Here is a 115,343-nt window from a genome sequence, read left to right as displayed (position 1 = left end):
GAATTTTGACTCGTCGCGTAAACGAGTGCTTTGAGGGAAACATTTCTTATCCTTCCCTTAAGGGTTATTAAACTTGACAATAATTTTAAGATATGTTTCCTTCGCTGTTTTTTGGGAACTCTTTGTATAGCAAGCGCTAGCAGCAGGATATTCGTCCCAGGATTGGCTTGAGTAAAGGTTCCCATTTTTAAGCTGATGTGCGGGAGCAGCCATGAATAAGCGATTCCAAGCAGACGCTTTCAAGCAGAGGCTCGATTGCCTTTAACAGGTGAAGCGTTTGAAAAAGTCGTATGTGCACCATGGTACGAGCCAACTAAGACTGGAGAAGCCTAGTGGATAGTCCTTTTGTCGGTAGTAGGGCAGTCGGGGATAACAATTTGCCCATCGTTCTTAAATCGTTAACGAAGGGAGCAAGTGTCCTTGTTACGTTGATCGGTTGTGTTGTTATCCTCGGTTGGCTCTTCAATATCTCAGGATTGAAGAGCATTCTGCCCATATGGGTGACGATGAAAGCTAATACTGCGATCGGCTTCATCCTCAGTGGTTGTGCCCTGCGGCAACTTTCTCAACCCACCCGACGTTCCACTCGTTATGCCAAAAGCTTAGCTGCGATTGTTGTCGGTCTTGGCTTACTGACTCTCATTCAATATGGCTTTGGGGTAAACCTGGGCATTGACCAGCTTTTGTTTAGGGAGTTAGCGACTGCTGTAGCGACCTCTACTCCTGGGCGGATGTCCGTTAACACAGCCCTGAACTTTTTGTTGTTGGGGTCTGCTTTGCTCTTATTAAGCAAACCTCGATCGTTTCAACCAGGCATTCAAGCATTCACAGTTGTTGCCTTTTTTATTGCCCTGCTGGGCTTGCTTGGCTACATCTACAACATTCAAGAGTTTTATGGTTTTGGTTCGTATACCAAAATGGCAGTCCACACTGCGATCGCGTTCATCATTCTCAGCACGGGCATCCTCTGTCTGCATCCAGACCAAGGAATCATGGGCATCATTACCAGTCAGAACGCGGGTGGTGTGATGGCAAGGCGACTGCTCCTGCCTGTGCTTGTCATCCCACCCATTTTGAGTGGGATGATTCTCGCTGGATATAGAACCAAACTCTATGGTGGTGAAGTTGGTTTAGCGCTCTCTGCCATCTTCAGCATCTTCGTGTTTGCTGTCGTCATTTGGCTCAATGCGAGAATCTTAGGCAAAATAGACATTCGCCGACAACGGGCGGAAGAACAGCGTCAGAGTGAAGCGCGCTTTCGCTCTTTGACCATTGCAACCTCTCAGATTGTTTGGACAACCAGTGCCGATGGACAGGTTTTAGAAGATTCTCCCAGTTGGAGAGCCTTTACGGGACAAACTTCTGAAGCGTACAAAGAATTTGGTTGGTTAGATGCGGTCCATCCGGATGACCGAGATCAGTCTGCTCAGAAATGGACACAAGCTGTTGCAACAAAAAGCCTGTACGAAACTGAATACCGCCTTCGATCAGCGGCAGGGGACTACCGCTACTTCTGGGTACGCGGAGTTCCCGTTCTAGCAAACGATGGCAGTATCCATGAATGGATCGGCACCTGCACCGATATTACGAATCGCAAAGATGCCGAACTCGCGCTACGTCAAAGTGAAGAGCGTCTACAAGCCATTCTCGATAATTCGCCTGCGGTCATCTATATGAAAGATACTGAGGGACGATTCTTGACCGCCAACCGACAATTTGAATCCCTGTTTCGCCTAAGTAAAACTGAGATTGTGGGTAAGCGGAATTGCGACTTGTTTGATCAAGAGCTAGCGGAAGCCTTTGATGCAAACGACCAGAAGGTGTTGGCAGCCGGAACGGCGATGCAATGGGAAGAACTAGCACCTCATGATGATGGGCTACATACCTATCTATCGCTGAAATTTCCCCTCTTGGATCTAGAGGGGATTCCCTATGCGACGTGTGGATTTTCCACTGATATTACCGATCGCAAACGCGCCGAAGTAGCCTTACAAGACCAAACTAACCTGCTGCAACTCATCCTTCATTCAATGAGCGACGGTATTGTGGTTGCCAATGAGCAAGGACAGTTTCTGATCTTCAACCCAGCCGCCGAGCAAATGTTTGGTGGCGGTGTAACAGACACTGAGGCGAATGAATGGTCGCAGCACTATGGCTTATTCCTGCCCGATCAAGTCACCCCCTTCCCAACGGATGAACTGCCTCTAGTACGGGCAATTCAAGGTGAGAGTACCAAAGATGGCGAACTCTTTGTTCGTCATGCTCAAGCACCCGATGGGCGCTGGATACTAGCCGATGCTAAACCCTTAAGAGATGAATCCGGTCAATTAAAAGGAGCTGTTGTGGTTTGCCGCGATGTTACTGATCGCAGACAGGCAGAGAATGCTCTTAAGCAAAGTGAAGAACGATACCGTTCTCTAATCACCGCAACGTCCCAGATTGTCTGGAAGGCGAATCTAGAAGGAAGTATTGCATCTAATCCCGCTTGGAGAGCTTTTACTGGACAGACTGAAGCTGAGTTTGCTGATTTCGGCTGGTTAGATGCCCTTCATCCAGATGACCGTGAACAAACGATTCAGGTTTGGGCACAGGCTGTGCAGACGAAAAGTTTGTATGAAACCGAATATCGAATCCGGGCATCGAATGGAAACTACCGTTATTTTGTTGTTCGGGGCGTTCCAGTGCTTAATGAAGATGGCAGCATCCGAGAATGGGTGGGTACTTGCACCGATATTCACGATCGCAAACAAGCGGAGATGGCGCTTACTCAAGCTAAAGAAGCGGCAGAAGCAGCGAATCGAGCCAAGAGTGAATTTCTTGCCAACATGAGCCACGAGTTGCGAACTCCGCTCAACGGGGTGATTGGATATGCCCAAATTCTTCAGCGTGCCAACACCCTGAATGAAGAAGATCGATCGCGGATTGAAGTGATTCATCAGTGCGGATCACATTTGCTGACCTTAATTAACGACATTCTGGATTTGTCAAAAATCGAAGCGCAGAAAGTGGCATTGATGCCCACTGATTTTCATCTGCCAGCCTTTCTGCAAGGCGTGGCTGAAATGTGCCGCATTCGCGCCGAACTCAAGGGGATTCAATTCCAATATCAATCGGCTGCTGAACTGCCGATCGGCATTCGGGCGGATGAAAAACGCCTGCGACAAGTTTTGATTAACCTGTTAAGCAACGCCATCAAGTTCACCGATGCAGGCAGTGTCACCTTCACCATCAGCTTTGCAGATGAGGGGAAAATTCGCTTTGAAGTGCGCGATACAGGCATTGGCATCCGACAAGACAAACTCCAGGCGATCTTTCAGCCGTTTGAGCAGGTGAGTGATGCTCAACGTCAGTCGGAGGGAACAGGTTTGGGACTAGCAATCAGCCAAGAGCTTGTGGAACTGATGGGCAGCACGATTCAGGTTCAAAGCGAGGTTGGGACTGGCAGTATTTTCTGGTTTGATGTCAACTTAATTGAGGCGGCAGAGTGGGTAAAAACTGCTCAAGCCAATGTGCATGGACAAATTATTGGCATTAAGGGCTGCCGACCTAAGATTTTAGTGGTCGATGACCGATGGGAAAATCGCTCTGTGGTTTCCAAGTTGCTCAGTCCGATCGGCTTTGATATTGTTGAAGCGGTCAGTGGGCAGGAGGGCTGGCACAAAGCGGTAGAGGTTCAGCCAGACCTGATGATTACTGATTTGGTGATGCCCGATGTGGATGGCTTTGAGCTGATCAAGCGTATGCGAGAGTCAGAAACTTTCAAAGACCTGATCATCGTTGTTTCCTCTGCCAGCGTGTTTGAGGCAGATCAGTACCGCAGCATTGAAGCAGGCGGCAATGATTTTCTGCCCAAACCTGTATTGGCAGCGGAGTTACTCCAGAAATTGCAAAAGCATCTGCAACTGGAATGGATCTACGAAGAGCAGCAGCTCGCGATCGATTCAGATGTAAACGATACGGAACTAATTGCCCCACCCCCAGCCGAATTAGAAATGCTGTATAAATTAGCGATGAAAGGCAACTTCAAGGGAATTATGAAACAGATCGCACTGCTTGAGCAGACAGATCAAAAATATAGTCCCTTTGCCAAAAAGCTGCATCAACTGGCAAAAGGATTTCAAGACGAAGAGATTCTCGCTTTCATTCGTTCCTATCAGTAAGTCCCGTTCACTAGACCTGCAAGTATAAAACTATGAATTTAACTATTAATCAAACTGCCGCTGCTTCTATTCAAGTAAAAACTATGAATCTAGCTAGTGATCACAATGCAATCGTTCTCATCGTTGATGATAACCCAGCAAACTTAGGGGTCCTCTCAGACACACTTGACCAAGTAGGATTAGAAGTCTGGGTAGCAAAATCAGGAAGAATTGCTCTGGAACGGGTTAAATATGCCCGACCCAATTTGATCCTGCTGGATGTGATGATGCCAGAAATTGATGGATTTGAAACCTGCCGCCAACTCAAGGCAAATCCAGAAACCAAAGATATTCCAGTTATCTTCATGACTGCGCTTTCAGATACCGCAAACAAAGTCCAAGGATTTCAACTTGGAGCCGTAGACTACATCACAAAACCATTTCAACAAGAGGAAGTATTAGCTCGCATCAAGCTGCACTTAAAAATTTCTGACCTAGCTGAGAACCTGGAACAGAAAAATGCTCTGCTAGAGCAGAAAGTTACGGAAGTGGGTCAAGCTTACTCTGAATTGCAACAAATGCAAATCCAACTAGTTCAGTGTGAAAAAATGTCTGGTTTAGGACAGATGGCGGCTGGGATTGCTCATGAAATCAACAACCCGGTGAATTTTATTTATGGCAACCTGACCCATGCCAAAGACTATATCGAGAATATTATGGGACTTCTCAATCTTTATGAAGCTGAGTATCCAAATCCAACCCCTCGGATTCAGGCAGAACAGGACGCGATCGAGCTAGATTTCATCCGAGATGATCTACTAAAGCTTTTCAGTTCGATTACCATTGGGGCACAACGCATTCATGAAATTGTCAATTCGATGCGCATCTTCTCCCGTATAGATGAAAATGGTGCCAAAGCTGTGGATATCCATGAGGGCATTGACAGTACGCTGACGATTTTGCAGCATCGATTGAAGGCTAGACCGGAACACGCTGCGATCGAAATTATTAAAAAATACGGTCAACTTCCACCCATTGAATGTTACGCAGGACAACTCAACCAGGTGTTCATGAATATCCTGTCCAATGCTATTGATGCTTTGGAGGAATACAATCAGCAGCGATCGTTTGAAGATAGCGTCAAACAACCCAGCAGAATTCAAATAAGCACTGAGGTTGTCGGCGATAAATGGATTACTGTCCGCATTGCTGACAATGGAATGGGAATCAGTGAAAATGTGAAAAATAGGCTGTTTGATCCTTTTTTTACCACTAAACCTGTGGGTCAAGGAACTGGATTGGGACTGTCGATTAGCTACGAGATTGTAGTAGAAAAGCATGGTGGAAAACTCCACTGCCACTCAGCACCGACACAGGGTACAGAATTTGTTATTGAAATTCCAATTCAACAACCGATGGATCTTGATCTTGCGGCTTAATTTATCTCAATTCCAATTACTCTAGGTTACTAAAAGTTAAGGACGTAGGTCTAATCAATAGACCTATTTTGAACATTGAGAATTGCGACATTTATAGGCGAATAGCAACGATTCGTGTAAGGAAGGGCCATACGCGCTGGAGAAGTATTAATACTTACCAAAATTGCTAATCGGTCAGGCAACTCATTAATTTTATTAATAGGCTTGTAGAGCTTGAATAGTTGCGAAACGAGCAATGAGTCATCCACAGAATCGACATCGTAGGTGGGTCAACAGGCCAGGATTACGCTTGTAGCATGGGATTTTCTGTACTACTTAAGTCCAGTTTAGTCCAATCAGGCTGTAGTAGGCTGCTGAAGTGATTTGCATCAGCGTCTGGATTGGGAACGGGGGGTGCTGTAGAGACCCTTACCAGGTTCAGCAGCAGGAGTTCCAACTACTATGCCAGTAGAACATCTCAGTCCAGCCTATCGAATTCATACTGGACGACTGGTTATCCGCTGTTGGAATCCAGCAGATGCACCGTTGTTATCAACCGCGATCGCCCAAAGTTTAGAGCATCTTAAAGTCTGGCTACCGTGGGCGCGGGAGGAACCCAAAGATTTGCAGCAGCGAGTGGCCTGGCTCAGGCAATCTCGTGGCGAGTTCGACTTAGGACAGAACTTTAACTATGGCATCTTTAATCTTGACGAAACGCAAGTGCTGGGAGCGATCGGGCTGCATACTGACAGCTACGACGATGCGCTAGAGATTGGGTACTGGGTTGATGCCCATCACATCAATCACGGGTTAGCAACTGAGGCGGCAGCGGCTTTGACTAAAGTTGCCTTTGAGGTGAACCAGGTGACACGAGTAGAAATTCACTGCGCTCCAACCAACCTCGCAAGCGCAGCGGTTCCACGCAAATTGGGCTTTACTCATGAAGCAACCTTGCGGCAGCGCGAAGAAGATCATGAGGGATGCAAACGAGACTCGATGGTTTGGTCGCTGTTTGCCGAAGATTACCCAACGAGTAAAGCGGCAGCAGCCATGGTTAAGGCATTTGACGCGATGGGGCAAAAAATTCTTTAATTCCTTCGGGTCACTTCCCCACAGCAAGCTGCGTCCGGAGAATACAGCGTCCGAAGGGTGCTGTTGAGCGGAATCGATTTGCGAAGCGTGCGAGTGGAGCGAAGTGATACACCGTCCGCTTGCTTTGTGGGAGAAGGGATTTAAAGGGAAAAGATTTGTCACTCAATGGAAGGAGGTACATTTGTATCCTTTCCAACCATCCTATAACGTCAGATCACTCCACAGCATTCGATGATCCGAATTGGCAGCTTTACTGGTTGTGCAACTCACAACCTGGATATCTGAACTGACAAAAATATGGTCGATCGACAATTTAACCAGAGCCGTTACCCATCGTGGATAACGCACATGTGTCGCCGCTTCAATCCAAGAAGGTTCTATGCCAAACCCTAAGCGAGTATTGTGAAGTTTGGTACGACGGACGAACCGATTGTAATAGGGCGACCAGGGGGTCAGGTTGAGATCGCCTAGAAAAATGAGCGATTTCTGGGACTGTTGCTGAAGATCGGTTGTGATTTCGGCTAAAAGCGTATTGCGTCGGTGAAATAGATTTGGCTTCACTGGAACGATCGGGTGGGCGGCAACCACCTTCACCACTTTTTGATTGATTTGTAGTGAGGTTGATAAAATCGTGCCCCCATTCAATTGTTTGCTTTCAGGCGAGATGAGATTGAATCGGCTCAAAATAGTCAACCCGCCACCCGATGTGCGATAAACCGAGGGAAGGACATTGCCCAATCGTTGGGATAGCTCTGCCGTTGCTTCGGGGCTGGTTTCCATCAAGACAGCGATATCTGGATTAACCGATCGCACGGCGGTGGCGATCGCATCCCACTGGTCATTGGCAACATTGATATTAAACGCCAACACCCGCACTAAATCTCCTGCAGCTGGCTGAGGGTGAGGCAAATACCAGGGAATGATCCAAGTTCCGTTAAAAACGACCAATGCCAGAGAAATTAAGAGCGCTAGCCTAACCCGTTGTTGATGAAGGTGAGCTAAGAAAAAGGCGATCGCCAGCCCACCCGACAGGAGAAGGTAATAGACGCGAAAATGGCTCAGTAACTCTAGCGGATAACTCCACCAAAACGGAATGCCGAGCGACAAGACGCTAGTGAGAATGAGCAGTCCATACAGCGGAATTTTGATGAATGACTTGATGGCTTTCATACTGATGATTAAACCTCTTGTCGCGTACCGCGATCAATGACTGCGATTCGCTGCTATTGAGCGCAGTTGATGGAGATTGAAACTAAGCCAGAGAGTAAATTTGAGCAATGTAGTATAGCTGTCTTTAGTATTCAAATTAAAAAACCAGCACCTTAAATCTATAAAATTTCACGGATTTAAGGTGCGATCGCGCAATGGGCACGAGAGGCCTTGCCTCTTAGGACTCTCCAAGATTTTCCAACGAGCATAGCGACAAACAATGAAACACCCAGGTGTAACGCCTGGGTGTTTCCAAAGAAAACTCTAAGTGGTTTAGCTAACTGCAATTGCGGTGAGGACAGTCAGCGTTACAAACAAAGCAGCAAAAGCAGCTTGAAGAACATATTGCTGCTGCTGCTCTATGGAAGGATACTCAGCGGGATAGATAGCAGGCTCAACAGCGTAGTTGTTCATGAGTCCAGTTTCATCAACGGTGTACATCCTGCGCTTTCCTCATTTGTGCTTGTAACTTTATGTAAATAAATATAACGAAAACGTTACAAACAGTCAACACATTCTAGATTTTTGCTACGCGGCTTTGGGGAGTGCCCTAAAGGTAAGGCCGGATATGCATGGTTGAAACTTCCTGCCAGCATCGATTTCATTGATTTACTGCTGCTAAGCCTATCCGGTTATCAACCCGAATGAGATCCTAGGAGGAATGGATTTGGGCTGACGGAATTTTCTGGGATTTGGACTGACATCCTCTATCTATCTAAGTTTGAGTAGAGGGGTGGGTCTTCTCCCTGAAGCTTAGGTTAAGCGTATCGCTACAGTGTATGAAGGGCGTTGGGATTTTTCACGTTGGGTTTTGACCAGGCGAAAGTCCTGGTCAATGTAAAGGTTATCCAGTCGGGGGCTAGCTTTGGAGATTTGTTGGTATTGCTTAGCGGTGACCCGATTGAACCCTTGAGCGGGAATGGAAACTTGCTGTTGAGCTTCAATATCCTTTTGATAATTGGACACGGCTTGATTAAACCAAATTTGAGCGGCTTCACTATTGAAGGTGCGGGAGCCGAAGCGCAGAACCTGTTGGATGCAGACATTTTGAATGTGCCAGTATGCTTGACCCGTTTGCTGAGGTGTTGATGGGTGATCAGGTTCAGCAGGGGCTTGAACTTGGACGGCATAGCTCTGCATGATCATTAAATCGTAACTGAGTAACCAGCGAGAGAGCCAGCTAAGGATCGGGGCTTTTTGTCCAGGTTTGTAACGGGCTAAATTGGCATAATAGCCATTGTCATCAAAGATTTGATAGGATTCATGGCGCACTCGTCCCGGTATGATGTCTTGAAACGGGTTTGTAGACCAAGCGGGAAACCAGATCCCTTTCAATAGTGGGATCTGTTGCTTTAAATCTGGGGTAGGATTACGTTTTTCGAGTTCGTTGAAGAGTGGCATTAGAGTCTCGTTCGCAAAGCGGACTTTTTTCGCCATCAGATCTGCATCTCGCCCCTCTACGTGTTTCAGTAGGCTGGATTTTAAGGTAGTGGTCTCAGCCTCTTCTAAGGCAGCGGGATCAAATGGCGTGGCTAACAAAATAGAACCCATAGCAGTCTAGTCTCCAAACAACGAGTCTTACCTACCCTGATTTACAAGCTAGTGTTCGTAGCAGATTCAAGCATCTCACCTTACGCACAAAGATCAAGCGACTCACTCGCAAAACCATTCGCTTCTCTAAGTCCACTTACAGCGGATTGCAGTCAGATAGAGGACAATGAAGGATTACAACGTTGGGTCAAAAATGAAGCCGTATTCCATAGACTTTCGAGAGAAGATTGTAAGTGCTATGGAGAAGGGTGATAGCTCGATCCGAAAAGTTGCTGCCCGCTTTGCTGTCAGCAAGAGTTGCGTCGAGAGATGGATGATTCAGAAGCGCACAGAAGGTCACGTCGTTCCCCATAAGCAGGGTGGTTCGGTGAGTCCTGTGATGGAGCACAAAGACCAGTTAGTGGCGATCTTCGAGAACCAGCGCGATGCGACCTTAGCGGAATATTGTGAGCTACTCTTTGATGAGACTGGGCTATGGGTTAGCCAAAGTACTATGTGCCGAACCTTTCAGAGACTCAATTTACCGCGCAAAAAAAAACGCTCCGCTCCAGCCAAGCCACCAGCGAACGAGTCCAACTCCTGAGACAGGAGTACTGGGCACAGGTGACGAGTATAGAACTCAAAGATTTAGTGTTTCTCGATGAGATGGGTGTTCTACTGGGTAGTGGACTAGACCTGTAGAAACAGGTAACAATCAAAAGGGTAGTTGTCTGGAGACTTGAATATGGTGCTTGAACCGATTCTTTGCCCAACCTGCGGAAGTAACGATGTCGTCAAGCATGGTCAATCAGGTGAAGGCAAGCAACGCTACAAATGTCGCAATTCCCAATGTTCTCGCTCTACTTTTATTCGCGACTATCGGTATCGTGGATACCTCCCAGAAGTGAAACGGCAAATTGCAGATATGGCAGTCAACGGGAGTGGGATTCGAGATACCGCCCGTGTTCTCAAGATTAGCCGCACAACGGTGATTGAAACGCTAAAAAAAAGACCGTCACCTCAAAGCAATCAATGAAGCTCGTTTGGCAGAACTTGAACCGACTCAAACGATAGTGAAACTGTGCCAGTGGGAAGATCTGGAGGCTGAAGCTGACGAAATGTGGAGTTACGTCGGTTCAAAGAAACAGCAACGGTGGTTGTGGCACGCCATTGACCATCAGACGGGTGAAGTGTTGGCGTATGTGTTGTCTCATCATCAAGACAGTGCTTTCTTGGCACTCAAAGCGTTGTTAGAACCCTTTGGGATTATGCAGTTCTACACCGATGCTTGGGGTGCTTATGAAAGACCTCAGTACGGGACAAAAAGCTTGAAAGGATGAGCAGGGTAGGGTTTCATCAGAATTACCACACTCTGGAGAAACCCTATGAGCCAATATAGCGAATTAAAGCGAGTCCTCCAAGAACAATTGAACTGGCACGGAGCGAGGATTTCATTTCTGGCATTGTTCTTGTTAGCCTTGCTGAAAGTCAAGACAGTGAACTTGAGCGAACTGTGTGTAGGCTTTGGTGGTAGGGCATTGCCCGAATCGAGCTACAAGCGATTGCAGCGATTTTTCCGAGGGTTTGCGCTCGACGAAGCTCAACTGGCTAGCGTCGTGGTGAGTTGGATGCAGATTCCGGAGGACTGGGTGTTGAGCCTGGATCGCACCACCTGGAAATTTGGCACTCAGTGGTACAACATTTTGACTTTGGGCATAGTTCATGAAGGAGTTGCCTTCCCGGTACTGTGGTGGCTGTTGGACAAGCGGGGGAATTCCAACAGTGACGAGCGGATGCGGTTAATGGAGACCTTTGCCAAACGGTTCCCCACCGCTAGAGTGAACTACTTGTGTGCCGACCGCGAGTTCATTGGGCAAGCCTGGGTGCGCTATCTTCTACTCGAACCTACCCTCGCCTTTCGCTTACGGATTCGCAGCAGTGACCAGATTGAGCATGATGGCAGGGTGCTGGCGGCGCGAGTCGTCTTTGCCCATCTGCAACCCGGTCAATCCCAACAACTCACAGGCACCTGCCGAGTCTGGGGCTACCCAGTTGCCGTTGAAGCGCTACGACTTGATGATGGGGAGTTACTCGTGGTGATTGCTCCCCTCAAGGCGCAAGATTTGGTCAAAGACTATGCCTTGCGCTGGGGAATTGAAACGCTGTTTGGTATTTTCAAAACTCGCGGGTTCTGTCTGGAATCGACGCACTTTACCGATGATGAACGGTTGAGTAAATTGTTTGCCTTGTTGACTTTAGCTTTATGTTGGGCGATGCGAACCGGGTTATGGTTGCATCAATGGCAGCCCATTAAGATTAAAAAACACGGTCGTCGCGCCAAAAGTCTGTTTCGCTTAGGGTTCGATTATTTGCGCCATTTGGTACTCAATCCATCCTTGTCCAATGAGTCCGACTTTGTGCAATCCCTACAACTTTTGTCCTGTACTTAGATGAAAGACACCTCGATCCAAGTCTACACAGGGTGGGTAAACGCCATACTCAGAAGATTGAGCGCAAGCATCTGACCTTACGCACCCGAATTAAACGGTTGGCTCGCAAAACCATTTGCTTTTCCAAATCCATCTGGTTGCATGATGTCGTCATTGGATTGTTCATCAACCGCTATGAGTTTGGCTTAAATGTTTAGATTTATTCCACAGGTCTAGTCCATTACCGGAGAAAATTCCCCAGCTTTGATTTTCTGGGGTTCACCCATTACTGGGGCAAGAGTCGCAACGGAAAAGCCCGATTAAAGCGCAAGACTTCAAAGAAACGATTTCGCCGTGCGTTAGTCACCCTCAATCAATGGTTGCAGCAAAAACGCAATGCTCATAAGCTGCCTCAGCTATGGCAAGCAATCGGGCAAAAGCTGCGCGGACACTTCAACTACTTTGGGGTCACCGACAACGGTCATGCGCTCTACCACTTTGAAGACGCAGTTCACAAGCTGGTCTTCAAATGGCTGAATCGACGGAGTCAACGACGTAGCTTTCGCTGGGAGAGCTTTCTACGCTATCTAGCGTGGCATCCTCTCCCCAGACCTGGTCGCTTAGTGTCGCTTTATTAGAGCAGGTGAATGGCTCAATGAAGAGGCTTGTGCGGGAAAACCGCAGGCAGGCTTCTGTGAGGGGGAGGTTTCCAACGATGCAAGGCTAAATCGTGTGACACTCTCGTATTCCGAAAGGGGAGAGCAACGGGGAATACAAAGCAAGCCTAAACATTGGAGGAACCCTCTCTACTCGACCCGCCCTTGACTAAACTTTTCCGCGCCTTTTGGTGGTATTCGAGATCGGTGCCTTTCTGCCTAGAACCACCACAATCACCACAATCAGTGCTGTCCCAATGGTTAATGGTGTGATTGGTTCATGCAACAGTAATGCTGAAGCAAAGAGCGTTAAAAAGGGTTGCAAGAGTTGAACTTGACTAACTCGTGCGACTCCCCCGATCGCCAGTCCGTGATACCAGGCAAAAAAGCCGAGAAACATACTGAATACACTGACATAGCCAAAGCCTAACCAAGATTGGAAGGAAGCGTGCAGTCCATGATGAACGATGGTAATCGCGACGGGTACAGCCAGAAAAGGAGCGGATAGGACTAACGCCCAACAAATCACCTGCCAACTGCCCAACTCTCGCGATAACCGTCCGCCTTCGGCATACCCAACTGCGGCAGATGCCACTGCACCCAGCAGAGCCAGATCCGCTATCTGGAGGTGTCCGCCTCCCGTAAACAGAGCAAAGGCAACGACGATCGCGCTACCCAGGCTACTGCACAACCAAAAGGTGCGAGAAGGACGATCGCCCGTTCGTAATGCTCCTGCCAATGCAGTTGCTAAGGGCAAAATTCCCAGAATGATTGCCCCGTGAACGGCTGGGAGCGATCGCATCGCCCAGGCAGAAAGCAGCGGAAACCCAACAATCACGCCAGCAGCAATGACCATCAGACCAGGAATCTGGCGCTGGGAGGGTCGTGGTTGCCGAGTCACCTTTAACAGCACCGCCGCCAGCATGGCTGCTACGATCGCGCGCCCCAACCCCACGATCGTTGGATCTAGCTCAAGTACCGCAACGCGAGTCGCGGGTAGGGTCAGACTGAACGTGAGAACGCCTAGAAATCCGTAGATTAAACCGATCGTTTCCGAGTGAAATCCTTGCGACGAATCGCAGAGTAATGAATTTTTGAATCTTGCTCTCATGCCGTAGCCTCTGCAAGACCCTGGCTGTACTGCTGCACCGAGGTCGGCAATTGCATATCTGGCGGCAACTGAGGATCGGGAACAGGGACCAAAGGAGTCAGGCGCAAAGGTAGCTCTCCTGCCCAAATCGGCAACTCATAATCGGCTGCATCATCTTTAGGCGGACCCGTTCTCACTTTGGCAGAGGCTTCGTTGAGCGGAAGCGTGAGGACTAGGGTTGCGGCAAGCTCCTGAGGAGTGGGCGGACGCACCTCTACCCAGCGACCCGGAATCACATGCTCTGTAAAAGCTTTCAATGCCTCCAATTTTTCGGTTGCATCTTCGACGATCTCTGCCTTGCCGAAGATCACCACAGAGCGGTAATTCATCGAGTGATGAAATGCCGATCGCGCCAGCACTAATCCATCCAGCAACGTCACTGTCACGCACACTTCAACACTTTCCCTCAGCGTCCGCAGCATTCGACTGGCAGGAGAACCATGAATGTAGAGGCGATCGCCGACTCTGCCGTAAGCAGTGGGAATCACGAAAGGTTGAGCCTCGACGACAAATCCCACATGACACACTAAACCCGCATCTAGAATTTGATGGATCAGCGTGCGATCATAGTCACCGCGTTGAGGCAAGCGTTTGATTTGAGTACGTTGCGTGGTTGCTAACGAGTCTGACTGTATGACTAAATCTGATGAATTCATGGTGCTAGTTGTAGTTGTAAATCAAGTCGCATCAAGTTGCCGTCTACAAATCCCAAACGAGAATAAACAGGCTTACCAGATGGGGAGGCATTGAGAACCGCATGGGTACAACCGATCGCTTTGAGGTAGGCGATCGTCTGTTGTGTTAATTGAGTGGCAATCCCTCGACCTCGATAGGCAGGCTCTACATAAACACCCCAGATGTAGCCATCGCAGCGTTCAGTGGCTTGCATAATATTGGGATAGAGTCCCGCAAATCGCTGGCATCCGGCAGAGCCAACCACCTCTCCCTCTACTTCCGCCACAAATGCCTGGTAGTTTAGACTCTGACGAGCCTGGTCGATAAATTTTAGAGTAAGCTCTAACCAATCGATCGCAATGGCTGACTCTGCAATCTGATTGTCCAACCACATTTGATAAAAATGACGAGCGATCAGACCATCCTCTTCAGGCGTTGCTGCTCTAGTTTGAATGAGTGGTTGCGTCAACATGATGACGTGGCTTGAATTTTGCTATCCTGAGCCTAGCCAATGGATTGGACTCTTACAATAGCCAATTTCATGCTTTAATACCAGTCCACTAGTAGTTAAATGCTATGGAGAACTGAGTACGTATGAGTAGAATGTCAGATTTTGAAATTAGAGCAAATAATATAATGACAGCTATCGAAATAGCTGAGCATAGAGTATCAAATTATGGATATTCTGATGATCCACCAGAAGAGACGGTTTCGAGGGTTATTGGAATGTTCATAACATGGTTAACAGCTTGTGAGGAGGCTAGACAACAAGTTGTGAATGGAAATGCATCATTTACCAGGAATGTTATAGAAGCACTTCCAGTCGATGATGATCCAAATTGGGATACTTGTATCATGCCGCCGTCAAATTCAACTTTGAAAGAAAGGGCTCAAGCATTGTGGGGAATCAGGGTTGCATTTACTCACGGAGATGGCGATATAACTTTAATTAAAAATACTCAAAACAGGCAATTTGCTATTAATTCTCAAAGCCAACTTATGGGTGTAAGTATTCAAAATAATAAAATCTACTTGCGTGAGACTGTATGTCACATTGCAATACGCACAATGGTTCAAATACGTGATGTCTTATTGTAATGTCCTGACTAATTTTGCACATGCGGTCGATGCGTAAAATTTATATGGACTTAGCCATTACCTTCGATCGCCACTCCTCTCTGCCGCTACACCAGCAACTGTACGAAGAACTGCGGCAGGTCATTCTGAGTGGACGATTACTGCCTCGACAGAAAGTGCCATCGACGCGATCGATGGCAAAATCGTTAGGAATTTCGCGCACAACGGTAACTCAGAGTTACGACCAGTTACTGAGTGAAGGCTATCTAGAAACGATCGCCGGCTCTGGCACTTACGTTTGTGCTCAACTCCCCGATGACCTGCTGCATTCCGATTCAATGGCAGTAGAACCAAACTCAACTCCCTTGCCGATTCAACTCTCGCACTATGGCGACTGCCTGAGCCAAACCCCTTTCACGCTACAACCCAGCTTAGATTTGCCTATCAGCTTCCGCTATGGACAACCCGCACTTCAGCATTTTCCCATTGCCCTCTGGCGCAAATTGCTGTCGCGCTATTGCATGGCGGCTTCGGACTGGTTGGACTACACCACAGATTTTCAAGGGTATCGACCTTTACGCCAAGCGATCGCTCGTTACTTAGGACGGGCGCGAGCGGTGCAGTGTGACCCGGAGCAGATCATCATGACTAATGGCACCCAACAGGCACTCGATCTGGTGATGCGATTATTGATCAATCCAGGAGATGGGATTGCGATCGAAGATCCGGGTTATTTGAGTGCCCGCCGTGTCTTTCTGAGCCACCAGGCAAAACTATTTCCAGTGCCCGTTGATGAGTCTGGTTTAATCGTAGAAAAGTTAACCGATCTCGCTTCGGACTCCCTGCGGTTAGTTTATGTCACCCCTTCCCACCAGTTTCCCACTGGAGCGATCCTGTCACTGGCACGTCGATTGGAACTGCTGGCATGGGCACAGCAGACCAAGGCTCTAATTTTGGAAGATGACTACGATAGTGAGTACCGCTATGGAGAGCGTCCCATTCCGGCTTTACAAGGACTTGATTGCCACCACTCTGTGATCTACGTCGGCACGTTCTCCAAAGTCTTGTTTCCCTCTCTGCGAATGGGTTATTTAGTCGTTCCTCAACCGCTTGTGCCGCTGTTGGCTCAGGCAAAATGGTTGAGTGATCGCCAACTCCCCACCCTCGAACAGCAGGTTTTGACCGAGTTTATTGAGGCTGGTCATCTGGAAAGTCATATCCGCAAAATGCGATCGCACTACGACCAACTCCGGCAAACATTGGTGCAAGCTTTAAAGAGTCATTTTGGCGATCTCGTGGACATTTTTGGCGAGACAGCAGGCATTCATGTCATGGTCAAGCTGCACACACCTTGGAGCGATGCGGAGGTGATTGAACGTGCCGTCCAGGTTGGAGTGGGACTCATGTCTGCTCAACCTCACTATTTCAGTCCTGACGATCAAGGAGAATTCATTTTTGGTTATGGAGATCTAAACGAAGAGCAAATCTCAGCAGGTATTGCCTGCTTAGCTCAAGCATTAGGAAACCGCAGCTTCAAGTAAAAGGCTTGTGGACTACATACAGCTTTTACCCAGCATTACACTCTTAGAAACCAGTGCCTGAAGCAGCATCTTAAATCAATCCAAGAATGAGCCATGTTTTACCAAGTTGTGTTCTAGACGTGTGGATCGACCTTAGAGGTCTAAGCCAAATTCAGCATTTTGAGCTTAGCGTTGGGAATTATTCCGTTGCTACGCAAAGGCGCATATGTCGGCTCCACCCCAGGAAGCACTGAATGGCAGTGAAGCCTATGAATAGCGTACTCCGTTTGTACTAAAGCACTTAGTTTTGTGCTGTCAATGAGCCTAGTTTTGCAAAGTTCCTGCGACAAAAGAACCATCTCCCTCATCTAAGCAATAGCCCTGAAAGCCTTTCAGTGAAAGGCTTTCAATCGCCAAGAAATATTTCTTGGCGATTCAAGACGATAAAACCCGTGAAACTGCTTAGCTGAAGAGGTTTTGAGCTGCTGCCCCAACTAAGTTATTGCTTTCCATTTCTACATCACCGTTTGGGACGTAGATATACATAATCTTGGGCGATCTCAAAGCAGCTCAAACAACTGCCTCAACTCCGGTAAATAACGTGCCGTAAAGATGCCGCCCACAAAGCCAAATAGATGTCCTTGCCAAGAGATGCCGCGTCGTCGTGAGGGTAAAACGCCCCAAATGAGTGGACCGTAGAGCAAAGCTATCACGACTGAAACGGCGGCAGAGAACAGCTCTTGCTCAAAGTAGCTCCGGGACAGCAAAAAGCCGAAATAGCCAAAAATGATGCCGCTAGCGCCAATGTGAATCGTGTTAGGTGCTGCAAAGAGCCAAATGCCTAAACCACTGACGAGCCAAATCACAGCCGTGGCGACCGTGAATTCTGTGACACCGTGCAGCAGCGTAAACCAGCCGAGCACAGCGAAAGGTAACGTATTGGCAATCAGGTGATTCCAGGTGCCATGCAGCAGTGGAGCAAACAAAATGCCCCGTAGTCCAATTTGAGTACGGGGCACAATACCCAGACGATTTAGGCGGTGCTGTAACAACAATTGATCCACAATCTCTAGCATCCAAATGATCGTAATCAAGACACCAATGATTTTGGCTTGAGTTGCAACGTTACTAGCAGTAAGAGAAAATGGCATCAATGGCGAACATCACGCTCTGTAATGAGTTTAGGCTATCTGCTGTAACTTTGGGTTGAACAGAACGTGGTAAGTAAGAGCAGCGCTCCTACACTAATGAAGCATAAAATTCAGTGTCTTGCTTAGAGCTCTCCTGCAGAGTTGCGGTTAAGTAGGGCTGGAGCGCTTTATAGACTGCTGATGTCTGAGTCTAACAGAACCAGGATTTCTGCCAAAGGTACTGACTGAAATTGTTGTTGTTGCGCTGTCAGTGCCATCCCTGGTGAAAGCTCAAATTCCTCTTCTGCCAGACGTTCTAAATCATCAAATGTGAAAGACATAGCGAGACCCCTGATCGTTATTAAAGGGGGCACTTCAGACTTCGGGAAAAATCGTACGTTAAGGATTCGCAACCGTTCTTAGTGGGCGAAATTTTCCTTTTCTCCAGCCTAAGCAGCATCTTACAAGTCTTGTTTTCTAAGATTGTCGCCGTTACTTGGTTTCAGCGGTTTGATGACGGTAAATAACAGCTTCGCCAGTCTGAACCCCCTCTACCAATTCGTCCTTCCGAAGCGTGATATTGAAGGTGTCCAAGCAATATTACGTTTACTCTTCAAGAGTTGTTGTAGGTGCACTCTTGAAGAGTGCCCTGTGCTGTTGTTTCGTTATACAAGTGATTTGGATAAAGCTCTTGCCGAGCGACCGTTGCGGGTGCAGCCTCAGTTCAATAGGGCAACTGACTTGGCGCTTGACTGAGTACCGGCGACCCTAGCGCACTCACCGAAAAGGTCAAAACAAACAGGGAAAGCAGATAGCTAGGTAGCATAATCTATACTCCATCTCAACCGATTGGACGTGGCTTTGGCAGGCGAACCAACCCGCTAAAATGCTTGCCTGGGTACCAGGGCGTTTGGAGAAGGTTGTCAAAACCGGGAAGACTTTCCATGTGTTTCACCATCCGGGCGCGCATCGAAGCATCAGGTAGCGATCCTCTTAGTGCTCCCATATTCTCAACAACGTGATCGGGGTTTGTGGTTGCGGGAATCGCACAGGTTAGAGCCGAGTGAGAAATCACATACTTGAGAAAAAACTGTGCCCAGTTCTCGCAGCCAAAATCGCTGGCAAAATCGGGTAGTGGTTGCCCCTTGACCAAGGCAAAAAGACGGGCTTTCTCGAAGGGCATGTTAGCTAAGACGGCTGTTCCTCGCGCCGCCGCCGCCGGAAGAATTCTGTCTTCCACTCCACGCTGACGAATTGAGTAGCGCAGTTGAACAAAGTCCAGATCGCCGTTCTCGATCCACCTTTCAAGCGCAGCAAAATACAACGGATCGTGATGGGTAACGCCCACGTAGCGAATTCTACCTTCTGCTTTCCATGCCTTTAGTAGGGGTAAAATCGCGTCTACATTCACCAAGCTATGAACTTGCATGACATCAATACGATCGCGGAACAAGCGCTTCAGTGATTGTTCTAACTGACGCTGAACTTGGCTGCGATCGCCCAGATACTCACCTGTTGCCCAGGTTTTGTTAGTAATAAACAAAGCATCGGTCAAGCCGAGTGTTCTGGCAAACTCGCCCACGTTCACTTCCGACATCCCGTAGAGCAGTGAGGTATCAACCACTCGCCCGCCTGCATCCCAAAAGCGGCGCATCACTTGCTGAAGACGATCGCGTGGCTGATTAGACAAAGCATCAAAGGTCATAAACGTGCCCAGACCGATTGCAGGCAGTTTCTCCTTTGTGCGCGGGATTTCTTTCGTGATGATCGGCGCTGGCTGAGTTAAAGCAGGTTGCGACGGCAGCGGTTGATTCTGTGCCTGAGCCATCTTCAAAAAAGTGGGTGTTAAGGCAGCGGTAGCACCAAGTCCTAACAATCCCAGCGCAGACCGACGGGAAACCTTTCGCCTCCTTGCTGAACGGCAATCATTGTGATTGGGTCTTGCATCATCTTTCGGGTTGCTGTTGGTCATAACTCATTACCGTAAAAAACATCGCTGAAGTTTGAATCGTCGCTGATGAATGCATGAAATCCTTCATTAATGGCAAACACGAATGCAACTAGGTCAATCATCACACGCTGTTCATAATGCGTCCAATGCATATTTGGCATAGGGATTATATCAATAACAATATGATGAGGTTATGACTCAAAAGTTCCCTAACCTCTCCCGCATCGACCTGAACCAGCTTCTGGCGTTACAAGCCCTTCTGGAGGAGAAACACATTACTCGTGCCGCCGTCCGCATCTCGCTCAGTCAGCCCGCGATGAGCCGGGTGCTGGGTCGGTTGCGGACGGCGCTCGGCGATGACCTGCTCGTCCGTAGCGGCGTGGGGTACGAACGAACGCCCCGTGGCGATCGCTTGCTGCAAGAATTAGAAGCGCTCCTGCCTCGCCTCAACGCGGCGATCGGAAGCAACGACTTCAATCCTGCTATTTCGCAGCAATACTTCCGCGTTACCGGCACCGACTACGCAGTCGCCGTAATCGTCAGCGGTACGGTACGACTCTGCCGCAAGCTTGCTCCCGGCGTTCGCGTTGAGGTCGTTGGCTGGACACCAGAGAGTTACCGTCACATAGAAACGGGACGCTGTGATTTGGCGCTCGGGGTGGGCAGCGTCCCAACCCCGCCCAAGGGATTAAAGGTGGAAGTGCTGTACCAGGAGCAGTTTATCTGCCTAATCAGTGCAGACAACCCATTTAAAGACAAGCGTTTTTCTTTGGACGAATACCTGCGTCGTCCCCATGCGATCGTTGCCGTTGCAGAAGGACAGCAAACAATGATCGATCGTCCGCTGGCTGATCTGGGAAAGGCAAGAGATATTGTGTTCCAGTCACCCTACTTCATGGCAACCGCGCTCAATATTGTGGGCACCGACCTGATATTCACCGTCCCCATGCGTGTCGCACTCGAACTCTCAAAATTGGCAAACCTTCGGCAAGTATTGCCCCCTCAAGAGATTGGTGACTTCCCCTACACCATGATCTGGCATCCTCGGATCGAAAGTGATGCTGGACAAGCATGGTTCCGTGACCAGATCCGAGGGACGGTGAGACGAGGATAAGAAGGGTGCGGTGCAAAAACTGATGCGTCGCTAGGGAGTATTTTAGAGGTTCTCTGCCAGTCCTAAACACAAAATCTAATCAAATCTCCCGGAATCCGAAATCTCACAATTAGCGAGTGTAGCTCTAGGTCGTTCACGGCTTCAATTCAGATTTTATGATCCAAACAACCTTTAAAAAACTGTGGCTTTCCATATTCTGCCTGTCTGTATTGACTGTTGGCTGCATGAACAATAACTTCAGCAACAGAGCGGACAACCATGACAGACAAGCAGATGCACCCAAAGAGGTCGTAGCCTCCAACACTAATCAAGAAAACGATTTACGCGATCGCATTGAACAGATCGCTCGTGCGGCTCAAGGGCGCGTTGGGGTGAGCGGCACCGTGGTAGAAACCGGAGCATCAGTATCTCTAAATGGGAATCAGCGCTTTCCAATGCAAAGCGTTTACAAGTTTCCGATCGCGATGGCTGTGCTGGCTCAAGTCGATCAAGGAAAACTCAAGCTAGATCAAAAAATTCGGGTTGAGACCAGCGACATCGTTCAGGGTAGTCGGATTCTAGACGAGAGTTCGCAAGGAGTGGAATTAACCCTGGCTGCACTCTTGAAGTATATGGTTTCTGAAAGTGATAATACCGCTTGTGATGTGCTGCTACGACTCGTTGGTGAACCCAAGCTGGTCACCCAGTATTTGCGGGGGCTTGGCATAAACGATATTGTTGTGGCAAACACAGAGAAGGAGCTAGGGCAAGACCCCGCAGTGCAGTATCGTAACGCTGCCACGCCTAACGCAATGGTCGTGCTATTACGCACCTTGCAGGAGGGAAAAGGGCTTTCAAACGCTAGTCAAGCGTTATTACGGCGATGGCTGACAGAGACAACCACAGGTCCAAAGCGCCTTAAAGGACTGTTGCCCAAGGGGACGGTTGTAGCACACAAAACTGGTACCTCATCTACGGTCAATGGAGTGACAGCTGCAACCAATGATGTGGGACTCGTGACGCTTCCGAATGGGCAACATTTGGCGATCGCAGTCTTTGTTTCAGATTCGACGGCTGACGATGCAACCCGTGAGGCAGTGATAGCAAAGGTGACGCAAACAGTATGGAATGAATGGAGCAAATAGGCATCAAACAGTGCTGCGGTCATGAAGAGCGCAGCACTGTTTGATGTCGTGGTCGAACAATTCGCTTGGAGCGGATTGCCAAAAGATTTTGGTATATTGCGAAAGTTGTTTGCAGCCGCTCAAACGCATCATTATGCCGCTTAGTCCTTGGTAGGGAAGTAACCGCAAGATCATTTGTTGGTGTCCTGAGTTAAAGTCAGTGTGAAATTGATGGTGAGGCGGTGCTTCGAGGTGAGGGGTAAAGCGATGCTTGAGCCAGAAAAGCTCGATTATTTCAAGTGGCAAATTCCGGATGGCTCTCGGGTGCGCCTAACCTTACTTCAAGAAAATGATGAACAGAAAGTTACGGTTTCGCTTGAAAGGCTTTTTCTGCAAGGCGTTTACTAATCTCGCACGTATGAACTCAGTGATGGAGTGTGGAAGTTAGTTCTTCACCAGCAGACACCAGTGTAATTGCCGCCCAACAAGCCCGCCGCACCAGAACAAATCCAAGCTATCGTTAGATCGCAAAGTTCCTCCGCGTCCGGTGAGGGGGATCGTTAGGCCTCCAGAGGAAACTCCGACATGAACATTCCATTTTGCGGCTGCTGCACATGCGGAGCCATTCGCTACGAATGTGCGAGTGCGCCCATCGCAGCTCTCAACTGCCATTGCCGAGATTGCCAGCGTTCGAGTGGCGCGCCTTTCGCGTCCGGGGTCGTCGTCATGACGACTGACCTTCAGGTCAGCGGTACGCCGAAGACGTACTCAGTGCGTGGCAGCAGCGGTGGTCTCACGACTCGCAGCTTTTGCTCGGAGTGTGGAACTCCTTTATGCACATGGGGCGAAGCGAATCCAGCATTCACGTCCATCCGTTTTCCCTCCTTGGATGATCCATCGGCGTTTCAGCCGCTGCTCGATATCTGGACGTCCAGTGCGCAATCGTGGGTTTGCCTTGATCAAAGACTGCCTCACTTTCCTCAATCACCCCCAGCAGCCGAGTGAACGGGGAAGGCGCGCTTTGAGTCCTAACAGGTCGTCAACGCCGACGTTAGCGCTTGTAACCAGACCGAAAAGGCTTTTAAGTGGCAATGTTTTTCTCTCTAACCCCTTTCCCAGCAGCGCTTTGAGCCGGGCTACAAGCAAGGGCGCGACCACTTTTTTCGGCCATGTTGGCCAGCGGCCGTCGTTGACCTCTGTCAGCAGCACCATCGTACAATTCCATTAGGATTGCGGCATCGGCAGTCCGTGCCGCGTATAGGACTGCCGCAACATGCGCAACTCGAAGTCGGCGTTGTGGCATACGACCAGCCGGCCTTCGATCAGCAGGGAGACTTTCTGCGCCACTTCCGGCCAGCCGGGCGCTGAGGCCAGTTCGTCGTCGGTAATACCGTGTACCGCGCGGGCACCTTCCTCAATGATTCCGATCGACTTCACCAATTCCTCCAGCAGGATCGTACCTTCTCCATCGAGAATGGCGATTTCAATGACCTCGGTGTCTTCGCTGACTTCGAGCGGCGGCATTACGCACTGCTTGCGCTGATGTGCATCTACGGTATCGAACTGCTTGCGGACAACATCGCAGAGTGCCGTGTCAACGTACTGGAAGTATTTGCCGAGTACCTAAACCTCGATGAAACAAACGATATTTACCATGCCGCATCGTATGTGTTGTTTCAGAACCTTGTGCACGGCGCCGCACTGACCATGCGCGACCAGGACGGCCACCCCATCACCTTTTGCGAATAGGGTTACCTAGGCAAGGGCAAATACCAACGGCGCGACTTCCGCTTCGATATCCTCACCGGATCGTCAGCGTTCAGCGAAGAGGGCTCGCTCTTTGCTCACCTGGGCAAGCACGAAATATTCACGCCGACAAAAACCTATCCACCCATGACGATGCGCGAACTGGCCGCCACGTTTGGCGACAGCTCGATGGAGGGAGCATGACTATTCAAGCCAGTTTTACGCTGCGCGGGCGTACCCGGATGTATTGACATGCATCGCCAACCTGTCCAGCGACGAGGTCTTTACCCCCCCGAGCTGGCAAACAGAATTCATCGCCCTCTTCAAATTGATTGAACCGAACGTGTTGCATCGACCGGTTGAATCCATCGGTACTTATTTATTGGGGTAGGGTCACTCTTTTGGCTGCCGCGCTTCTGAGCAACGGGTCAGAAGTCCACCAGTAGTTCGGCTGGTATCGGCACGCTGTTCGTTTCCTTGTCCCAAGCCTGCGCCGCAATCTTCCAATGCCCCTCGCTCTTGACGAGCAGCAACATCTCCACATTGCGGTTGACCTCGCCTTGGTTTTCCGTGTTCTCACAGGCCGCTGCGGCCACCGCGACATTGCCGAAGACCAATATCTGCGTTCCGATCACCCGCTCATGGAGGGACGTCAGCGTCGTTCGAGCGAGTTCGCCCATGCGCTCTGTGAACTCATCAAGCGACTTCACCGAAACGGGACGGGCGGACGGATAAAGCGGCGCGCCCGGGAGGAAGTCACCTTTAAACATAGCCGTGTCAGGGCCTCCTCCTACCGACCAGCTCATGCTCGAGAACTGGCGTTCAATGAGGTCCCTGATCGCCCTGAGGTCAGCCGCTCGCTCCTCCATCTCGCTCCTCCATCTCGCTCCTCCATCTCGCTCCTCCATCTCGCTCCTCCATACAGGTGCTCCATCTCGCTCCTCCATCTCGCTCCTCCATCTCGCTCCTCCATACAGGTGCTCCAATCCAATGCGCTGGTGTCTCCATCCAACTGCGTCGGCGGTATAGCAGTATCAAGTTCTCCGACTTGGTCGAGCCGCCGCCGCGCTCATGCCGCCCGCTGCTGCTTCGCCTCACCCGGGCCTCAGCTAAGCCCGGGATAGGACTTGTCCTCAAGCCGTTCACGACTGTTACCTCGCAGCCACCATCCGCGAGATGCTGTCCAAGCGCCCGGGGCGAAGGTCGTGCTCCGTCAGGAGATCGGCCTGTTTTCTCGGGGGGCTCGCGGCAGTGGACGGGAGCAAGTTCAAGGCCGTGAGTACCCGGGTCAGTGAATTTCACGGAGGCGAAGCTGAAGAAGCGCAGTGAGACTAGGCCGGTCGGCAGATCTGCCCTTCGTAGCGCAAGATCGCTTTGCCTTCCTTCGGAGCGAATGTGCCCCAGGATCGGAAGGTGCCTTTGAAATCTTGGAACTCGCCGGTTCCTTCGACCACGGTGTAGGCGGCGCCGCCGACGATATAATCGGTACCCGGAACGGCTACGCCCCAACTTTTGTCGCGTGTCCACAGCGTCGACCCATCTTCAGTGACGAACATGTGTTCGAACTCCCCCTCCGAGCGACCGTCTCCCAAGTCGCGGAACTCTCCGATCTGGCGGAAGTGGACCCCTCCACGGAGGTTGCCGGCCAAGGCAGCGACGCCGCTCCGTCCATCGGCGGCGTAGTTGTAGTTGCCGAGGCCGGCCATCGAGCGGCAAATCTGGCCTTGCGCTGGTGTCTGCAATGTATCATTAGCCATAGCTTCATCTCCTTTAAGGCTCTACTGGTCGTGAAAATTGCGAGCGTCCGTCAAGTCGGCTCCAATCGTAGTTGGCTCATAAGCCAAGTCTGGGTGTCGAACGCTCGTTAGGCGCTCAGACGCACGGCACCGTGTTGCACGCGCTTAGGAATGCGGTCGGGAGCGACCAGCCCGGCCCCGAGCGCGCGGGCGTCGACCAAGTACCCCGCCCGACGCTCTGCATTGGCGTCACCGTCGGCGTTGAGCAGCAGGTGCGTCTCGACGTCGGTCATGCCGCAAAAGCCGAAAATGCCGACGTCAATTTGTGTGCGCATCGCGTCGCCGTAGCCGTACTTGGCGTAGGTGGTTGGGCGCGTCCCGCCGGTGCCAATCAACATGACCGGCTTGGCGCTCAGGTGCCCCCGGGTGTTGGATTCCGCGTCGACCGAATAGGCCCAACCGGACGTGAACACGCGGTCGATCCAACCCTTGAGCAGGGCGGGGAACGACCACCAGTAGACCGGAAAGACGAGCACGATCGCGTCCGCGGCGTCGACGCGTGCCGCTTCCCGAGCGGCCTCGGCGGGCCGCGGGCCGCCCCAAAAGTGCGCGTGGTCCTCGGCGGTGAAGCGCGGGTCGAAGCCTTCGGCGTGCAGGTCGGCGACCTCCGCCGTGTGACCGGCCTGGACGACGCCTTCGACGAAGACGTCGAGCACCGCTCCGGGAAGCTCTTACGCTGCGGATGGCTGAAGACTATTAAAACGTGCATGTTTGTTCTCCTGGTTAGGTGATGAAGTCGGAAATGAGGCGCGAGATTTCGCCGGGCGCGTCCTTGAGGCTAAAGCGTTCGCTCGATCGCCGTGTTAGGCTGTGTGACCGGACGATGGAAGCGGACAGACTTCCATATCCAGGATAAATTTGAGCAGTATAGAGATGGATTGATTAAGCATTGAAGCTGTGCTTAATCAATACCTGAATGCAGTCTCATCCGCTTGCTTTGCTGCTATCAGCCTCGTCCAGTTCCCCATGTTCTGAGTTAGTTGTTGCACTAAATCAGCGATCGCGGCATGAGCAGACTGAATAGATTTTTGATGTCGCTCGTCCCCAAATTCCTGGTACTCAATGCGAATGACATGGTGTTCACTGACTCCCAATAGTCTTGAAGCTGTCACGATGTGGGAATCAAGATGGTTCATAGTGGCCTGAACGCCACCAAGTTCAAAGCCGCCTTCCCCCGATGACGACAAAATGACTAGAGTTTTGCCGGTCCCAATCGGCTCGATCGGTTGTTCACCACGCGCCAGATCAAAGGAAAAGGTGCGTCCAATGCGAATCACCTGATCGATCCAAGCTTTTAGTGCTGCTGGCATGCCGTAGTTGTACATGGGCGTACCGATCACGATGAGGTCAGCCGGCTCTAGCTCTTCGAGCAGTTGGTCGGAAAGCTTGAGTACTTCCTGTTGATGGGGAGTCCGCTGCTCCGGTGCCGTGAAAGCGGCGGCGATCCAAGCTTCACTAATGGCTGGCGGTGGATTTAGCCCTACATCCCGCGTAATGAGGGTATCGTTGGGTCTAGACTTCAACCATCGTTCAGTGAATGCAGTCGTTAGACCTCGGCTAAGAGAACGGGTCACGCGTGCACTAGCGTCAATTTTCAATACTGTAGCCATTTTTGTCATCTCCTAGGGAGGGGGTGCAGGGAACCAATCTTCCGGTTCTGGATACTCAAAACCGGGTGGAAAGAAATACGTTTCAAAAATAGTGGTGGTAGCATGCTCAGTATCAAAAAAGGCAAAAGCATTTTGCCCCATCCACTTGCCCGACTGAATCAGGTGGAACCCTCTGGACTCAAACTCTTGGATACGCTCTTCCCAGGGGCGGTCGCCACAATTGAAGGCAATGTGGTGAATCCCTTCGTTGTGTCGATCAAGGAATTCTTGAAAGATGGTGGGACCAGAGAGCGGCTGCATAATTTCCCAGACGACGTTCTTCGCTTGAGCAAAACAGACTTTAATCGAGTACTCAGTCGGCTGCCCTTTGTAAGTCTGTTCCGTAACGGTTTCAGCGTTAAAGGTATAAACTCGCCAGGGTCCAATGCCCAATTGGACGAGACCGGTCATCGTTTGCTGATAATTGCGAGTGACAATGCAGATCTCAATGGCATCCCCTAGAAAATGATTCGAGAGTTGGGAGGCGGTGAGCACTTGGATTGAGTTTAAGTTCAGTACCATCTTTAGAAACCGCTAAGGGTTTTCAGTCAGCTGATGAGTGATCAGAAAACTGTTTCGTTTCCTTCACTTGAACAGTAGCAAGGGACAGTAGGGGATTGCAAATTCAATCTACTCATGCTTAGGTGAAAAAAACTCATCCAGAATCTTATGCGATCGCTGCCACCCCTCAACGCTTTGCATACCTTTGAGGTTGCGGCTCGACATCTGAGTTTCCAGCAAGCGGCTGAAGAATTGGCGATCACGCCAACCGCAGTCAGCCACCAAATCAAAGTGCTAGAGGATCACTTGGGGGTGTCCTTGTTTCGCCGCCGCCCCCGACCGCTGGCGCTGACAGAAGTAGGACAACGCTTGTATCCGGCCGTGAGCCAAAGCTTGGATGCGATTGCAGCAGCGATCACTCAATCAACGCAAGTTTCAGAAGCGACTACATTAACTGTGAGCGTGACAACGGTCTTTGCAGCTAAGTGGTTAGTGCCTCGTTTAGCTGAATTTCAACGAACACATGCCAACATTGATCTTCGGCTACAAACTTCAAATGATGTCGTCGATTTACATCGGCAAACGGTTGATGTGGCGATTCGCTATGGCAAAGGCAACTATCCGGGACTGACCGTGCGGAAGCTGATGTCAGATGTCTTTATGCCCGTCTGTAGTCCACATTTATTGAACGAAAAGCAGCCGCTTAAAGAGCCAAGTGATCTATTGCATCATCCTCTGCTGCATTTTGAATGGATTCATTTTGGCACCGAAGCCCCTGACTGGAAAAACTGGTTTGAACTGGCAGAGCTGAACACGACTGACCCAAATGATGGCATTAAATTTGACGAAGAAAGTTTAACTATTCAAGCCGCAATCGCCGGTCAAGGTATCGCTCTATGTAGCAACATTCATGTTGCTGATGATGTGGCCTTGGGTTTTTTAGTGCAACCCCTTGATGTGGCACTAGACGGTTTTAGCTATTCGGTCGTGTATGCCATGGACCACCCTAAAGAAACACTGATCCTCAAGTTTTTGGCTTGGTTGGTTGAAGCGGCTGGTAGTTTTGCTGTACAGTGACTTTTTATTTGTCGCGGAGACACATTAATGTCGCTAAAGCAGTAAAGCTAGAGAAGGCGGCTTTCAAGTGGGAAAGCCACCTGCCAATTCTGATGACCTGATGACTTAATCACTAGCAATTTTTTCTGTCAGCCTGTAGCAGAATGAGTTTGCTGCACGACACGAATTTGTCTCGACGTCATTTAATTTGGCACTGTACAAAACGCGAACCCTGCGCTCAGTACCAGTCAAGCAATATAGCGTTTCCGGCTCCTGTGAGGTACAAACTAAAGGCTCAAACCCTTGCTCTCTATTATTCTGCCCGTACCTCATCCGACAGAAAACCGCTATATCCCTCTTGAATCACTTTCGGAAAAGCAAATTTAATCAAAAATGCTGAAGCTTCTATACGGCTTGAGTCTTAGCATACGCAGCTTATTTCCGATATTTCAAAACATTTGACAATGAAGCGTATATACCAGACAGCAGTCGGTGAAAGACTTTCAGCGTTTTGCCTGGATTTTACTTTAACTAGAGTGACATATGAGGGATATAGCACCCTACTGCTTCAAAAAAGTAAGGCTCCTGAATCCATCATTGATGCACTGGGTCAAATGGCTCGAAGCCCTCAGCTTGAGATTGGTCGTAAATACGGTAAAGATTGGAAGTATACAGCGGATTGCAGTCAGATAGAGGACAATGAAGGATTACAACGTTGGGTCAAAAATGAAGCCGTATTCCATAGACTTTCGAGAGAAGATTGTAAGTGCTATGGAGAAGGGTGATAGCTCGATCCGAAAAGTTGCTGCCCGCTTTGCTGTCAGCAAGAGTTGCGTCGAGAGATGGATGATTCAGAAGCGCACAGAAGGTCACGTCGTTCCCCATAAGCAGGGTGGTTCGGTGAGTCCTGTGATGGAGCACAAAGACCAGTTAGTGGCGATCTTCGAGAACCAGCGCGATGCGACCTTAGCGGAATATTGTGAGCTACTCTTTGATGAGACTGGGCTATGGGTTAGCCAAAGTACTATGTGCCGAACCTTTCAGAGACTCAATTTACCGCGCAAAAAAAAACGCTCCGCTCCAGCCAAGCCACCAGCGAACGAGTCCAACTCCTGAGACAGGAGTACTGGGCACAGGTGACGAGTATAGAACTCAAAGATTTAGTGTTTCTCGATGAGATGGGTGTTCTACTGGGACTCATGCGAACCCATGCCCGTGCTGCACCTGGGGAACGAGCGTATGACTTCAAACCTTTTTATCGGGGCAAGAAGGTGAGTGTCATGGGCGCGATTACCGTCTCAAAGGTGCTGGCTGTGATGACGATAGATCAGTCGATGGACGCGGTTGTCTTTGAGGTGTACGTCTCAAAGTGTCTTGTGCCTCAACTGTGGAAAGGGGCTGTCGTGGTCATGGATAACCTGCCTGCTCACAAGGTAAAAGCCATTGCACCTTTAATTGAGGCGGTTGGAGCGAAGGTTCTGTATCTGTCTCCTTACTCTCCCGAATTTAATCCGATTGAGCATTGGTGGTCACAGTTAAAGGCTTTCCTAAGACAGTTCTCGCCGACAACCTCGAAAAGGGTAGATACCCTCATTGCCACAGCGATGGATTTGATAGATCCTCAACATTTGCACAACTGGTTTGCACACTGCTGTTACTGTCCCTCTTAACACTGCAATCCGCCGTAAGTTGTCACCGATCAAAGCGGAGAACTTAGCGTGGTAAGTAGCTCGTCTAGCACAAGAACAGGCTCTCTTTGGGCGAGAAGAAAAATTACAAAGCATCCTGGCAGAACTCTGCGATCGCCTGTGCTTTAATTGCTTCAAGCAGAAGGTTTTTGGGATAGGTGGAATACATCAGCATGATGCCCTGAAGGGTTGAGGAAAAATAGAGCAATCAGAAACAGAGCTAGAAATGTAGTCCTTGCGCCATGCCAGCCAAGATGAGGCTGCAACGTTTTGCAGATTAGCGTAACCTGATTCGTAGGGTTTCATCCTCAGAATGTGGTAATTCTCATGAAACCCTTCTCTACTCTCCTTTTACAAGCTTTTGTCCTGTACTGAGGAGTCTGTGATGCAAAAAGCTCGACAACACCTAGCTAACCCATAAGTGCAGCGGATTGATGGGTATCCTAGTGCTGAGTTCGAGGAAATCTGCAACCGCTGACTTTTGCCGTTATCTGTCAATCAAACGACCCCAAAAGAGACAGTCAGATGGGCGATCGCAACTTGGCGTTTCAGATCTAAAACTCTCTAAAACTCTCTAAAACAACTTGTCAATCAATCTATGTATCAAAATCGAACCGATGAGCCGAGTTTTGATGCAGTTGCAGGAGAATAACTCCGTTCAGTCTTGACATAAGATTATGGGGTTGAGCCGACATAGAGGCAAAAAGGTGCCAGGTGAAGGGGGGCTGAAACCCCGTTATCTGCCGCCGCTGATTTGAGCCGTTAGCCTGCTACGTTATCGGTTAGGCCAGCATTTTTAGGCTACTCATTGAGCATCAATATCAATCTGGAAAATACTGTTCTAAATAAGCAATCAGTAGTTTCTTAGTTTCTGTCAGAACTTGGTGTTGAAAGGTGCGATCGCGCGATACAGCGAGAATATCCAGCGTACAAGCAACTTCAACACTGATGGTAGCAATTAGCTCTCGATGACTTTGCTCTAAGGCCGGATTACGAGCCGCAAAATAAACTGTAAACTGTTGTGCAAGCTCTTGATAGAAGGCTGCGCTCATTGCAAGCGTTGTAGGAATCAAGCGAGATTGAACGAACACGGTACGGAATCCAGGATTGGCACTCACAAACTGATCAAAGCCATCCACTAATTGATTTACATAAACGTTGAGCGTAACCTGCATCGCTTCCTCTGTATGGAGTGCTGCCGACAGTTGCCTCAGTTGATTGAGATAGCGATCGAGCAACGCATGAAAAACAGCGAGTTTGTCTGGAAAGAAACGATATAGCCCTCCAACGGAGGTGTTTGCTCTCGCGGCAATCTCGTCAGTTGTCACGGATTCATAGCCAATCTCAGTAAACAACTCAGCCGCTGCATCGAGAATGCGATGGAATCGTTCCCAGCTACGGGCTTGTTGAGGAACGCGCCAGAACGGAGTGAATTGAGGGCTGTCGGTCATTCGTTCAAATTGTGGGTTGACAAACGCGAGGTAATCCTCGTATTTTGTGAATGCGAGGTAATCCTCGTATTTGCAGCTTACAGGAGTTTTAAGGAGGAAGAACTATGACTCAGATGCTTCAAGCAACAAAACCACAGCCACTCAACCTAGCATGGATGACAGGATGGTGTGCGGCGGTAAGCTTACTTGGCATGATTCTTGTCGGAAGTGGTTTTGAAGCCACAAGCGGTCCAGTTCGCATCTTATTTGATGTTTTGAACGGTCCGGGAGAACTTGATCTCAATCCGTATGTGCGTTTTAGCCTTGCAATACTCGGAGCCGTGACGATGGGTTGGAGTTTGACGTTGATGGCAGTGATTCAAGTCGCAAACCAGCTTGAAAAACAGGTTAGTAAACGTATTTGGATTGGGATGACTGCATCGATCATCATTTGGTACGTAGTAGATAGCATCTTGTCTATTGCCACAGGTTTCTGGCTCAACGCTGTTTCAAATACAGTATTTAGTGCAACATTCTTGATCCCAGTGATCCGCAGTGGTGTACTTCGCAGCTAGGCATCTCTAGCCTCGCGTCACAAGCTAACAAGTTGTTGGAGCGGCAGTTTGAAGCCTTTTCGTCTACGCTCTAGGTTGTCTGCCGCCGCTCAACTTGGTCGTTATGCCGCAAGTCCTCGACACAGACGAATGTTTTAAGATTGCCTGGTGACGTTCAGCATCAAGCATTACGACCAGCCATTACTCCACCATCTACATTCCATGTAGCTCCAGCTACCCAAGAAGCTCGATCAGAAAGTAAAAAAGTTATAGTCTCTGCAACATCATTCGGTTGTCCTATACGCCCCAGGGGATGAAAGCTATTAAACCCTTGTAGCGTTGTGTGAATTTCTTCTGGGTGGATAAAAGCTCCATAAATAGGAGTCTCCACTACTGCTGGGGCAACGGCATTAACGCGAATTTGATACTGCGCCAGTTCCATTGCTAAATGCTGTGTGAGGGCGTGCAAACCAGCTTTTGCCATTGAGTAAGCAGAGGAGGGTGTAGCCAGAACAGCTTGATGTGCCCACATTGAGCCAATATTAACAATTGCACCACCCCGCCCACGCTGAATCATGTTACGGACAACTTGTTGGGTAGCAAAAAAGGTTCCATGATTGATGTTGAGGTAGCGATCATAGTCTGCTTCAGAATGGTCAAGAAAAGTCTTTGGCAGAAAAACGCCAGCAGAATTGACCAGATAATGCACACTTGGTAGCTCAGTCGAAATGCGTTCTATTAGACAAGATGTTTCCTGGCGATTGCTGATATCTGCCTGCCACGCCTGAACTTTACCGAATTGTTCTAAGTGAGATAAGGCTGCCTGAAGCTTGTCAGAATTGCGTGCGACGACAGTTACAGATGTTCCATAATTTAGAAGAGTTTCTGCAACTGCCCGTCCGATACCACTACTCCCACCAATAATTAATGCTTGCCGATGCTGGAATTCTTGGTACATAGTTGATTTCCTGTAGTATTTGAGAGCAATGCGCTTCCAGCAAGCATAGTAATCAAACTTCAATGGGTTTAGGAAGTATGTACCTTCCAGTAAGGTAGGCACTTTCAGGTAGAAATTAAGACGGAATCTAGGAAAAATTAAGTTGTATCAGATGAATGGAAAACAAGCCCGAAAAGCCACCTCAGCCGCCGCAATGGTAGAGTACATTGTCGGTTGCAAGTGGTCGATGCAAATTTTGAGCTTAGTTTATCAAGGGGTCGATCGCCCTGGAGCAATTACACGGTCCGTTGATGGACTCACAACAAAAGTCCAAAATGACTGCCTAAGCAAAATGGTTGGTTTTGGCATTCTAGAGAAATTCTCTTACCCAGAGGTTCCACCACGGGTTGAATACAAACTCACTGATTTGGGGCGACGCTTCGTTACGATTTTGGATGCAATTGCAGAGTTGCAGCATAAGATAGATGCTGATTGCGGCAGCATAACATAGTCCCTAAAGTAGACGGGGTCAATAGGGACATCTGATTTTTTTGTCAAGATTGTCTATGGGGATTAGTAGAGTTGTCTAGAAATTAAGACAAAAAAGCCTTGAAAGTTCTATCCAGTAAGCCATTTAGGTCCAAAATCGCTGTAATTCCTGCACCGTAGGTGTTTTAGCCGTTTTCTTCGCTATTACCCGACAAGTCTAATCCCTGCGGCAATGTTCAATGAGTTCTACCAGAATCTCTATCTGCTTCCACCCTTCTATTCCCGATAATCAATGTTATCAGGAATAGAAGGGCGGTGAGATCAGGATGTAGCACCACAAGGTCATCAGAGGCTGCTCACCAATCCCGACCAAACCAAGACGATCTCGGTCTGAGTGAGAAATAGGGCGTTTTCTGAACCATCTCCTGATCCTTAGATTAGGCTAGTGGTGCCTATTACTAAATACCTCCTGAGAAAAGTATGGTGCTTGACCCACTTTCTACAGCCATTGCGGCTGAGATCGGCAAAGTTGTTATCAAAACGGTGTGGGATGGCAGCGGCAAAGTCTTGGGGATGCTTGGCAAGACGGCAGATGCAGCAACCCAAAAGATGATTTATCAGACATCGCAGACCTACGTTAAAAAATATGGCGATCGCCAAGGTATTCTCAAAGTTTTAGGGATGCGCGAACCCGTCAAGCTCGAAGAGATCTATGCGGCTGTGCGCTTTTTAGACGATCGCGGCTTACAAAGCTTTGCATCCGTTGAATCGATGGAGCAAGCCTATCGACAGACAACACGGCGCGGCTTTGGGGTTTGGGGAGCAGTGGAACAGTAAATGTACTTAAGGCTCCTCCAATGGATTACGCAGCGTCCTCAATTCGCCTCTAGAAACCGCCTCTGGTACTGCGAAAGAATAACGTCCCAGCCTGTGGGTATGCCATAAATTAACGGAGATAGTCGAGCCACGTCAGTATCGAGCACTGCGTGACCTTCTTTGTTCAAGCACGCTATGCTACGCGAACCTATCTGTAATGGCTTAAATGCGGCTCGAAAGGAAGGGCGCGTTGGTGGTCGTCGCCCAAACTCAAAGCACACCAGGAAAAAGAAATCCAACACTTGGTGGATTCAGGACAAAAGACCGCTGCCGATGCAGCTCGGCTGTTCAATGTGCATCCGTCTACAGTATCGCGCTTGCTGCGCGTAATCAGGTGATTGCAGAGAGACTTGAGCCTTAAGTACATTTACTGTTCCACTGCTCCCCAAACCCCATCTTTAGCAACCATCTGATAAACTTCCGCACTTATCTCGGCACGATGCCAGTAGATATTACCGCAAGGCGCAAGTCGAGAATTTTATACTGTATGAGGAGAATTTAATAGAAAATAGAGAAACAGAATTGATGTTTAGGCAGGCTGACAGAATTCCTATGCTGCTCGATGCCCAAAAGTTTTTTAATGCTTGCAACCCCAGCAAAACCCTCAAAGTAGAACAGCCTGAAGACCGTCAGTATTACATTGATTTTTCCGCCGTTCGGGGTGGCAATGTGATTCAACGACTGCAACGGACGATTACTCTCCAACCCAATGTTGCCACCTGCCAATTGTTCACGGGACATATTGGCTGTGGCAAGTCCACCGAACTCTTTCGCCTGAAGGCAGAGCTGGAGCAGCAGAAGTTTCATGTCGTCTATTTTGAATCTAGCGCCGATCTAGATATGGCTGATGTGGACATTAGCGATATTTTGCTGGCGATTACACGGCAGGTGAGTGCCAGTCTTGAACAGGTGAATGTACGGCTAAAACCGAGCTACTTCATCCAGTTATTTGGGGAGATTACCGACTTTCTACAGACGCCGATCGAGTTCTCGACTGAAGCTGGGTTTTCGCTACCTATGGGTATTGGCAAGGTGACGGCTAAAACGAAAGATAGTCCTAAACTGCGTAGCCAATTACGGCAATATTTAGAACCGCGGACCAGCAGCATTTTGGAAGCAATTAATACCGAAGTCTTGGGAAAGGCAACGGAACTGCTGAAAGCGCAGGGCTATGCCGGATTAGTGGTGATTATTGACAATCTTGATCGAGTCGATAGTTCTCCCAAAGCCTCTGGCCGATCACAACCAGAATATTTGTTCATTGATCGGGGTGAACAGTTGAAAAAGCTAAATTGCCATGTGGTGTATACGATCCCACTGGTACTAATTTTTTCTAACGAACTCAGCACTCTGACGAATCGCTTTGGGGTAAAACCAACGGTGTTGCCCATGGTCAAGGTGAAAGCGCGTGGGGGAGGCGATCATGATGAGGGCATGAACCTGATGCGGCAAATGGTCATGTCGCGTGCTTTTCCCGGGCTGAGTGCAGCGCAGCAACTGGAGCAGATTACTAATGTCTTTGAATCGGCGGCAACACTTGATCGGCTCTGTCGCGTCAGCGGTGGGCATGTCCGTAATTTACTGGTGTTGCTCTACAGTTGTTTGCAAGAAGCCGATCCCCCAATTCAACAAACCTGTCTCGAAATGGTGATTCGGGAATATCGCGATGATTTGATTTCCGCCATCAGTAACGAAGAATGGACGTTGTTGCACCAAATTCTGCAAAATCAGGACAATGTCAAGGGAGAGGAGGAATATCAGACCCTACTCCGGAGCATGTTCTTATTTGAGTATTGCGATGACGAAGGGCGGTGGGTTGCTATTAACCCCGCGATCGCTGAATCGAAGAAATTTAGGCAGGGATTATGACTGACGCTCAACCGCCCGAAGAGATTCTGATCAATGATCGCGCCCTCAACAAGTTAATTCGCGCGATCACCCTGTCCCAGGGCAACTTTTCGCTGATTTTGGCTCGCTGTAATTACGGTAGTTTGCGAGATCAGGTAGTCCAGCGGTTGAAAGCTCAATGCCCAATTGCGTTTCACGAATTGCATTTATCCGCATCGACGAAGACGCTTTACACGACGATTCGCGCTGCGTTGGGAGATGATCATCCACAAGCGTTGATGATTTTTGGTTTGGAGCAGGTAAGGGCAATCGACCAGATCTTAATTTCAACGAATCAAGTTCGCGAAGAGTTTCGCAAGCATTTTCTGTTTCCGATCGTGCTTTGGGTGAATGACGATACGCTGAAACGCCTCATCCAATTAATGCCCGATTTCAAAAGCTGGACGGGCAATTCAATTAAGTTTGAACTTACCCCAACGGAATTAGCTCAGAGTCTCCAGCAACCTGTAGAGGAGCTATTTGAGGCAATTTTAACCGTGGGGGAGGGTAAATTTCTACCGTTGGCAGCACTCTACCCCCAAGGGGCACACCTGAGTGCCGAATGGGAGTCGGCATTACTTGACTTGAGATCGGGGGTGGACGATCGCTTACAGGCCAGCCTAAAATTTTGGGCTGGACGGGAAGCCGATCTGCGGGGCGAGAAAGCCAAAGCCAAAGCTGACTATGAGGAAAGTATCGCCTTTTGGCAAGCTCAGATTGCCATTCCAGAGGGGCTGTCAGCGAATGACTGGGCGCGTTATGGCTGTGTGCTGTTTCACCTGGGCTTATGGTGGCGGCAATACGCGACGCAGCATCAGGCGGAGTATAAGACGGCATGTGCGAAAGCCAAGGAGTTTTATCAGCAGAGTTTGGCAGCGTTTGATTGCACCGATCGACCAGAGTTGGCGGCAAAGTTTATCAACGCATTGGGAGAAGTGCTGACTCGGCTAGGGCATTGGGATGAGTTAGCCACAATAGCGCAGCGAGCCGTGCAGCTACACCAGGCTAATCCAGAACCAATTCGGTTGGCATCTGCTTATGGGCTGTTAGCAGAAGTGGCGTTGCAGCAGCAGGATTGGCCAACGGTAAAAGCTCAGGCGGAGTTGGCATTGCAGACCAATGAGTTGCCATCGTCATCGTCCATTGATTGGTCGCTGGATCGAGCCCAACGCAAAAATCGCTATCTCTTCTTGCTCGCCCAGGCGCAACGCCATCTCAAGCAAGATGGGCAAGCAATCGAGAATCTAGAAACAGCGAAAGCCAACTTTCAACCGCAGTATGATCCGACAGTTTACATTCATATTTTAGAGGCGTTGCAATCGCTCTATTTTGAGCAAGGGCAATATTTGCGGGCGTTTGAAACGAAGCAGGAGCAGCGTTCGATCGAGCAGCAGTATGGGCTGCGAGCGTTTGTGGGGGCAGGGCGGTTGCAGTCGCGGCGACAGGTAATTAATCCAGCGTTGGCGACGACAGATACCAGAGCAGCAGTAACCCAAGAAATTGCGGCATCGGGGCGACTACTGGATGTGAATCGCTTGTTAGAGCGCATTGGGCGGACTGACCATAAATTGACAGTGATTTATGGTCAATCGGGGGTGGGCAAGAGTTCGCTGGTGCAAGCAGGATTGGTACCAGCTTTGAAGCAACGGTCGATCGAAGCGCGGGATGTGGTGCCCGTCTTATTGCAGGTTTATACGGATTGGGCGAAAAGTTTGGGCGATCGCCTGTCCGAGTCATTGCAAGAAGTACGGGGGCTAAGCCTGCCGCTGCTGCTGGATTCAATGGCGGCGTTCGTGTCAGAAATTCGCAAAAGTGGCGATAAAAATCTCTTGACGGTGCTGATTTTTGATCAGTTTGAGGAGTTCTTTTTTGCCTACAAAGACCCGACTCAGCGGCGACCGTTTTTTGAGTTCCTGCGCGATTGTTTGAATGTGCCCTATGTCAAAGTAATTTTGTCGTTGCGGGAAGATTATCTGCACTATTTACTGGAATGTAATCGGCTGACCCACTTGGATGTGATTGACAATAATATTCTGGACAAGAAGATTCTCTATCACCTGGGCAATTTTTCACCGGAGGATGGCAGAGCGGTTATCCAGAGCCTGACAGATGCCTGCCAGTTTAATTTAGAACCCACGTTGATCGATGCACTGGTGCAGGATTTGGCGGGGGAGTTGCAAGAAGTGCGTCCAATCGAGCTTCAGGTAGTGGGAGCACAGATGCAAACGGAACAGGTAATGACCCTGGCGCATTACCAGGAAGCTGGACCCAAGGAACGCTTTGTCGGGCGATTTTTGGAAGAGGTCGTAAAAGACTGCGGCACAAATAACGAACAGTTCGCCAGGATTATTTTGTATTTACTGACCGATGATAATCTGACTCGTCCCCTGAAGACGCGGGCAGAACTAGAGGCGGATTTAGCCATTGCACCAGAGCGCTTGGACCTGATTTTGAATATTTTGGTGAAGTCGGGTTTGGTCTTTCAGGTGCCAGGAATCCCGGCAGATAGATTTCAACTGGTGCATGATTACTTAGTGCCATTTCTGCGGCAGCAGCAGTCGGCGGGGTTAGTCGCGGAACTGGAGAAGGAACGAGAGCAGCGGAAACTGACGGAAGCGAAGCTGAATCAGGCGCTAAAGCAGCAGTTGAAAACCGCACGACGGGGGATATTGACGTTGGCGGGGTTACTAATGGCGATCGGAGGCTTCGCCATTGTCTCAACGCTAGCTGGAGTTAGTACTTATATGTCAAGCCAAAGTTTAGATGCGTCTACAAAAACCGAACTCGATCGCTTGGTTGCAAACTTAAAGGTAGGCAAACAACAGAAAACACTCGCGCTGGCGACAATGCCTGAGTTTCAACGGATGACAGCACTCAATTTGGCTAACGCTGTCTATGGAGTGCAAGAGGTCAGCCGTCTGGAAGGTCATACAGGCGACATTTCGTATATGGAGTTTAGCCCGGACGGCTCAATGGTCGCTACCGCCAGCGAAGATAAAACAGTAAAACTCTGGAAGCGCAATGGTGAACTAATTAAAACCCTGCAAGAACATACCGATAAAGTAACTCATGTTAGCTTTAGTCCCGATAGCAAGATGGTGGTAACATCCAGTGCCGATAAAACAGCAAAACTCTGGAATCAAAATGGGACGTTTCTGAGAACCTTATCCGGTCACACTGACGGTATAACAAATGCGAACTTTAGTTCTGACGGAAACATACTTGCGACTGCTAGTAAAGATAGAACGGTCAAAGTTTGGCGGGTAGATGGCAAGCTCCTCAAAACAATACGCACCGAGGCGATAGTAACGATTGTCAAATTCAGTCCTGACAGCAAAATTCTGGCGGCTGCCAGTAAAGATGATGTTGTTCAGCTTCGGAACTTAAATGACCAGGCATCTCAAACTATCAACAATTACGGTGCAGTAGATTTGAGATTTAGCTCTGATGGAAAGATTCTGACTCTAGTAAACAAAGATGGAACTACCAAAGTATGGTCCTTAGTAGATGGAGTCCTTATAAAAAGCATAAGCCCCCAGTGCGTGGGTCCTGTGCGTGGTATTAGTTTAAGTCCAAATGCCAAATTTTTTGCAATTGTCCCGCAGTACAATCCTCAATATGTATTTCTCACAATGAACTCTAGTAAAGAAGAGAATTCTTGTTCACGCTTAAGAGGGCTTTTTGGAAACAGTGCTTTTGCTGCGAATCTCAATTTTAGTCCTGATGGTCAGTTCCTCGCCACTACCAGCCAGGACAAAACAGTCAAAATTTGGAGAATTGATTTCCCCTCCAGTGCATTGGATGATCATAAAACCACCATTGATCGGCTACAGCTTAATGCTGATGGAAAGACAATTGCTGTTGGGTATGCAGATAAAGTAGAACTCATACAAAAAGATGACCATTCACAAAAAAAACTTGCAGCAAATGACTCAATTTTAGAGTTTGGCGCTGATCATAAAACTATATTAACGAGTAGTAATAATGATGTCATGCATATCTGGAATGACAAGAATCGAGACGTGATTCTGAAAGGATATGGTGGCAGCATCAGAGCCGTGAAATTCAGTCCGGACGGGAAGCTAATTGCAGCGGTAGGCGAAGATAAGGCTATCAGACTTTGGAATCAAGATGGTACGCTCTTTAAAACTCTAACTGGGCATACGAAGCCAGTATCAAAGATTGTGTTTAGTCCCAATGGAAATATTCTTGCTTCGATCGGAGATGACAATTGGATTAATCTTTGGAATCAGGAGGGTCGTTTAATTAAGCGCCTCTCAGGACACTTTACACGTATTGAGGATATCCAGTTCAGTAAAAATGGTGAGTTTGTTGCTTCCATCGGTGATGACAATTTTGTCTATCTCTGGAGAAGCGATGGAACGTTGATTAAAAAATTGGTTAGTCATCCCGATAGAGTCAAGAGCATCAGCTTCAGCCCGAATAGCCAACTCCTAGTCTCTCTCAGTGGTTTAAGGGATAACAACATCAACCTTTGGCAAAGCCAGAATGGCGCTTCACTGGCATCAATTTCTGGTTACAGAGTTCATAAGGTTGTGTTTAGCCCAGATAGTAATACTATTGCTACTGTTGGATATAGCAAGGTTGTCCACTTCTTTGACCTCCGTGGCACACCGATAAGCAGACCAACTGTAGAGCACAACGATTCCATCAATGAGGCTGCTTTTAGCCCAGATGGAGAACTATTAGCAACTGGAAGTGATGACAACACAATCAAACTGACTAGACTGGATGGCACTGAAAATCCTGTGTTGTTAAGGGGACATGAGTCCGCAGTACAAAGAGTGCTGTTTAGCCCTGATGGTAAACTGTTGATCTCTGTCAGTGGTGACAAGGCTGTCAAACTTTGGAGTTTAGACGGCAAAGATCTAAAAAATAGTAAGGAGTTAAAGACCCTTCAAGAGCTAACAACAGAAGTGGACAATGATGATAATGGTATCCCTAATGGTATCCCTAAAGTCATCGATGTAAGCTTTAGTGCCGATAGCAAGTATGTTTTTTACATGGAACCAGGTAAAAACTCCTTCAAAGTTGAATTATGGAGCATTACTGGTCAAAAAATTAGAACAGTGAAAAGCGGTCGCCAAGAAAGTCCTGATAAGGTTGATTTTGATCAGGCTAGCAACTCAATTGTGATGGCCAGCAGAGAAAGTGCGCTAAAACTATGGGATCTAGACGGTAGCTTTCTTCGCACCTTTAGAGGTCACACAGACCAAATCAATGCAACTGCTTTTAGTCCGGATGGCAAACTCCTGGCTTCGGCAAGTGATGATAAGACCGTGAAACTTTGGAAAGTTGACGGTACGTCACTTAAAACCCTTCTGCATGACGAGAAAGTCAATAGCGTCAGCTTCAGTCGGGATGGCAAACTCTTGGCTTCCGCGAGCGATGATAAGACCGTGAAACTTTGGAAAGCTGACGGTACGCCAATTAAAATGCTCTCACACAACGAGAAAGTCAATAGCGTCAGTTTTAGTCGGGATGGTAAACTCCTAGCTTCGGCAAGTGATGATAAAACGGTCAAACTCTGGAACAGTAATGGTACGTTTCTAAAGACGCTTCTACAAGACGATAAAGTTAAAACAGTTAGCTTCAGTCCAGATAGTAAGTTTCTTGCCTCGTCTAGCAAAGATGGTACGGTTAAACTGTGGGACAGCGATGGTAAAGAAGTAACCGTCATTAGAGGAACTTCTCAGTCTCAGCCGATTGTACGATTCAGTCCTGATAGCAAAATGTTAGCTATTCGCGGCAGCGAATTTACTACAACATTCGAGCTTTACATAATCGATAGTATTTGGGCTAAAAACGTTTCAATCTCCTTAAATAATCAAATTTCAGATCTGCTTTTTACTGATGGTAAATCGATCGCTGTTGCAACTGGCAATGAGGTTAAATTCCTAGATTTCACATTGGATAGTTTACTGAAGCGTAGTTGTAGCTGGGTTCAAGATTATCTCAATAATGATCCTAATGTGGACAAAGACGATCGTTACCTCTGCGACGACATTAAATAGCGGTTAAACTCAGCGGAGCAGTCACCCACTCCGCTGAGTTTAACTTAACCCCGAATAGGTCTTTTCCTAACCGCTTCATCATGGACGCGATCGCCAAAAGGCTTACGGCAATTAATCAGCAAAACTGATTGGACTAAATCCACTGCTCGAAAAGGCTGAAAGCTAATAAACTCGTAGACTAATTGCTTGATCCGCAATTAATCAATGAGCTGTAACTGCTGATGGGTAAAGCGTTTAGAATCAGTCCAGAACTATGGACTAAACTTGGACTAACGCCCCTTTTTGACCGTCTCAAAAATAAAGTGTGGAAGGGGTGAGGGTTCACAAGTTAACCTGATGAATCAAACGAAGAATTTCCACATTGCGGGAAAAATTCCACCCGCTCATTATATTGCTTTGCAACAGATTCAAAATGCCACTGGGCTAACTCAAAGTCGGTTGCTCAGAGAAGCGATCGCCCTCTATCTGAAGAAAGCCAAAATTGTGACCGTATTCCATAGCACAATCGCTGCCGTCACAAGATTGAGACCACTGGCATGATAGTACTGCTGATCAAAACTATGACTATGTTTGTCAGCAGAATAATAGACCAGGCACAGTTCATGTTTCAGAAGTCATCAATACAGTGCGGTTTTGAGAACTTGATTGTGAGATAGGTTTTGGGACACCAGAAATTCGATTCTGCCGTGAGTGTGTGATCGCCCGCAGACATACCTCACAAACGGCCCTTTTTGAGAGGCGTGCAACTGGCATACAACCTACTTGCCAAGACTTAAGATTAGAAAATATTGAACACTTGGCAGGACTATTGAATACACCTGCAAGGTTAAGAGTTGGTTTTGTTTGGGACTAATTTCAACCCTTTATTTTTCTGATACTAGGGCTTCTAGCTTTGCTAAGAGTGCTTGAGCTTGCTTCCATTTTTTTGGATCTTCCCATAGCTTTGCCTTAATCACTCGACGAGAAAGGGACTCAACAGTGGCTTTAGGGGAACTTGTGTCAGGCTCCGACTGAAGGGCTTTAATTCGTTCTCGAATTTGGCTAAGGGAAAGGTTTTCATGGATGGTGGTTTGAACTAAGTTACAGCGCTGAGTTTCGTCTTTGATGCGGGAGAGTGTTTGGGCTTTGGTATAGGCAATCTTGCCCTGGCGCAGAACCTCTAAGACATCCAATGGTAGGTTCAATAAGGGTAGCCGATGATTCACGAAAGACTCCCATGACATCAACCCCAGTCCAGTGAAAACGCTTTCGATCTCGTCAATTTTTGGGTTTCCAACAACGTTGTTGGAAGATTTTTTGCGCTCATGTTGGAGGCGATGAAGGAGAGGTGGGAGTTCAGCTACATCCTGCTTGAGTTGAATGCTGAGTAGTTGCAGGATGCCTTCGGTTTCTTCGATGGGGTTGAGGTCTTCTCGTTGCAGATTTTCGATCAGGGCAAGTTGAAGCGCCTCGGTATCGTTTAGTTCTCGAATGACAACAGGAATTTCGGTCAGCTTAAGCTGTTGGGCTGCTCGGTAGCGCCGTTCTCCTGCAACAAGTTCGTACTGCTCAGGTTTATTCTCAACTGGACGTACCAGGACGGGTTCTAGAATGCCGTGTTCTTTAACAGACAGAACCAGTTGCTCTAGCTTCGCTGGGTCAAAATAGCGTCGAGGTTGTTGAGCGGGTAAGCAAATAGCAGTGAGGGGGAGGGCACGATCGCTCACTGCTTGAGTTTCAACCTGATCGAGGCTGTCGCGCAGTTTACTCAGGCTGTGTCTCGCCATAGTTCAATGCCTCCGTAAATAGCTGTTTGTATTCCTCGGCGGCAAGCTGAGCTGCTTCACTTGACATATTGAAAACGGTGGCTGATTGACCGGGAGCGTCAGCGATGACTAGACGGCGGTAAACAGTTGTCTCTAATAATTTGATTCCAGGGATGTCGGATAATGCCACTCTAGCCTCTCGTAACAGAACGCTGCGCTTCTCAGCTTTGTTGATAAAAATGGCGGCATGGGGAAGCCCTTTTCGCACCTTCTGAACATTGTGAACCAGACGGGCAATTTTCTCGGTACTTGCCAAATCGAGTTGGGCAGCTTGAGCCGGGATTAGTGCCAGATCGACCGCCAACAAAATAGATTTTGTGGTTTCGCCCAGCACGCCGGGGGCATCAACGACAATGGAATCGTACTGTTCAGCGAAATTGGTTACAGTCTCAAATAGTTCTTCTGGGTCATCAATGACGCGGAACTCCATACCCATGCTTTGCAGCCATTGGCTTGAGCTTTGCTGTGAATCAGAGTCAATGACGAGGGTGTTTTGTTTGTGGAAGTGGCTTAACCAATAAGCAAGGTGAGCTGCTGTTGTGCTCTTACCCACGCCTCCCTTCTGGTTGATCACGCCGATTAGCATCTTGGTTCTTTAGCTGTAAGGCTGCGATTTGAGTATAGCGGAGAGATGCCATAGAGAAACGATATTTTTGGCAACGTCGGGCAAGAGCAGCAATTCACTCCAGATCAGAAAAATGCTTCTAGCGGCACTACGATGCACCCTACCCCATAGGTATCAAGCTCCGTTTTTAGGAGTTCATCTGCTGTGTCAGCTTACTATGACGCATTCTGGAGGCAATCGCCATTTTATTTCCCTTCTTTCTGTTGCATGACCAGCAGATCATTGTGAGGTTTTTCAGGTCAAGGGTAAGTTCGGGGAACAGGGACTTGGGCAGAATATGATCAACGGTTGGGTGATGAGGCTCTAGCGAAAAGTCTCCATTCGCCAGGTAAGTTCTTTCACCAAAACCCATCCGCTTGCCGCAATAGGTGCATTTCCAGTTTTGTCGTTCTAACTGCTGCATCCGCCATTGCTGCCAGTCGCTGCTGCCTTGCCAGCTGCTGTAAAGCAGCTGGCCATCGTTGCGTCGTTGTTTTAGTTTCTCCTTAGTTTGTTTGGTCTGAGCGACTTTCGCCTCGGCTTGAGCTAAGGCGGCTTCTGAGCTAAGGAACTTCGCTAATTCGCTCATTTCTTTTTACCCTTGGCGCTTGCGGTGGAGGCGGTCTTTTTTACTTGCTGCGACTTGGCTTTAGTCTGAGTGAACAGGTCTTCTGCGCGTTGGTGCAAAGTGGCGGCATATTCCAGTTGCTCTATGCCACTCATGCCAAAGGGTGCGTCTTGAATCTGCTCGGCAAGGGATAGGATTGCCCAGCGTAGGGATTGGATAGCGGTGCAGGTGGCTTCCTTCAGTCGCTTGTTTTCGAGTAAATCTTTGCAGCGATCGCTGACTGCAAATAGGTCATAGACGTTGGCGCTGCCCTGTTTTCGCAGGGGGATGAGGGGTTTTGTCACCAGATTAGCCTGGTATTTGCTGGCTCCCAATTCAACAAGTTGCTTGCGGGTGACGGTTTTCATAGAGGACTATGCTTGCTGACCAGGGCGAGAAGACTGGCGATCGCTGCCGCAGTAGGGGCAAAAGTGATAGTCCAGCGAGGAAATGATGCTGTTGCAGTCGGGGCAGTGTTCTATTGTTTCTTCTGCCTGAGCGCCAAACAGCCATTTCACAAATGCTTGCCCTGCTTCGAGGGGAGACATTTGACCAAACTGCTTGAGGCGTTGGGTGATGGATTGAAGGTAAGTGATTTCGCTGCGATAGGTGACGATCGCGTCTTCGTAGTTTTGGGCTACGTTTTCCCAGTCTTTGGCTTCTCGTTGCAGGCGATGAAGTTCTTGTTCGTGGTTTTGCTGCTGGTCTTCAAAGGTTACGAACAATTCCTCTAGTACCTGCCGATGCACGTCGTCTGAATGCTTCATCTGGCTTCGTAGCTGGTCAAGCAGTTGTCTTTCCGAGTTGGTTTGCTGGGCTTGTGCTTCGACCTGGGCGCGATATAACTGAACCTGTTGGTGTTCACTGCGGGCAATCTGCAATAGCTCATTCTTTTTGGTGCGCCCCAAAATGGTGGAGTCGGCTAATTCCCAAAAATCCTTTTTTCTTGGCATCGACTCCGGCATCCTCAGCAATGATAAGGCCCCACTCTATAATTGCCAATTTGTGGAGGAGAATCAAAGCTTGCTTGTAAAGAAAGGATATTGATGAGTCGGAAATTTGTAAATGCTGGATAAATTTTGCTGGCGCTCTACAACTCGTTCCGAAAGGCGCGATGAAGAACAGTTTGAAAGAATTGCTCCGCCTGTTGCTCGGCTTCTTGTTGCTGGGTGCGGAGTCGTTCAAACCGCTGGACAACTATAGCGTTTCCGGCTCCTGTGAGGTACAAACTAAAGGCTCAAACCCTTGCTCTCTATTATTCTGCCCGTACCTCATCCGACAGAAAACCGCTATAATAACCAGAATGCCACGAAGCATCACATGCTTGCTGACATTCTGGGTGTGCGGGCAAGCGATCTCCGGACGTTGCCCACAATGGAAAGCCGATTGGAGAGGACTCGAAAGCCAATCAGACACTCACGCAGCGTAATAAATCAGTAATTACCCTTTCCTCTCTCACATCAATTGAATTAGTTTCTTATACTGCTGCTCCAACGTCGCCACCCGTTTGTTGAGTGAGGTGATTGAATTCACATCTGTTTTACCGAGGTACTGGGCGATCGCGCTTAGTGCAGTAGCTGATCTTGATAAACAAATTACCCCAAATCAGATTGGATGGATTGCGGGTTGTTTTGTTGAATTTTGATCAGAAACCTTAGGACTATCGGCAGTCGATGAAATAAATATGCATTTCGATAAATTAGATTTGCATTGCGACGTATTGCAACGCATGATAGAGGGATAAATCTTTTTCCTGATTTGAGCATTGTCATGAGTAAGGAAAACATTACCTTTCGGTTGGATAGTGAAAAACGAGCCGTCCTGGATGCGATCGCAACAGGAATTGATCGCGATCGTAGTTATCTCATCAATGAAGCGATCGCGATTTATCTGGAGATGCATCAATGGCAAGTTGAGGAAATTCAACGGGGTGTTTCTGAGGCAGATGCAGGAGACTTTGCAACTGAAGAAGAGGTGAATGCTGTATTTGCAAGGTTGACGAGTGGCAAAGTCCGTTAAATGGCTACGTCAGGCGTTAAAGAACCTAGAGCAAGCGTATGACTATATTGCTGAAAACAATGGGGATGCTGCGATCGGGGTAGTACTCAAGATTCAAGCAGCGACAGAGCAGTTAGCAGAGTTCTCTATGCTGGGCAGGGTCGGACGGGTAGAGGGTACGCGGGAACTGGTGATTGCAAATACTCCATACGTTGTGATTTATCGAGTGAGAGGGAATGCAGTAGAAATTTTGCGGGTGTTTCATACCTCAAAACGTTATCCAGATTGAAGCGAGGGTTGGTAATTAAGGTTAGTTGAACGGGGTGTTAGTCTGATTCGAGGGGCTGAAGTTCGTGGTACTAATTGGCATTGAGCTGGGATACGTGTGATTTTTATCATATGGACTTGAAAGGCAGACTGGATAGGTATTTTAGCTTTTTAGGGGTTGAGCCGACATAAGCACAAAAAAGTGCAATATGAGGCTATAAGTCTTTCTCCGTCGGGTTTCTGAATAAAGACCCCAACAGGGAAGAAAGCATCAAAATTTCACGACAGAATCGAGGTTTCAGCCCCCTGTTGCATTAAATTAGGCTTATGTCGGCTCAACCCCTAAAATCCTTCTAGTCGCCGATAAATTTTAGACAGGCTTCGATCAGCTCATAGCAAAGCCACACCTTCATAGGCTGAAGTGAATTTTGGAGCTGATTCAGAGCAAACCGGGGTTACATTCCGCCCATTCTTCTGCTGCTCGAATCAAAATCGGGTCATCTGAATCACGATATCGCCGCATTTTGATGATGTGCCGCTCCCTTTCTTGAGCCACTTTGAGATCGGGATAGGCAATACTGGATATTACCCGACAAGGACTCGGTTCAAATCCTTTGAAAAGTCTACCTAGAGGGGTAGTACTGGACTTACTGACTAATAAGCTTGGACACTCGGGCGCGCCCTCTTCGCGCCCAATGGTTTTATTTGCATCGGGGGGGTTCGGGGGGGATTCCACAGGCAGCAAGAATTCAGGATGCCAGAGGTCTTTGTATTTATACAGCGTCTCTCCGCCAATACCACACGCCAGCAGCGCATCCCGTCGAGGGGTTAAACTCAGCGGAGCAGTCGCCCACCCCGCTGGTCTTCAGAACCGTGCTTGAAGCTTGTAACCTCACACGGCTCCTCAGCAATTTGGTGCTTGTCATGCATACCTACTGAACCAACTAGGATTGAACGGTTGCTCTTTCCCGTTTTGTCTTAACCACATGGCAGTGTCGATGGAGCAGTTGGAGGTTTTTGTATTCGTCCTTACCCCCTTGTGAGAGTGCAAGAATGTGGTCAATATCCAACTGGTCCCCATCTTTGAAAAACAGTTCACAGGCTGGGCATTGTCCTTTCTGGCGCTTGAGTAGCCTTGCCACTCGGGTTGGCACCTCTGGATTGCTGCCCAATCTTGTACTCCAATAAAGCCAATCGCCATCATAGGGACTTCGATTTCCCTGCACCTTGATATGCCGCACAATGGGCGTATCACGATGTTTGAGAAGGTGCATCGGTTGTCCGTTGAGTGTGACGCTAAAGCGCCAATTCTCTCCACTCTCCATTCTCCAGTAACGGTGAATGATCCAGTAAAGAGACTTATTGGGATGACGACGACGTGCCCAAGCCCGCAGTTGCTGAAAGATGAGATGGTCAAGCTTCTCAAAACAGGCTTTGCTGACCACGGATGCATAATAGTTTGCCCACCCTCGAATACGTGGATTCAGATGACGAATCAATGCCGCTTGAGGGGCTGCTCGATGGGTCTTGATAATGCACCCGATTGCTTCAAGTTGCTGTTTCAGCTTAGCGGGACTGGGTTTGATGAGAGTCTTAAACCCAAGTGCTTGGGGATGCTTGCCTCGGGTTCCAGATTTACCGCATTGATATTTGCCAACGTGGAATTGCCGAATCTGCATACCCAAAAAATCAAATCCCACTCGTCCCTCAAATGGTTTGAGGGTATGCGTGATGTGGGTTTTGCTTGGCTTCAAGGTTAAGCCCATGCCACCTAACCACTGTTGTAATGCCTGCTGGCAGGCTTGTACCACTGTAATATCTTCGTGTAACACCACAAAATCATCACAGTAGCGAATGAGCCGTGCCGTCTTAGAGACTTGGCTCACCACTGCCTCCATTCCGTGTAAGGCGATATTTGCCATCAACGGAGAGCAACACCCCCCTTGTGGCACACCTTCTTTGGTCGGAAACAGTGCTCCTCTCTCCATCACCCCAGCACTTAGCCAAGCTTGAACTTGTCGTCGTAGCGTTGGAAAGGTCTTGAGTTTTGCCAGCAAGGCGGACTGGTCGATCCGGTCGAAGCATTTTTCGAGATCTGCATCCAAAACGAATTTGGGCTTTTGCCGAATGGCACTGAAAATCGCTTCAATCGCATCATGGCATGAGCGGCTTGGTCGAAACCCATAGCTGTTGGGCTCAAACTTTGCCTCCCATTCGGGTTCTAGTCCTAGCTTTACCAATGTCTGCACACAGCGGTCATGGATTGTCGGAATACCTAACCCACGCTTTTCCGAACTTCCAGGCTTCGGAATAAAGACCCGGCGAACGGGTTGTGCTCGATGGGTTAGGTGTAACATACTGACCAGTTTCAACCGCTGGGATGGAACCAATTGCTTGATTCCATCAATTCCGGCTGTTTTCTTGCCAGTGTTATCCTGAGTCACCTGACGTACCGCGAGACACCTGGCAGACCAGGATCTCATCAGAGTCTTTTGAAGTCGATGAACTGCCTTGACATCGCCACGCTGCGAGGCTTTGAAGATGCGCTTTTGCAACTTAAACACGCGCCGCTCTAGCTGACACCAGGGGATCGTGTTCCATTCCATCATCGGGTTTACCCGTGCTTTAGACATTTTCATTGCTAATCACTCCCCTTCATTCCAAATCACCGTGCCTACGTCTGCATATCCTGCGGCTTTCCCGCTGGCATTAGCTTCTTAGGCAATCCCTCTCACCATTTGCTTGCGGTTAGCACCTACTCGCCCGCCTGACCCAGGGGGCAAGAGCAAATGGTGAGTTACTTCGTTCCGAATAACCATTGATTAGAACCCTTAGAGTGATGCTCTCCACCGGGTTTATTGGGAGTGCAATTGGTCGCTCATACACACGCCAACCCCTTATCCTTTGCCTTTTGGCTCCAGCCTATCAGCCTGATTTGGCTGGTTAACGGTGACGATGGTTCAATGCATCTTCACGGGTGTTACTCATCGGTTCTCTGCTCGACGGGTTTCCAAGTAAGGCTCTCAGATACCGCCTTTTCACCCCGCTTTACGGATTGATGGCTAGTCGCTACCGTAGGGGTGATGCTGTCACCACTGCACTTGTGGGGAGGGGCTTTCACCCTCATGATTATTCAGTTACAAGGTTGTTTGAGTTGTTAACCTCCTTTATTCCTTGCTAGCTATCCCCAAGCTTTCGCTTGTTTCAGCTAAACGAATCGCACGTATGACACCGTTCCTGGCAATTAAGTACCACATCGGCTGAAACCTTTATTAGGCAGTACTTCCAAGAGACAATTTTTCAAGAAAATCATTGATCCGATGACTTTTGGAAGACGACAGGGATGCCAAAATCAATGGGAGGAGGGCAACGGTCCATGTCCAAACTGTAACGACCAAACCGATTAATGTGCTGCGTCCAATAAGGACTAAGCGCTGCGATGGTTTCGGGTTCAATGCAAACGAAACGAAGTAAGTTGGAAGGTAGCAGACAACCATTGATAAGTTCTACTAAAGATGGAAAGCCCACACTACAGATGGAGTGGGCTTTTTTTTACTACAGTTGTAGATGTTGAATTTATGATTGTATTTCGCCTAGAATCAGCGTCAAACCAGTGTTCTAGGTGATGCGTGATGACTCTCGCCCTTGCCCAAATCGACCTCAGTGAAGCCGAGGTCGAGTCAAATCTGAAACAGCTTGAGACTTGGGCCAGCGACCTCGATGCCCTCATGATTCGGCTGGCCCCGCGCTTCAAACGCGCAGAGCTGCGAGAGCGCGCGAAAGAGTATGTGCAAGGATTGCTCAGTGCAGCTGAGCGGAAGAATAGCTGGCAAATCGCAGAACAACTGGGCAAGCCCACACCGTATGGGATGCAACATCTCCTCGGTCGAGCCCAGTGGAATGCCGATTTAGTGAGAGACGACGTGCAAGCCTATGTGAATGAAGCGTTGGGCGATCGAGAAGCGGTGTTTGTGCTCGATGAAACAGGCTTTCTCAAAAAAGGCGACCACTCAGCTGGGGTGCAACCGCAGTACAGTGGCACCGGCAATGGGATTGAAAACTGTCAGGTCGGCGTCTTTCTCGGCTATGCCGCCGCCGATGGCTACACGTTGATTGATCGAACACTGTATCTACCGCAACGTTGGCTGGATGAGCCAGAGCGATGTGCTCAAGCTGGCATTCCGCCAGAGGCCGCCTTTGCGACCAAGCCGATGCTGGCACAACGCCTGTTAGAACGGGCGTTTGCGGCGGGACTGCCAGGCCGTTGGGTGACTGGGGATGAAGTCTACGGGCGCGATGCCCGCTTGCGGCAATGGTTAGAAGCACGGCATCAAGCGTATGTCCTGACCACTTGGTCAAAAGAGAACGTTGGGCGCGATGCCCTATCGATGCGCATCGAGGAACTCGCCATGAGTTGGCCCGCTGAAGAATGGCACCGGCTCAGTTGTGGGACGGGCACGAAGGGAGAACGCTACTTTGACTGGACTTGTATGCCGATTAACAGTCCCAAAGGGTGCGATTGGCAGCACTGGGCACTCGTCCGACGGGGCATCGAACACCCAGAAGACTGGGCTTATTATCTGGTGTTTGCGCCGCCTGGAACGTCTTTGCAGACGATGGTGCAGGTTGCCGGTCGGCGCTGGACGATCGAGGTTTGTTTCGAGAGTGCCAAAGGGGAAGTCGGGCTGGATGAGTATGAAGTGCGTTCATGGAATGGCTGGTATCGCCATATGACGTTAGCGCTACTGGCCCACGCTTTCTTAACGGTGACGCGAGCGCAGGCGGCTAAAAAAGGGCTTTCAACGGTGACTGCTGCCCAGTACCGCCCTCCGGTGCAGCCGTCGCAGGCATGGGCCGTGTGCCCTTGAGTGTGGCTGAACTGCGTCACTTGCTATGGCGCTTAGCTTGGCAGCCTCCATTGAGTCCTCGACAGCTGTTGCATTGGTCCTCATGGCGACGACGGCATCAAGCGATTGCCCAGTTCTACCACTTCAAGCGTCGAGCGTTAGCCATGCGGTGGCGAAAACTGCTAATGGTTCATTCCGTAGAGGTGCCTCCAGAATGCACAGTCGCAGACATCGCTGATCGACTGTCTGTAAAAATGGTCTTCGCGTTGCCCTTGCTTTGGCTAGCCACCGCTGCATCGAGCAATAGTAGTGGCAGACAATGAAGCTGATTTCAGCACTGTGCAAGCTCTTGTGGAAGCGAGTGGTTGAGTGCTTGCCGGTCAAGCAACTAGTGTTTAGTCAATTATTAATAGACGGGTAAAGCCGCTTTAATTTCACCCTGGCATCCGCCGTCGCAAAGCGCCAGTCAATCCAGGTTTCCTCATGATTGCGGTTGTCCTGCCAAGCTGCAACTTCCCGCTTGAGCACATCCATATCAGGAATGCGACGATCCAAACATTGACGACTCAAAATACTCAGTTCAATTTCAGCCATGTTTAACCAACTGCCATGCTTAGGAGTATGACAAAACTCCAAGCGGCTCAAAATTCGCTGCGCTTCGGTTGGCTCAAAGGCTTTGTAAAGTGAAGCGGGTGAATGGGTGTTGAGATTATCGGCAATGACGATCACTTTGTCGGCTTGGGCATAATCTACATCGACCAAGGTTTTGAGCAAGTGGGCATAATCGAGGGCTGTGCGTTGCTTTGTCACTTCCACCCGCCGCCATCCCACCATCGGTTCACTCACCATAAACAAGTTCGCTGTGCCGTTGCGTTCATACTCATAATCGACCCGTTCCGGTTGTCCCCGCTCTGCTGGCATGGGAACGAGGGTTTCTTTGACTAATTGCTTGGTTGCCTCATCAATGCAAACCACTGGAACGTTGGGGTTATAAGCTGTTTGATACAGGTCCAGCACTGCTTCCATTCGCCAGACAAACTCTGCGTTTTGCTCCGGTGGAATTACCCAGCACTCTTGCCGCCAGGGTTGCAGTTCGTTTTTTTCAGCACTTGTCGCACGCTTTCATGACTCAACTGTTCGACATACCCCAGTTCCACCATTTGATCTGCCAATAATCGCAACGTCCAGCGCCCCTTTCCCTCGGGAGCCTCACTACATCGCAATGCGATCAAATGTGCCTCACTTTCCCCATCCAACTTTCTTTTTCGTCCTCCACCCGGACGGCTTTTAAGCGCAGCTTCCAGACCTTCTTCGACAAATCGTTGCCGCACCCGCTCAATCGTTCGCAAACTAATGTCAAAGGCATCTTTGATGTCCTGGTCACGCCAACTCCCGTTCGGTTGATTGCAATCCGCTTTCAGAAGAATCCGCGCATGATTGATCGTGTAGGCAGCTCGTTTGCCGGTCGTGACCAGTTGTTCGAGAGACTGCCGTTCTGTTTCGTTTAAGTTAACGATGTACTTTTTAACCATACCAGCACCGTTGAAAGGACTGACTCAATCTTACTCCTTCTACTCGTCACTTCTTGATTGACTGAACACTAGCCAAGAAGATGAGACAGGGGTGTCACCGTTGCCCTATCTTGGTTGAGCGCGCGTTTCCGGTCGGACTAACCGAGGCGACAGTCTCACGAGTTTAGGGCGTTGTAGCGGACTGTGAAGGATTGGGTTAGTTCGATTTTAGCCCTGCTGACTTTTGAGACGTTGAATCTTTATATGAGACGGCCTCGGAGATGAGGATCTACAACTGTAGTAAACTGTAGTAAGAAAAAGTCCAACACATCTGTAGTATGGTTTTTCCATCTTCAGTAGCACTGATCAATGGTTGTCTGCGACCTTCCAACTTGCTTCGTTTCGTTTGCATTGAACCCGAAACTATCGCTGCGCTCAGTCCTTATTGGACGCAGCACATTAATCGGTTTGGTCGCTACAGTTTGGACGTGGACCATTGCCCTCATCCCATTGATTTTGGTATCCCCTGTCGTCCCCCAAACGTCATCGGATCAATGATTTTCTTGAAAGATTGTCTCCTGGAACTACTGCCTAATAAAGGTTTCAGCCGATGTGTCACTTAATGTTCAGGAACGATGTCATCCCCCTATTACTAGTTCACCAACTCGGTAGTTGATTAGAAGATACATGAATTTCAATAGCCTGATAGATCTCTGTGATCGCTAACTGCTTGAGATTCTACATCTAAAAGCTCCATCAACCCGAATCAGTGGTCGATACGCGAATTTATTGCCCCGACTCACCAGCCTGGGCATTTTGTAATAGATTCTGATATAGCCAGCGTCTAAAATAATGAACCCCAACATAGGGTAAATCGGCTCGTAGACAAGCTTCCTGCAAGATCCTGCTAATTTGTAAGTGGGAGCGCGACCCACCCTCTATCCAATCTGGAAATAACGCTTCTATCTGCGGATGGTAGCACTCTAATAACCGTTGGAGCGGCTCTGGAATCGTACAATAGTGCGTTTCACCTGTCTTTGAAAAATCACCGCTGCATATAATCAAACCCCCAATCAGATTCACGTCTTGAACCGTCAATCGAATCACTGTACGCTGTCGAGCACCCAGGTAACGCAAGATGCCAAAAAAGGCGCGGTCTCGATGGGTCAAAAATCCCGTTTCAAACAAATGATCCATTTGCTCAGCGGTCCATAGGTTCGCGGTCATTTTGTGTATTTCTCCTTCAATGGTTAGGTTGTATGTCGCTCTGCTCAACTCAATCGCAAACGTGAATTGAGGCTTGGCTCAGTTATAGCAGCGGAGTTAAACTCAGCGGAGTGGGTGTTGTCCATAAAGGGCGGCAACTCCTGCGCCCGATTGCATTGCTCTCCAAAGACCCACAACCCTGTTTTGTCTTGAAGCGGGCTGAACGAGATTTTTATGACTAGGTTTGGTTTACTCGAATTCGTTCCCTCACCTGAAAGCCTTGATTTGACTTTCATTGACTAAGATTGTGTCAGGCAGTCAGGTTTATACCATTGATCTTTGAATAGAAAATCAAAGTAAATCTCTCAATCTTACGGCGGATTGCAGTGTTAAGAGGGACAGTAACAGCAGTGTGCAAACCAGTTGTGCAAATGTTGAGGATCTATCAAATCCATCGCTGTGGCAATGAGGGTATCTACCCTTTTCGAGGTTGTCGGCGAGAACTGTCTTAGGAAAGCCTTTAACTGTGACCACCAATGCTCAATCGGATTAAATTCGGGAGAGTAAGGAGACAGATACAGAACCTTCGCTCCAACCGCCTCAATTAAAGGTGCAATGGCTTTTACCTTGTGAGCAGGCAGGTTATCCATGACCACGACAGCCCCTTTCCACAGTTGAGGCACAAGACACTTTGAGACGTACACCTCAAAGACAACCGCGTCCATCGACTGATCTATCGTCATCACAGCCAGCACCTTTGAGACGGTAATCGCGCCCATGACACTCACCTTCTTGCCCCGATAAAAAGGTTTGAAGTCATACGCTCGTTCCCCAGGTGCAGCACGGGCATGGGTTCGCATGAGTCCCAGTAGAACACCCATCTCATCGAGAAACACTAAATCTTTGAGTTCTATACTCGTCACCTGTGCCCAGTACTCCTGTCTCAGGAGTTGGACTCGTTCGCTGGTGGCTTGGCTGGAGCGGAGCGTTTTTTTTTGCGCGGTAAATTGAGTCTCTGAAAGGTTCGGCACATAGTACTTTGGCTAACCCATAGCCCAGTCTCATCAAAGAGTAGCTCACAATATTCCGCTAAGGTCGCATCGCGCTGGTTCTCGAAGATCGCCACTAACTGGTCTTTGTGCTCCATCACAGGACTCACCGAACCACCCTGCTTATGTAGGGCTGATTCATTCTAGGGGAAGAAAATTCAAGCTAACAGAGGCAGCAATTAATTCGCGTCCCTCCCATCCGACCATGACCTTGATAGAAGCTCTGCAAACGATTCCAGACCATCGTCGCGGTGCTGGACAGCGCTATCCCCTGTGGGTGTTTCTGCTGTTAATCATTCTGGGCACGATGAGTGGCTACCGAGGGTATCGGGGTTTATCGCGCTTCATGCTCCGCCACCAGGAGCATCTGGCAGAGCGCTTAGGCTTGCGCCGAGCGCAGTTACCGAGTTATTCCACCATTCGACGCTTGTTGATGGAGATTGACTTTAATGCAGTCGCAACCGCCTTTAACCAATGGGCGCAGAGTGCCGGATTGGTTAAAGCTGGAAACAACTGTGCAGTGGATGGCAAAAGCTTAAAGAACACGCTCACCGACACTGACACGGCACAGCAAAACTTTGTCAATGTCGTGTCAGTGTTTCAGTTAGAACAGGGACTGGTGGTGGGACAAGCCGTCTTTGAAAATCAGCATCAGAGCGAGATTAAGGCGGTCTATGAACTGCTGGAACATTTGCAGTTATCTGGGGTAACGGTGAGTTTGGACGCATTGCACACTCAAAAAAACCCGTGGAATTAATTCACAGCCAAGGAAATGATTACGTGATTAGTGTGAAAGCGAATCAGAAAACGCTTTATCAGCAATTACAAGACCTGGCTCAGAGGGATACGGTGTTCAGTATTCATCTTGATGCCGAACAGACGCGGGACCGTCAAACGACCCGAATTGCTGCGGTTTTTCCCTTGCCAGATAGTCTGAAGCACCTTTGGAGCGGTGCTCAACAAGGAGTGGAGGTGATCCGCCTGGGCAAGCGCCAGGGAGAACCGTACTATGAGCGTCGATACTACATCACCAGTTGGTCGCAGCAGGCAGATGCCTTGCAAGCCCGCATTCGGTCGCATTGGGGGATTGAGAATCCGCTGCATTGGGTCAAAGATGTCGTGCTCGGCGAAGACCAAAGCTCGATTGCAGCGAAACCTGCTGCTACCTTGATGGCGTTCATTCGCAATCTAGTAATTACCTTATTTCGTCGAGCAGGGCATCACTCGATTACGGCTGCCATCGACCGCTTCAGCAATGACTTGAATCAGTTATTGCCCATGCTGGACTTTCCCTCTGGCTAGAATGAATCAACCCTACATGATGAAAGGGGAACGACGTGACCTTCTGTGCGCTTCTGAATCATCCATCTCTCGACGCAACTCTTGCTGCCCGCTTTGCTGTCAGCAACTTTTCGGATCGAGCTATCACCCTTCTCCATAGCACTTACAATCTTCTCTCGAAAGTCTATGGAATACGGCTTCATTTTTGACCCAACGTTGTAATCCTTCATTGTCCTCTATCTGACTGCAATCCGCTGTAAACGTTCTTCCGGTGGAAGCTGCTCCAACAACATTTGGATCTGAGAAATAGTATCACTTCCATCATTAAAAGGTTTCCACCACCCTGTTGCCTTGACTGTCTTCTCCTGTGGATGCATTTCATTGTAGGTTTTATCTCCTTCAGCAGGGGAGTTGCCAATTACTTTATGAAACGCTTCCCGTTTTGACGGATCGCCATGCCGCCGCTCATGAGTGATACCAATATTGCGATAAAAGTGTGGATTGGTATGTTTAGGGTCTAATCCTTTGAACAAGGGATGTTCCAACTCAATTAACGCAGAGGTTGCATTGTAGACCGCAGAAACAACTAAATCTCTGAAATTTTCTCTAGATAATGGGTGACACTTAGAAGCTTTGCCAGTTGTCCCTCCAAAAATTAGAAAGACATATTCTTTTTGGAGAACCGATGGTGCATTATGCCAGGAGTTCACCACTGCTTGTAGACTTTGTAACTTCCTCTGTGCCTTTTTAATATCAATCTCCCCCAGAGAATTTTGTTTAGTCTGGATCTCTAAAGACAAATCCTTGATTTGCTTTTCCGTTTCCCCTCTGTCATACCCAAGAAAATTTATCCACGTGTCCAATGTTTTCACTGCTTGGCGTGCAAAACTAATGAAGTTAGCTCTCCAGTGATCAAGCCAATGATTCAAATCATTGATTACCTCTGACGGTAATAGATCGACTAGACGAAAATCTCGGTCATCACCAGTTTTATTGTCCTCTGGTCCTAAAATAATTCGATAGCCATCCTCTCTGAAGAGTGTTCTTCCAAGCTCAAGTTCACGGATCTCTCTCTGCCTGAGTAGACAGTACGTTAAAATAGCAATGATTAAATATCGCTGCCACGATCGCATTACTGCCATATCTGATCTGCGACAATGATTGTTTGCGTAGGGTGCACAACATTTTCGCAGAAAGCGGACTACCTCTACACACTGTTCAAAGGTCATTTCCTTATCCTGTTTCTTAATCCTTGCTGACGGCTTGCTGTCGTCATATTTATGAGATAGCCCCATCATGTAAAGGCGTATCTCTCAATCAAATCAATATCCCGGTACATGGAGCGTTTAGACTCGCTAGCGTACTTCCACTTCGCAATACTTAGTGGAGCCTTTAAAATCATCATGCCCCATCCATAACCGTTGCCACGTGTATTAATTCCCCACGAGACAAACTCTTTCAGTAACAGGAGGTTTTCTGTTGGAGACTCTTTTCCATCAGTAAGCATTAACTCTATATCTAACTCCTCTAGTTGCCACTCTTCAAATTTGTGAAGCCAGCCTAGAAAGAATAGGATAGAGCGACGAATATTATCCTCAAAAGAGATCGTACGCATGGGTTTATTCTGCCGAGATATCACCTCCTTAGCAGTGCAAAATTCGCGCAAATCTTCAATCTGTTGAATTAACTTTGAAGTTAGTTGATCTTCTCTTAAACTGTAGGGATTCGCTTTATGACTTCGGTACCCTTTTCTGGCCTGCCCTAAGGTAACTTTTGGAACTACCTTAGGTGCATAGTTACAATGACGAACATTCTCAAATAGGGTGTGCCAATCTTGATTCTGCATCCATTTGATAAAGTTTGTGATCGTAGGATTGTAGGTAGTTCTAACAACCTCTTTTCCGATAGTATTATTGCTAATTGCCTCTTTTGAAAGTTGGCCAAATATTGCAATAGGATCTGCTTCAATAAATGAAGATATAGGAATTTTGCTCAAGCAACACTCAAGGTTTTTACCACTCAGGTCAGATTCGTTAAAAGTATAGCCAGGAAGGCTAGTCAGCAAGTATTTTCTAAAGATTGTTCTTAAATTACTAACTAACTTTTTTCCTGATTTTGTCTCTTTAGTTTTCAAATACAATGTGAAGACATCGAGAAGATTAGAAGGAGTTTCAATCATAAAAATTTAATTTCAGTGTTCTTGATACAGTATAGAACAAGTGTTCTAAGGTTTCCTTTCAGCTTCAGAGCGTAAGTTTTAAGAAAGTTTTGACTTTCTGAAATACCTCTAGACTAGTTGCTGGCAAATCGTTCCAAGGCATTGTTAGCATTGTTCTGTATGAAGTGTATGAAGACTGTTCCTACGCTTTTTATTTTCAAGATAATGCTCACTTAAACAACTTAGAGCCAGTGAATTTCCGTAAGAAATCATCGATTTTGAGTGATGATTCTCTACCAAAGTTTTCTCGCTTAATCAAAGACTTTCCAAAAACAATTTGGAATCAGTTGGTAATTAACTTAAAAAGTTCCGAACTTTTACTGCCTTAATTTTGAGGGAGAAAACAGATTTTTGTGAAGGAGCCATTGATGCTCCTTCACAAAATTGCTGTTTCATTAAAAATAAGTTTAATTCAGTTTTCAGGGAATCTATAAACTTCGGAATTTTCTGAAAAAAGCTATATCAAGTCGGGAGTGCGGCAGGTTTTGGGATCGATTAGTCCATTTAGATAGGCACAGCGTACGCAAACACCCAAAAAATATTGATAACACTCCATTTCTATCTACCATTTGTTATTACACCTCTTGCCGGGTGAGTGAAGCCCTCAAGCTGAAGCGGTCAGACGTTATTGGCGATCTCATTGTGTTTAGGGCACGCACCACTAAGACAATAGAATCCCCGCAAACTTGAGGGATACTTCTTGATAAGTTACCTTTTGAAAGAGCTGTAAACGCTTCTATCGCTACGGGTAGATTCCCTGCCCTTTGGGGCGCACGTGGTACAGCCGTCCGAATGGGCGCTGTCGAGCGGAGTCGAGCCGCAAAGCGTGTGAAGCGTAGCGAAGTAATCCACCGTCCGCTTGCGGTGGTGACGTTCATTGCGTAGCCATACAAAAAATTACGTAAGGCTATATCCCTCTGTTTGGTGTTCCCGTAGCGATCACAAAAACAATGCTTAAGACGGTGTCGAGAGTTCGTGCGGGAGTAAAGACAGGGTCGACTTTTTCTCAAGGTTGCCTTGGCTTGACTCAATCCATCCCGCCTTTTTCCTGTATTGAAGCTACGTGTAGACTACCCCCTGTATACGCCGTTCAGGATCTTTGTGTCAAATACGTTAGAGACTGATTAGTACATGGGGTTTGAGTAGCACCTCAGCCAGATTGCGTGTAGCACATTCGCCAACAGCGTCGGATGATACTCAAACCCCAGAAGCTGCCATTAGGTTCAAACCAAAGAAAAATTTGCTCTCCGATGATACTTTCAGTTCCTATTTTTGCGACAGAACCGTAAACGAACGTTCACTTAATCCTCGGTAAGATTTGCATCTATGACTCATCCAACGTCTGCCTGGTAATGTTCTAGACCTGTGGATCGATACTAAATAGGTAAGCCAAATTTATAATGATTGATGAATAGTCCGATGACCACATCATGCAACCAGCTTGACTTGGAAAAGCAAATGGTTTTGCGAGCCAGTCGCTTGATTCTTGTGCGTAAGGTCAGATGTTTGCGCTCAATGGTTTGAGTATTGGCTTTACCAACGGTATAAGACACGGGTTCAAGATGCTGTTCATAGGCTCCCCAACCGTCTGTGTAAAACTGGGTGATACCAAATGCCTTATTTAGGAATTACCGTCTTGCAAGCCTTTTGTAGCGGTGTTTATAGCCGTTACGTGGTTGACCTCAATCGATCGCTCCAGGAACCGTTCTTGGGTAACTTTTGGCAATCGGTTGTTGCTGAAAAGACTGCGTTCAACACAGCGATTATCGAACTCCGCCTTCAAGAGAAGAGGTTGAGCAGCGAGTTGAGCAATACTATCGTCCCCATCACCAATAGCTTCAAGCTTTGCTAAACAAGCAAATTGAGCAATTTGGCAAGGTGTATTTGCTGGATTTACACAGTTTCCTTGGATTAATCGAGGATGAAATCTGTTTGGGTAACGGAAATAGTACAAATAGTACAACTTGTTCTGAACACCTCATTTCCGTTATTGAATCTGCCTTTTGCTCAGAAAGTTATCAGGTTGTTCGCAATAAAGTGTTTAGTGGTGGGTATATCACGCGTACTACAGCCGAATGCCATAGGTTGAAGCATTACAAATTGAAGTCCGCTACCCGGTTGACCTGAACGCGAAGCAACTGGATTGCTCTTCCGTCCCAGACTAGCAGGTGCCAGAATTCGATAATGCGAAGCACAAGTTTGAGCCAATTTTCGAGCAGATTACCAAGACTTTAGTAGCTGCTTTGCTTTGCTGTTTCTTATAATTCTGAACCACAAATTGGGAGTACTTTCGGTGGAAAGGATACTCCCAACTTTAAGCAAATCAAAGCTCTCCTGCTGCAATCATCTGGATCAACCGAGGTGTTCCCGGATCGAATCCAGCAATATCCCACGACATTGAATCCTGTGGGTCAACCAGCGAGATATTTTGGGGAGCCAGGGTTACGTAAACGGCTTTTGCCTGAGGATTCACTTTACGGCGATACTCCGCCAATGCCTGGCTGGGGTGCTTTCGCCCTGCCCAACTTTCACAGTCCGTCCAGAAGCAGAACACATCTGCTTTGAACTTGTGCTTGATTGCCCAGTCATACGCCACTGACGCATCCGTTCCCCCAAAGTTCTGGTTGCTGGCTTTGGCGATCGCATCGCTAAACGAATCCCGTGCTGTAATCTTCAGGTCACGGAAATCGGTTGCAAATCCTCGAATGACATAGTGCGGTTCGGCTTTTGCCGTTGCTAGTGCCATTGTGGTTGCGATTTCACAGCAGGTCAGCCCAATCGAACTCACGCTGTAATAAGACATGGAACCGGAAACATCAATCGCGTGCAGAAACACCTTGCCCGTTGGCTGCATCACATCAAAGGAGAGTTCCAGAGCTTGCTCCAGAATATCCACGATGCGGGGAACAGGTTGCCAGGTTTTCTGGCTGCGTCCCAACTGCCCACCAGATTGATAGGTCTTGAGGGCTTTCAAGACATCGATCGGGTGGATGCGTCCTTTCCGCAGATGCTCCGCACTGTTGAGTACTTTCGCAACCCGCTTCAGGTTGTCACGGTTATCAGCCGTCAACACACCCAGTTGAGTTAACGATCCCAGATTTAGCAGCATTGCACCGATCGGCATATCCTTGAACAGCAGTTGCCAGGCTCGCTTGTCCATCTTGCCTACGGGAGCTGCCATTTCATGGGTCAATCGACCTTTCGCGATCGCCTCATGAGTTCTGTCAGGATCGCGCTTCAGCCACTCATACCACCAGATCTGAGCTAGAGCATCCGAAGGGATTTCCTTTGGTAGGTTTTCCCAGCCTTGAAGCACCCACTGAAATAGCTGGTTGTGGTCTTCTGTTAGCGGTTTAACGTGGAATAGTCGCAGGGCATCCCGGTGAGAGAATCCCTGACGCTGCTGGTACTTCAGCAGTTGATATGCCAGCCCTTTCACATCCGGATTCGATAACCAGGACTTACCCGCTTCGCGAACAATCTTGCCAAAACCACGCATTGCTTTGGTGTAGCTCAGCCACTCATAGAAATGGCTTCCCGTTCGCACTACTTTGGGAAAGATGGACTGAAAAGCTTGCTTTGCTTGGATTGTCTCACCCATCGACAGCAGTACTAACGCCAATAATGGCGCACTGTTATTGATTGCCCGTCCATCGCTGGCATAGAGAATTTCTGAGGCAACCCGATCGGAGTTGAGAGCGATCGCCTGCTTCAATACTTCGACAAATTCACCCGTCAACTCCTGCTTGCCTGCGTAGTAAGCCCCTTGAGCCGTTCCAATCAGCAGACAGCGACGCAGCACATTCCAGATGTCAGCTTTGAACATCCAGCCACCGGAACGTCCCTCAATCATGTCTGCTTCCCGTCCGGGAATCGGTTGGCTTTGCGGGGTTTGCGTTTTGTTCTGGACGAAAAACTTATAAGTCATCACAACCTCCAGCCCGTTAGGGCAATGTATGGAAATTGGCAGGGTGGGAGTTGCACCCACATCACCCGCTTAGAAGGCGATAACCCTCATTCGTCGTCCCTTTCGGGCAAGGTGTGAACAAGGATGTTTTAGGCGTTCTACTGTTAAACTACCTGCCAGTGTTTGGTGTAGCGGCGCGGGGGTTGCACCCGCATCTCCGGCGATTAAGGGGAAGGTCGTCTAAAGCGATAACCCTCAATCTGCGTCCCTTTCGGGCAATCGTTGGTGCTCTACTATTGAGCTAGCCGCCACATGATTGAACGTTAGGGTAGGAGGTGAGGAGCGTTATCTCGCCTCCCTTCCCTTTGATGAATCCAGAATAGGCGGTTCATCTTCCCTCAGGCGAATTGAGCATGAAAGGCTAAAGAGCTTGTGATTATTGAAGTTCAGAAGCTAGGGGAGGTTCAAGACCTGGGGGATTCCCCTAGCTTTGTTGCCATCCATCCCTAACCTTTCACACAAACAAGTTGCTTCAGGGTTGCCACCACCTCTACCAGGTCAGACTGGTTTGCCATTACCTGGTCGATCGGCTTGTAGGCTCCAGGGATTTCATCGAGCACGCCTTCATCCTTACGGCACTCAACTCCTTGAGTTTGCTGGATCAGGTCTTCCAACGTGAAGTTGAGCTTCGCCTTGTTGCGGGACATCAACCGTCCAGCCCCATGAGAGCAAGAGCAGTAGCTTGCTGCATTACCCTTTCCCTTCACGATGTAAGACTTAGCTCCCATCGAGCCAGGAATGATGCCGTAGTCATCTGCCTGTGCCCGGACTGCACCCTTACGAGTCACGTACACCTCTTCGCCGAAATGCACTTCCCGCTCGGCATAGTTGTGGTGGCAGTTGACTTGCAACTGGGGGGTGAAGGGTTGACCGTTTGCCAGATGCTTTTCTAGCACTCGCTTCGATCGCGCCATCATCACCTCGCGGTTCACACGGGCATAGTTCTGTGCCCACTGCAAATCACGCCAGTACGCGTCAAACTCTGGAGTTCTCTGAACAAAATGTGCTAGGTCGGGATCAGGCAATTTTTCGCCTGACAGCTTTGCCAAATTCTTTGCCGTCTCGATATGGCGCTGTGCCAGCACGTTGCCAATATGACGGGAACCTGAATGCAGCATCAACCAAACCTGATTTTGCTCATCCACGCAGACTTCAATGAAGTGGTTGCCGCCTCCCAGCGATCCCATTTGCTTCAGAGCCTTGGCTTCCAGGTGTTGTACTCCAGCGTGCAGATGGTTAAAGTCTTGCCAGCCCTGCCAGTTCAATACTTGTGCGTCTGCTTCGTCATTTTGGTTGAAGCCAACGGGAATCAGAGCTTCAATGTCGTGCCGAATCTGTTGCAATTTGCCTTCTAGCTGGTCAGCTACAAAAGGCGTTTTGATGGCGCACATGCCGCACCCAATATCCACTCCCACTGCCGCAGGAACAATCGCCGCCTTCGTCGCCACAACCGAACCCACTAAAGCACCTTTCCCTAAATGGACATCGGGCATCAGGGCAACGTGCTTGAAGACAAAGGGCAGGGATGCTACATTCTTCGCCATTTTGGTCTCGTCTTGACCCAGTTGATGGTTTGCCCAGGAGAGAACAGGCTTGGAAGTGGAGAGATCTAACTTTTCGTAAGGCATGGTTTCGTGTCCTTCTTTTCCGTTTGTTTGATGTCTTAAGAATAGGAAGGACAACTTCCCCTAAGCGAATCGACACAAAAGTGGCTGAAAGGCTTGCTCCACAGCAGCTTTGAAGTTAGGGGAATAACTGAACCGAAGGAATTCCCCTGGCTTCTGGGGGAAAATGTGAGTTAGAACCGTGAGGCATTGTTAATTTGTCTCGAAATCCCTCTTACAGCATCGATTCCTTTACCCATGGCACGACCCAGTTACGGACCTGAAGCGAAAAAGCGATCGCTCCACCTGTTCACAACCCTGCTCGACTACGCGAACGACGAGTTGGACTGCGATGAGGTGGTACTGGATGCGCTGCGATCGCAAATTCAGACTCACTGGCAAACCGAGCAACGGTTAGTGGTGCGAACAAAAGTTCGATTCTTAGAAGCTCTGACTAAACTGGCGGAGTCGCCTCTGAATGGCGAACAGATCAAGGAGGCGTTACGACGATTTGAGGATTGTCTGGAGATCCTGGACGACAATCGCCCCAACAAGGGCGGATCGGAGGTGTGGCACTTCACCCTCAACTTATGGCACAAGCGGAGCGATCGTCCAGCAAATCTGCGTCAATTCGAGCAAGAGTGGGAAAACCGCCGTCCCCAGAAATCTAAGCAGGTGACAGGTGAGGAACCCATAGAGTCAAAAGATTCGGGAGTGGATGGGCAGGATTTCTGGTGGCAACTTTGCCGTGACAGTCTGGAAACACAGCAATATGAGCGGTTGACGATCAATCCATTGACTGTCACTGATGGCATGACCTTCAACCTGCATGAACTCTATCTTCCACTGGGCTTGATAGAACGCAAACAGCGGCATCGCGAAGCAAATCGTTCATCGGTCGGTTCACCCGTTGAGGAAGGAGACGAGCCAGAAGACACCCTGACCTTAGAGGAATTTTTTGACTATCTGCGATCGCCCGAAAAGCAACGAGTGGCGATCGTGGGTGAACCGGGTGCAGGCAAAACGACTCTACTTCAAAAGATCGCCTTCTGGCTTCTGGAGCAGGGAGAATTACCCATCTGGATTTCGCTTGCAGATTTGCAGGGAGCGACATTTGAAAACTATCTCTTACAGGACTGGCTGAAGCAGGCAACCCAGAAGATTAGTGTTCCATTAGAGCTTCAGGAAGCGTTTGCCCAACAGTTTAAGCAGGGGCGGGTTTGGCTGTTACTGGATGCGATTGATGAGATGGCGATGGATGGGGCAACTGCTTTGACCAGTCTTGCCCGTCAACTGCGAGGATGGCTTACCCATGCCCATATTGTGCTGACCTGCCGCTCGAATGTTTGGGACAGTGGCAAAAATGCCTTTGATGGGTTTATGGTCTACTGCAATCGCAGCTTCAGTTATGGAAGTGGCATTGCCGGGGATCAGGTAGGGCAGTTCATCGATCGCTGGTTTCAGAATAATCCGGAGTTAGGCGATCGCCTACGACAGGAATTGAGCACCCCACAGCGAAAGCGGATCAGGGATGCAATCAAAAATCCACTCCGGTTAGCCTTGCTTTGCCATTCCTGGTCACTGGCTCAAGGAGCCTTACCCCAGACCAAATCCCTGCTCTATCGGCAGTTTGTCGAAACAATTTATGAGTGGAAGCAGGATTGCTTTCCCACAACGATCGCCCAACGACAAGAATTAAATGAGGCATTAGGGCAGGTTGCACTGCGGGCACTCCTGCAAAGGGAAATGCGCTTTCGGTTGTCCCACTCCTTTACTCAAGCAGCGTTTGCCAAGAGATTGGACTTGATGCCCCTGGCATTGCAGCTGGGTTGGCTCAATCAAGTGGGAGTTTCAGCGACCACAGGTGAGAAGATTTATGCCTTTTACCACCCCACCTTCCAGGAGTATTTTGCAGCACAGGCAATTTCAGATTGGCAGTTCTTCTTTGAGCCGGCTCACGATTTTCCAGTCTTTCATGCTTCCTGGCGAGAGGTGATTCTACTCTGGTTAGGGAGAACGGATGTTGCTGTTGCCAAGAAAGAAGCATTCATCGCAGGGCTTATGAGCTTTGACGATCACTGTGGTGGTTTTTATTCCCATCGAGCTTACTGTTTGGCGGCGGCAGGGTTAGCGGAGTTTCCTCAATCCATTCACGCCCAGCCAATCCTGTCTCAACTTCTCCAATGGCGATTTGGGGCATTCCCTGCTCCCCTCTGTGAAGGAGCCAGAATCGCGTTGCTGCAAACCGATCGCCAACGTGCAATTGCGGCTCTAGAGGAGTTTGTCCAGATTGCAGAAAATCCCTTTGCTTGTTGGCAGGCTGCTTACACCCTCGGTAAAACCCTTGACCTGGGTAATTCAATTGCGATCGCTGCCCTGATTGGACTGATTGACACGCTACAAAGTAAAGCTCTGAAATTGCAGGTGGTTGAAAGCTTGGGCAGAATCGAGCCAGGTCATCCGCTTGTGGGTACTTCTCTAGAGAAGATTCTAGAATCGACCCAGGAGGACAATATTCGCCGGAGAGCCGCTTATAGTCTGGGAAAAATCAATCCCGATAATTTGAAAGCAATCGCCACCCTAGAACAAATCATTCACTCAACTGGAAATGCCACATTGCGACTTCGAACCGCAGAGAACTTAATCACGCTTGATCCACAAAACGGTGTTGCAAGTGCTGTACTCCAATCAATTAAAAAAAGAGTCGAAAAAACAAGTCGAAAACATCAAAGCAAAGCAACCAATCAGCAGGATCTAAAACAACTCATCAATACATTAGAACAACGATTATTAACAGCAAAAGACTGGGCAAACCAACGGCGAATTGCCTATCGGCTGGCAACACTTCAACCTGGACATCCTGGAGCGATCGACTGCTTATTGCAGCTTCTGTTAAATGAAGAAACTCCAATCCATCATAAACGAGTTATTGAAGACTTAAAAGAAATCATGTTGGAAAACCAATTCAGCTATATTGTCTCTCAACTAAGTGTGCTGTTTGCAGACATAGATCTTTCTATTTCCAATCGATCTACAGCACAACTGCATGAGTGCTACAAATTATTGTCGTACTGCGCTCAACAGATGTCTTACACCGGTTTCTCTAATGTTTGGTGCAATGAAGCTTGAGGATATAACGACTACTCAATCTGTTCTGGCAGATGAAATTGAATCAGGTTTCAGGATAGTCATTCAGCTACTAATCGGCGATCGCTGTGAGATGTTGTTATCTTGCTGCGATCGCTCCGTAGTAACCGTGTTGAATTAGCTTCAAATTTCCAACCGCCGATCGCCGTACCACTGGCTTAATTTCCGCTCAATTTCATCCAGGATAGCGATCGCCTCGCTGATCGATTCTGCATCAGCCGCCAACAAAGCAAACACTGACTCAACCTGTTGTTGATAGTCTGCTGGACGAAGGGCAAAGCCGTTCGCGATCGCGACTGCGCCCTTCTCATTCAGCAGGTACGCCTCATTCAGCGCGAAGAGTACCTGATTCATACAAGCCACACTGCGAAAACAGCAGCCCGCTGCATAGGCAACATCACCCCGTGCAACTGCTTTCTGAGCAACCACTAGCGAAAAACTGATTTCCCAGGCGAATTTGTTAACGGTTGCTTGCTTAAGCTTTGCCGGATAAGGCGTTGTCTTAGTCTTCAGCGCGGCTAAAACGCCATTTGGATCGTGAAGTGGCAGACCAAAAGCAACTTCACCTATATAGATCGAGGACACAAAGCCGTGGGGGTGTCCAGGCTGGTAGTCGATCGTAATTTGTCCACTGTGACAGTCATCAATGACCTGATTCACCTGCTCCATATCACGATAGAGAAAATCGACTGAAATGCCCTCCACCTTGAGCCATCCCCCACCATTCATCCACTTTCCCCACTCACCAATTGGGGTGATCAGGTTCGTGCGATGCTTGTCGTCCAGTTCGGAGGCGAGGTGATTCAGAGCAAGGAGATCCGGTGGGTTCTCTGGCTAGTAATATAGCGCTACAAATCAGTGCTAGGACATATCATAGGGATGAGAGTGCATAGAGAAATTGCCCATGCCAGGACCCTACAGCGATGACCTTCGCCAAAAAGCGATCGCGGCAGTTGAGCGCGGAGAAGGCAAAAGTCATGTGAGTCAGATGTTCAACATCAGTCGTAACACCCTCGACCTGTGGCTGAAGCGAAAAGAGCAAACAGGAGAGTGCCGAGCGATTACTCACTATCAGCAGGGATGCAGACATAAAATCACAGATTGGCAACGGTTTCGTGAGTTTGTCCGAGAGCATGGCGGCAAGAGCCAAGGGGAAATGGCGAAGTTGTGGGGAGACGGGGTGAGTCAGCAAAACATCAGTGATGCGTTAGGTAAACTTGGATTAAGTCGAAAAAAAAGACCTACGGCTATCAAGAACGCGATGACCTCAAGCGTCAAGAGTTTGAGGAACGCTTGAAGACAAAACCAACGGCTCAGGTGGTGTACGTTGATGAAGCAGGCATTGATAACCGAGAGGACTATGCCTACGGCTACTGCAAGGTTGGGCAACGCTTCCACGCGCTCAAATCGGGTAAACGAACTGAGCGCGTCAGTTGGATTGCCGCACTCTGTCAAGGAAAGCTGATTGCTCCACTAACCTTTGAAGGTTCGTGCAACCGAGACTTATTCGAAATCTGGTTAGAGCAATGTCTGTTACCTCAATTGCAACCCGGTGATGTCATTGTGATTGACAATGCCAGTTTTCATCGCTCTCAATACATCACTGAACTGGTGGCTGAAGCAGGATGTGAGATCTGGTATCTGCCGACCTATTCTCCTGACTTGAACAAGATTGAGCGTTGGTGGTTTGTGCTCAAAAACTGGATGCGGCAACGGTGGGATGAATTTGACAACTTTCGGGATTGTGTCGATGCCGCGTTCAAGAACTGTCCTAACGTACTTTCGTAGTGCTATAACCCTCATATGTCACTCTAGTTAAAGTAAAATCTAGGAAAAATGCTGAAAGTCTTTCACTGACTGCTGTCTGGCATATGCACTTCATTGTCAAATGTTTTGAAATATCGGAAATAAGCTGCATATGCTAAGCCTCAAGCCGTGTAGAAGCTTCAGCATTTTTGACTAAATTTGCTTTCCCGAAAGTGATTCAAGAGGGATAAAGGCCCAGGTCTACATCTGACTTGAGTGTATGGTTGCCCCTTGCCCTCGAACCCCCCAAAGCGATCGCGGCAATCCCCCCAACTGACCGCAAGCGATCGACCCCATGATGAATAAACTGGGGCAATTGCTCATTCATAACGACGAGTTCACCTCTATCGTCATCCCAGCCCGACGTAATCGTTCTGCCAGGATATCCCCCAACGCAGTTGCTGGCGTAAGAATGCCTCCCCGTGTTTTACCACCGGGCAACTCATCCATTTGCAGAGCCAAACTCAAGGCAGCTTCACACACAAACTTGACCGTTGCCCGGTTGCCCGGATCGCCCTGATCTCGAATGAGTCCTTGTACCTTACGCCCGTCTACCGCAGTCCCTAACAGTTCACAGGTGAACCATCCCTCATTCATCGTTTGCTCAGAAGGTCCCTCACCGGGCTTAGGTAGGATGGGCTGTAGCAGCGATCTCGTCTGTGATTGTTGTAGACCCCCCATGAACAGTGCCAAGCTCGCTGTTACTCCTGTTGCCTTCAGCCATGCCAATGGCTCATCAAACTTGAGATACTCCTGATAGGTGAAGTCAGATCCATAGGGTTCCTGCCATTCTTCATGCAATGCAGAACTGCGGCGGACGATGCGAGTATTGACAGGTCCCATGAAAAAGGGCGCAACCCAGGTGTTGAGGTCGCAATCAAAGGATGGTATTTGCGGGTCACGATCGCGTTCGGCTTTCCCGTCTCGCAGAGAATCGTTCTGAGCTTGAATCTGAGATGTGGACGGATTCAGCAAGAAAGGTTCATTCATCTGCGCGACCCCTGCTGAATTGTAGAGATTGAGAGCAGAGGCTAGGGTGCCGCCGTTAAAACCACCGGACATCTGAAAATAGGCATTCACTTGCTGGCAAGGCATCCCCCATTCTCGTTGTAGATGACGGATAACCAAGTAGGTGCCGAGATCTGACGGAACAGAATCAAAGCCACAACAGGGAATAATGCGAGTGCCATCTGCTGCTGCCTGAGCATGATAGCGATCAATCAGCATTCTGACCCAAGGTGTTTCTCCAGTGATGTCTACATAATGCGTCTTGAAGCGAACACAGGCATCCACTAAGGCATTGCCATAGAGAGCAAAGGGTCCGGCAGTAGTCAGTAGCACTCGTGTTTGAGAGACGATCGCGTCGATCGCCGCTTGATCCTGGCTATCGGCAACCAGCACATCCATGGTTACATCAACTTCGTCCCGAACGGCTTCTAACTTTTGACGGTTTCGTCCCGCGATCGCCCACCGCACTGATTTAGGGGAGACATGATTGGCAAAATACTGCACCGTCTGCTTGCCAACGAAACCACTGGCACCGTAAAGGACGACATCATAAGAACGCTCAGACATGGCAGAAGCACTCCTAGCAACAAATTACACTGGCAACTCTAACTGAATTTCCGCAAGCCTTATACTGTGAAGCAGAGGAAACAGATCTCGTAACCCATGAATCAAACTCAAGCGCATCCCAAGGTGGTCGTCGTTGGAGCCGGGTGGGCTGGCTTAGGAGCCGCGTATCACCTGACAAATCAGGGATACGATGTCACGCTCTTGGAAGCTGGCGGGTATCCGGGTGGGTTAGTGGCAGGGTGGAAAACGGCACAGGGACGCTCGGTTGAAGCGGGCATTCATGGCTTCTGGTATCCTTACCGCAATATTTTTGCCCTGGTGAATCAACTGGGCTTAAATCCATTTACCGATTGGACCCGCTCCTCCCAATATTCGCCAGCAGGCTTGGAAGTGGAGTCGCCGATTTTTCAACAGGAACCCCGGCTACCCACGCCATTAGGTACCTTTTTGTATACCCAATTTAAGCGACTACCCTTGAGCGATCGCCTCTCTGCCCTACCTTTGCTTTATGCAATGGTTGATTTTGACAACTCCGATGCCGCATGGCGACGGTATGACTCGATCACGGCTCGTGAACTCTTCAAACAATTTGGCGTGTCTGCACGGCTTTACAAAGAGTCGTTTGAGCCAATGTTGCTGGTGGGCTTGTTTGCACCGGGAGAACACTGTTCAGCGGCGGCAGCCTTGGGAATGCTGTACTACTTTATCCTGGCGCATCAACCCGATTTCGATGTGGTCTGGTGTCGTGGCACGGTGGGAGAAATGATTTTTCGCCCCTGGGTAGAGCAACTTGAGCACGCTGGTGGACGGGTACTTACACAACGTCGAGTTACCGATGTCGTCATCAACACTCAAGAGGAAGGGGGGAATGCCAAACCAAAGGTGACTAGCGTGGTGTGCGGAGAGGAGGTGTTTGAAGCAGATGCGGTAATTTTTGCGGTTGGGATTACCGGAATGCAGAAGATTGTGAGTAACAGTTCGACGCTGCGTCAGTTCCCCCAATTCTGCAACCTGATGAATTTGGGCACGATCGATGTTCTGGCAACTCGACTCTGGTTTGATCGCAAAGTTTCGGTGCCTTTGCCGTCGAATGCCTGCTTTGGGTTTGATGCCACTACCGGATGGACATTTTTTGATCTCAACGCCTTGCACGACGAATGGAAGGATGCCCCGGGCAGTGTAATTGAAGCCGACTTTTACCATGCCAATCAACTGTTGCCGATGGATGACGAAGACATCATTGCTAAAGTGCATCGAGACCTAACGACCTGTGTTCCCCAGTTTCACGATGCCAGGGTGATTGATAGCAGTGTTATCCGATTGCCTAAAGCGGTAACGCACTTTTCTCCTGGAAGCTATCAGTACATGTTGCCTGGAAGGACGAGTTTCACCAATGTATTCATGAGTGGGGATTGGATTATTACTCGTCATGGTTCCTGGTCGCAGGAAAAAGCCTATGTAACTGGGCTTGAGGCTGCAAACCAGGTGATTGAGCGCTTTAGCATAGGAACACCTGCCCAAATTATTGCAGTTGAACCGGATGAGCCTCATATCGACCTTGCCCGTAATGCCAATCGTGCCATCAGAGATACGCTCAGCCAGTTTCTACCCACTCCCTGGCTTCCTTAAACTAAAGCGAGATCCCATCAATGGACAGCAACACTCGCCAAGCAAAACTGCGACAAAAGCTGCGCCAACTGAAGCAGCAGCATGACACCCAATTTGCTAAGCAGATGATTGAGCAATTAGGGATTTCAGGCGATCTCGTAACCTGGCTAGTGCCAGATGATCAGCAGGCGAGCGACTGTGGGGAGTGGTTAAAGCGATCGTTCCCTTGGCAGTGGTCGCAAATTGATTGGGCAAACGTTCCCGGCAGTATTTGCTATCAGTGTCAAAAAGAGCCGCAGACTGTAGCAGCGTTCGAGCAACTTTGCCAGCAGTTTCAATTAGGCAATCCAATGGTGACAGTGATCTGGTTCAACGCCCGCAATCCCATTTTGCAGATGCAGCTATCGACGGTGCAGCAGAATGCTCTTGCCCTGTTCAACCACGACTGGGATACCTGGATTGGGTCACTCCAAGCAGGGTGGTGCATTGAGTACCATCATGAAGAAACACTGTGCTTTGGCTTTGGCACGATCTCAGATGGCGTTGCTTGAAGAAATTGATTGGTCAAGGGAGGACGGAAACACAGGTAGGCAAGCAGACCGAAGAGTGGCAATAACGCAACTGCCCTAAAGACCAGAGAGTCTTTCCATCCCCGTCGAGCCATCTCGGGTCGAGTAGAGAGGGTTCCTCCAATGTTTAGGCTTGCTTTGTATTCCCCGTTGCTCTCCCCTTTCGGAATACGAGAGTGTCACACGATTTAGCCTTGCATCGTTGGAAACCTCCCCCTCACAGAAGCCTGCCTGCGGTTTTCCCGCACAAGCCTCTTCATTGAGCCATTCACCTGCTCTAATAAAGCGACACTAAGCGACCAGGTCTGGGGAGAGGATGCCACGCCAGATAGCGTAGAAAGCTCTCCCAGCGAAAGCTACGTCGTTGACTCCGTCGATTCAGCCATTTGAAGACCAGCTTGTGAACTGCGTCTTCAAAGTGGTAGAGCGCATGACCGTTGTCGGTGACCCCAAAGTAGTTGAAGTGTCCGCGCAGCTTTTGCCCGATTGCTTGCCATAGCTGAGGCAGCTTATGAGCATTGCGTTTTTGCTGCAACCATTGATTGAGGGTGACTAACGCACGGCGAAATCGTTTCTTTGAAGTCTTGCGCTTTAATCGGGCTTTTCCGTTGCGACTCTTGCCCCAGTAATGGGTGAACCCCAGAAAATCAAAGCTGGGGAATTTTCTCCCGTACTTGAGGGCTAGACCCGCTTGCCGCTTGCCGCAGGGAAGAAGTTGGGTTTTCTCCTCATTGAGGCGCAAGCCGAACTTCTCCAATCGCTTGGGCAGAACCCGCATGAATCGTCGAGCATCGTCCTCGAACTCAAACAAGGCAATGCTATCGTCCGCATACCGGATCAGAGCGCAGTAGCCTCGGCAGTGCTGGCGCACAATGGTGGTAAACCACTGATCTAGCACAAAATCCAAGAACACATTTGCAATGACGGGGGAGACTATCGAGCCTTGCGGGCTACCCAATTCATCCTGTACTACGCCGCCTAGGGTTTGGACTCCGGCTTTGAGCATTCGCGCAATCACCTGTAGGAATCTTCTATCCCGAATCCGCAGGGCTAATACCTTGAGGATTTCCTGGTGCGGCATGGTGTCGAAGAATTGAGCCAGGTCTAGGTCTGCAATCCACCCAACGGGTTGCCCCATGACCTCCTGATGCAGTTGCCGCAGGGCATCATGACATCCTTTATGGGGTCGAAACCCATAGGAGTTACTGAGGAATACCGGTTCGTAAATTGATTCTAAGACCCGACGAGTCATCTCCTGAACGATTTTGTCTTCAACGCAACTAATTCCCAGAGGGCGCAAGCTGCCATCTTCTTTGGGAATCTCGACTCGTCGTACCGCTTGGGGTCGATACGACATCTGGTTCAGTTTCCGGTGCAACCCCTGTAGATTTTCCTCCAGGTTCTGTCCGTACTCCGTTTTCGTCACTCCATCGATTCCAGGCGCTTTGTTGTCTAGCGACTGAAAGCAGGCTCGCAGATTCTCCACACTATAGTGGTGCATCAGGGCACTGAAGACAGTCCCTGGTTCTCTGTGAGCCCGTTCGGCTATCCGCTCGATTCCTGTTGTCACCATACTTCCACCTCTGAGTGTGGTTGATGTTGCCTTCGAGTGTTCGACCCAATGTGTCCCCCTTCGCTCCGTGGGCGTTACCCCACTTCTTCACTACTATGGGGACATCCGACTTCCCATGAATCGTTGAGCGTTCTTCCGGTTTGCCGGTTGTGCGGCTCTACCCCCCGATGGAGGAGTTCATGGGACCTCCCGAGTTCCCGACTCTACCTTGATGACGTGCTACGGTCTCCGACCCCGGTGGACCCTCCAGAACCCTGGCAGTTGGCTCTGTTGGTTTTGCCTTCCACAACACGAACTGTGTCGGCATCCACGTGTATGTCTAATTTCGGGGCTCAATCCCTTCACGCTTTCGCATTGCAGCCCATCATCTCCCTGTGTACGCTTCACTGTCCTCGTTGCCGATGACAGCGCAACACTCGGTACTTGGTGCCTTGCCAAGGCTTCCCTGACCAGGTTCTTCCCCTGGTTGGCAGAGCCGAGCTTCGCTCGGCGCACTCGTCTTCTAGACCTGTGGATAGCTCTAAACCAGCAAGCCAAATTCATAGCGATTGATGAACAGTCCAATGACTAATCGTGCAACCAGATGGACTTAGAAAAGCAAATAGTTTTGCGAGCTAATCGCTTGATCCGAGTCCGTAAAGTCAAATGCTTACGCTCAATCGTCTGAGTATTGTGTTTACCAACGGTATGAAACGCTGGCTCCAGATGTCGCTCATAAGCACCCCAGCCGTCCGTATAGAACTGCATAATCCCAAATGGCTCCAACAATGACTTGAGTTCGAGAAAAGCCGTGTCTTGATGGTTCGACAAGACATATGCCAATACTTCGCCTGTTGCATGATCAATGGCGTGCCACAACCAACGTTGCTGTTGCTTGGAGTGGACAAAACGACCCATCTCATCCACTTCTGCCTCTACATCCTCCCATTGGCACAGCTTGACGATGGTTTGAGTCGGTTCAAGCTGGGCTAGACGAGCTTCATTGACTGCTTTGAGATGTCGATCTTTTTTTTAACTCTTCAATCACCGTAGTCGGACTAATCTTCAACACTCGTGCAGTATCTCGGATGCCACTCCCGTTGACTGCCATATCAACAATCTGCTGTTTGACTTCGGGCAAGTAGCCTCGGTAAGCATAGTCTCGAATGAAGGTGCTGCGAGCGCATTCCGAATTACGACATTTATAACGTTGCTTGCTCTCCTCAGAGCGACCGTGCTTGACCACGTTATTGCTTCCACAATCAGGACAAAGAACAGGTTCTAAAACCATGCTGTAAGTTCACGGGTAAACGCCTGTCTGTATTCTCGCATTTCCACAGGTCTAGAACATTACCCACACAAATCAGTCTCGCTAAGCAGCACCATTGTTTCTGCACCCACTCTACCAAAATTAGGTTCTGGACCGAGCGTCATTTCAATCAGATAGGTCCAAGTGTCCGCATCAGAGTTGTGGCTTCGCACGATGCCTTCTCCGCCCACAAAGCTAACCCACTGTGTTAGGTGAAACTTTGGTCCATTTTATAGTCATAAACAAATAACCTCTCCGCTTCACCGTTGATGTCCCTACTCAATCAGAGAACATCAAATACGTTTTGTATCTTCGTAGGTAAAGAAGTTCAATGTATCTACAACCTAAGAATGTTTTAGCAGCATTTGTATTAAGTTATACGCAAGTAAACCATTGACTCAGACATGATCTTTAACTGCGAAACGTCATACTAAATTTGTTGAGTAAGGGAATTCAATGAACACACCAGAAACGATGGAAGATACTTTGTTTAATCGAACTTTTCGGGATGGAGAGGGCAACATCGCGATCGCTCAGATGCCAAATCTACCGATTCTGGTTTGGTTTGCAGCGACTTTGCTTGCACTCGTGCTTAAAGATGGCAACATCCACAGAGGTCTAGAAGTAGTGGCGTTTGGCTCCTTGTTCACCTGGGCGTGGCTAGAGCTATTCCAGGGCGTGAACTATTTCCGGCGATCACTCGGTTTGAGTGTGCTCCTGGGCGCGATCGCCTCGCAACTCCAATGGTCATAACACTCTATAAACTTCATCACGATGACTCAAACTTTAGATAGTCTGCCTGCTGACCGCACTAATCGCATACTCTGCTGCTACATTAACGAGGCTCGCAAGATTAAGATTGCTCGAATCACCAATATGCCAGGTTGGTACTTTGAGCGCGTTGTTTTTCCGGGAGAGCGGCTCTGTTTGAAGCATTACCAGAGGCACAGCTAGAAATTTATGTCACAAATTCTTCAACTGTTGCTTTATTCGAGGTGATTACTTGCGATCGCTTAGCTGTTAAAACTTCGCAGGTGCACCGCGATCGCATTGCTCAACTCAGCTAGAGATTGCTTTGGTCATATGTTTTTTACATCAATCAATCACTTCCTCTTAAAAGCTAGAAGACGGTATCTGTCAGCAACTGGTTAGCTTCCAACGTTAATCTGCTTCCAGCGTTCATTTATAGAGACTCCGGCTGATCTTCTTCTGTTTCGGCAACCGTTCGTTTTGTAGCAAAGCCGTTGAGAATCATCTCTCGAATTAAGGACACCTCCTTATCCAGATTCGTTGCATGATCTTCGTATTTTGTTACGGCACTTGCTAGGTTGTAGTTCCTCATCCGTTCTGCCATCTGACGCGAAAACGTCACTTTTTCCTCCATTGCTCGCACAGCCGACCACAGCGCATTTTCGATGTTCTGAGTTTGCTCTGACAGAAACACATTCGCCGTAAAGGAGTGTCCGATGTGACAGCGAAACCGGAGCGGCTCTTCGGTGCCAATTTGCCAGATGCTGCCATTGCATTCAGGACAGGTGTAAGTGGTTCGAGTCCCGATCGCTTCGACATTCGCCAAAAACTCCTGAGTATCCATTTGCTGTTCGGCAATTTTGGATTCGACTTCGATTTCTTCGGTCACGGGATACGCTTCCTCCTCGGCAACGGGTTCCTGGGACAACTGTACAAGCAGATTTGAGATTTCTGTAAGCGGCAGGCAGTAATCGACCTTGACATACCGTAAGGCGCTCTTTGCCATGCTGGGATAGTCAGCTTCATTTGGGTCTTGGACGATCGCCACTCCGCCCCGTTTTTTAACTGCCTGTAAGCCTACAGTGCCATCATCGAGATAACCAGTCAGTACGACACCGACAACCCTGGAACCATAGGCACGGGCGGCGGAACGAAAGAGCGCATCGATCGCGGGTCGAAAGCGGTTTTCTTGCGGTCCGCGCACAACGCGCATGACACCCTGGTTGACTAACAAGTGATAATCGGGTGGTGCAACATAGACTCTCCCAGTTTGAATTAGCTCTTCATCAACTGGGTGAGAGGCGGGGAGAGAGCCGACATCGGCAAGAATTTGAGGGAGGATGCTGGGCTTATCGGCTGCAAGATGTTGAACAATGAAAATGACGGCATTCATATCAGTAGGCAAAGCACCCAGGATTGTGCCTAAGGCTTTGAGTCCGCCTGCCGACGTGCCAATCACAATAATGTCGTGTCCGGGCATAAATTCCTTGAGAGTCGTCGTTGATTACTTCCAGTTCCAATCATTTTACAGTGACGACAGTTGCTTAATGAATGGAAGTTCAACCGTGAAGTGAAGCTGTCCTGGTATCTTTTAAACGGCGATCGTGACGCCTGAATGTTCCGTCTGTTTCTGTATCAGCGCCAGCACTAACGATTTACTGATCTTGACCAGTGCTCACTTAGCCGTGATTCATCCCACTGGGGTAGCTACCACTTGGACTAATTTAACGAGATCAATCGATTTCGCAATGTGCTGTTGAAACCCAGCCGCGATCGCTTAATTCACGAACCATTGGCATTCAAGCATCCGTGTTCAAGGGAAACCGAACGGTAAAGGTCGTTTGCCCCAAGCCACTGACGACGTGAATGCTACCGCCTAAACTCTCAACCAATTGTTTCACCAGAGCTAGCCCTAATCCAGTGCCGCCCCGTTTCCAAGGATCGGCGTGAGGAACGCGATAAAATTTTTCAAAAATTCGAGGTAATTCGGTTTCTGGAATTTCCGCTCCTGAATTGCAAATGGCTAATTGCAAATGGGAGATTGTGGAGTCGGCTGTGACCTGGATATGCCCACCCGATGGGGTGTATTTGCAGGCATTATTCACGAGTTCCACCAAGACACGCTCCAAACTGGGTTGGTCGGACATTAGGGTGGGTAGTTGCGGCGCTATTTCAATTTCGAGGGTTTGGTGATGAGTCTCTGCCCGTTGATAAAATGGCTCAATGACTGGGGGAAGCCAATGCTCTAAGATGATCGCTTCAGGTGAAAAATTCTGAGAGCCTGCTTCTACGCGTTGTAGATCGAGCAGATCGTTAATCAAATCAATTTCACGCTTGCATTCGGTTTGCAAGATGTCGAGATAGTGGGCAGAAGATTCTTGGGATTTAGCGATCTTTAAGAGTTCGCTTGCCATCTTAATATTGGTCATCGGCGATCGCAATTCATGGGAAACGGTGCTCAGAAAATCATCTTTCAACTGATCGAGTCGATGGAGTTCTTGCACTTGCTGTGCCAGGGTTTCCTCTGCCTGCTTTTGAGTGGTGATATCTGACAAAAGCACTAGAAAGCCGTCCAAATGCGAGTGTGAAAATTGATCAGATCCACTGGTTGCGTAGGGTAGTAAAGGTTCTAGCTTCAACTCAAACCAGCGATCGCCCCGACATAATACTTTAGGGGACGACATAATTTTTTGGTGTTGCAAGTGTTGAAACTCAGCATCTAACTCTGATTGACTGAACCAATCGGGCACCAAATTTGCGCTTAAATGATCCCCAACCCCAATCTGTAACCATTGAGAGGCAACCGGATTGCAAAACCACACCTGCCCATTCGTATCGGCTGCCGCAAGACCAACTGACAGGCTTTTCGCGATCGCAGCCTGAGTTGATTGAGAGCGTCCAAACTGTTCTGCCAGGGCTGCTAACTGTCCCACACTGTCCGAATAACTCCATGTGCGATCAGAGGTCGGCAATAAAGATTGGGTAGCTTGTGAACTGTGAACAATGTCTTGTCGATATGTTTTCCAAAGGTGCTGAACTTGCCCCCGCAAGAGAGCATCGCTTCGGAGTCGTTCGGTTAGCGAGGTTGCCAGAGCAGTGAGAGTCATCACCGTCACAGGCATCACTACAGGCACCCAGAGCGCTGCTTGAAACATTCGCAGACTGAAAGTTCCCCAGCCTATACCGAGCAAGAGCCAAAGCAAAATCCACTTTTTTTTGCTTTGGGAGCTAAACAGCCAACTTAGACCCGGTCCCGCCACCAGAAAAATCATGGGGAGCCAGTGAGGATGCAATACTTGCAGGGCATTTTGCTGGAGTAAATTATTGATAATGGCGGCATGGAGATGCATGCCGCTAGCGGGTGGATTGCGATCGTAGGGGGTGATCAGCGGATCGAATCCACTTGCCGTCACTCCCACTAATACAATCTTGTTGCGAAAAGTTTGAAGTTCTACCTGTCCTTGAACCACATCATTAAAGGAATATTGCGGAATGTGCTGAACTGAGCCTGCCCAATTAATCCAAAGGGATTGGGTCAGATTGGGTAAAGGGATAGCTTCGTGGATTAAGGCGTAGGACTGAACAACAGCAAGTCCGAAGGCAGGAGCATCTTGATTGATAAGCGGAAACGAACGGGTGACTCCATCGGTATCGGTTGAGTGCAAAATGTGCCCAGTGGCGATCGCAACATCACGTAATTGGGGCACTGGCTGCAAAAACTCTGCTTTGCTAGAGGCTAAAGGCAAAACTACGCGACCAGACTGCATCATTGCTGACGCCAAGGCAGCATCGTCTGAGCTTGGCTCTGAAAACAATAAATCCATTGCAATGATGCTGGCATCGGCTCGATTTAAGATATCGAGCAGTTTGATATAATTCTTTCGGCTCCAGGGAAACCGTCCAATCTGCTGAAGGCTGGTTTCGTCAATCGTAACCATGACCAGGCGATCGTCCCAAGGCAGTTTGCCACGCAGATTAAATAGAGCAGTGTAGGCAATTTGCTCTAACGGGGCAAAAAAACCAATCTGTAGGAAAATCGCGCTGCCAAAAGCGATCGCACTGCCTGGAAGCAGCCGCCAGAAATTGTTTTGAATGCACCGAATCGGAAATTTCATTGCTTTGGGTCACATCGCTGAAGGTTATCGGAACGCTACCGAGTAACTCTGCTGTTTACCCAGCGGAGTGGTTACCACAACTTGAAAAGATAGTGACGTAGGTAATGCTTGCAGATCTGTAGCGAACTTGCCAGAGCGATCAGTCACCTGAGGCTTTCCATCGACCATCACATTATTGACAGAATCTACCTGACCTCGGAGCTTGATCTTACGAATTCCTCCTTCAATGACTCGCTCAAAGTCATAGCGCAAGCGAGTATCGTTTTTTAAGGGCACTGGAGCAGAAGGAGGTTCTCCAGGCATGGTGAAATTCTGAAATCCACCTGTCACTGCCGTTCCTTGCCTTTGCGCCGCGCTAGCAACAGCGCCCTGAAGCACCGCCAACCCAGTTTTACCATTCAGTTGTACCGCCACTCCAAACTCAGTGCCCCGTACTCCGCTCAAGCTAGCAGGGGTTTGGATGTCTAATTGGGAGCCACGATGAGTAAAACGGCGCACCCGCAGACGTACCTGCCCTTTGGTTAGGCGTAAACGAATAATTCGCCCATTGTCTGGGGCAGTGGCTAAGCCTGCAATGCGGAGATCAGCATTCTCTGAAACGTCTACTACACCAATTCCCGTATCCACAAATAGGACAGCTTTAGACCGAGTTCCGGTTGCAACCCCATCGCCAACTTTCCGCAATACATCTCCTATCTGAACTGGACGAGAAAATGCATTACTCAAGTAATCGACTTTTCCAGCAGTGCTTCGGACTTCTAAAACACGGTCAACCCGAACTCTTACTGATTGTTGAGTGTTTCCATGACTATGAAAAAACCACCCAATTATGCCTAAAGTGAGTGAGGTTGTGATGATTGCCCTTCGTTTCATACCCCTGATGCCAGTGTGGTGAGAATGACGAAAATAGTGTAAATAGAATTTTTTAATATACTTAGTATAAATGCACACTAAGAATCAATGAAAGAAAAGATGCTTATATTCCAGTTAACCCAATAGTGACCTTTCGGTGCAACATTTCAGCCACATCGAAGACTACCATTAATAGCTTACGGCGTAAGTTAGCCATCCTTTTTCAGACTATGGTGTTCACGTAGCGCCTCCCCTAGGAGAAATGCTATGTGCTAAGGATGCAAAGGGATTATAGATTGCTGCCTATGAGCACCAGGAGTTATCAGTGAATTTCTTAGTCAATGAAAACAGGCAGCGAACTCCTGCTCCGCAAACTGCTAGCCTTTATTTCTCATTTCAAGGTATTTGTGATGTTGAACTCGCAGCAGGCTAGATACATGAGACCTTTTCACTTCACAGTCTGGATCGGACAAACTTATCCAGACGCTCCATCCCTTTTTTGATGGTGTCAGTATCGGTCGCGTAGGAAATGCGGACATAACCATCGCTGCCAAAGGCAATGCCAGGAACCATAACGGCTTGTTGTTCTTCTAGCAATGCTTCGCAAAATTCGATTGATTTCATGCCAGTGCGTTTAATGTTGGGCAGCAGGTAGAATGCGCCGTTGGGTTCCGCGCAGGTGATGCCAGGAATATCGTTGAGGTAGCCCAGCATCAGCTTGCGGCGTTGGGCAAACGCTTGCAGCATATCTTGGATGAAGTCTTGAGAGCCTTCCAAGGCTGTGATCGCCCCATATTGAGCAAATGTACACACATTTGAAGTGCTGTGTCCCTGAACTAAGCTGCAAGCGCGAATGAGTTCAACCGGGGCCGCCAAAAATCCAATTCGCCAACCCGTCATGGCATAGGCTTTGGCAAAACCACTGCTAACAATGGTCCGTTCAAACACCTCTGGGCTGACGGCTCCAATGCTGAGGTGTTCGGCTCCATCGTAGAGCAGCTTTTCGTAAATCTCATCGGAAACGACGTAAAGATCATTTTCGACCACTACTTTTGCCAACGCACGCACTTCATCAGGCGCGTAAACCATACCCGTAGGATTGGAGGGCGAATTCAACACAAACAGGCGCGTATTCGGTGTAATTGCCTGCTGTAGCTGTTCTGGAGTAATTTTAAACTTCGTACTTTCGTCCGTTTGCACAATTACGGGGGTGCCACCCGCCAGGGTCACCATTTCGGGATAGCTCAGCCAGTAAGGCGCGGGAATAATCACTTCATCCCCTGGCTGAATCGTCGCCATCATCAGGTTATAGAGCGAGTGTTTGCCGCCGTTGGTCACGATGATGTTTTCAGCGCCATAGCAAAGTCCATTCTCGGTTTGCAGCTTTTGGGCGATCGCCTGCCGCAATTTCATCTCGCCTGCCACGGCTCCATAGCGAGTTTTACCGGCTTCTAAAGCGTCTGTTGCGGCTTGGCGAATGTGGGCTGGAGTCGGAAAATCGGGTTCTCCTACGCTGAAATTACAAACATCAGCACCCTCAGCTTTCATGGCTTTCGCCTTCGAGTCGATCGCTAAGGTGAGTGAAGGGTTCACCTGCCCAACTCGCGCCGCCAGTCTCATTTGCATCCCAATTACCACTGCTGCTTAGATTTAGTTCAGGATACCTTAGCTATCTTTGACTAATCACGGTTTTTTATATTTTGTCAACGAATCTAGACGATGCCCTTAAACCACACCGCTGCCCTAATTACGATCGCCGCCCCCAACTTCGATCGCCTCGTTTGCTTTTACAAAGCGCTTTTCACCCAAGAAACGACTGCTTACACTCCCAATGTCTACGCAGAATTTCAACTGCCAGGGTTAAAACTGGGTCTCTATCGCCCCAAGGCGAATAATGAGTCAAGAATGGCAAATGACGAACTCCGAACCCCGCACTTCGCACTCCACACTCATGTCAGCCTTTGTTTAGAAGTCATGGATTTAGAGGTCGCGATCGCCCACCTGACAGCATTGGGCTATCCTCCCCCCGGCAAAATCCTAACCGCATCTCATGGCAGAGAGGTCTATGCCTATGACCCCGATGGCAACAGGCTGATTTTGCATCAAGGGATTGGGTAAAGAATAATCTTTTACTATTTAAAGACCATTCACAAGAAATGCCCTGCACAACACCGATGTCAGATCTCTATTGTGGATTTAATATCATCTATTAGCTTAGCCTTACAAAGGAGAGTGGCAGTGGTGCAGTCTGTGAAATTTGGAGTAATTGTGTTTCCGGGGTCAAATTGCGATCGCGACGTTGCCTATGTCACCCGCGATTTGTTGCAGCAACCGACTCGAATGATCTGGCATGAAGACAGCGATTTGTCCGATGTGGATGTGGTGATCGTTCCCGGTGGGTTTAGCTATGGCGATTATCTGCGCTGTGGGGCGATCGCGCGATTTTCTCCAGCGATGCGATCGGTGGTAGATCATGCCAATCGAGGCAAGTATGTCCTTGGAATTTGCAATGGCTTTCAGGTTTTGACCGAGGCGAGATTGCTTCCGGGTGCGCTGGTGAGAAACCGGGATCTTCACTTTATTTGCGATCGGGTTCCTCTAAAAGTGGAACGCACTAATCTACCCTGGACAAGTCACTATCAATCGGGCGAAGTGATTACTTTGCCCATTGCCCACGGCGAAGGCAGCTACTATGCTGATGCGGATACGCTCAAGGCTCTAGAAGATCATCACCAAATTTTGTTTCGTTACTGCTCAGCCGATGGCACAATCGACTCTGCTAACAATCCCAATGGCTCTTTACAAAACATCGCTGGAATTTGTAATCTTCAAGGCAATGTTCTCGGCATGATGCCCCATCCCGAACGAGCTGCCGATTCAGTTTTAGGCGGAACTGACGGTATTCAGCTATTTCGCGGGCTGTTGGAGACCATTGGCGAAGGCGTTCCGGCAAAGATAACAGACTAACTTCCTACCCTATCTTTATATTTCGTTACAATTTTGTTCTTAAACATTTGTAAACTGTATACCAGGCATTCCTAGATGCCCCACTCTTTGAAGGATTTTCTATGAAGCAACTGGTTGTCACTGAGCGCGTCTGCCTGATCGGTCACGTTCTATCCTTAGTGTTTGGCTTAGCTGGGTTACTGCTGGTTCTGCCAAATCCTCAATTTATCGCTCAGCTACCTTCCTTCGGTCAGCAGCTATTTGGGCTATCTATGTCAAACGGTGGAGTGGTCTATATTGTGCTAGGTGCTGTAGCCGTTGCGCTGTATGCCTATCGCACTTTAGGCTGGCGAAACTTGCTAGGATTCATGCTTCCGGCTGTATTTTTATCTTTAAGCAGTGAACTATTGGGAACCAGCACTGGGTTTCCCTTTGGACATTACAGCTATCTCAGCGGATTAGGCTATAAGATTGCTGGCTTGGTGCCCTTCACAATTCCTCTGTCGTGGTTCTATCTGGGCTTTTCAACCTATGTGTTGGCGCGAAGCGGATTGGAAGCGAAGGGCATTAATGGATGGGGTGCAAAGATTGGTGGAATCGCGATCGGTGCCATTCTATTAACTGCTTGGGATTTTGTCCTCGATCCAGCCATGAGTCAGGCAGCCTACCCTTTTTGGGAGTTTCAAGATGTGGGTGAATTTTTTGGAATGCCCTACCGAAACATCACGGGTTGGCTAGGAACGGGACTGGTGTTTATGTCCGTAGCAACGTTGTTTTGGCGAACACCGACCTTACCGCTTAAACGCAGCCAGTTAGCCACACCTTTAGTGATTTATTTGGTGAACTTTGCCTTTGGCGCTTTGATCACGATCGCCCAGTTAGATGTGCGGTTTTGGATTCCAACGGTGATCAGTGTGGTGGTTGGTGTTGTTCCGGCGATCGCCCTCTGGTGGAGTGCTGGAGCCGACGAAGTGGCAGTTCGAGAACCCAAAATCGCTCCATTTCAACCCCTATAATCACGCAATAGTTCACACGATACGAGGTCAATTCGGTTGATTAGTTTATTCGCACAATTTAGCGGGCATTTGGCGCAAGTAGCATTGAAAGCGGATGAGTTGCCAAATGTCAGTTTTTTTGTGCTGTTGTTAGCTCAGCTTCCAGCCACCGCCATTTTGCTATCGCGGCTGCTCAGAGGACCTACCCGGTTTCCGCCATTACGTCCGCAACTCGCCCAACCCGGATTTTTGGGCAAAGTGAGTGTCGTCGTGCCAACGCTGAACGAAGCAGAGCGGATTATGCCTTGTTTAGAGGGGCTGAGTCGGCAAAGTTACGAAGTGCGAGAAGTGATCGTGGTGGATAGCTGCTCCACCGATGCGACACCGGATCTAGTCAAAGCAAAACAGCAACACGATCCACGATTTCGACTGATGAATGATGACCCCTTGCCAACGGATTGGGTGGGTCGTCCTTGGGCGCTTCACAATGGATTTTTGGCAAGCTCCGAGCAAAGTGAATGGATTTTGGGAGTTGATGCCGATACCCAACCCCAGCCTGGTTTGGTGGCAAGTTTGCTAGAGACGGCGATCGCCCATAACTACGATTTAATTTCCCTATCGCCTCAGTTTATCTTGAGCTATCCAGGTGAAATTTGGTTACAGCCTGCCTTGTTGATGACGCTGGTGTATCGGTTCGGAGCAGCCGGGGAAACGAGCAATGCTCCAGAGCGGGTAATGGCAAATGGACAATGCTTTTTCTGTCGGCGATCGCTGCTAGCCCAGGTAAATGGATACACCAGTGCGAAGCGATCGTTTTGTGATGATGTCACCTTAGCGCGAGAAATTGCCGCCCAAGGTGCAAAAGTCGGCTTTTTGGATGGAGCCAATGTCTTGAAGGTGAGAATGTATGAAGGAGCAGCGGAAACCTGGAAAGAATGGGGGAGATCGCTGGATTTAAAAGATGCCGCTTCTCGCGCTCAAATTTGGGGGGATTGGCTGCTATTACTGATGGTGCAGGGCTTGCCGTTGCCTTTAACAATTTGGCTGTTGATTCCAATGAGCAGCGGACAGACTAATCTGGCAATGCAGAGTTTGCTGGGTTTAAATCTCTTACTACTATCAATTCGGATTGGGCTAAACTTTGCGATCGCCCCTTCCTATGATCTCTCGCAAGCCAAAGCCTCCTGGCTGTTCTGGCTGTCTCCCCTCGCCGACCCACTTGCCGTTTTGAGAATTTTTCTCTCTTCTATGCAAACCCCCAAAAGCTGGCGTGGCAGAACCTATGAAGGATAAGCTAAATTTTTTACAGCATTTATCGGGGTGCAATCAACAACATTAAAGCGTCTTCTGTCCTATCACAGCATGATTGCAGCAAAATAGTAGACCTTTTATGTGAAAGAAGAAAAATCGCTGCAAGTAGGTCAAAGAAGAATTATGACCTACTTGCAACTAAGCTAACTTACAGCGATTTTCAGATATCAGCGCAGCACCCTCGGACAAAACTCAAGCTCACCTTGAATCGCGCTGCCAATTGAGCTTGGGTTCCTTCTTTAGCAGTCGATGAACTTAGGCACGTTCAAGCGGCTTGGCAAGAAGTAACCTTACCGGAACGTAAGCACCTAGAACGGCTTGGTAGTTTCTAAGGAGCTTAATATTTGGCACTTGGACTTCGCTTAGGCTGTTTTGCGTGAGCGGCGACGTGCATAGATCATGCCAAACCCGGTCACCGCAAATCCAGCCATTGTTGTTGGTTCTGGTACAGCTTCGTATTCAATAGTTTCTCCTTCAAGAGCGGGAACTAGCGGAGAAGCCTCCCGCAATAGTGTCGCCTGCTCATAATCGTAGGCATAGCCAAGTAGCTTTCCTTCTTCGTAGGGTCGTCCAAAGAACGAAATATCCATTGGCAATCCTTGAGAACCAAATCCCATTGGAACCACAATTCCTGGGAACCCTACTGAACTGTAACCTGCCACAATTGAAGGCTGGAGACGGTTAGACGAGACAAAGGTTGGATCGCTAACAGAATAAGCTGGATTCCTGATCGGGGAGGCAAAACTGGTCTGATAGGGAAAAACCAGCGCATCTAGATCGTAAGCATCAAACAGAGCCAGCTTTAGTTCTGTTGCTTCAGGCAAAACGTTCTCGATCAGGTTTTTATAAGCTGGGTCATCTGTGGAGGTTAATAGCGATCGCTTCAACAAATTAAGGACACTGTTTTCTACAGGTAAGGGAGATAAATTAATCTCTGTTTCGTAAATTCGGATAAACTCCTCAACCGTTTTGGGAACCTCTGGGCCGAGGGTTGCCAGGTACGCTTCCCAATCTTCTTTAAAGCGGTAATCCGCTATCGTTCGGATATTGGGACCGCCATTACGCACGTAAAAATCGAGAAATGCGGGATCAAATAGAACGGGGTCAATAATTTCGGCACCCAATTCTTTTAACTCGGCGATCGCGGTTTCTGCCAGGGCATCAATTTCTGGATCGCCACCAAAAAAGTCTCGTGCAACGCCAAGGCGAGCGCCCTTAAGGGAACCCTTGACTAGAAATTGAGTATAGTCATCAGAGATTTTTCCCTCCGCTTCTAACGTCAGTGGGTCAGCCGGATCGACCCCTGCAAGAACATTTAGCATCAGTGCAACATCTGTCACCGTTCGCGCCATTGGGCCTGCGGTGTCAAAGGTCAAATTTTTGGGAGCAATACCATCTCGGCTGATCAATCCTGTTGTGGGCCGCAACCCAACAATGCCGGTGTAAGCCGCAGGTCCACGCACAGACGTACTAGTGTCTGTGCCAATAGCAAGAACGGCAAAGTTGGCAGCAATAGCTGCACCGGAGCCACTACTTGAGCCACCCGTTTGGCGTTTAAGGTTATAGGGATTGAGCGTTTGTCCATCGACGGTGTTGTAGCTGCCTCCAGCAAACTCTCCCATATCGGCTTTACCTAAGATAATGGCTCCTGCGTCTCGCAACGCTTTGGTAATGTAGGCATCATCTGGAGGAATTGAGTTTTTCAAAATGACAGACCCATTAGTGGTCGGCATGTCATAGGTATCAACGTTGTCTTTTAGCAGCACTGGAATGCCATGTAATGGGCTTCGGGGACCGTAAAGTTGACGCTCTTCATCGAGCAGAGCCGCAATTTCCAACACATTAGGATTGATAGTAGAAACGGAGTTGATTTTCGGTCCACTGTCATCGTAAGCAGCAATCCGATCAATATATAGCTGTACAAGGTCCACAGCCGTCAAGGCTTTGGCATCATAGGCTGACTGAATATCGGCGATCGTTGCTTCCTCTAAGTTAAAGGTTGCAGCAAGGCTCGGAAACGATAGCGCGCTGAACGTCGCGGCTGAAGCAAATAGTGATGCAATAATGGATCTTGGGCGAATAGTCATATTACTCTTATCCAAAATAGGTGAATGAACCAAGGGCAATAGAAAAGGATGAAATTGCTAAAGGTTCTTCTGATTAAAGTCATTCAAAGACACAGAACCAACTGATGCCAGGAAAAAAACCAAAAGCGACTTTACAGGAAAACGAAAATGCTCTCTGCTGTTAAAGAGGTGAAGTAAAGTCCTAAACAATTGGGCGTAGAGGCTAGTTGCAACTAGCCTCTACAGGTCATTGGCGCTTATAAAAATCGTTATTGAGTTGCCACTATTTCAGAACTAGTGACTGATTTTTCTGGCGTTTTCGCTGTTTGTTCCAGAGCAGTGCCCCACCAAAAATGAGTAGGGCAGGCACAGTTGTAGGCTCAGGAACGGCCTCGTAAGTGATCACCTCGCCGGGAAGCTCAGGCACTGACTCAGGAGGTTCCCGATAATTTGTAGCTTGCTCAAAGGCGTAGGCATAGCCTAGTAAAGCTGGCTCGCTGTAGGCTCTTCCTAAGAATGAAAGGGCGATCGGCAATCCGTCTGTGGTGAAACCGGCAGGGACTTGCACATCAGGGAAGCCGGACAAGTTAGCAAAGTTGCTTGCACCCCGACCCGAAATACAGGAATAGGTAGGGTCAACGATTCCCGTTCTAGGAGCCGCAGGACAGCGAGAAGTTGGATAGATCAGAGCATCCAGGTTGTTCGCATCCAAAATAGTTTGCACAACAGACTTAATCTCGCCTTGTGCTGACAATGCTGCCAAATAATCTGGATTGTTTAATGGTCCCCGCACCTCTGCCTGAAATAAGCGTGTCAACACAGCAGGACTAATTGGCGTGGGAGAGTTTGCAGACTCTGGAGATTGATTAATGGCAATCACCTCTGCCAACGTTTTGGGAAACTCTGGACCTACCGTTGCCAAGTAGTCTGCCAATTGCGCTTTGAACTCTGTATCCGAGATAGTGCTGTAAGTCGCGCTTAACAGCGGGAAGACACTTGGAGGGAATAGGACAGAATCTACTACCGTTGCACCAAGGGTCTGAATATTGCCAATGGCGGAATTAATGGCTGCATCCACATCTGGATTGCCCCCAAAGAAATCTCGTGCAACCCCAATGCGCGCTCCCGCTAAAGCATTGGGCGTGAGAAATTGGGTGTAGTCTTTAGAGAACAGGCCTGCACTACCCGCTGTAGCCGGATCGTTAGCATCAATGCCCGTCATAAAACTGAGGGCGATCGCCGCATCCGTTACGTTTTTAGCAAGCGGACCCGATACATCAAACGACAGCGCAAATGGAATGACTCCATCCCGGCTGGTTAGTCCCAATGTAGGCTTGATACCCACCAACCCGTTTGCGGCGGCTGGTCCCCGAATCGACCCACCTGTGTCGCTCCCTAACCCAAACACGCCAAAATTTGCAGCGATCGCAGCGCCTGTTCCTCCACTGGACCCCGCAGGACCGCGTAAGAGGTTGTAAGGATTTAGAGTTTGACCACCGACAGCGCTATAGCCGCCTCCAGGGACTCCTCCATGCGCCCACTCATCTAAATTCGCTTTGCCCAGAATAATGGCTCCAGCATCCCGCAGTTGCTGAACCACAAACGCATCATTAGGCGGAATCGAACCTGCTAAGGTCACCGACCCCCCAGTGGTTGGCATATCGAAGGTGTCGAAATTGTCTTTGACGATGACAGGAATGCCATGCAGGATGCTTCTAGGACCCGTGGTCTGACGTTCCAAATCGAGTGCTTTAGCAATGGCTAGCGCTGTAGGATTGACTGTAATCAGAGAATTTAGGCTGGGTCCGGCTTCATCGTAGGCAGTAATTCGGTTTAGATACAGTTGCACCAACTGTTCTGAGGTCAAAGCTTTAGCTTCAAACGCTTGATTAATATCGGGAATACTCGCTTCTAGCAACTGAAAAGTCGCAGACCTTGCAATGTCAGGCGCAATAGCCACAAACAACGCTGGCGTTGCGATCGCGGCTGCAACTCTTTTTACAGTCTTCAACATGGGAAACTCCTGGTAGATAGATACTCTGGCTGTTCTAGACAGTTGAGCATCCTGTGGCTCAAGCAGAGTACTGATTCAACTGAGCCTATAGTGCAAATAATCCCCGTGAAAATACTGTCGTCTGTTCTACAAAATGAACCGATTGTCAGGAAAGCTTTATGGAATCCATTTGATATCTTTTCTTTTGTTCATGAGCCTTGCAGCCAGATGGAGTTCCCCGATAGCTACAAAGTAAGACTCTGATAAGCAGGGTCTACCACTAAGTCCCGGCTAATGACTTACCTCAAAGCTCGTTAGTAAGGGCTTTAGTAAGGGAAAAGATTCCAAATCGGTTTTATAGCTAATAGCTAATTAAGTGGAATTTTAGTAGCTCATTAACTGGACGAAACCAAGGGTAGAGAACCTTTTCCTAGCAAATGTGTATGATCAGGTTTTAATCTGATGCGCTCACCCTCTTCAAGTTCAAATCAACAGGAAAAGACAGAGATGAACACCTTACTCATCGTTAATCCAACTTCTGGTCCTGTCGAGAATCCTCAGTTGTTAACTGAACTCGCAGATACCTTGCAAACTCAAGGTGTTGAAGCCGAAATCTGCACGACCACACCTGATGAGGATGGTGAACATCTTGCGGCTGAGGCTGCCAAAGGGGGAGCCAAACTTGTGATTGTAGCGGGGGGCGACGGCACTATTGAAGCAGTGGCTCGTGGATTAGTTCATACTCAAACTGCATTAGGCATCATTCCGTTAGGAACTCGAAATAATATTGCGGCTAGCTTGAACATTCCTAACGATGTGACTCACGCTGTTCGCATTCTGGCAGAGGGCGATCGCGGCCGATTTGACATGGGCAAGGCAAACAACCATTACTTTATGGAAGTAGTAGGTGTGGGTTTAGAAGCCTCACTCTTCCCTTGTGGAGATGAAGTCAAAGAAGGAATCAAGAAAAATTACCTGGCAGCTCTCAAAAGTACCTTCGTAGGTATCAAAACTTTTTTACAGTTCAAACCGCACCGTTTGGTCTTGCGCTTCGACGGCAGACGGATGCGTCGTCTGCACACCTTACAAGTCAATATCTGCAACAGCCCGCGCTATGGCATAGAGTTTGCCCTAGCGCCTGATGCAAAAATGAATGATGGCAAGCTGGATGTGATCTACATTGACAACCCCTCAAAATGGGATCATCTGCGCCACTTCTTTACAGCTATGCGGGGTGTGCAACTCCCTCATGACCGGCTCAAAAATTATCGAGCCTCTAAGATTGAGGTTAGAAGCTATCCAGCCTTAGAAGTTCATGCAGACGGAGAGTGCCTGGGTACTACCCCTGTCGTAGTTGAAGTGGTTCCTGGCGCTCTTTGGATTTGCGTGCCTACGCCTGAACTGCTGGCAAAGTTCTCAGATGAAAGTAGCGATCCTGTTGTGACTGAGCAATCTGAAGAATTGGGAAGAACCCTTGCGTCCTAGATTCAATGGCATTTCTACCAGTACCCATTAAGCTCAGTTCAAATCCCACCGATTTGAACCAGTCCATACAGACACGCCCCTAGCCAAATAGCGCCAGCAATCCATCCACTCAACACATCTGTTGGCCAATGCACACCTAAATACAACCGACTAAAGCCTACTCCTAAGGTTAAGACCCCTGCCAAGCTAGCGGTGATGCCTAAAGGAATACTGAGACAAGAGGCTAGGTTAGCTGCCAACAGACCGTAGAAGGAAATTGCGCTCATGGCATGACCGCTGGGATAGCTGTAATCCATCGGACGTTTAGAGGATGCCCATAGATCAGGTCGTTTACGCCGAAAGAAAGACTTGAAGATCCCATTCAGCAGCCATGAACCGCTTAGCCCGATCGCCAAGACCAAGGCCGAGATCGCTTCGTTGCGGTAAATCAAAATCCCTCCGATCGCGATCAGCAAAGGGATAGTAATCTCGCCCTGAGCCAGCCAGGTCACGGCTGTCATATATCGGTCTAAGGTTGGGTTAGCCCACGATTTGAGAGTCAATAAGCAGGATTCTTCAAAAGGCAGCAACCACTTCCATAGGAGGAAGCGGGCAAAGAAAACGCCCGCCGCCAAGACGATCGCGCCAGCGACTAGCCCCCCTAGCAGATAGGGCATAAAGGCAATGAGTGACTGAAGCAACCAGTAAAAGCGAGTGCCAACTTCCGCCATTTGCGATCTCCTGAAAGGACTGTGACTTGCAATTATTGTAGGGTGTATTACAGAACAGGAGGCAAAGGTAGGTCATAGCACGATGGCTGGCACTGGTCTGTCAGGTAACGCAACGCCAAGCTTGGGTTAATTCATACGTTGCTATCGGGCGATCGCAGTATTTTGCCTAATGTGAGTGCGACAGCGAGGCACCTTATCTGTTTAAAGCTTTTATCCCTTTGATATAGGCAAAACGACGGGAAGAGTATTCATCGAATGCAAAAAAACATACCCGCTCGGCTCAAAATCTGTCTTAAAGCATAAGCCTTAAGTCACTTTTCCCTCTACAACAGAGTGAGGTTGAAAAGATGCAGGTGTGAATGATTTCAGACGAGGCGAATCGGGGGCATGTTGCGGAAGATGTCTTCATCTTTCCAGCATCGTTTGCTCAACAGCGCTTGTGGTTTATTGAGCAATTGCTTCCTGGAAGCTCTCTCTACTCTATTCCGCTAGTATTTCGGCTCACAGGCGTGCTCCAGAGATCGCAGCTCCATCAAAGTATTCAAGCGATCGTTCACCGTCACGAAAGTCTCCGAACCACCTTTGATGTGGTGGATGGGCAATTGATTCAGGCGATCGCTCATAGCCTGCAAGTCTCGTTACAGACGATTGATTTGCAAGCCCTGCCAATCACCACTCGTGAAGACACCGCACTGGAGCAGATCCGGCAAGAGATTCAGCAGCCCTTTCACTTAAATAAAGGACCGCTGTTTCGAGTGAAACTGTGGCAATTGCACGACACTGAACATCTGTTGCTGATGGCACTCCACCACATTATCTTTGATGAGTGGTCAAGCGGTGTTCTGATCGGAGAGTTGGGTGAACTGTATGCAGCGTTGGTTGAAGATAGAGCGGCGGCGTTGCCGGAATTGCCCATTCAATACGCCGATTTTGCCCATTGGCAACGGGAGTGGTTGCAGGGCGAGGTGCTGAACACGCAGTTGCACTATTGGAAGCAGCAGTTAAAAGATGTACCGACTCTAAATTTGCCGGGTGCAATGTCTCATCCGTTGCATTCATTAGGACAAGGGCATCAGGGTACTAGCCAATTACTGGAATTGCCGCAGCGATTGTTGGATGCCCTAGAGGAATTAAGTCAGCAGACGGGTGTGACGCTATTTATGATCCTGCTGGCAGCCTTTCAGACGTTATTGCATTGCTACACAGGGCAGACCGATATTGCGATCGGGTCGCCCATTGCCAATCGCCATCGCAGTGAATTGGAGGGGTTAATTGGATTCCTGGTGAATAGTTTGGTGTTAAGAACTAGTCTGGCAGGTGATCCCACCTTTCGCGAGTTGTTAGGGCGGGTGCGAGAAGTCACCTTAGCGGCGTATGCTCATCAAGATTTGCCCTTTGAGAAACTGGTAGAGGAGCTACAACCCATTCGTAGCCTCGGTCAAAATCCGCTGTTTCAGGTTGTCTTTGCGCTACAAAATACGCCAATGGAACAATTAGTCTTACCTGGATTAGTTTTGAGTCCGCTGGAGTTGGAGACAAAAACGTCGCGTTTTGACCTGGAGCTATATGTCTGGAAATGCACGGATAATTTCAGAAACCTATGGGGAAAGGGCTGGCAGCAGTCTGATGGATTACGCGGAGTGATAGTTTACGACACTGATTTATTCGATGCAACCACGATCGCATCTCTGCGACAGCATTTTCAGACCTTGCTGGAGGAGATTGTGGCAAATCCAGAGACTCATCTCTCTGCCTTGCCGTTGTTAACCACCACAGAACAACGCGAATTACTCCAACAGTGGCAAGGCACTCATTCTAGCGATCCGGAAAATGCCTGTATTCATCAGTTGTTTGAAGCGCAGGTGAGGCAAAGACCGACGGCGATCGCGGTCAAATTTGGCGATCGCCAATTCACCTATGAGGCGTTAAATCAGGGCAGTAATCAACTGGCGCGATATCTGCGGCGGCTAGGAGTTAAAGCTGAAACACCCGTCGGAATTTGCCTGGAACGAGGGATCGAAGCGATCGCGGCGATGGTGGCAGTGCTAAAAGCGGGGGGGGGCTACGTGCCACTTGATCCCAGTTATCCCTCAGAACGCCTGCGCTGGATGGTGGAGGATGCCGGAATCGAAGTTATCCTCACTCAGGCAGACTGGGCAGAGTCCCTTCAAACAGACCAGACGATGCTCATTTGTCTAGAACAAGAATGGGGCGCGATCGCTCAAGAGTCAGATGAAAACCTGTCTGCTGCCTGCACAGCCGATCAGCTTGCCTATGTGATTTACACTTCTGGTTCAACCGGAACGCCCAAAGGAGTCATGGTGCCGCATCGGGCAGTGACTCGGCTGGTGTGTGAAACCAACTACGTGCAAATCGAACCGGGCGCTCTCATGGCACAAGTGGCAAACCTCGCTTTTGATGCCGCCACCTTTGAAGTGTGGGGCGCACTCCTGAATGGTGCCCAACTGATTGGCATTGAACGAGAAACCACGCTTTCACCCACTGAGTTTGTCACCGAATTGCAGCGGCAGCAGATTAGCATTCTGTTTTTAACCACAGCGTTATTCAACCAAACGGTCAGTCAAATTCCGGTTGCTTTTCAATCGCTCAACTATCTCTTGTTTGGCGGTGAGATGGTGAATGTTGATCGCGTCCGGTCTGTCGTGCAACACGGCAAACCTCAACATCTGCTCCATGTGTATGGACCTACCGAAAACACCACATTTTCCACCTGGTATGAGGTAGAGGACGTTCCAGAAAATGCGACAACGATCCCCATTGGTCAGGCGATCGCCCATACCCAGGTTTATCTGTTGGATGAAAACCTGAATCCCGTTCCAGCAGGTGTAGTCGGTGAAATTCATTTGAGCGGCGCGGGATTGGCACGAGGATATTTGAACTATCCAGAGTTAACAGCGGAAAAATTCATTAATGCTGAGTTCTCAGTCCTTTATAAGACAGGCGATCGCGCCCTTTACCGTGCGAATGGGAATCTTGAGTTTTTGGGACGAACCGACCATCAAGTCAAGATTCGGGGGTTTCGGGTAGAGTTGGGCGAGATTGAAATGGCTATAGCGCAACATCCGATGGTGCAAACCTCAGTCGTTGTAGTGCGTGAGGTCGATCGCGATCGCCAGTTGGTTGCCTACGTTGTGCCCAAATCGGCGATGCCAACTGAGCGGGATTTGCGATCGTTTCTCAAAACAAAATTACCTGCCTATATGCTGCCTGCTGTCTTCATGGCGCTGGATACGCTTCCCCTGACTATCAATGGCAAAGTCGATCAGAAGGCACTGCCACCGCCCAACGTGACTATTGCAAGGGACGTAAATTTGACCGTTGCACCGACAACGTCTGTAGAAGCCTTTTTAGTCCAGCTTTGGATGCAGCTTCTAGGGCGGAAACAGGTGAGCATTCACGATAATTTTTTTGAGCTAGGTGGACATTCCCTACTAGCAACTCAGCTTGTCTCGCGTATCTGCGATCGACTTCAGGTGGAACTGCCGCTACGCAGCGTGTTTGAAACTCCGACGATCGCAGAATTGGCACAACGAATTGAAGTGTTGCAATCTACAGCGCAAGCAGGTTTCAGTAGTTTGAACAATACCGCCAAAGAATTAGCACAACGACGTGAGGAAATAGAACTATGACGAATCGGGCGATCGCTGAGTTTGTTTCCCATCTCAAAAGTCTGGATGTGCAGTTATTTATCGAGAGCGACCCTACAAAACAAAATGTGTCTTTAGATGGGATTCGGTTGCGCTGTAATGCTCCAGAAGGAACGCTGACGAGCGAATTGCGCCAGGAATTAGCTGATCGTAAAGCTGAACTGATCTCCTACCTGCATCGCTCACAATCGCAGGCTATTCAGACTTCAACCATTCAACCGACTGACCCGAACACTACTCAAGAAAAACTGTTTCCCCTGTCCTTTGCTCAACAGCGGCTGTGGTTTCTATATCAACTGACCCCCGACAATCCTTTCTATAATGTGCCTGCTGCCATTCGCTTAATCGGGACACTCGATCACAAGGCACTAGAGCGATCGTTTGATGAAATTGTGCGTCGTCATGCGGCCCTGCGCACCACATTCACCATCGTTGATGGGCAACCTGTTCAGGTCATTGCACCCAACCTTGCGATCGCGTTGCCTGTAGTAAACCTTCAATCTGCTGCTGTGCAGGAGCGAGAACGCCTGGGTCAACAGTTAGCCACTGCGGAGGCACAGCGTCCGTTCAACTTGACGACTGATGCGCTGTTGCGAGTGACAATCTTGCAATTTGATCCAACTGACGCGGTTTTGCTGCTAACGATGCATCATATTGTTGCCGATGGCTGGTCATTAGGAGTGTTGATCCAGGAGCTAGCGTGTTTCTACACTGCATTCGTTGAACAGCGATCGCCCGATTTACCACCGCTGCCGATTCAATACACCGATTTTGCCTGCTGGCAGCGTAACTGGCTACAGGGAAGGGTATTAGAGGAACAACTGGCTTACTGGCGTCAGCAATTACAGGATTTGCCAGCGCTGCATTTGCCCAGCGATCGCCCTCATCCTGCCGTTCAAACCTATCGGGGCGCAACCTATCCGCTGCAATTCTCGCCAACGCTCACCCAGGGATTGGCAAGCTTGAGCCAGCAATCCGGCGCATCCCTATTTATGACTTTGCTGGCAGCATTCCAAACGCTGCTATACCGATATACGGGACAGGAAGATATTGCGATCGGATCTCCAATTGCTAACCGTCATCGCAGTGATTTAGAGGGGCTAATTGGCTTTTTTGTGAATAGTTTGGTGATGCGATCGGATTTATCAGGTAATCCCAGTTTTCGGGAATTGCTGGAGCGCGTTCGGAATGTTGCCCTTGAAGCTTATGCCCATCAGGATTTGCCATTTGAAAAGCTAGTGGAAGAACTAGATCCAGAGCGAGATCTCAGCCGCAATCCTCTGTTTCAGGTTGCCTTTGCGCTGCAAAATGCGCCCATGCAGCCGTTAGAACTACCGGGATTGACGCTGGAACCTGCACCTTTGGAGTCAGGCAGCACTCGGTTTGATTTAGAAGTTCACCTGTGGGAACCCACTCACGGACTGCGGAGCCTGTGGGAATCTCAGTCAGGCTTGGGCGGCTTTATTGCCTACAGTACCGATTTGTTCGATCGCGCCAGAATCGGTCGCCTGGTTGGGCATTTCCAAACCTTGCTGGAAGGCATTGTCGCCAATCCCGATGCTCGTCTATCAGATCTACCTCTGCTTACAGCCGCAGACTATCAACATTTGGTCGAATGGAACCAAACTCACACTGACGATAAGAGCGATCGCTGTTTTCATCAAATTTTTGAGGCACAGGTAAGGCAGACTCCAGACGCGATCGCAGTAGTGTCGGAACAGGGATCACTGACCTATGGAGAACTGAACCAGAAAGCCGAGCGTCTGGCGCAAATGCTGAGACAGATGGGAGTTCGCCCTGATTCTCTAGTTGGATTATGTGTTGATCGCTCTCTCGACATGGTGATTGGTATTTTAGGAATTCTCAAAGCTGGAGGAGCCTATGTGCCACTCGACCCCAATTATCCGAGCGATCGACTCGACTTTATGCTGACCGATACGCAGGTTTCAATTCTGCTAACGCAATCCTGGTTAGTCGAATCCCTACCAGCATCACCAGCGAAAATACTTCTCCTAGATCAACCCTTACCGCTGCATACTGAAACCTGTGAGATGATTTCCCTGACTCCTGATCATCTTGCCTATGTGATCTATACCTCTGGTTCCACAGGCACACCTAAAGGAGTTCTTCTCTCTCATCATGGTTTGTGTAACGTTGTTGAGGCACAGCAGCAAATCTTTCACACATCCCATAGCAGTCGAATTCTGCAACTCAGTTCTCTAAGTTTTGATGCCTCCATTTTCGAGATTGCGCTGGCGTTTGGCTCCGGTGGCACGTTATATATTCCACCCAAATCTGCCCAGCTACCAGGAATGGCACTGGTGCAATTTCTAGAAGACAAGGCAATTACCCATGCTTTGCTTACTCCAGCCGTTCTGGCTGTTCTACCCTCTGCGGAGCTACCCGACCTCCAGGTGCTGATTACTGGAGGGGAAGCTTGCTCTAGTCAAGTCGTCGATCGCTGGGCAGCAAATCGTCATTTCTTCAACGCCTACGGACCCACAGAAACTACCATTTGGGCAACGGTTGCCGAACTCCATCCTGGCGCTCACCCACGCACGATTGGTCGCCCTATTCTCAATACCCAGGTATATATTCTGGATGCTAGCTTAAACCCTGTTCCCATAGGCATCCCCGGCGAGTTATACATCGGCGGCGCAGGATTGGCACGGGGCTATCTCAATCGTCCAGAGTTGACGGCTGAGCGGTTTATTGACAATCCATTTAACTCTGCACTCTGCACTCCGTACTCCGCACTTTACAGAACTGGCGATCGCGCTCAATATCGCACTGATGGAACGATCGAATTTCTGGGTCGAGTGGATAGCCAAATTAAAATTCGAGGTTTTCGAGTCGAATTAGGCGAAATTGAAGCAACGCTACAACGCCATCCAGATATTCAAGATGTGGTTGTGATTGCCTCGGACAAGTCATTCGACGAAATACGTCTGATCACCTATTTCAGCCTCAACTCTGCCCAACGAACTGCCCAAGCGACTCACCAGCATCTTCAGCAAACTATCTTACAATCTCTGCAAACTCAGCAGATTCAACAGTGGCAAACCCTCTACAACCAAACCTATCAATCTCCCATCTCTAATCCCCAATTCAACATCACAGGCTGGAACAGCAGCTACACCGGAGAACCCATTCCCCTTGAGCAAATGCAAGAGTGGGTCAGCGATCGCGTCCAGCAAATTCTCGCTCTTAAACCCAAACGGGTACTAGAAATCGGCTGTGGCACGGGATTACTACTCTTTCAAATTGCGCCTCACTGTGAAAAGTATGTGGGGACGGATTTCTCGACGGTTTCTTTAGCATCAATTCAACATCAACTAGATATCCTCAATCTGCCTCAAGTTGAACTCTTGCAACGAATGGCAACTGATTTTGAAGGTATTGATGCCGCATCGTTTGATGTCGTGATTTTGAACTCGGTCGTGCAGTATTTTCCGAGTGCAGAGTATTTGATGCAGGTGTTGGAGGGAGCCATTCAAGCAGTAAATTCGGGGGGTGTTCTGTTTGTTGGCGATGTGCGAAGTTTGCCTTTATTGACTGCCTTTCATACCTGGATGAAATTTTCTCAGGCTGATGCAAGTATGGAACGAACCCAACTTCAGCAGCAAGTCGAGCGATCGCAGTTTGAGGAACCCGAATTAGCGATCGCCCCAGCGTTTTTTGATGCATTGCGCGAGCGATTTTCTCAAATTCAGCGGGTTCAAATTTGTCTCTCGCGGGGTCGCAGTCACAATGAAATGACGCAGTTTCGCTATAACGTCTTGCTGCATGTAAACGATAAATTTACAGGTGCGAATCAACCTGAATTGCGCTCAGTTAATTCAGTTCAACACCATAATTGGAAACTCAATCCCATCACCGTTGAGCAAATTCAGAAGAATTTAATCGAGACTGAACCAGAAATATTTAGGATCACCCATGTTACGAATAGTCGCGTGGCTGCGGCTGTCCAAACAGCAAATTGGCTGCGTAACAAAGAAGCTCCAAAAACGGTTGGGCGGATGCGAGATTTATTGCAGGATTCGGCTGAACAGTCCGTTTGCGCGGCTACTCCGTTATGCGGCATCGATCCTCAAGATTGGTGGGATCTGGAAATGGCAGTGTCTTATAGGGTGGAGATTACCTGGTCAACTCCATCTCATATCGGCGACTATGATGTGCAGTTGACTCGCCACGGCGTAGATGCAATCGAGCTGCCCGTCCCGCAGCCCACGGATCAACCGAGTCAGCCCTACACCAACGATCCGCTTCAGTCTCAATTTGCCCGTCAACTGATTCCTGACCTTCGTCAATATCTTAAAAAGACCTTACCTGACTATATGGTGCCCTCGGTTTTTGTGCCGTTGAAAACGCTGCCTTTGACTGTCAATGGGAAGGTTGATCGCGTTGGCGTTGCAGAGCAATATCGATATGTAACGCCAACGAGTGAAGATTCAATTTATTCATCAAGCGCAACGATTAGTGCAGAGCGCAAGGCTATAGGAACCGCAGGATTAACTCCAACAGAATCGACCCTAATTGATATTTGGAAAGAACTGTTACACCTCAAGCACCTAAACATTCATGACAACTTTTTTGAGTTAGGCGGACACTCTCTGTTAGCAACACAAATGACTTCCCGTGTATGGGATGCTTTTGAGCTAGAGTTGCCCTTGAAAAGTGTGTTTGAAGCACCCACGATCGCCCAATTGGCGACCATTCTGGAAACTCTACGGGACACCCACTCAACCCCAAAGATTCCCCCTTTGATCCGGTTAGATCGTGCGGCTCACCGTCGCCAGCGATCGCACAGCGGCGACCTCGGAGAAGCCTTAGTCTCCAACGGCTATGCCCAAATTCCACACCTGGACACAGCAGCTCCACCATCCAGCGATCCGGTTGTAGCCCCCCACTCGGTTACAGACTCTAGATCGCCTCTGATTCCCTTAACTTTAGGTGGAAGCAAGCAACCTTTCTTCTGTGTGCATCCCATGTTTGGCGTGGTGTTTCCCTATCTGGAACTGGCGCATTATTTGGGGAGCGATCGCAGCTTCTATGGACTTCAACCTTTAGGGCTGGACGGCAAACATCCCCCTTTAACCCAGATTGAAGCGATCGCTGCCTACTATATTCGAGCAATTCAAGCGCTCCAGCCCCACGGACCCTATTTTCTGGGCGGCTGGTCGTTTGGGGGGCTGGTTGCCTTTGAGATGGCGCAACAACTCACCCAAGCAGGGCAGCAGATTGCACTGTTGGCAATTCTTGATACTCCGGCTCCTCTCAATCATCAACCGTCTCTTTATCAAAGTCTTAAGTTTCTCTTGGGAACGGCTTTCTGGTCTACCCTGCCCTTTGTACTGGACTATGGCGCGATCGCGACGAACCGACTTCGTTCTTGGAAACCCTGGTTTTCTCGCTGGCAGTGGTCTGCGGTTGTTCGACAGATTCCCGAAGAGTCTCGATTGCAGCTATTGGATGAATCTGCGATCGCACCGATGCTCCGAATTGTGTATGCCAACAGCCAAGCCGCTTATCGATATGTGCCACAGCCTTACCCCAACCAGATTACGCTATTTAAAGCCGCTGAACAATCTGACGCTATTGGTCAAGATCTCACTTTGGGTTGGGATGCACTGGCTCAAAATATTCAGCTTCATCAAGTACCAGGCAATCATCTCTCTCTACTGAAGCAACCCAATGTTCAAACCCTGGCTGAAAAACTCCGACACTGTTTGACTTAGTTTGACTTAAAAGAAACTCGCTTTAACTCCAGAGGATTACTCTATTGCGATCGTTCCTCTAAATTAGGGACAGTTGAGCGTTCAGGTGCGATCGTAGAATGAGAAAATAACTAGCCTCTATAAGCTTCAATTTGTCGTCCCTTCAATCTTGCCTATAATTTGCCTATTGCTATAATCAAGCCCAAACGAATTTTTAGCCTTACTCTACTCACGCCGCAACACAAAGAAGAAGGGTTGTTCCATCCCCTTTAAGTCCATGACACCCAACACGGTATCCTCATCCACCTTACAGAAGATATCGTTGATGGGTAAAGCATCATAAATCATGGTTGCACTCTCCTTGCCCCGATAGTGTGTCATCCGAAGACGCGCACACGAACGGCGGGTGGCAAACAACGAAATGCACATTTGAAAAATGCGCCCTACAGCTTGCGACTTGGGGATTGGCAACCGATCAAGCAAACTTAACGCAGGCATCATCCAGAGGGGGTTAATACTTGTTGTGTCCCCGCTCATGGTCTTGAAAATTAGCGGATGGACCTGCTCGGTGTTCTCGAACCGCTTGCCGTGCCAATAGTAAGCCTCGAGTGCGCCATCAAGTGGGTGATTAGTGGGGAAGCCCGCACCTTTCCACGAGCCCAACATAAAGTCGATATCGACAGCATCGAGGCTGTCGAAAAGTTCCCATGCCCCAGCAGTGCTTGTGCCAACATCAACAGCTTCAGAAAATGTCTTCACGCGAATTATCTCCACAGGCGCAGCATTTTTATAACCTAACAGCAGCGTTATACTGCGTCACTTTTACTAATCAATACATAGACACTATAAATCTTCTCTGCCTGCCGAATTAGAACGTCTAAGATTAACCGTCGTGCTAAATGACACAACGGCATCGTCGATACACTGTCGTGAACTAATTGCAACGGAGCAGATTGTCTAGGTCGATGGAGACTAGGGTTAGATAGCACAGAGGACGCTGCTTAGATTTGGTGTGAGAAAACTCAGCGCTTGCATGCGCTTAAACTTGGTCATGCACCTGTCGCATTAGCACGATCGCCGGATGGTGTTAGCGCTGCATCCTGGCACCGTTCATCTTTAGGGGCTACTGCAAACCTGCACTCGTTGAGGCTTGATGGTAGGTACAATGAATGCAACTCATGATTCGTGCTGTATGCCTACGATTGAACAATCAGACCTAATCGACCTTGTGCGAGAAACGCGGCAACGGTTTGCCCTTTCGCAGGCTGAGTTTGTCGCCAAGTTAGGCGTTTCCTTTCAAAGTGTGAATCGTTGGGGCAACGGTCGAACTCAGCCCTTGTCCCTTGCCTTAAAGCAAATTGAATCTGTGCTGCACCAGATGGGCGATCGCGGTCAAGATTTGTTAGTCCAGCATTTTTCAACGTAAGGACGGAGACTCTATGACTGATCGCTCTCCAAGTCACTTTGTCTCAGAGCAAGGTTTACCTCAAAACTGCCCTCCGGTACTGACTGAAGCCGATGTGCTGATCACGCCTGCCCTGGAGGAGCGTCCGGCAAGGCAGCCGGACTTAGCGGCTGAAAATCAAGCCTTTGCCTCGCTTGCTCAACAACTGACGGACGAGCCACAGTCGAGGCTCAAAACCCTGGTGCAGATTGCCAGAGATCTGTACCAAGCCGACACGGTTGGAGTCAGCTTGTTAGAGACTTTAGCGGATGGCTCCTCCGTGTTTCGCTGGGTGGCGATCGCAGGTGCCTTAGAGTCCTGGGAACAAACCACTACGCCAAGCAACTTTAGTCTTTGTGGCACGGCGACTCGCTGCGGGCATCCACAACTCTACTCCTATCCCGAACGTTATTTTACATACCTGTATCAGCTACAGTTTCCCATCGTTGAGGGATTGCTGATTCCAATCTGCGTCAACGATCAACCACTCGGTATCCTTTGGCTGTTTTCTCACACGGAACAGCAACAGTTTGACCGTGAAGATCTACGGTTAGCGACAAGTCTTGCAGGGTTCGCGGCAGCAGCGTTGCAGAGTATGCATCTGCGTCAGATGGCTGGATTAAAAGTGCAGGCTGAGCAATCCTTGCAAGAGAGCGAAGCGTTCAATCACAGTGTGTTTGAGAGTAGTGCTGACTGCATTAAAGTTCTGGATCTCGACGGCTATGTCCTCTCACTGAACGGTCCAGGACGCTGTTTGATGGAGGTTGAAGACTGTACTCCATTGGTTGGCACCGCTTGGATTCAGTTTTGGCGAGACGCCGATCAAGCGAATGCTGCCCAGGCTGTAAAAACGGCGCAGGCAGGTGGAACAGGTCAATTCAGTGGATATTGCCCCACCTTGAAGGGAACACCGAAATGGTGGGACGTGGTTTTGACCCCGATTTTGGATGTTTTGGGCAAGCCGAAGCAGTTGCTGGTTGTTTCACGAGATGTTAGCGCTCGTAAGCAGACAGAACAAGCCTTGCGGGAAAACGAGGAGCAGAGCCGGAGTATTCTAGAGAGCATTAGTGATGCCTTCCTTGCCTTGAATCAGAGCTGGCAATTTACCTATGTGAATTCAACTGCTGAAGCATTGCTAGGGTGTGCGTCCGGGAGTCTGACGGGAAAAGTTTTTTGGGAAGAATTTCCAGGTCTGGATGGTAGTGAATTTGAACAAATGTATCGACGTGTGATGCGTGATCGCGTTGCTGAGTCACTCACGGCGTTCTACCCCGATCACGATCGCTGGTATGAAGTGCGCTCCTACCCAGCTACCGATGGCATCACGATCTATTTCAGAAATGTGACTGAACAGATTCAAGCAGAAATCGCCCTGCGCCAATCTGAAGAACGCTATCGGACGCTGTTTGAGTCGATCGATGAAGGCTTTTGTGTGATTCAAGTCTTGCTGGATGCCCACGACACGCCGATCGACTATCGCATCCTGGAAGTCAACCCCATCTTTGAGCAACAAACCGGATTACAAAAAGCCGTTGGTAAAACAGCGCGTCAGTTGAATTTTGAAGAACACTGGATTGAAATTTATGGTCGAGTGGCGCTGACGGGCGAGTCCATTCGGTTTGAAAATAGCTCCGCCACGCTCAATCGCTGGTTTGATGTGTATGCCTGCTGCACAGGGGAGCCAGAGGATCGAAAAGTGGCGATCGTGTTCAAAGACATTAGCGATCGCAAACAAGCAGAAGAAATGGCGCAGCGAACCGCTGAAGCCAATGCTTTTCGTGTCTCTCTGACTGACGCGCTTCGGCCACTAATTGACCCAATAGAGATGCAGGCAATGGCAAGCCGTCTGCTAGGCGAATATCTCGGTGCGAATCGTGTGGCTTACTTCGAGGTGCGTGGCAATAATTACGTCGTTGAGCACGATTACGTCAATGGAGCCGCAGCCCTTACTGGCAGTTACCCGATTGATTCGTTCGGACCAAAGCTGTTTGCAGCAAGCTGCGATAGTCGTACGGTTTCTGTGTCAGATGTGGAATCCGACCCTAACCTGTCCCCAACTCAACGGTCAGCGTACGCAGCGCTTCAAATTGGGGCCCATATCAGTATCCCTTTAGTTAAGAACGGCGAGTTTGTTGCTGGCTTGGCAGTCCACATCACAGAGCCGCGAGTTTGGAAACCAGAAGAAGTCGCTCTGGCAGAAGAAATCGCTGAGCGCACTTGGGCGGCAGTCGAACGCGCCCGCGCTGAGGCAGTGATCACGGCAGACTTGCAAGATATGCAACTCCTCCACCAACTGGGTGCACGGCTCGTGACCGAAGACGATATTCATACGCTGTACCAGGGAGTTGTATCTGCCGCGATCGCGCTCACCCGAGCAGATGCTGGAACGGTGCAAATTCTTGATGAAGCGACGCAAGAGCTGGTGTTGCTTATCGCGCAGGGCTTTGAGCCGACGATGCTCAAGCATTTCTATCGGATGAATGAAAGTTCTAACACGCCCTGCGGCGTTGCCCTAAAAAATGGCAAGCGCAGCTTCGTTGACTTCGATGTGCCGGAGAGCGAGAACCCTGACGGATCGGGGCAAATGCTTACGGAGGCGGGCTACCGCTCTGGGCAATCCACCCCACTGATTACCCGATCAGGCAAAATCATCGGCATGGTTTCAACTCAGTGGCGTGATCATCACCGACCCAGTGAGCGCGAGTTGCGGTTTCTCGATTTGCTGGCTCGTCAAGCGGCTGACTTGATTGAACAGCGCCAGACGGACGCAGCCCTGCGCGACAGTGAAAACCGCCTTCGCATGGCGATCGAAGCTGCTCAATTAGGCACGTGGGACTGGGATCTCAGCACCAATCACTTGATTTGGGACGAGGGTTGCAAAGCCTTGTTTGGCTTACCACCTGAAGCTGAGAGCAGCATTGAGGTCTTTTTCATAGGACTGCACCCCGATGATCGCGAACGATTAGAGCAGGTGGTGCAATGGACTTTGAACCCCGCTAGCGGCGGCAAATACGACACAGAATATCGCACGATTGGAATTCAGGATGGGATTGAACAGTGGATTGCGGCCAGAGGGCAGGTTTACTTTGATGCGGCTGACCACCCCCAACGTTTTGTCGGCACTGTGCTCAATATTACTGAGCAGAAGCGTATTGAGGTAGAACGGGAACAACTTCTTGCCCGTGAACAAGCTGCACGAGCAGCAGCCGATCGCGCCAACCGGATTAAAGATGAATTTTTGGCCGTCCTGTCCCATGAACTACGCTCGCCGCTCAATCCCATCTTGGGCTGGGCAAAGTTGTTACGCGGCGGCAAGTTAGATTCCGCTAGAACGGCTGGAGCCTTGGCCACGATCGAGCGCAACGCCAAACTTCAGTCTCAGCTCATCGATGACCTGCTTGATATTTCCCGCATTATGCAGGGAAAACTGGCACTCAACGTGGCTTCGGTAAGTTTGGCGTTTGTCATTTCGTCCGCGATCGAAACCGTGCGGCTGGCAGCAGAGGTGAAAAGTATCAGCATTGAAGTCCATATTGAACCCAATGTGGGACAGGTTTTGGGGGATGCGGGACGACTCCAACAGGTTGTGTGGAACCTTCTCTCGAATGCCGTGAAATTTACACCGACGGGGGGCAGGGTTGAAGTTCGGCTCACGCACGTCAATCATCAGGCTCAACTGCAAGTGAGCGATACAGGCAAAGGCATCCGGTCAGAGTTTCTACCCTATGTTTTTGAGCATTTCCGGCAAGAGGACGGAGCCACCACCCGCAAGTTTGGCGGTTTGGGTCTGGGACTGGCGATCGCACGTCAGATTGTAGAACTGCACGGCGGCAGCATTTGGGTTGAGAGCCTGGGTGAAGGACAGGGAGCAACGTTCACCGTTGAACTGCCTTTCTTGCAGACTGTGAATCCAGTTGAGGCCATGACCGACCCGATTTTAGTTCAATCTGACACTCCTCCTTTGGCAAATCTACGGGTGCTAGTCGTCGATGATGAACTTGATTCTCGCGAGTTTGTGGCATTTGTCGTAGAACAAGCGGGAGCCGAAGTGACGGCTGTCAATTCAGCGATCGAGGCTCTGCAACAGCTCTCAACCACCTCCTTCGATCTACTCCTGAGTGATATCGGCATGCCAGAGATGGATGGTTATGAGCTAATGCGCCAGATTTCTAAAACTGCCAGTGAACCAGGCAGCCAGGCTCCGATGCTTGCCCAGCCAGCAGCTTTGCCTGCGATCGCCCTCACCGCCTATGCTGGGGAAATGAATCAGCAACAAGCGTTAGCAGTCGGATTTCAAGCGCACATATCCAAGCCTGTTGAACCGGATGAATTGATCAAGGCGATCGTGACGATGATGGGCTAACTGCTTTATTACAGTTAAAAGACTCTCAAGGGTGGGGTTCTTTGCATAACTCCTCAATAAAGGTATATTCCGCCGAGAGACGATGATGATTGTCAACTTTTTGTCGTAGTCTAGGCTAAGTCATGAAGGTGGAATGATATTGAATCAACAATCATTTCTAGTGCAGATGATACTCGGTATCTGCCTATCTCTGCTCCTAGCCCTAACGTTAGAGGACCCTAAATCAGCTTCACTGGCAAGCGTCGCACCCCGCTTGATGCAGTACAGCTTGTGCAGCACGGTCGATCGTACTACCAGTCGGGGCAGTTCACTCAAGCAATCACTCATTGGCAAAGGGCAGCCACCACCTATCAAGTCCAACAAGATAATGTCAATCGAGCATTGGTGCTGAGTTATTTATCATTGGCATATCAGCAGGTGGGAAGTAGGATTGAAGCAGACAAGAACTTTCGCAAATCTCCCACATTTTTGTGCAGGTCTGGCAGCAGTTTCACCATCAGCGCATTGCTTATCCTAAATAATCACGTTGGTTGCAGCAAAACTGTCTCTGAGAGTGCTTGATCTGGTAGAGGCAAGAGAGTCGAGTGGCTCTGGCTCAACGTCGGTATTTTGGCAGATGAGGCTTTATCCAGCAAAAAAGTGATGAGATCGCCCATGTGCCAGGGTTCATTAGCAAGCATAATTTGTAACTGATCGGCTCGATTTCGCAAAAGCGGTAGCAAATCACCGGCGGCGATGCAGGCTTGTAATTCAGCTTGCTGTGCGGCAAAGCCCTCTGACTGCAATACCACCTCGAACAGCTCCACGTCCTTCTTGGTGAGAGACTGATTCCACCGATCCAGAGAAACTTGAGCTGCAAAAGCAATCTTAATGCCCGTTGTAGCAAAACTGGGGTGATCTCCACGATTTAATGGGGGCTGAGATAAGGTGGCTACTTTATCGGGGCGGAATAATTCTAAAGCCCGTTGCGCCAAGATACCGTTTAGTTCTGGATTGTTAGTCAGCGCCAAAAATGTGCTCAATGATGCGCTCCCTTCTGCCTCTAGTTCCTCTAGATCTAAGTATTGGCTGATTACAGGAATGTCATCGAGCTGAACTGGCTTAGCATCGCTAGCGTTGAGGTCAATCAACGCCACTGTTTCTCCTTTCTGTTGAAGTAGTCGGACTAGCAGTTGACCCAACTGAGTATTGCCTACAATAACGGTTCTGACCTGCGTCGTCTGCAACCCCAGACAGCGGGCAATCCAGCCTGCTGTGAGTCCTTGAATTAATACTGTCATTAGGATGGTGAGAAAAACGAGCGCTTTCATTGCCTCACCCCCTGCGATGCCTGCTTTTGTGAGGGAAAGTGCAAATAAGGATGCCATGGATGCAGCGACAATGCCACGAGGAGCAATCCAGGACAAAAAGAACTGCTGTTTCCAGCTAAAGCTCTGATTCCAGGTTGATAGCAGAATGTTGATGGGGCGCACGATGAGCATCAGTGTCAACACCGTCAGGACACCTCCCCAACCTAAATCGAGGATGCGAGCGATCGACAAATCAGCCGCTAATAAAATAAACAGCACCGAATTTGCCAGAATCCCCAACTGTTCATTAAACTGCCGGATCAAGCGTTCTTCGGGAATGGCAGCTGCGCGCAGGATCACACCCATCAGCACAGCGACCAATAAACCTGACTCGCTTCGCAGCGCTTGTGCCAGACTGAACGCTCCCCACACTGCCGCAAGTACGACTAAATTTTTCAATTCTTGCGGCAACGATTTAGATTGTCTCAGCAACAGACTTAGCAAGCCGCCTCCAACTAACCCGATCGCGGTGCCAATCCCTAGCCTCAGCCCTAATCCTTTCAGCAACAGCAAGGGTATTGCCGTTCCAACCAAAACCAAGGGCACCTCATGCTGACTTAATACGATCGTGAGGGTAAACACCGCCACGATTGCCCCCAGGGGATCAATCAGAATGCCCTCACCCTCTAGGAGGGTGGCGACTCGCTGTTCAACCCCAACGAGTTTCAGCAAGGGAGTTACAACAGTTGGACCCGTTACTACCACTAACGAGGCGTAGAGAAGGGCGATCGCCCAAGGAAACTGGTTTAACGCATGGGCAGCGATCGCTCCACCCGAAAATGTAACTAGCACCCCAACCGTCACCAGATTGCGAAGGCTAACTGAAACGCTGCTCAGATCGCGAATCTGCAAGTTTAGCCCACCCTCAAAGAGAATCAAGGCGATCGCTAGAGAAACAATGACTTCTAAGCCACTACCCAAAAGCGACGGCTCCAGCAACCCTAAGCCACTAGAGCCTAAAATGATACCAAAGAGCAGCAGCAACACAATGCCGGGGATTTGAAGCCATCGGGCTAAAACCTGAGCACCGATACCAACCCCTACGGCTGTGCTTATGAGAACTGTAATGGGTAAGGAATCTTCCATTCAAATTAATCTGTTGAAGTAAGCGATCTAATGCTGCTAAGGCGATCGTAGCTAGATGATGCCGATTTCGTTTTGAGGTGTCAAGGCACTAAAGTATTCATCTGAGGCAGTGCTTTCAATACGGCTGAAAAGCTAACGCTCATGTGGTGCAGATTGGCTGGAAGTTATTGCTTGAGGAACTGTCCATTGGTCTAAAACATCTTTTACCCACACTTCCCTGAGCCAGATTTGTGCAACTACTAAAATTGGTAATCCTAAAAACAATCCTAAAACACCAAAGAACGTGCCAAAGGCAGTCAGTAAAGCCAGTGTTGTTGCGGGTAGAAGAGACAGCCGCTGCTTCATGATGATGGGCGTAATCAGATTGCCTTCAACCTGCTGGATTAAAAAATACAGTAGCAAGACTTCGATCGCTTTCCAAGGAGAATCCAACAAAGCCAGTAGAGCGGGTGGAACAACACTGGCGAGCGCCCCAAGGTAGGGAACGAATGCCGATATGCCTGCAATGAACCCATTCACAAACGGTAAGGGAACCTGTAGCACTAGCAAACCTACGGTTGAGGTAATGCCAATGAAAGCCATGCTCAGGGCAATTCCACCCAGATAATCAATTAAACCAACCTCGCACTTCGAGAGAATTCTATCCGCGCGGTTGCGATAGAACGCGGGAAATCCTTGAATCAACAAATTGCGATACTGCTTTGGATTTACCAGTAACATCAGCGTCAATACAGTTAGCAATAAACCATTGAGCAAGAGAGATAGAGAATTAGAGAAAGCTTGATAGAAATGAATAATCGTCCAGTTTGCTACTTGCTGAAGCTGAAGACTCAAATCGTTCAAGTTAGGAAGATTTTTAATCATCCGACCTGGAATCTGCTCCTGCAACCAGTAGTTGAGATTTGCAACTTGTGCGATCGCACCTGGAATCAGTTCGACCAGTTGGTCAAATTGCTCAGTGATCCGGGTAGCCACTAAAGCCAAAAGCAGTCCTAAAACTACGATGAAGATCGCGATTGTTAGCCCGATCGCAACGATTCGTTTAAGCTTAGATTTTTGAAATCGACGTACAACTCGGTTCAGCCCAACAGCAAAGATAATCGCCATGAAGAACAGCAGCGCGATCGCTCGAATTTGCCACAGCACATAGAGCGAAATCACTAGCGAAAGCAATCCAATCCAGCGTCCTAACGTCAAAATTATGCCTTTGGCTGAGTGGAAAAGAAAAGCTGCTCAATCAACACCTTATCAACCTTCTGATTCCTGCCAATTTTGATTCAGCTTAGTTTAAAGAATTTCTACCGCAAGCAATACATCGCGCTCTATCTCATGAGGGATATCAATATAAAAAGTAAATATATCAACTGTTTAATGACTTATCTGGCTCAAAAGGTACACGACTTCAATCCTATTAATGATTAGGGTTTGGATGAAATGACAAATTTAGGAGAACAGTAATGAAACTTCGTTATTGTTACACCTCGACGTTAGGCGTAACACTGGTCACTTTAGGACTTGCGGCGGGCGCAATTGCACCTTATCTTGCTACCACTTTGACTCCAGCACTAGCGGCTTCACCTGAAAATACGAGCTTTCCTGATACACAAAATTATTGGGCGCAACCTTTCATTCATAATCTGGCAGAACGCGATATTGTCACAGGCTATCCTGACAATACCTTCCGCCCTGAACAGCCAGTCGCTCGCGATGAATTTGCTTCAATTTTGCAGCAAGCCTTTTCTCAACCTGCGGAACGAGAAATTGCCAGCGGCAGCGTTTACACAGATGTTCCCCAAGGCTATTGGGCTGCTCCCGCCATACAGGAAGCATATGAAATGGGATTTATGAAAGGCTATCCCGGTGGAGAGTTTCGTCCGAATCAACCTGTTAGCAGAGTCGAAGTGCTCGTGTCGCTGGCTCAGAACTTGAATTTACCAACGACTACAACCGCTGTTGACAAATCTGTAGCAGCGGCAGCAACACCTGCCCGGGTGCAGCCTGTCTCTCGTCGGCGTGCCAACAGACCGCTTATATTTCCCCTCGCTATGACTACACTGATGCAGCCGTTAATGGCAACTCCAGCCAGGGCAACTGCCGCTGCCAATTCTGCTCCAGCGAGCAGCAACACTTCGCAGCGCCCAGTCTCTCTAGTGGTGAGCGACTACTATCAAGATGCCGCACAGATTCCTCAGTATGCAGTGGATGATGTTGCTGCAACAACCGCAGCCGGAATTGTTGTCAATTATCCCGATCAACGAGTGTTGAACCCAACCCGACCCGCAACTCGCGGTGAAGTCGCGGCATTAATTCATCAGGCACTTGTCAGCCAAGGTAAAACTGTGCCGATCTCAGACCAATCAGCATCTCAATATGTAGTGGGTCGTTAGTCTTATTGAGAGAGCTTTTGTGGAAATAGTTGAAAAGCAATCACTAGAGTCAAAACTCGAAAAGATCGGCAATGTTTTGCGCCTGACTGGGTGGATTGGACTCTCTGCCCAAATTGGCTTTGGCGCAATTGCCTTGTTGATGGTTATGTTTGCGATCGCGGGTCGAAATTTCAGTCAGGCGGCAGCACTTCCACCGGGTGTGGCTCCTGGTATTGGCGTGAACCTTAACCGGGGTTTCACTCCAGGCATTGGCATTGGCATCTTTTGGGCAGTCTGTGGCATTCTGGCGCTGTTGGTGGGGATTTACTTTGCCTTTCGTCAAACACAATTTGCCAAACGGTTGCGCCATGCAGATACCATGAAACATCCTACAAAATTGGAGGTCATGAACGTGCTACGTTTAAGCGCGATCGTTGGCTTTGTGGGAATGCTGCTGACAATCTTAGGTGGAGGTGCGACGTTAGGGGTACTGCTCTCCAAAACGATCGCTCAGCCTCAAGGTGTTGCTATTTACGACCCAACTCGTGTGATTCGATCAATCGATATCATGGTGGCAATGGCAAACATGGGCGGCATTGCGGCCCACTTTGTGGGTGCTGTTACTGCTCTGAGCGTGTTTGAATGGCTGCATCGTTAATTCACTGATCGGCTCAGGTTTAATGCGCTAACAGCTTGATGTTCAAGAATTGCAAAACGCTTTTGTTGAAAGGTGAGTAAAAGCCAGTGCGATCGCTTTTGG

General features: G+C 48.9%; 96 protein-coding genes, 2 tRNA genes and 6 pseudogenes. 52 read left to right on the top strand and 52 right to left on the bottom strand.

The window, feature by feature from the left end; genetic code table 11:
* The first annotated feature begins 506 nt into the window (after positions 1 to 506).
* The 3 genes from JOY44_RS22410 to JOY44_RS22400 all read left to right on the top strand — a co-directional run bounded on the left by JOY44_RS22410 (position 507) and on the right by JOY44_RS22400 (position 6,649).
* Positions 507 to 4,160, top strand: a complete 3,654-nt coding sequence (locus tag JOY44_RS22410; RefSeq protein ID WP_171575666.1) for a PAS domain S-box protein — start codon at positions 507 to 509, stop codon at positions 4,158 to 4,160.
* Positions 4,161 to 4,192: 32 nt separating this feature from the next.
* Complete coding sequence (locus tag JOY44_RS22405) at positions 4,193 to 5,578, top strand: sensor histidine kinase (protein WP_197985680.1); 1,386 nt, start codon at positions 4,193 to 4,195, stop codon at positions 5,576 to 5,578.
* Between the two features lie 441 nt (positions 5,579 to 6,019).
* Positions 6,020 to 6,649 carry a GNAT family N-acetyltransferase gene (locus tag JOY44_RS22400; protein WP_171575665.1) on the top strand — a complete coding sequence of 210 codons (630 nt, stop codon included), beginning with the start codon at positions 6,020 to 6,022 and terminating at the stop codon, positions 6,647 to 6,649.
* Between the two features lie 201 nt (positions 6,650 to 6,850).
* Here JOY44_RS22400 and JOY44_RS22395 read toward each other — a convergent pair whose 3' ends face one another.
* From JOY44_RS22395 to JOY44_RS22385, 3 genes are all read right to left on the bottom strand, one after another.
* On the bottom strand, positions 6,851 to 7,819 hold the full coding sequence (locus tag JOY44_RS22395; protein ID WP_171575664.1) for an endonuclease/exonuclease/phosphatase family protein: 969 nt from the start codon (positions 7,817 to 7,819) through the stop codon (positions 6,851 to 6,853).
* A gap of 312 nt (positions 7,820 to 8,131) precedes the next feature.
* Positions 8,132 to 8,299: a photosystem II assembly protein Psb34 gene (gene psb34, locus JOY44_RS22390; RefSeq protein WP_171575663.1), complete on the bottom strand. Its 168-nt coding sequence runs from the start codon at positions 8,297 to 8,299 to the stop codon at positions 8,132 to 8,134.
* Between the two features lie 312 nt (positions 8,300 to 8,611).
* Positions 8,612 to 9,409 carry a hypothetical protein gene (locus JOY44_RS22385; RefSeq protein ID WP_171575662.1) on the bottom strand — a complete coding sequence of 266 codons (798 nt, stop codon included), beginning with the start codon at positions 9,407 to 9,409 and terminating at the stop codon, positions 8,612 to 8,614.
* A 166-nt stretch (positions 9,410 to 9,575) separates the two neighbouring features.
* On the opposite strand from JOY44_RS22385, the gene JOY44_RS22380 reads away from it, so the two are divergent.
* From JOY44_RS22380 to JOY44_RS22355, 5 genes and pseudogenes are all read left to right on the top strand, one after another.
* Positions 9,576 to 9,992: a helix-turn-helix domain-containing protein gene (locus JOY44_RS22380; protein WP_171571820.1), complete on the top strand. Its 417-nt coding sequence runs from the start codon at positions 9,576 to 9,578 to the stop codon at positions 9,990 to 9,992.
* Positions 9,993 to 10,133: 141 nt separating this feature from the next.
* Positions 10,134 to 10,695: pseudogene (locus JOY44_RS32960) on the top strand (IS1 family transposase); the annotation flags it as partial.
* 78 nt (positions 10,696 to 10,773) lie between these two features.
* Complete coding sequence (locus JOY44_RS22365; protein WP_171573521.1) at positions 10,774 to 11,838, top strand: IS4 family transposase; 1,065 nt, start codon at positions 10,774 to 10,776, stop codon at positions 11,836 to 11,838.
* An 11-nt stretch (positions 11,839 to 11,849) separates the two neighbouring features.
* A pseudogene (locus tag JOY44_RS22360) lies at positions 11,850 to 12,035 on the top strand (IS1 family transposase); the annotation flags it as partial.
* Entirely contained in the window at positions 12,036 to 12,455 is a 420-nt protein-coding gene (locus JOY44_RS22355; protein WP_171576203.1) for a group II intron maturase-specific domain-containing protein, read from the top strand.
* 187 nt (positions 12,456 to 12,642) lie between these two features.
* Here the strand turns inward: JOY44_RS22355 and JOY44_RS22350 are convergent, their stop codons facing one another.
* From JOY44_RS22350 to JOY44_RS22340, 3 genes are read right to left on the bottom strand one after another with little or no spacing between them, the layout of a single operon-like run.
* Positions 12,643 to 13,584 (bottom strand): DMT family transporter, encoded by a 942-nt coding sequence (locus tag JOY44_RS22350; protein WP_171575661.1) that lies wholly within the window; start codon positions 13,582 to 13,584, stop codon positions 12,643 to 12,645.
* Entirely contained in the window at positions 13,581 to 14,279 is a 699-nt protein-coding gene (locus tag JOY44_RS22345) for a pyridoxamine 5'-phosphate oxidase family protein (protein WP_171575660.1), read from the bottom strand. Before JOY44_RS22345 ends, JOY44_RS22350 begins: the two co-directional genes overlap by 4 nt.
* Positions 14,276 to 14,770 carry a GNAT family N-acetyltransferase gene (locus JOY44_RS22340; protein ID WP_171575659.1) on the bottom strand — a complete coding sequence of 165 codons (495 nt, stop codon included), beginning with the start codon at positions 14,768 to 14,770 and terminating at the stop codon, positions 14,276 to 14,278. Before JOY44_RS22340 ends, JOY44_RS22345 begins: the two co-directional genes overlap by 4 nt.
* Before the next feature lie 131 nt (positions 14,771 to 14,901).
* On the opposite strand from JOY44_RS22340, the gene JOY44_RS22335 reads away from it, so the two are divergent.
* Both JOY44_RS22335 and JOY44_RS22330 read left to right on the top strand, forming a co-directional pair.
* Positions 14,902 to 15,396 (top strand): hypothetical protein, encoded by a 495-nt coding sequence (locus JOY44_RS22335; protein WP_203032089.1) that lies wholly within the window; start codon positions 14,902 to 14,904, stop codon positions 15,394 to 15,396.
* Between the two features lie 29 nt (positions 15,397 to 15,425).
* Positions 15,426 to 16,916 (top strand): PLP-dependent aminotransferase family protein, encoded by a 1,491-nt coding sequence (locus JOY44_RS22330; protein WP_197985676.1) that lies wholly within the window; start codon positions 15,426 to 15,428, stop codon positions 16,914 to 16,916.
* A gap of 539 nt (positions 16,917 to 17,455) precedes the next feature.
* Here the strand turns inward: JOY44_RS22330 and JOY44_RS22325 are convergent.
* The 3 genes from JOY44_RS22325 to JOY44_RS22315 form a co-directional block, all read right to left on the bottom strand.
* Entirely contained in the window at positions 17,456 to 18,046 is a 591-nt protein-coding gene (locus JOY44_RS22325; protein WP_171575657.1) for a rhomboid family intramembrane serine protease, read from the bottom strand.
* Between the two features lie 167 nt (positions 18,047 to 18,213).
* Positions 18,214 to 18,366: a hypothetical protein gene (locus JOY44_RS22320; protein WP_171575656.1), complete on the bottom strand. Its 153-nt coding sequence runs from the start codon at positions 18,364 to 18,366 to the stop codon at positions 18,214 to 18,216.
* Positions 18,367 to 18,866: 500 nt separating this feature from the next.
* On the bottom strand, positions 18,867 to 19,997 hold the full coding sequence (locus JOY44_RS22315) for an aldo/keto reductase (RefSeq protein WP_171575655.1): 1,131 nt from the start codon (positions 19,995 to 19,997) through the stop codon (positions 18,867 to 18,869).
* Positions 19,998 to 20,169: 172 nt separating this feature from the next.
* Between JOY44_RS22315 and JOY44_RS22310 the strand changes: the two genes are divergently transcribed.
* From JOY44_RS22310 to JOY44_RS32955, 5 genes are all read left to right on the top strand, one after another.
* Positions 20,170 to 21,090 carry a LysR family transcriptional regulator gene (locus JOY44_RS22310; protein WP_171575654.1) on the top strand — a complete coding sequence of 307 codons (921 nt, stop codon included), beginning with the start codon at positions 20,170 to 20,172 and terminating at the stop codon, positions 21,088 to 21,090.
* Positions 21,091 to 21,314: 224 nt separating this feature from the next.
* Positions 21,315 to 22,214: a class A beta-lactamase, subclass A2 gene (gene bla / locus JOY44_RS22305; protein ID WP_197985675.1), complete on the top strand. Its 900-nt coding sequence runs from the start codon at positions 21,315 to 21,317 to the stop codon at positions 22,212 to 22,214.
* A 21-nt stretch (positions 22,215 to 22,235) separates the two neighbouring features.
* A complete protein-coding gene (locus JOY44_RS32480; RefSeq protein ID WP_281063319.1) occupies positions 22,236 to 22,358 on the top strand; it encodes a hypothetical protein in 123 nt (40 codons plus the stop codon).
* Between the two features lie 102 nt (positions 22,359 to 22,460).
* The gene (locus JOY44_RS22300) at positions 22,461 to 22,601 is read left to right on the top strand and encodes a hypothetical protein (RefSeq protein WP_197985674.1); all 141 of its coding nucleotides are present in this window, start codon (positions 22,461 to 22,463) and stop codon (positions 22,599 to 22,601) included.
* Between the two features lie 177 nt (positions 22,602 to 22,778).
* Entirely contained in the window at positions 22,779 to 23,198 is a 420-nt protein-coding gene (locus JOY44_RS32955) for a GFA family protein (RefSeq protein WP_171575652.1), read from the top strand.
* Here JOY44_RS32955 and JOY44_RS22290 read toward each other — a convergent pair.
* Together JOY44_RS22290 and JOY44_RS22285 are read right to left on the bottom strand one after the other, a co-directional pair.
* Positions 23,178 to 23,405, bottom strand: coding sequence for a hypothetical protein (locus tag JOY44_RS22290; protein WP_203032168.1), 228 nt, complete (start codon positions 23,403 to 23,405; stop codon positions 23,178 to 23,180). The genes JOY44_RS32955 and JOY44_RS22290 overlap by 21 nt on opposite strands.
* A 12-nt stretch (positions 23,406 to 23,417) precedes the next feature.
* Positions 23,418 to 23,717: a 3'-5' exonuclease gene (locus tag JOY44_RS22285; protein ID WP_171575650.1), complete on the bottom strand. Its 300-nt coding sequence runs from the start codon at positions 23,715 to 23,717 to the stop codon at positions 23,418 to 23,420.
* Positions 23,718 to 23,735: 18 nt separating this feature from the next.
* On the opposite strand from JOY44_RS22285, the gene JOY44_RS22280 reads away from it, so the two are divergent.
* Positions 23,736 to 23,942 carry a hypothetical protein gene (locus JOY44_RS22280; RefSeq protein WP_197985673.1) on the top strand — a complete coding sequence of 69 codons (207 nt, stop codon included), beginning with the start codon at positions 23,736 to 23,738 and terminating at the stop codon, positions 23,940 to 23,942.
* Positions 23,943 to 24,367: 425 nt separating this feature from the next.
* Here the strand turns inward: JOY44_RS22280 and JOY44_RS22275 are convergent, their stop codons facing one another.
* The 6 genes from JOY44_RS22275 to JOY44_RS22250 form a co-directional block, all read right to left on the bottom strand.
* Complete coding sequence (locus JOY44_RS22275) at positions 24,368 to 24,709, bottom strand: hypothetical protein (RefSeq protein WP_197985672.1); 342 nt, start codon at positions 24,707 to 24,709, stop codon at positions 24,368 to 24,370.
* A gap of 79 nt (positions 24,710 to 24,788) precedes the next feature.
* Positions 24,789 to 25,037 carry a hypothetical protein gene (locus JOY44_RS22270; RefSeq protein WP_203032088.1) on the bottom strand — a complete coding sequence of 83 codons (249 nt, stop codon included), beginning with the start codon at positions 25,035 to 25,037 and terminating at the stop codon, positions 24,789 to 24,791.
* 233 nt (positions 25,038 to 25,270) lie between these two features.
* On the bottom strand, positions 25,271 to 25,696 hold the full coding sequence (locus JOY44_RS22265) for a hypothetical protein (RefSeq protein ID WP_171575648.1): 426 nt from the start codon (positions 25,694 to 25,696) through the stop codon (positions 25,271 to 25,273).
* 107 nt (positions 25,697 to 25,803) lie between these two features.
* Complete coding sequence (locus JOY44_RS22260; RefSeq protein ID WP_171575647.1) at positions 25,804 to 26,391, bottom strand: NAD(P)H-dependent oxidoreductase; 588 nt, start codon at positions 26,389 to 26,391, stop codon at positions 25,804 to 25,806.
* Between the two features lie 249 nt (positions 26,392 to 26,640).
* A complete protein-coding gene (locus tag JOY44_RS22255) occupies positions 26,641 to 27,345 on the bottom strand; it encodes an FMN-dependent NADH-azoreductase (protein ID WP_171575646.1) in 705 nt (234 codons plus the stop codon).
* 12 nt (positions 27,346 to 27,357) lie between these two features.
* Positions 27,358 to 27,906 carry a VOC family protein gene (locus JOY44_RS22250; RefSeq protein ID WP_171575645.1) on the bottom strand — a complete coding sequence of 183 codons (549 nt, stop codon included), beginning with the start codon at positions 27,904 to 27,906 and terminating at the stop codon, positions 27,358 to 27,360.
* Positions 27,907 to 28,053: 147 nt separating this feature from the next.
* Between JOY44_RS22250 and gcvA the strand changes: the two genes are divergently transcribed.
* From gcvA to JOY44_RS22235, 3 genes are all read left to right on the top strand, one after another.
* Positions 28,054 to 28,962, top strand: coding sequence for a transcriptional regulator GcvA (gene gcvA / locus JOY44_RS22245; protein ID WP_171575644.1), 909 nt, complete (start codon positions 28,054 to 28,056; stop codon positions 28,960 to 28,962).
* Positions 28,963 to 29,640: 678 nt separating this feature from the next.
* Positions 29,641 to 30,057: a helix-turn-helix domain-containing protein gene (locus JOY44_RS22240; protein WP_171571820.1), complete on the top strand. Its 417-nt coding sequence runs from the start codon at positions 29,641 to 29,643 to the stop codon at positions 30,055 to 30,057.
* Entirely contained in the window at positions 29,970 to 30,611 is a 642-nt protein-coding gene (locus JOY44_RS22235; protein WP_171571819.1) for an IS630 family transposase, read from the top strand. The genes JOY44_RS22240 and JOY44_RS22235 overlap by 88 nt, the downstream gene beginning before the upstream one ends.
* 839 nt (positions 30,612 to 31,450) lie before the next feature.
* On the opposite strand, the gene JOY44_RS22230 is transcribed toward JOY44_RS22235, so the two are convergent.
* Positions 31,451 to 32,080: a TetR/AcrR family transcriptional regulator gene (locus tag JOY44_RS22230; protein WP_171575643.1), complete on the bottom strand. Its 630-nt coding sequence runs from the start codon at positions 32,078 to 32,080 to the stop codon at positions 31,451 to 31,453.
* 104 nt (positions 32,081 to 32,184) lie between these two features.
* Here JOY44_RS22230 and JOY44_RS22225 point away from each other — a divergent pair, with 104 nt between their 5' ends.
* On the top strand, positions 32,185 to 32,634 hold the full coding sequence (locus tag JOY44_RS22225) for a hypothetical protein (RefSeq protein WP_171575642.1): 450 nt from the start codon (positions 32,185 to 32,187) through the stop codon (positions 32,632 to 32,634).
* A 160-nt stretch (positions 32,635 to 32,794) separates the two neighbouring features.
* On the opposite strand, the gene JOY44_RS22220 is transcribed toward JOY44_RS22225, so the two are convergent.
* On the bottom strand, positions 32,795 to 33,571 hold the full coding sequence (locus JOY44_RS22220; RefSeq protein ID WP_171575641.1) for an SDR family NAD(P)-dependent oxidoreductase: 777 nt from the start codon (positions 33,569 to 33,571) through the stop codon (positions 32,795 to 32,797).
* 151 nt (positions 33,572 to 33,722) lie between these two features.
* Here JOY44_RS22220 and JOY44_RS22215 point away from each other — a divergent pair, with 151 nt between their 5' ends.
* The 5 genes and pseudogenes from JOY44_RS22215 to JOY44_RS32950 form a co-directional block, all read left to right on the top strand.
* Positions 33,723 to 34,061: a winged helix-turn-helix transcriptional regulator gene (locus tag JOY44_RS22215; protein WP_197985671.1), complete on the top strand. Its 339-nt coding sequence runs from the start codon at positions 33,723 to 33,725 to the stop codon at positions 34,059 to 34,061.
* A gap of 458 nt (positions 34,062 to 34,519) precedes the next feature.
* On the top strand, positions 34,520 to 34,876 hold the full coding sequence (locus tag JOY44_RS22210) for a hypothetical protein (RefSeq protein WP_171575640.1): 357 nt from the start codon (positions 34,520 to 34,522) through the stop codon (positions 34,874 to 34,876).
* 591 nt (positions 34,877 to 35,467) lie between these two features.
* A complete protein-coding gene (locus JOY44_RS22205; RefSeq protein ID WP_171576200.1) occupies positions 35,468 to 36,784 on the top strand; it encodes an AAA family ATPase in 1,317 nt (438 codons plus the stop codon).
* A complete protein-coding gene (locus JOY44_RS22200; RefSeq protein WP_171575639.1) occupies positions 36,781 to 42,837 on the top strand; it encodes a WD40 repeat domain-containing protein in 6,057 nt (2,018 codons plus the stop codon). The genes JOY44_RS22205 and JOY44_RS22200 overlap by 4 nt, the downstream gene beginning before the upstream one ends.
* Positions 42,838 to 43,173: 336 nt before the next feature.
* Positions 43,174 to 43,299, top strand: a pseudogene (locus tag JOY44_RS32950) (hypothetical protein); the annotation flags it as partial.
* A 401-nt stretch (positions 43,300 to 43,700) separates the two neighbouring features.
* Here the strand turns inward: JOY44_RS32950 and JOY44_RS22190 are convergent.
* The 6 genes from JOY44_RS22190 to JOY44_RS22165 form a co-directional block, all read right to left on the bottom strand.
* Complete coding sequence (locus tag JOY44_RS22190) at positions 43,701 to 44,603, bottom strand: ParB/RepB/Spo0J family partition protein (protein WP_171575637.1); 903 nt, start codon at positions 44,601 to 44,603, stop codon at positions 43,701 to 43,703.
* Positions 44,581 to 45,228: a ParA family protein gene (locus JOY44_RS22185; protein WP_171575636.1), complete on the bottom strand. Its 648-nt coding sequence runs from the start codon at positions 45,226 to 45,228 to the stop codon at positions 44,581 to 44,583. The genes JOY44_RS22190 and JOY44_RS22185 overlap by 23 nt, the downstream gene beginning before the upstream one ends.
* Before the next feature lie 166 nt (positions 45,229 to 45,394).
* On the bottom strand, positions 45,395 to 45,835 hold the full coding sequence (locus JOY44_RS22180; RefSeq protein WP_171575635.1) for an HNH endonuclease: 441 nt from the start codon (positions 45,833 to 45,835) through the stop codon (positions 45,395 to 45,397).
* The gene (locus tag JOY44_RS22175) at positions 45,832 to 46,221 is read right to left on the bottom strand and encodes a hypothetical protein (RefSeq protein WP_171575634.1); all 390 of its coding nucleotides are present in this window, start codon (positions 46,219 to 46,221) and stop codon (positions 45,832 to 45,834) included. Before JOY44_RS22175 ends, JOY44_RS22180 begins: the two co-directional genes overlap by 4 nt.
* 6 nt (positions 46,222 to 46,227) lie before the next feature.
* Positions 46,228 to 46,806, bottom strand: coding sequence for a hypothetical protein (locus JOY44_RS22170; protein WP_171575633.1), 579 nt, complete (start codon positions 46,804 to 46,806; stop codon positions 46,228 to 46,230).
* A 137-nt stretch (positions 46,807 to 46,943) separates the two neighbouring features.
* Entirely contained in the window at positions 46,944 to 47,081 is a 138-nt protein-coding gene (locus JOY44_RS22165) for a hypothetical protein (protein ID WP_171575632.1), read from the bottom strand.
* A gap of 542 nt (positions 47,082 to 47,623) precedes the next feature.
* On the opposite strand from JOY44_RS22165, the gene JOY44_RS22160 reads away from it, so the two are divergent.
* The 3 genes from JOY44_RS22160 (at position 47,624) to JOY44_RS22150 (ending at position 49,057) form a co-directional block, all read left to right on the top strand.
* A complete protein-coding gene (locus JOY44_RS22160; protein WP_171575630.1) occupies positions 47,624 to 47,872 on the top strand; it encodes a CopG family ribbon-helix-helix protein in 249 nt (82 codons plus the stop codon).
* A complete protein-coding gene (locus tag JOY44_RS22155; protein ID WP_171575629.1) occupies positions 47,856 to 48,140 on the top strand; it encodes a type II toxin-antitoxin system RelE/ParE family toxin in 285 nt (94 codons plus the stop codon). The genes JOY44_RS22160 and JOY44_RS22155 overlap by 17 nt, the downstream gene beginning before the upstream one ends.
* Positions 48,141 to 48,781: 641 nt before the next feature.
* Positions 48,782 to 49,057, top strand: a complete 276-nt coding sequence (locus tag JOY44_RS22150; RefSeq protein ID WP_171575628.1) for a hypothetical protein — start codon at positions 48,782 to 48,784, stop codon at positions 49,055 to 49,057.
* Positions 49,058 to 49,062: 5 nt separating this feature from the next.
* Here the strand turns inward: JOY44_RS22150 and ltrA (JOY44_RS22145) are convergent, their stop codons facing one another.
* Positions 49,063 to 50,757 (bottom strand): group II intron reverse transcriptase/maturase, encoded by a 1,695-nt coding sequence (ltrA, locus tag JOY44_RS22145; RefSeq protein WP_197985668.1) that lies wholly within the window; start codon positions 50,755 to 50,757, stop codon positions 49,063 to 49,065.
* A gap of 1,089 nt (positions 50,758 to 51,846) precedes the next feature.
* Here ltrA (JOY44_RS22145) and JOY44_RS22140 point away from each other — a divergent pair.
* Entirely contained in the window at positions 51,847 to 52,986 is a 1,140-nt protein-coding gene (locus JOY44_RS22140; protein WP_242541748.1) for an IS701 family transposase, read from the top strand.
* Positions 52,968 to 53,288: a hypothetical protein gene (locus tag JOY44_RS22135; RefSeq protein WP_171571987.1), complete on the top strand. Its 321-nt coding sequence runs from the start codon at positions 52,968 to 52,970 to the stop codon at positions 53,286 to 53,288. Before JOY44_RS22140 ends, JOY44_RS22135 begins: the two co-directional genes overlap by 19 nt.
* A 76-nt stretch (positions 53,289 to 53,364) precedes the next feature.
* Here JOY44_RS22135 and JOY44_RS22130 read toward each other — a convergent pair.
* From JOY44_RS22130 to JOY44_RS22120, 3 genes are all read right to left on the bottom strand, one after another.
* A protein-coding gene (locus JOY44_RS22130) for an IS630 family transposase (RefSeq protein WP_171573486.1) occupies positions 53,365 to 54,497 on the bottom strand; the annotation gives its coding sequence in 2 pieces (ribosomal slippage) (positions 53,365 to 54,068 and positions 54,068 to 54,497; 1,134 coding nt in all).
* Positions 54,498 to 55,262: 765 nt separating this feature from the next.
* Positions 55,263 to 55,703, bottom strand: coding sequence for a tyrosine-type recombinase/integrase (locus tag JOY44_RS22125; RefSeq protein WP_171575626.1), 441 nt, complete (start codon positions 55,701 to 55,703; stop codon positions 55,263 to 55,265).
* Between the two features lie 368 nt (positions 55,704 to 56,071).
* Positions 56,072 to 56,713, bottom strand: a complete 642-nt coding sequence (locus tag JOY44_RS22120; protein WP_171571819.1) for an IS630 family transposase — start codon at positions 56,711 to 56,713, stop codon at positions 56,072 to 56,074.
* Positions 56,714 to 56,936: 223 nt separating this feature from the next.
* On the opposite strand from JOY44_RS22120, the gene JOY44_RS22115 reads away from it, so the two are divergent.
* Together JOY44_RS22115 and JOY44_RS22110 are read left to right on the top strand one after the other, a co-directional pair.
* Complete coding sequence (locus tag JOY44_RS22115; RefSeq protein WP_171574690.1) at positions 56,937 to 57,488, top strand: ISAs1 family transposase; 552 nt, start codon at positions 56,937 to 56,939, stop codon at positions 57,486 to 57,488.
* Complete coding sequence (locus JOY44_RS22110) at positions 57,479 to 58,033, top strand: ISAs1 family transposase (RefSeq protein ID WP_171574301.1); 555 nt, start codon at positions 57,479 to 57,481, stop codon at positions 58,031 to 58,033. Before JOY44_RS22115 ends, JOY44_RS22110 begins: the two co-directional genes overlap by 10 nt.
* Before the next feature lie 215 nt (positions 58,034 to 58,248).
* Here JOY44_RS22110 and JOY44_RS22105 read toward each other — a convergent pair whose 3' ends face one another.
* The 3 genes and pseudogenes from JOY44_RS22105 to JOY44_RS22090 form a co-directional block, all read right to left on the bottom strand.
* Positions 58,249 to 59,154, bottom strand: coding sequence for a hypothetical protein (locus tag JOY44_RS22105; protein WP_203032087.1), 906 nt, complete (start codon positions 59,152 to 59,154; stop codon positions 58,249 to 58,251).
* Between the two features lie 152 nt (positions 59,155 to 59,306).
* Positions 59,307 to 60,191, bottom strand: coding sequence for a hypothetical protein (locus JOY44_RS22100; RefSeq protein ID WP_171575624.1), 885 nt, complete (start codon positions 60,189 to 60,191; stop codon positions 59,307 to 59,309).
* Positions 60,192 to 61,606: 1,415 nt separating this feature from the next.
* Positions 61,607 to 61,843, bottom strand: a pseudogene (locus JOY44_RS22090) (IS1 family transposase); the annotation flags it as partial.
* Here JOY44_RS22090 and JOY44_RS22085 point away from each other — a divergent pair.
* Positions 61,843 to 62,082, top strand: coding sequence for a hypothetical protein (locus JOY44_RS22085; protein WP_197985667.1), 240 nt, complete (start codon positions 61,843 to 61,845; stop codon positions 62,080 to 62,082). The pseudogene JOY44_RS22090 and the gene JOY44_RS22085 sit on opposite strands and share 1 nt — an antisense overlap.
* A gap of 26 nt (positions 62,083 to 62,108) precedes the next feature.
* Complete coding sequence (locus tag JOY44_RS32945; protein WP_245404959.1) at positions 62,109 to 62,357, top strand: N-formylglutamate amidohydrolase; 249 nt, start codon at positions 62,109 to 62,111, stop codon at positions 62,355 to 62,357.
* 196 nt (positions 62,358 to 62,553) lie between these two features.
* Here the strand turns inward: JOY44_RS32945 and JOY44_RS22075 are convergent, their stop codons facing one another.
* From JOY44_RS22075 to JOY44_RS22060, 4 genes are all read right to left on the bottom strand, one after another.
* A complete protein-coding gene (locus tag JOY44_RS22075) occupies positions 62,554 to 64,158 on the bottom strand; it encodes a TROVE domain-containing protein (protein ID WP_171576198.1) in 1,605 nt (534 codons plus the stop codon).
* Positions 64,159 to 64,193: 35 nt separating this feature from the next.
* Positions 64,194 to 64,316 (bottom strand) — tRNA-OTHER (locus JOY44_RS22070).
* A gap of 5 nt (positions 64,317 to 64,321) precedes the next feature.
* Positions 64,322 to 64,449, bottom strand: a tRNA-OTHER gene (locus JOY44_RS22065).
* Positions 64,450 to 64,643: 194 nt separating this feature from the next.
* A complete protein-coding gene (locus JOY44_RS22060) occupies positions 64,644 to 65,825 on the bottom strand; it encodes an RtcB family protein (RefSeq protein ID WP_171576197.1) in 1,182 nt (393 codons plus the stop codon).
* Positions 65,826 to 66,059: 234 nt separating this feature from the next.
* Here JOY44_RS22060 and JOY44_RS22055 point away from each other — a divergent pair, with 234 nt between their 5' ends.
* Both JOY44_RS22055 and JOY44_RS22050 read left to right on the top strand, forming a co-directional pair.
* Positions 66,060 to 68,930, top strand: coding sequence for an NACHT domain-containing protein (locus JOY44_RS22055; RefSeq protein WP_171575622.1), 2,871 nt, complete (start codon positions 66,060 to 66,062; stop codon positions 68,928 to 68,930).
* Positions 68,920 to 69,069: a hypothetical protein gene (locus JOY44_RS22050; protein ID WP_171575621.1), complete on the top strand. Its 150-nt coding sequence runs from the start codon at positions 68,920 to 68,922 to the stop codon at positions 69,067 to 69,069. Before JOY44_RS22055 ends, JOY44_RS22050 begins: the two co-directional genes overlap by 11 nt.
* A gap of 2 nt (positions 69,070 to 69,071) precedes the next feature.
* Here the strand turns inward: JOY44_RS22050 and JOY44_RS22045 are convergent, their stop codons facing one another.
* Complete coding sequence (locus JOY44_RS22045) at positions 69,072 to 69,677, bottom strand: DUF4037 domain-containing protein (RefSeq protein ID WP_197985664.1); 606 nt, start codon at positions 69,675 to 69,677, stop codon at positions 69,072 to 69,074.
* Between the two features lie 175 nt (positions 69,678 to 69,852).
* On the opposite strand from JOY44_RS22045, the gene JOY44_RS22040 reads away from it, so the two are divergent.
* A protein-coding gene (locus tag JOY44_RS22040) for an IS630 family transposase (protein ID WP_197985024.1) occupies positions 69,853 to 70,736 on the top strand; the annotation gives its coding sequence in 2 pieces (ribosomal slippage) (positions 69,853 to 70,179 and positions 70,182 to 70,736; 882 coding nt in all).
* Between the two features lie 196 nt (positions 70,737 to 70,932).
* Here JOY44_RS22040 and JOY44_RS22035 read toward each other — a convergent pair.
* Together JOY44_RS22035 and JOY44_RS22030 are read right to left on the bottom strand one after the other, a co-directional pair.
* The gene (locus JOY44_RS22035) at positions 70,933 to 71,082 is read right to left on the bottom strand and encodes a nucleotidyltransferase domain-containing protein (RefSeq protein WP_197985663.1); all 150 of its coding nucleotides are present in this window, start codon (positions 71,080 to 71,082) and stop codon (positions 70,933 to 70,935) included.
* A complete protein-coding gene (locus JOY44_RS22030) occupies positions 71,079 to 72,329 on the bottom strand; it encodes a saccharopine dehydrogenase family protein (RefSeq protein ID WP_171575620.1) in 1,251 nt (416 codons plus the stop codon). The genes JOY44_RS22035 and JOY44_RS22030 overlap by 4 nt, the downstream gene beginning before the upstream one ends.
* Before the next feature lie 96 nt (positions 72,330 to 72,425).
* Between JOY44_RS22030 and JOY44_RS22025 the strand changes: the two genes are divergently transcribed.
* Both JOY44_RS22025 and JOY44_RS22020 read left to right on the top strand, forming a co-directional pair.
* On the top strand, positions 72,426 to 73,958 hold the full coding sequence (locus JOY44_RS22025; protein WP_171575619.1) for an FAD-dependent oxidoreductase: 1,533 nt from the start codon (positions 72,426 to 72,428) through the stop codon (positions 73,956 to 73,958).
* Positions 73,959 to 73,978: 20 nt separating this feature from the next.
* Positions 73,979 to 74,488 (top strand): hypothetical protein, encoded by a 510-nt coding sequence (locus JOY44_RS22020; protein WP_171575618.1) that lies wholly within the window; start codon positions 73,979 to 73,981, stop codon positions 74,486 to 74,488.
* A 295-nt stretch (positions 74,489 to 74,783) separates the two neighbouring features.
* On the opposite strand, the gene ltrA (JOY44_RS22015) is transcribed toward JOY44_RS22020, so the two are convergent.
* The 3 genes and pseudogenes from ltrA (JOY44_RS22015) to JOY44_RS32465 all read right to left on the bottom strand — a co-directional run bounded on the left by ltrA (JOY44_RS22015) (position 74,784) and on the right by JOY44_RS32465 (position 77,540).
* Positions 74,784 to 76,079, bottom strand: coding sequence for a group II intron reverse transcriptase/maturase (gene ltrA, locus JOY44_RS22015; protein ID WP_171574387.1), 1,296 nt, complete (start codon positions 76,077 to 76,079; stop codon positions 74,784 to 74,786).
* Positions 76,080 to 76,599: 520 nt separating this feature from the next.
* Positions 76,600 to 77,349 (bottom strand): annotated as a pseudogene (locus tag JOY44_RS32470) (IS1 family transposase).
* Positions 77,350 to 77,408: 59 nt separating this feature from the next.
* The gene (locus JOY44_RS32465) at positions 77,409 to 77,540 is read right to left on the bottom strand and encodes a hypothetical protein (protein ID WP_281063317.1); all 132 of its coding nucleotides are present in this window, start codon (positions 77,538 to 77,540) and stop codon (positions 77,409 to 77,411) included.
* 283 nt (positions 77,541 to 77,823) lie between these two features.
* Here JOY44_RS32465 and JOY44_RS22000 point away from each other — a divergent pair, with 283 nt between their 5' ends.
* Positions 77,824 to 78,120, top strand: coding sequence for a hypothetical protein (locus JOY44_RS22000; protein WP_197985661.1), 297 nt, complete (start codon positions 77,824 to 77,826; stop codon positions 78,118 to 78,120).
* Between the two features lie 21 nt (positions 78,121 to 78,141).
* Positions 78,142 to 78,434 (top strand): annotated as a pseudogene (locus JOY44_RS32940) (DUF1830 domain-containing protein).
* Positions 78,435 to 78,550: 116 nt separating this feature from the next.
* Here JOY44_RS32940 and JOY44_RS21990 read toward each other — a convergent pair.
* The 4 genes from JOY44_RS21990 to JOY44_RS21975 all read right to left on the bottom strand — a co-directional run bounded on the left by JOY44_RS21990 (position 78,551) and on the right by JOY44_RS21975 (position 84,710).
* Positions 78,551 to 79,597, bottom strand: a complete 1,047-nt coding sequence (locus JOY44_RS21990; RefSeq protein ID WP_171575617.1) for a chemotaxis protein CheB — start codon at positions 79,595 to 79,597, stop codon at positions 78,551 to 78,553.
* 319 nt (positions 79,598 to 79,916) lie between these two features.
* The gene (locus JOY44_RS21985) at positions 79,917 to 82,232 is read right to left on the bottom strand and encodes a CHASE2 domain-containing protein (protein ID WP_171575616.1); all 2,316 of its coding nucleotides are present in this window, start codon (positions 82,230 to 82,232) and stop codon (positions 79,917 to 79,919) included.
* Positions 82,233 to 82,256: 24 nt separating this feature from the next.
* The gene (locus tag JOY44_RS21980; protein WP_171575615.1) at positions 82,257 to 83,105 is read right to left on the bottom strand and encodes a FecR domain-containing protein; all 849 of its coding nucleotides are present in this window, start codon (positions 83,103 to 83,105) and stop codon (positions 82,257 to 82,259) included.
* Between the two features lie 432 nt (positions 83,106 to 83,537).
* Positions 83,538 to 84,710, bottom strand: coding sequence for a pyridoxal phosphate-dependent aminotransferase (locus JOY44_RS21975; RefSeq protein ID WP_322091356.1), 1,173 nt, complete (start codon positions 84,708 to 84,710; stop codon positions 83,538 to 83,540).
* 93 nt (positions 84,711 to 84,803) lie between these two features.
* On the opposite strand from JOY44_RS21975, the gene JOY44_RS21970 reads away from it, so the two are divergent.
* From JOY44_RS21970 to cruG, 4 genes are all read left to right on the top strand, one after another.
* The gene (locus JOY44_RS21970; RefSeq protein ID WP_171575614.1) at positions 84,804 to 85,202 is read left to right on the top strand and encodes a VOC family protein; all 399 of its coding nucleotides are present in this window, start codon (positions 84,804 to 84,806) and stop codon (positions 85,200 to 85,202) included.
* Between the two features lie 132 nt (positions 85,203 to 85,334).
* A complete protein-coding gene (purQ, locus tag JOY44_RS21965; protein ID WP_171576193.1) occupies positions 85,335 to 86,051 on the top strand; it encodes a phosphoribosylformylglycinamidine synthase subunit PurQ in 717 nt (238 codons plus the stop codon).
* Positions 86,052 to 86,152: 101 nt separating this feature from the next.
* Positions 86,153 to 87,046: a gamma-carotene 1'-hydroxylase CruF gene (cruF, locus tag JOY44_RS21960; protein ID WP_171575613.1), complete on the top strand. Its 894-nt coding sequence runs from the start codon at positions 86,153 to 86,155 to the stop codon at positions 87,044 to 87,046.
* Positions 87,047 to 87,082: 36 nt separating this feature from the next.
* Complete coding sequence (gene cruG / locus JOY44_RS21955) at positions 87,083 to 88,318, top strand: 2'-O-glycosyltransferase CruG (protein ID WP_197985658.1); 1,236 nt, start codon at positions 87,083 to 87,085, stop codon at positions 88,316 to 88,318.
* A gap of 380 nt (positions 88,319 to 88,698) precedes the next feature.
* Here the strand turns inward: cruG and JOY44_RS21950 are convergent, their stop codons facing one another.
* Positions 88,699 to 90,423 (bottom strand): amidase family protein, encoded by a 1,725-nt coding sequence (locus JOY44_RS21950; RefSeq protein ID WP_171575612.1) that lies wholly within the window; start codon positions 90,421 to 90,423, stop codon positions 88,699 to 88,701.
* A gap of 262 nt (positions 90,424 to 90,685) precedes the next feature.
* Entirely contained in the window at positions 90,686 to 92,416 is a 1,731-nt protein-coding gene (locus JOY44_RS21945; RefSeq protein WP_171575611.1) for an amidase family protein, read from the bottom strand.
* A 486-nt stretch (positions 92,417 to 92,902) separates the two neighbouring features.
* On the opposite strand from JOY44_RS21945, the gene JOY44_RS21940 reads away from it, so the two are divergent.
* Positions 92,903 to 93,880 (top strand): diacylglycerol/lipid kinase family protein, encoded by a 978-nt coding sequence (locus JOY44_RS21940; RefSeq protein ID WP_171575610.1) that lies wholly within the window; start codon positions 92,903 to 92,905, stop codon positions 93,878 to 93,880.
* Between the two features lie 38 nt (positions 93,881 to 93,918).
* Here JOY44_RS21940 and JOY44_RS21935 read toward each other — a convergent pair whose 3' ends face one another.
* Positions 93,919 to 94,590 (bottom strand): phosphatase PAP2 family protein, encoded by a 672-nt coding sequence (locus JOY44_RS21935; protein WP_171575609.1) that lies wholly within the window; start codon positions 94,588 to 94,590, stop codon positions 93,919 to 93,921.
* A gap of 359 nt (positions 94,591 to 94,949) precedes the next feature.
* Here JOY44_RS21935 and JOY44_RS21930 point away from each other — a divergent pair, with 359 nt between their 5' ends.
* Both JOY44_RS21930 and JOY44_RS21925 read left to right on the top strand, forming a co-directional pair.
* Entirely contained in the window at positions 94,950 to 98,240 is a 3,291-nt protein-coding gene (locus tag JOY44_RS21930) for a non-ribosomal peptide synthetase (RefSeq protein ID WP_171575608.1), read from the top strand.
* On the top strand, positions 98,237 to 103,996 hold the full coding sequence (locus JOY44_RS21925; RefSeq protein ID WP_171575607.1) for a non-ribosomal peptide synthetase: 5,760 nt from the start codon (positions 98,237 to 98,239) through the stop codon (positions 103,994 to 103,996). Before JOY44_RS21930 ends, JOY44_RS21925 begins: the two co-directional genes overlap by 4 nt.
* Before the next feature lie 204 nt (positions 103,997 to 104,200).
* On the opposite strand, the gene JOY44_RS21920 is transcribed toward JOY44_RS21925, so the two are convergent.
* Complete coding sequence (locus JOY44_RS21920) at positions 104,201 to 104,734, bottom strand: DUF4334 domain-containing protein (RefSeq protein ID WP_197985657.1); 534 nt, start codon at positions 104,732 to 104,734, stop codon at positions 104,201 to 104,203.
* A gap of 433 nt (positions 104,735 to 105,167) precedes the next feature.
* Between JOY44_RS21920 and JOY44_RS21915 the strand changes: the two genes are divergently transcribed.
* Together JOY44_RS21915 and JOY44_RS21910 are read left to right on the top strand one after the other, a co-directional pair.
* Positions 105,168 to 105,401 (top strand): helix-turn-helix domain-containing protein, encoded by a 234-nt coding sequence (locus JOY44_RS21915; RefSeq protein WP_171575606.1) that lies wholly within the window; start codon positions 105,168 to 105,170, stop codon positions 105,399 to 105,401.
* 13 nt (positions 105,402 to 105,414) lie between these two features.
* Positions 105,415 to 109,782: a GAF domain-containing protein gene (locus JOY44_RS21910; RefSeq protein ID WP_197985656.1), complete on the top strand. Its 4,368-nt coding sequence runs from the start codon at positions 105,415 to 105,417 to the stop codon at positions 109,780 to 109,782.
* Positions 109,783 to 110,303: 521 nt separating this feature from the next.
* On the opposite strand, the gene JOY44_RS21905 is transcribed toward JOY44_RS21910, so the two are convergent.
* Both JOY44_RS21905 and JOY44_RS21900 read right to left on the bottom strand, forming a co-directional pair.
* Positions 110,304 to 112,217 carry a cation:proton antiporter gene (locus JOY44_RS21905; protein WP_171575605.1) on the bottom strand — a complete coding sequence of 638 codons (1,914 nt, stop codon included), beginning with the start codon at positions 112,215 to 112,217 and terminating at the stop codon, positions 110,304 to 110,306.
* 132 nt (positions 112,218 to 112,349) lie between these two features.
* Positions 112,350 to 113,414 carry an AI-2E family transporter gene (locus tag JOY44_RS21900; RefSeq protein WP_171575604.1) on the bottom strand — a complete coding sequence of 355 codons (1,065 nt, stop codon included), beginning with the start codon at positions 113,412 to 113,414 and terminating at the stop codon, positions 112,350 to 112,352.
* Positions 113,415 to 113,674: 260 nt separating this feature from the next.
* Between JOY44_RS21900 and JOY44_RS21895 the strand changes: the two genes are divergently transcribed.
* Together JOY44_RS21895 and JOY44_RS21890 are read left to right on the top strand one after the other, a co-directional pair.
* Positions 113,675 to 114,604 carry an S-layer homology domain-containing protein gene (locus JOY44_RS21895; RefSeq protein WP_171575603.1) on the top strand — a complete coding sequence of 310 codons (930 nt, stop codon included), beginning with the start codon at positions 113,675 to 113,677 and terminating at the stop codon, positions 114,602 to 114,604.
* Positions 114,605 to 114,623: 19 nt separating this feature from the next.
* Positions 114,624 to 115,241 carry a DUF3611 family protein gene (locus JOY44_RS21890; protein WP_171575602.1) on the top strand — a complete coding sequence of 206 codons (618 nt, stop codon included), beginning with the start codon at positions 114,624 to 114,626 and terminating at the stop codon, positions 115,239 to 115,241.
* Positions 115,242 to 115,343: the final 102 nt, after the last annotated feature.

Origin of the sequence: Leptolyngbya sp. Cla-17 (assembly GCF_016807185.1) — a bacterium.
Taxonomy (GTDB): domain Bacteria; phylum Cyanobacteriota; class Cyanobacteriia; order Leptolyngbyales; family Leptolyngbyaceae; genus ULC077BIN1.
This window is presented reverse-complemented; position numbering and strand designations above follow the sequence as displayed.

Bases quoted from the DNA above. Each gene is read 5' to 3' on its own strand.
- JOY44_RS22230 (WP_171575643.1), bottom strand. From the start codon at position 32,080: ATGACCGACAGCCCTCAATTCACTCCGTTCTGGCGCGTTCCTCAACAA.
- ltrA (WP_197985668.1), bottom strand. From the start codon at position 50,757: ATGAAAATGTCTAAAGCACGGGTAAACCCGATGATGGAATGGAACACG.
- JOY44_RS22400 (WP_171575665.1), top strand. From the start codon at position 6,020: ATGCCAGTAGAACATCTCAGTCCAGCCTATCGAATTCATACTGGACGA.
- JOY44_RS22265 (WP_171575648.1), bottom strand. From the start codon at position 25,696: ATGGCTAATGATACATTGCAGACACCAGCGCAAGGCCAGATTTGCCGC.
- JOY44_RS22240 (WP_171571820.1), top strand. From the start codon at position 29,641: ATGAAGGATTACAACGTTGGGTCAAAAATGAAGCCGTATTCCATAGAC.
- JOY44_RS22405 (WP_197985680.1), top strand. From the start codon at position 4,193: ATGAATTTAACTATTAATCAAACTGCCGCTGCTTCTATTCAAGTAAAA.
- JOY44_RS22030 (WP_171575620.1), bottom strand. From the start codon at position 72,329: ATGTCTGAGCGTTCTTATGATGTCGTCCTTTACGGTGCCAGTGGTTTC.
- cruF (WP_171575613.1), top strand. From the start codon at position 86,153: ATGAAGCAACTGGTTGTCACTGAGCGCGTCTGCCTGATCGGTCACGTT.
- JOY44_RS22200 (WP_171575639.1), top strand. From the start codon at position 36,781: ATGACTGACGCTCAACCGCCCGAAGAGATTCTGATCAATGATCGCGCC.
- JOY44_RS22140 (WP_242541748.1), top strand. From the start codon at position 51,847: ATGATTCGGCTGGCCCCGCGCTTCAAACGCGCAGAGCTGCGAGAGCGC.
- JOY44_RS22180 (WP_171575635.1), bottom strand. From the start codon at position 45,835: ATGAGCGAATTAGCGAAGTTCCTTAGCTCAGAAGCCGCCTTAGCTCAA.
- JOY44_RS22255 (WP_171575646.1), bottom strand. From the start codon at position 27,345: ATGGCTACAGTATTGAAAATTGACGCTAGTGCACGCGTGACCCGTTCT.
- JOY44_RS22000 (WP_197985661.1), top strand. From the start codon at position 77,824: ATGAACACACCAGAAACGATGGAAGATACTTTGTTTAATCGAACTTTT.
- JOY44_RS22325 (WP_171575657.1), bottom strand. From the start codon at position 18,046: ATGCCATTTTCTCTTACTGCTAGTAACGTTGCAACTCAAGCCAAAATC.
- JOY44_RS22395 (WP_171575664.1), bottom strand. From the start codon at position 7,819: ATGAAAGCCATCAAGTCATTCATCAAAATTCCGCTGTATGGACTGCTC.
- JOY44_RS22330 (WP_197985676.1), top strand. From the start codon at position 15,426: ATGCGTAAAATTTATATGGACTTAGCCATTACCTTCGATCGCCACTCC.
- JOY44_RS22085 (WP_197985667.1), top strand. From the start codon at position 61,843: ATGCCTTATTTAGGAATTACCGTCTTGCAAGCCTTTTGTAGCGGTGTT.
- JOY44_RS22115 (WP_171574690.1), top strand. From the start codon at position 56,937: ATGACCTTGATAGAAGCTCTGCAAACGATTCCAGACCATCGTCGCGGT.
- JOY44_RS21980 (WP_171575615.1), bottom strand. From the start codon at position 83,105: ATGAAACGAAGGGCAATCATCACAACCTCACTCACTTTAGGCATAATT.
- JOY44_RS22105 (WP_203032087.1), bottom strand. From the start codon at position 59,154: ATGGCAGTAATGCGATCGTGGCAGCGATATTTAATCATTGCTATTTTA.
- ltrA (WP_171574387.1), bottom strand. From the start codon at position 76,079: ATGGTGACAACAGGAATCGAGCGGATAGCCGAACGGGCTCACAGAGAA.
- JOY44_RS22170 (WP_171575633.1), bottom strand. From the start codon at position 46,806: ATGCCAAGAAAAAAGGATTTTTGGGAATTAGCCGACTCCACCATTTTG.
- JOY44_RS22410 (WP_171575666.1), top strand. From the start codon at position 507: ATGAAAGCTAATACTGCGATCGGCTTCATCCTCAGTGGTTGTGCCCTG.
- JOY44_RS21975 (WP_322091356.1), bottom strand. From the start codon at position 84,710: ATGCAAATGAGACTGGCGGCGCGAGTTGGGCAGGTGAACCCTTCACTC.
- JOY44_RS22060 (WP_171576197.1), bottom strand. From the start codon at position 65,825: ATGCCTTACGAAAAGTTAGATCTCTCCACTTCCAAGCCTGTTCTCTCC.
- JOY44_RS22075 (WP_171576198.1), bottom strand. From the start codon at position 64,158: ATGACTTATAAGTTTTTCGTCCAGAACAAAACGCAAACCCCGCAAAGC.
- JOY44_RS22035 (WP_197985663.1), bottom strand. From the start codon at position 71,082: ATGAATGAGCAATTGCCCCAGTTTATTCATCATGGGGTCGATCGCTTG.
- JOY44_RS22350 (WP_171575661.1), bottom strand. From the start codon at position 13,584: ATGAGAGCAAGATTCAAAAATTCATTACTCTGCGATTCGTCGCAAGGA.
- bla (WP_197985675.1), top strand. From the start codon at position 21,315: ATGAACAATAACTTCAGCAACAGAGCGGACAACCATGACAGACAAGCA.
- JOY44_RS22380 (WP_171571820.1), top strand. From the start codon at position 9,576: ATGAAGGATTACAACGTTGGGTCAAAAATGAAGCCGTATTCCATAGAC.
- JOY44_RS22135 (WP_171571987.1), top strand. From the start codon at position 52,968: ATGGGCCGTGTGCCCTTGAGTGTGGCTGAACTGCGTCACTTGCTATGG.
- JOY44_RS22310 (WP_171575654.1), top strand. From the start codon at position 20,170: ATGACTCAAAAGTTCCCTAACCTCTCCCGCATCGACCTGAACCAGCTT.
- gcvA (WP_171575644.1), top strand. From the start codon at position 28,054: ATGCGATCGCTGCCACCCCTCAACGCTTTGCATACCTTTGAGGTTGCG.
- JOY44_RS22185 (WP_171575636.1), bottom strand. From the start codon at position 45,228: ATGCTAATCGGCGTGATCAACCAGAAGGGAGGCGTGGGTAAGAGCACA.
- JOY44_RS22205 (WP_171576200.1), top strand. From the start codon at position 35,468: ATGCTGCTCGATGCCCAAAAGTTTTTTAATGCTTGCAACCCCAGCAAA.
- JOY44_RS21935 (WP_171575609.1), bottom strand. From the start codon at position 94,590: ATGGCGGAAGTTGGCACTCGCTTTTACTGGTTGCTTCAGTCACTCATT.
- JOY44_RS22280 (WP_197985673.1), top strand. From the start codon at position 23,736: ATGTGCATCTACGGTATCGAACTGCTTGCGGACAACATCGCAGAGTGC.
- JOY44_RS22045 (WP_197985664.1), bottom strand. From the start codon at position 69,677: ATGAATGGTGGGGGATGGCTCAAGGTGGAGGGCATTTCAGTCGATTTT.
- JOY44_RS22175 (WP_171575634.1), bottom strand. From the start codon at position 46,221: ATGAAAACCGTCACCCGCAAGCAACTTGTTGAATTGGGAGCCAGCAAA.
- JOY44_RS22025 (WP_171575619.1), top strand. From the start codon at position 72,426: ATGAATCAAACTCAAGCGCATCCCAAGGTGGTCGTCGTTGGAGCCGGG.
- JOY44_RS32480 (WP_281063319.1), top strand. From the start codon at position 22,236: ATGAAGAGCGCAGCACTGTTTGATGTCGTGGTCGAACAATTCGCTTGG.
- JOY44_RS22365 (WP_171573521.1), top strand. From the start codon at position 10,774: ATGAGCCAATATAGCGAATTAAAGCGAGTCCTCCAAGAACAATTGAAC.
- JOY44_RS21895 (WP_171575603.1), top strand. From the start codon at position 113,675: ATGAAACTTCGTTATTGTTACACCTCGACGTTAGGCGTAACACTGGTC.
- JOY44_RS21970 (WP_171575614.1), top strand. From the start codon at position 84,804: ATGCCCTTAAACCACACCGCTGCCCTAATTACGATCGCCGCCCCCAAC.
- JOY44_RS22275 (WP_197985672.1), bottom strand. From the start codon at position 24,709: ATGTTTAAAGGTGACTTCCTCCCGGGCGCGCCGCTTTATCCGTCCGCC.
- JOY44_RS22050 (WP_171575621.1), top strand. From the start codon at position 68,920: ATGAAGCTTGAGGATATAACGACTACTCAATCTGTTCTGGCAGATGAA.
- JOY44_RS32955 (WP_171575652.1), top strand. From the start codon at position 22,779: ATGAACATTCCATTTTGCGGCTGCTGCACATGCGGAGCCATTCGCTAC.
- JOY44_RS22250 (WP_171575645.1), bottom strand. From the start codon at position 27,906: ATGGTACTGAACTTAAACTCAATCCAAGTGCTCACCGCCTCCCAACTC.
- JOY44_RS21915 (WP_171575606.1), top strand. From the start codon at position 105,168: ATGCCTACGATTGAACAATCAGACCTAATCGACCTTGTGCGAGAAACG.
- JOY44_RS21905 (WP_171575605.1), bottom strand. From the start codon at position 112,217: ATGGAAGATTCCTTACCCATTACAGTTCTCATAAGCACAGCCGTAGGG.
- JOY44_RS22285 (WP_171575650.1), bottom strand. From the start codon at position 23,717: ATGCCGCCGCTCGAAGTCAGCGAAGACACCGAGGTCATTGAAATCGCC.
- JOY44_RS22215 (WP_197985671.1), top strand. From the start codon at position 33,723: ATGAATGGAAAACAAGCCCGAAAAGCCACCTCAGCCGCCGCAATGGTA.
- JOY44_RS22300 (WP_197985674.1), top strand. From the start codon at position 22,461: ATGCTTGAGCCAGAAAAGCTCGATTATTTCAAGTGGCAAATTCCGGAT.
- JOY44_RS22315 (WP_171575655.1), bottom strand. From the start codon at position 19,997: ATGACCAACAGCAACCCGAAAGATGATGCAAGACCCAATCACAATGAT.
- JOY44_RS21930 (WP_171575608.1), top strand. From the start codon at position 94,950: ATGATTTCAGACGAGGCGAATCGGGGGCATGTTGCGGAAGATGTCTTC.
- JOY44_RS22210 (WP_171575640.1), top strand. From the start codon at position 34,520: ATGGTGCTTGACCCACTTTCTACAGCCATTGCGGCTGAGATCGGCAAA.
- JOY44_RS21910 (WP_197985656.1), top strand. From the start codon at position 105,415: ATGACTGATCGCTCTCCAAGTCACTTTGTCTCAGAGCAAGGTTTACCT.
- JOY44_RS22100 (WP_171575624.1), bottom strand. From the start codon at position 60,191: ATGATTGAAACTCCTTCTAATCTTCTCGATGTCTTCACATTGTATTTG.
- JOY44_RS22290 (WP_203032168.1), bottom strand. From the start codon at position 23,405: ATGGTGCTGCTGACAGAGGTCAACGACGGCCGCTGGCCAACATGGCCG.
- JOY44_RS22335 (WP_203032089.1), top strand. From the start codon at position 14,902: ATGTCAGATTTTGAAATTAGAGCAAATAATATAATGACAGCTATCGAA.
- JOY44_RS22220 (WP_171575641.1), bottom strand. From the start codon at position 33,571: ATGTACCAAGAATTCCAGCATCGGCAAGCATTAATTATTGGTGGGAGT.
- JOY44_RS22225 (WP_171575642.1), top strand. From the start codon at position 32,185: ATGACTCAGATGCTTCAAGCAACAAAACCACAGCCACTCAACCTAGCA.
- JOY44_RS21950 (WP_171575612.1), bottom strand. From the start codon at position 90,423: ATGACTATTCGCCCAAGATCCATTATTGCATCACTATTTGCTTCAGCC.
- JOY44_RS22160 (WP_171575630.1), top strand. From the start codon at position 47,624: ATGAGTAAGGAAAACATTACCTTTCGGTTGGATAGTGAAAAACGAGCC.
- JOY44_RS21985 (WP_171575616.1), bottom strand. From the start codon at position 82,232: ATGAAATTTCCGATTCGGTGCATTCAAAACAATTTCTGGCGGCTGCTT.
- JOY44_RS22385 (WP_171575662.1), bottom strand. From the start codon at position 9,409: ATGGGTTCTATTTTGTTAGCCACGCCATTTGATCCCGCTGCCTTAGAA.
- JOY44_RS22190 (WP_171575637.1), bottom strand. From the start codon at position 44,603: ATGGCGAGACACAGCCTGAGTAAACTGCGCGACAGCCTCGATCAGGTT.
- JOY44_RS22125 (WP_171575626.1), bottom strand. From the start codon at position 55,703: ATGACCGCGAACCTATGGACCGCTGAGCAAATGGATCATTTGTTTGAA.
- JOY44_RS22020 (WP_171575618.1), top strand. From the start codon at position 73,979: ATGGACAGCAACACTCGCCAAGCAAAACTGCGACAAAAGCTGCGCCAA.
- JOY44_RS22055 (WP_171575622.1), top strand. From the start codon at position 66,060: ATGGCACGACCCAGTTACGGACCTGAAGCGAAAAAGCGATCGCTCCAC.
- JOY44_RS21945 (WP_171575611.1), bottom strand. From the start codon at position 92,416: ATGTTGAAGACTGTAAAAAGAGTTGCAGCCGCGATCGCAACGCCAGCG.
- JOY44_RS22345 (WP_171575660.1), bottom strand. From the start codon at position 14,279: ATGAATTCATCAGATTTAGTCATACAGTCAGACTCGTTAGCAACCACG.
- JOY44_RS22320 (WP_171575656.1), bottom strand. From the start codon at position 18,366: ATGTCTTTCACATTTGATGATTTAGAACGTCTGGCAGAAGAGGAATTT.
- JOY44_RS22340 (WP_171575659.1), bottom strand. From the start codon at position 14,770: ATGTTGACGCAACCACTCATTCAAACTAGAGCAGCAACGCCTGAAGAG.
- JOY44_RS21925 (WP_171575607.1), top strand. From the start codon at position 98,237: ATGACGAATCGGGCGATCGCTGAGTTTGTTTCCCATCTCAAAAGTCTG.
- JOY44_RS21990 (WP_171575617.1), bottom strand. From the start codon at position 79,597: ATGCCCGGACACGACATTATTGTGATTGGCACGTCGGCAGGCGGACTC.
- psb34 (WP_171575663.1), bottom strand. From the start codon at position 8,299: ATGTACACCGTTGATGAAACTGGACTCATGAACAACTACGCTGTTGAG.
- JOY44_RS21940 (WP_171575610.1), top strand. From the start codon at position 92,903: ATGAACACCTTACTCATCGTTAATCCAACTTCTGGTCCTGTCGAGAAT.